We start from the raw sequence: 113,061 nt of genomic DNA on the forward strand, positions 1-113,061 counted from the left end.
CTCGGCGACCGGGCGTTCCTGCGGGAGTGCCGTCGGTGAGGATCGAGGCGGCGAGGATGTTGTTGAAGCCCTTGGCGACCTTCGACTCGGGCAGGTGCGCCTGCAGCAGCCCCGAGACGGTCGCCTCGCCCGAGTCGAGCTCGGCGATGCGGCCGTCGCGCTCCCAGTAGTAGTTGTTCGTGTCGATCACGATCTTGCCGGCGAGCGGTGCCACGGGGATGTCGCGGTAGGCCTTCAGCGGAACCGTCACGATGACGAACTCCCCCGCCTCCGCGGCCTCGGCGGCCGTGCCGGCCGTCGCGTTCGGGCCCAGTTCGGCGACGAGCTCGGCGAGCGTCTCGGGGCCGCGCGAGTTCGCGATCGTCACGCGGTGACCGAGCTCGACGAGCTTTCGAGCGAGCGCGCCGCCGATGTTGCCGGCGCCGATGATTCCGATGTCAGTTGGAGCGAGGTTCGTCATGCTGGGATGCAACGCGTGCAACGCGGATTGATTCCGAGGATGCCGATCCGATTCCGAGAATGACGATTCGAGTCACGCGGGTTCGATGTTGGCGTTGTCGCGGAACATGTTGCCGGGGTCGACCTGCCCCTTGATCGCGCGCAGCCGCTCGAGGGTCGCGGGCGGATACGCCGCGGTGACGGATGCCGGGCCCACCTCGGTCTCGAAGCTCACGTACGCGCCCGAGAAGTGCCGCGCCATGAGCTCGTTCCACCGCTCGCTCGTCTGGTGCCGGCTCGAGCCGAACGCGACGACCGAGAACTCCGCCGCGCGATGGGCGAAGGCCGTGGCATCCGCCGGCACGTCGTGCACGGCGCCGCCGACGGCTCGCAACTGGAAGAAGTAGGTGGCCCCGCTCGCGATGAATCGCGCGGCATCCGCCGCGAACTCCGGGGTGATGCGGCCGATGAGCCCCGTGCGCGCCGTCGGCTCGCCCTCGGCGGCGTGGCTGCCGTCGGCGGCATTCGCCATGATCGACTCGTACGTCGTGAGGCGCACCTCCTGCCCGATGAGCGGCGCGACCTCCGCGAGCGGCTGCAGTCGGGCGACGACCGTGTCGGGGTCGTCGGAGTCGATCACCGCCATGACCTGCGCGACGGGCGGCTCACCCGGGCGGGAGCCGCCCATGAGCAGGAAGCTCGTGACGTCGCGCGGCGAGTCGACGACCCAGTCGCCCCACGCCTGCAGGAACCCCGCGGTGTCGCTCGCGTCGAACGCGAGCTGCGCGAAGCCGAGGGCGCCGACCTCGTCGACCTCGAACTCGAAGGCGATGACGATGCCCATGTTCGCGCCGGCGCCGCGAACGGCCCAGAAGAGGTCGGGATGCCGCGTGGCATCCGCCCGCACGACGGAGCCGTCGGCCAGCACCATCTCGACCGCGCGCACGTGGTCGATCGTGAGGCCGTGCTCGCGCACGAGCCAACCGATGCCGCCCGCCGTCGCGAGTCCGCCGACGCCCACTCCCCCGTAGTCGCCGGAGGAGAGCGCCCAGCCGTGCGGCGCGAGGAACGCCGCGACGTCCTGCCAGCGCGCACCCGCCTCGACGCGCACGAGCCGGCGCTCCTCGTCGAGCACCTCCATCGCGTTCAGCCGGGAGAGGTCGATGACGATGCCGCCGTCGTTCGTGGATCGACCGCTGATGCCGTGCCCGCCGCTGCGCACGCCGAGCGGCACCTCGGGGTTCGCACGTGCGAAGTCGACCGCCTCGGCGACCTGCGCGGCATCGGCCGGGCGCAGCACGAGGCCGGGGGCCCCGCCGCGCATGTATGTGGACTTCACGCGCTCGTAGCCGGCGTCACCCGGTTCGATCGCGTCGGCGGCGAGCGAGGCGGGCACCGCGTCGTAGTCGATGCCGTCGCGTCGCTTGGCGAGCACCGTCGAATTGCGCACCGGTCTGTTCCCTGAGGCTGCACCCCCGTTCCCTGAGCCTGTCGAAGGGCTCCCGGCAGACAGAGCGATCGAGTCGGCGGATGCCGCGGCATCCGCTGCTCGCAGCTCTCGTGCGACCGCCTCGCGAAGGGCCGGCGCGACCTCCTCGGCGAAGTGCACGATCGTGCCGGGGTCGTCGCTCGCGAGGATGAAGGTGCCCACGCCGTCGTCGACGACGTACGGCAGCAGGTCGTCGACCCACTGCGCGGCCGGCCCGTTCAGGAACCCGCCGCCGCCGCCGAACCGGCCGCCGATGTTGACCATCCGGCGGATCTCACGGGGGTCCCGGCCCGCGGCGATCGCGGCCTCGTCGATGCGTGCGTTGCCGGCGGCGTAGTCGCCCGGCTGCATGTACCCGAGCGAGGGCAGCCAGCCGTCGCCCTTGCGGCCGATGAGTCGCAGCATGCGGGGCTTCAGCGCACCGATGATGATCGGGATGTTGTGCGCCGGCGCCGGGCCGCGCTTCGCGCCGTCGACCCGGTAGTAGGTTCCGTCGACCTGGAAACGCGCTCGCTCGCCCTGGTCCCAGACGCCGCGGATGATGTCGATGCCCTCGGAGAGCGCGTCGACCGCCTGCCCGGGGGTGAGCCTGCGGCCGCCCATCGCGTCGATCGCATCCCAGAACCCGCCGGCGCCGAGGCCGAGCTCGAAGCGTCCGCCCGAGAGCAGGTCGAGGCTCGCGGCGGCACGGGCCAGCACGGCCGGCGGCCGAAGCGGCAGGTTCGTCACGTTCGCGGCGAGGTGGATGCGCTCGGTGCGCGCCGCGACCCAGGTGAGCAGGGTCTGCGTGTCGTGGAACGCCGGTTGGTACGGGTGGTCCTGGAACGTCACGAGGTCGTAGCCCGATGCCTCGCTGAGCTCGGCGAGTCGCACGGCGAACTGCGGCGGGTCGTTCTTCGGCGTGATGAAGGTGCCGAACTGCAGGTCGTGGCCGTAGTGCATCGTGCTCCGATCGATCGCGGGCGCACGGGCATCGTCCTGCGCCACGCTCCCATCCTCCGGCACGGGGTGCGGCGGTCGCACGAGAGGGGTAAGCTACTTACCTATGGTAAGCAACTCGGAGACGGATGACGCGGATGACGCGGCCGTCGCGCTGCTCGACGACCGACGCACCCGCCTGCACGAACTCGGCCACATCGACGAGGCGCAGTGCCGCCGATTCCAGAGCACGGTCGAGTTCGCGGGCCGCAAGTGGAACGCGGCCATCCTGCTCGCCGGCGTGCGCGGGGCCCGCCGGTTCTCGGAGTACCGCAGCACCGTCACCGGCATCTCCGACCGGCTGCTCGCCGCCCGCCTCAAGGAGCTCGAAGACGAAGGCGTCCTCGAACGGCACGTGCGGGCGACGACGCCGGTGACGATCACCTACACGCCGAGCACCGCGGGCCTGCAGCTCATCGAGCTGCTGCAGCCGCTCGTCGAGTGGGGTCGCGCTCGGCCGGCCGAGACGGAGCGCTCGGCCGGCTGAGGGCGGCTACTTCTTGTCGGCGGCCGGAGCGGCGTCGCCTGCTGCGGCGGATGCCTCGTCGGCGACGGGCGCCTCGACGACCTCGACCTCTTCGACGACGACCTCTTCGACGACGGCAGGCGCTTCGGCGACGGGCGCGACCCCGGCAGCGGCGGCCTCAGCCTCGGCGCGGTCGAACTCCGCCTCGGCACGATCGAGCTCCGCCTCGAAGGCGGCATCCTCAGCTGCGACGAGCGCGGCGGCTTCCGCCGACGCGATACGAGCGCTCCGGCCGAGCGCGTGCACCGCGAGGGCGATGACGACGGCGAGTGCACCGACCGCGAGCAGCAGGCCCGCGACCGTCGTGTTCGTCTGCGCGCCGAGCAGTCCGGCGACATCCTGCGAGCCGGAGGTGTAGAACTCGACCTGGCTGGCGGTCGACGAGCTCAGGAGCCAGTAGCCCCCGCCGATCAGCGCCACCGCCGCGACCCAGAGCAGGATCAGCGGCACGTTGACCTTGGAGGCGGTTGTATTCACGATGTGTGTGTCCTTCGCAATCGGGAGAAGCCGGGTCGGCCTCAGAGCACGGTAATTGCAGAGCCTATGCGTGTCCTATGCGCGAGGGGAACATCTCCCGGACGACGAACGGCTCCCGCGCCTCTCCGTCAGATCGCGCGGTGGTCGATGAACGCCATGCGCGGGCCCCGCCGAGGCCGCCCGCGCACTCCCGCGGCGCCGAGCAGCCGCACGACGCGATAGCGATGGCCGCGCCACGGCTCGAGCGTCTCGAGCATCTCGTCGTCGGTCATGTCGCGCCCCGCGAGCGCGTGTCCCACGTAATTCGAGAGGTGGTAGTCGCCGACGGAGAGCGCATCGGCGTCGCCCAGCGCGCGCTGGGCGACCTCGGCGACGGTCCACGGGCCGACGCCCGGCATGAGGGTGAGGCGAGCCGCGGCATCCGCGGGGCTCATCGCGACGACGGCCTCGAGCTTGTCGGCGTATCCCGCCGCGTTCGCCAGCGTGCGCGCCCGCTTCGGGTCGACGCCCGCGCGATGCCACTCCCAGCTCGGGATCGTGCGCCAGACCTCGGGTGACGGCACGACCCGCATCGGCCGGGGCGTCGGGCCGGGGGCCGGCGTGCCGAAGCCGATGAGCAGGCGGCGCCAGGAGTCGTGCGCCTGGAGGGTGATGACCTTCTGCTCGAGGATCGTCGCGGCGAGGGCCTCGAAGACCTGCGCGGTGCGCGTGATGCGCAGGCCGGGATTGCGCCGGTGCGCGTCGTCGAGCATCGGCAGTCGCGGCTCGAAGCCCGTGGGGTCGTCGGCGTCGCCGAGCAGTTCGGGCGCCTGCACGACCGCGGCACCGGCACCCGGCCCCCACGCCTCGCAGCGCAGCGTCTCGGCATCGGGCTGGGTCAGTCGCAGGGTCGCATCGCCTTCGGGCGTGCGCGTCGTGCGCCAGACGGCGCCGGTCGCGTCGAGCAGGAACGCCGGGTCGCCGACGCCGCGCCGCAGCGCTCCGAGCGTCTGGCGCAGATCGGTCGGATGCCGCGGCCGCCAGCTGAGGGCATGGTCGGCGATCACGACTTCAGTGTGACGCACGCACCTGACAGTCGCGACGAGGCCGGTCGCCGCCTACTCGGCGGCCGTCGCCTACTCGGCGGCCGTCGCCTACTCGGCGGCCGTCGCCTCGACCACCGGCTGGGCCGCCGCCGGTGCCACGATGCGACTGCGCAGTGCCAGGAAGAGCAGCACCATGCCCGCAGCGAGTGCGATGTGGCCGAGGCCCGCGATGCCCGCGATCGCCGAGGTCGACTCCTCGCCCATGACCGTGAGCGAGCCGTGCCAGATGAGCATGGCCGACGTCACGATGACGCCCGCGTTGTAGACCCAGAAGAACCACTCGAAGAGGTGGCTCTTCGAGATCACGAAGACCTTCTCGATCACGAGCACGATGAGCAGCACGATGAAGCCGAGCGTCAGCAGGTGGGTGTGGGCCAGGCCGAGCTGCGTGAACTGCCCTTCGGGGAAGTCGTTGGCCTTCGTGAACTCCCGGTAGAAGAGGCCGGAGGCGACGCCGACGATCATGTACGCGAACGATGCGTAGAACAGTTTCTGCATGGCGGTTCCCTTCGGAGGCAGGCGAGGTGGTCGAGCCTCACCTCGATACTCCCCTCCTGCGGGCCGCCGACGCATCGAACGAAAGACGGAACCGCGGGCGTCAGCTCGGTCGCACCACGACCGTCTGCGCGCCGGCCTCGCCGTCGTCGCCGGCGTCGATCGTGAAGCGGAGGATGCGGAGCTCGGGGTCCCACGAGACGACCTCGCCGCCCTCGACGACCCCGCCGTCGGGGAACCCGCCCGCGGGCAGGTAGACCTCGCTCGTCGCAGGGCCGTCGGCGGTCGGCGTGACCGAGATCTCGAGGGAGTCCGGCTCGGAGTTCCACGTGTGCAGCTCGCCGGCGATCGCGCGCGGGTAGGGCCGGTCGAGCACCGTGATGAGGTTGCGCGGCGTTCCGTCCTCTTCATACGGCCCCCAAGGCCCCGGGTCGCGCGACCAGTACGCGATGCCGATGCCCGAGGCATCCGACGTCGTGTAGACGAGGTCGACGTAGTCGAGCGCGCCGGGCAGCGTGGTGTCGAGGCCGAACTCGCCGAGGATGATCGGCACCCCGCCGAGGGCTTCGGCCGTGCGCAGCGTGTTCGAGCGCCACGCGGCCACCGTCGTCTCGACGAGATCGCGCGAGGTGCCGCTGAATCCCTCACCGAGATCCATCGGGAGCGGGTAGAGGTGCGGGCAGAAGGCGATGCGCGGGTCGCCCTCGCGCGGGTCGTCGACCGCGCCGAGCGCGCTCGGCAGCCCCCAGTTGAAGCCGAGCGCCTGGGGTTCGAGGCACGCCCAGGAGTCCTGGTCGACCTCGCGGATCGCGTCGACGGTCTTCTGGTAGAGCGCGGAGAGCGGGCCTGCCTCGAAGGCCGGTCCCTGCACGGTGCCGCCGTAGGGCTCGTTCATGAGGTCGTAGGCGACCACCGCGTCGTTGTCGGCGAAGCGCTCCGCGACGGCTCGCCAGGCCCCGGCGTAGTGGTCGGTGAGTTCGGGGTGCGCGCCGGTCGTGTTCCAGAAGTTGTCGAACGCGTGGATCACCCCGGGCTCGAGGTAGTACAGCTCCCACTGGTCGTGGTGGGCGACGGGGAAGCCGTCGAGGTACGTCGCCCATTCGGGCGCGCCGTTGCCGTTGTCGCCCTCGGGCGTGATGCCGGAACCCCAGAGGTCCTGGTGCATGTCGAGCATCACGTGGTAGCCGCGCTCCTCGTACCAGCCCACCCGCTCCTCGACGTCGTCGAGGTAGCCCTGGTCGTAGACGCCGGGGCTCGGCTCGACCTTGCGCCACGAGATGAGGAAGCGCACGAAGTCCGTGCCCATGTCGGCCTGCTCCTGCACGAGCTGGTCTTCGGTGAAGTCGGGCATGCCGTCGGGCACGCTCTTCGAGCTGCTCGCGGTCGAGAACCCGTGCTGCACGAGCGAGCGCCCGTCGCCGTCGGTGATGAAGGAGGCGGCCTCCGCCGGCCCCGGCGTCCGCATCGCCGCGGCGACGCCACCCACGACGAGCAGCACTCCCAACCCTGCGGCGACGGTGCTTCGAGCGGCGAACATCCGGTCCTCCTTGACGTATGTGAGGGGGAGGCTATCATCAAACCCATGCCGACTAGGACAGTTGACCCACATCGTCTCCATCGAGCCGATCGGGCCGTCCTCGCGGCACTTGTCGCGCTCGCGATCCTGGTCGGCATCTGGCCGCTGACCGGCGTCCTCACGACCTACGTGCCGCTCCTCGCGGTGCCCGCCGCCGCCGGGCTGCCGTACCTGATCCCGGCACTGCGACCGATGCCGCTCGGCGACACGACGTGGGCGTTCTGGCTCGCGGATGTGGCGGGGGTGCTCGTCATGCTCCTCGTCGCGTTCGTCGTGCTCCGCGCACCGAAGCGGCGTGCGGTGCCGAGCCCGGGTCGGGCGTTCGGCCGGGGCGTGTGGGTCACGACGGTCGCGGTCGTCGCCGGCAACCTCGTGCGCGGGGTGTTCACGAGCTTCACGGTGCACGCCGACCTCGGCACGTACCTCGGCACCACGGCGGCGAACGTCGTGGTCTCCGCGATCACGGGTGCGTTGCTCGGCCTCGTGGTCGGCGCGGTCGCGGCCATCGTCGCGACGACCGGGCGCGGCAGCGGCGGCACCGACAGCGACGGCGCAGACGGCGACGAAGCGGATGCCGCGGCCGACGCCGAGACGCAGACCGTCGGCGATGACGCCGACGCCGAGGCATCCGTCACCGCCTGACGATCGCCGCGCGCGCCGACGAACGCGCCGCCTGCTAGCGCGGAGCGAATGCCGCGTGGAAGATCGACCACGCGCGCTGGGCGACCTGCCGGCGATCCTCGGCGCCGGTGCGCGCGAGCAGGTCGGCGAGCATCGACACGGCGAGCAGCACGTCGGCGTCCTCGACGGAGTCGCCGATGCGGCCTGCCACTCGTTCGCGTGCGACGAGCGCGCCGACGACCGCTCCGAGCCGCTCACCGAGGTGGACGACCCGGTCGTCGTGCTGGTGCTGCCAGATGAGGTCGATGAGCGCCGTCGACACGACGACCTGCCCGATGACCGCCTCGAGCAGGTCGTCGAGGGTGGCGCCCTCGTGTTCGACGGCGGACTCGAGTTCGTCGATGTTCTCGTCGAAGACGGCGACGGCGAGCGAGAGCCGATCGGGGAAGTGGCGGTAGAGGCTGCCCTGCCCGACGCCCGCCTTCTTGGCGATGGCGTTGAACGGACCCTGCAGGCCGTCGGTCGCGAAGACCTCGCGCGCGGCGGCGATGATGGCGCGCCGGTTGCCGGGGCCGGCGCTCGGCCCGCGATTGGCCTTGCGGCCCTCGGAAGTTCCCTTCCCGCGTTCAGGCACGGGTGCTACCTTACTACCGGACAAGGATGTCCGGTATGGCTTCGCACCACATCGAAGAGAAGGAAGCACCACATGAACACCCCCAAGACCCTCACGGGCGACGACTCGATCAAGACCTGGCTCGAGCACCCCGTGGGCGGCCCGATCCTGCGTGACCTGCTCGCACAGGCCGGGCAGGACGCAGACGTCATGCGCCCCGTGCAGCGCCTCGCCATCAAGCGCCTCATCAAGCTCAGCAAGGGCCAGTTCAGCCAGGAGATGGTCGACCAGCTCGTCGCGCGCGCCGCGGCAGGCGACGTGCCGGCAGGAGCAGCGGATGCCTCCGCCGAGGCGCCCGAGCCGACGACCGAGTCCGCCGATGCCGGCGGTGCCGCTGGCGTCGCATCCGCGGTCGAGCGTCCCGAGTGGGTCGAGCGCCTCGACCAGGGCCGCTTCGCCGGCAAGACCGTCATCGTCACGGGCGCCGGCTCCGGCATCGGTCGGGCGACCGCCTCCCGCATCGCCCGCGAGGGCGGCCGCGTGATCGCCGTCGACGTCTCGCAGGAGCGCCTCGACGACTTCGCGTCGGAGCACGCGGGCGCCGAGATCGTGACGCTCGTGGCCGACATCACCGACGACGCGAAGGTCGCCGAGATCGTCGCCGCAGCGGGCGACCGCATCGACGGCCTCGCGAACATCGCCGGCATCATGGACGACATGACGCCGATCGGCGAGCTCACCGACGCCGTCTGGAAGCGCGTCTTCTCGGTCAACGTCGACGGCACCATGAAGCTCATGCGGGCCGTCGTGCCCGTCATGGTCGCGCGCGGCACCGGGTCGATCGTGAACACCGCCTCCGAGGCCGCCCTCCGCGGCTCGGCCGCGGGCGTCGCCTACACGGCGTCGAAGCACGCGGTCGTCGGCCTCACGAAGTCGACGGCGTTCATGTACGGCCCGAGCGGCCTGCGCGTGAACGCGGTGGCTCCCGGTGCCACGATCACGAACATCGAGGCGAAGTTCGCCTCACCGCTCGGCGCCGAGCGCGTGCAGCTCGCGATGACGATCCTGCCCGACGCCGCGGAGGCCGAGGCCCTCGCCGCGTCGATCACCTTCCTCCTGAGCGACGACGGCGTGAACATCAACGGCGTCGTGCTCGCGAGCGACGGCGGCTGGTCGGCGGCATGAGCACCGGCGCGGAGGCGGGCACGCGCGACGTGCTCGTCGTCATCGGCGTCGGCGGCATAGGCGAGGCGATCGCGCGTCGGCAGGGCACCGGGCGCACCGTGGTGCTCGCCGACTTCAGCGAGGCCGCGCTCGAACGCGTCGGCGGGGCGCTGCGCGGCGACGGCTTCGAGGTCGTCACGCACGTCGTCGACGTCTCGTCGCGGGGCTCCGTCGCCGAACTCGCCGATGCGGCCGCCGAGCTCGGCCGGGTGACGCAGGTCGTCCACACGGCCGGGCTCTCCCCGGTGCAGGCGCCGCGCGACGCAATCCTCGCGGTCGACCTGCTCGGCACCGCGCACGTGCTCGACGAGTTCGAGCGGGTGATCGCCCAGGGCGGTGCCGGCCTCGTCATCGCGAGCATGGCCGGTCACTTCCTGCCACCGCTGCCGCCCGAGGTCTCGCATGCGCTCGCGACGACTCCGAGCGACGAGCTGCTCGCCCTGCCGGCGCTCGCCTCGGTCACGGATGCCACGGCGGCGTACCCGTTCGCCAAGCACGGCAACCACCTGCGGGTTCGCGCAGCGAGCACCCGCTGGGGCGCACGCGGTGCTCGCGTCAACAGCATCAGCCCCGGCGTCATCTCGACGCCGATGGGCCAACAGGAGCTCGCCGGCGAGTCCGGCGGGCAGATGCGCGCCATGATCGCCGGCTCCGGCACCGGTCGAGTCGGCACCCCGTACGACATCGCGGATGCCGCGGCGTTCCTGCTGGGTCCCGACGCGAGCTTCATCACCGGCACCGACCTGCTGGTCGACGGCGGTGTCGTCGCCGCGGTCAGCACCGGACAGCTCGACCTGCGCCGCGGGCAGTAGCGACGCGTCACAGAGGGCGCCGATCGCAGTCCCGCGGCCGGCGCCCTCTTCGTCGCACCCGGTCGGGCGATGGCGCACGGCATCCGAGTACGCTGCTCGGATGCGCTTCGGAACGCTCGACTTCACGCCCGCCGCCGACTCCCCCGCCCTGCTCGCGGCGTCCACGGCGGCCTCGGTCGGCGCGATGCCGGCAGCGGATGCCTCGGCGGTGCTGGTCTCCGCGATCGACCCCGGTCTCGCCGACACGGCCGCCTTCTGCGAGCACTACGAGATCTCGATGGGCGACGGCGCGAACTGCGTGATCGTGCAGGCGCGCCGGGGCGAGCGCACCTGGCACGCCGCGTGCCTCGTGCGCGGCGCCGACCGGCTGGACGTGAACGGCGCCGTGCGCCGGCATCTCGACGCGCGCAAGCTCTCGTTCGCCCCGATGGACGCCGCGGTCCAGCTCACCGCCATGGAGTACGGCGGCATCACGCCGATCGGCCTGCCCGCCGACTGGCAGATCCTCGTCGACCAGTCCGTCGCCGAGCACGAACGGCTCATCGTCGGCAGCGGCATCCGCGCTTCGAAGCTGCTCGTCCCGGGTGCGCTGCTCGCGAGACTGCCGAACGCCGAGGTGCTGCCGATCGCGCAGCGCCCGGGATAGCCGACTCGGCTGGCCGAACTCCGCGAGCGCTCAGCTCTGCGTCGCGGCGACGCGCCGACGGCGTCGCAGGGCGATGAGCAGCGTCGCGACCGAGCCGCCGACCGCGATGAGCAGTGCCGCGACGGCGACACCGAGGTAGCGCCACTCGGATGCCTCGCTGTACGGGAACGTGTCGGCCCAGTCGAGGCCGAGGCGCACGACGACCGCCCCGAGCACCCAGCTGAGCAGGATCCCGCCGATGACGAACAGCGTGCCACGCATGCCCTCATCGTAGGAGTCCGCGCCGCCGGCGGAGGGGTCGGCGCTGTCGGCGCCGGGCACTAGCCTCGATTCGGCCCCGATCGCGGGCAGCAGACGAAGGACGCCATGCCGAAAGACGCTCGACTCAAGCCGCCCCGCATCGACGAGATCGTGCTCACCGACCTCGTCGACGGCGAGATCGACGAACTGGCCGCCGGCGACCGCGTCGAAGGCCGTCGCTTCCGCGGCGGCGATCTCTCGGAACGCGACCTCACGGGCGTGACCATCGGCGAGTGCGAACTCGTCGGCGTGTTCGCCCACGATGCGCTGCTCCGCGGGGCGACGCTCACCGAGACCGTGGTCGAGCGGCTCGAGGCCCCCGTGCTGCGCGCACCGCGCGCGACGCTTCGCGACGTGCTCGTGTCGGGCTCCCGAATCGGGTCGGTCGAGTTCTACGACAACACCTGGCAGTCGGTCCGCTTCGTCGGCTGCAAGCTCGGCTTCGTCAACCTGCGGGGTGCGGAGGTCCGCGACATCCGCTTCACCGACTGCACCATCGAGGAGTTCGACCTCGGCAACGCACGGGCCGACCGCGTCGCGTTCGAGCACTGCGACGTGCGATCGCTCGACGTGACGGGCGCCAGGCTCAGCGACGTCGACCTGCGCGGTCTCGACCTCGCCGCGATCGCCGGTATCGACGGGCTGCGGGGCGCCACGATGGACGGCATGCAGGTCGCGCTGCTCGCGACGACGCTCGCCAGTCACCTGGGCATCCGCGTCGTCGACTGATCTCCGGTCGGCTGCGGTCGCCATCGATGCGGTCTCGTGATCGAACGACCCTTCCGCGCGCCGTCGCCGACGGCTAGTGTTGGCCGGAACTGGGTCAAGCGACCCAGTTCGACGGACAGCGAGGTTCCCGATGCACGACGCCCCCACGACGCACGCCGACGACCGGGCGGATCGCGCGGCCCAGGAGACGACTTCCGAGACCACCTCTGGGACCACCTCCGAGACGACCGCGGCTCGACACGCCGCTCGTCGCCCGCTCGTCGCCGTCATCGCGATGCTCGCCCTGATCGTCGTCCAGGCCGTCGCCGACCCGACCGGACTGCTCGCCCTCGTCGGCTGGTCGGGTGCGATTCCGCAGGCGAGTGCCGGCGTCTGGCCGTTCGCGCCGTACCTGGTGTTCGTGCCCGTGGTGCTCGGCGTCGTGTGGTGGGCGGCCGTGCGAGCCGGCGACCGGTTCTGGACGCTCACGGCAGGCGTCGTGCTCGCCGTCCTGCTGGCCCAGGCCGCGGCCTGCCTCGTCATGACGTGGGACCTCGCGGTCGCCGCGTGGGCCGCCGGCTTCGTGACGGCGAAGGCCGTGCCCGCGGCGCTCATCGTGGCAGCCCTCGCGCGCTGGTTCGGCGGCCCGACGGATCGCCGGTCGTTCCAACGCGGCTCGATCTGGCCTGCCGCCGTGATCTTCGCCGTCCTGGCACCGCTCCTCGCGGGCCTCTGGTGGACGGGCGCCGTCTATGCGGACGGCATCCCGGTGGCGCGCCTCGACCGCGGCATCCCCTCGATGCTCATCGCCGTGGTCCTGATCGCCGGCGCGACCGCACTGTGCCTGCGCTGGATGCGGGCACGCGTGCCCGGCGTGCTCGGCGGCTGGCTCGCGGCACTCGTCGCCGGCGGACTCGTCGGCATCGTGCAGGCGGTCGTCGCCCTCATCGTCGACGGCGGCTTCGCCGGCGATATCTGGCCGCTGATGGCGGCGTACGTGACGGTCGCCGACGGGCTCGCCTTCGGCGCCTGCGCCGGCTGGATCGTCGGGGTGGGCGCGGTCGTCGCCGACCGGGTGCTGGCACGGCGCGCCGCGTCGCGCGGCCCGCAGCTCGTCGCCGCGTCGGTGGCCGTCGTCGCGATGGGCGCGGCATTCCTCCTGCCCGGCGGGGATGCCGCGAGCGCAGTCGACGCGAGCACCTCGCCCCCCGTGGGCTTCCTCCGCGCCGAGGGCTCGATCATCACCGACGGCGCCGGCAACCAGGTGCTGCTGCGGGGCGTCAACGTCAACCAGCTCGTCGACTTCTACCAGCACCAGCCCGACGTGCCCGCGACGCGGCCGCTGACCGAAGACGACTACGCGAGCATGGCCGAGTACGGCTTCAACGTCGTGCGACTGAACCTCTCGTGGTCGGCGCTCGAGCCCGAGCGGGGCACGCTCGACCCCGAATACCTCTCGAAGATCGAGGAAGCGGTGGCGTGGGGCGAGGAGTACGGCATCTACACCGTGCTCGACATGCACCAGGACGGCTGGTGGAACGGCCCCACTGAAGCGGGCACCGCGTGCCGCCCCGGCACCGAGGAGATGTGGGGCTACGACGGCGCCCCGGAGTGGGCGACGATCACCGATGACGCGCCGCGCTGCCAGTTCACCGGGCGCGACATCTCCCCCGCCGGCGACCGTGCCTTCCAGAACTTCTACTTCGACACCGACGGCGTGCAGACCGCGTTCGCCGAGACCTGGGGCGAGCTCGCCGCGGAATTCGCCGACGAGCCGATGGTCGCGGGCTTCGACCTGATCAACGAGCCCGGCTTCGGCGAGACGGCGCCCGTGACGACCTCCCACCAGCTCGGGAGGTTCTACGACCGGGCGATCGACGAGATCCGCGAGGCCGGCGCCCCGCAGATCGTGTTCTTCGAGCCGAGCATCCTCTGGTCGGGCCTCGGGTTCGACACCGGCCCCACCCCCGGGTTCACCGACGACGACAACATCGTCTTCTCGCCGCACCTCTACGCCGAGTCGATCACGATGGACCGCGACCTGGGCATCCCGCCGATCGTCAGCATCGAGCGCCAGTTCGCGCTCGCTCAGCGCGTCGCCGACCTCTACGACGCCCCATTGTGGTCGGGCGAGTACGGCTACTGGGGCGACGACGACGACATGCTCGCCCGCATGAACCGCTACGCCGACGAAGAGGACGCGCGCATGCTCGGCAGCGCGTACTGGGTCTGGAAGCAGGCCTGCGGCGACCCGCAGAACGGCATCGGACCCTTCGGCAACGCCCTCATGATGCAGGAGTGCGAGACCGGCGGCGACGCTCCGCCCAAGGCGGATCTTCTCGAGACCCTGAGCCGCGCCTACCCGCAGTCCGCTCCTGGCGTGCTGACCTCGCTCGAGGCCGAGGGCGCCGCCGTCGATCTCGCCGGCACGACGCCCGACCGCGGCTGCGACCTCGAGGTGTGGGTCCCCGGCGCGGCCGAACCCGACGTCGAGGTCACCGGCATCGAGGAGGTCGAGACGACCGAGGTGCCGGGCGGATGGATCGTGACGGGCTGCGCCGACGGCGACTACACGTTGTCGACCAACGGCTAGCCTCGGAGGCATGACGTCCGAGCAGGCGCCGAGCGGGCGCGACCGCCGCGACGACGGCCGTCGCGCCTCGCTCGCCGCGATGATCGCCGCGGAGCCCGACCGGCTCCGTCGGCGGAGCATCTCGCTCGGCGTCGCGCCCGATGATGCAGAGGATGTCGCGCAGACGGCGCTGCTCAGGGCGTGGCGCTCGATCGAGCAGCTGCACGCGCCGGAACCCGGGCAGATGTGCTCCTGGCTCGATGTCATCGCGCGGAACGCCGCGGCCGACCTCGCCCGCCAGCGGGCCCGCCGACCGGTGGCGGCGCTCGACGCCGACCTGCCCGATCTCGCCGACGGCACGAGCGTCGCCGGAGACGTCGAGATGCGGCTGATCCTCGACGGCGCCCTCGACGCCATCCGCGGCCTTCCCGATTCCCTTCGCGAACCGCTGCTCCTCAGCGTCGTCGACGAGCTCCCGGCACCCGAGATCGCCGAACGCCTCGGGATCACGCCCGCCGCGGCGCGACAGCGCATCTCCCGCGCCCGCAAGTCGCTCGCCGAGTGCCGGGAGTCCGGCATGTCCGACGCCGGCTGACTCGCTCCCCGCCCATGCGGGTGCACCGGATCGAGCTCACGATCGAACCCGTGCACGCAACTCCCCCGACGGAAGGGCCGGCCCTGTTCCCCCAGCGACCGGCCCTCCCGTGGCGTGCGTCAGGCGGTGCCGAACGGGTTGTCGACGGCGTAGCGCCATCCGTGCTGCTCGTCGTGCACGGCGACGTCGGCGGTCGTGCCGGCCAGCGCGATGTCGGAGCCGTCGGGGCCGGTGCCCGTGATCGTCCAGTCGGCGATCGCGAGGCCGGTGTCGCCGCGCTGGAACACGTGGCGCAGCGTCATCGTGATCGGCAGGTTCAGGCCGAGGAACTGCTCGAGCGCGCCGCGCACGTTCTCCTCGCCCTGCACCGGGTGCCCGGGCGCCGGCACGAACACGACGTCGTCGACGTTCAGTGCCATGAGGCCGTCGAGGTCGCGGGCGTTGAACCGGTCGGCGAACGCGAGGTTGAGCTGGTCGAGCGAGGTGACGGGGTTCGCCATGGACGAGGCCTTTCTTCATGGGGCCCGCCTGTTGCCGGCCCCTACTGAGAAAGACGCCGCAGCGCCCGAGGTGTGACACGCGCATCCGACTCGCGCGCATGCGACCCGCGCCGCAAACGAAAACGGCCCGGAGCCTCATGGAGACCCGGACCGTTCGATATGTGGTGCGCGAGGGGGGACTTGAACCCCCACACCCTTGCGAGTACTGGCACCTGAAGCCAGCGCGTCTGCCAATTCCGCCACTCGCGCACGTGTGGTCGCACTCTCGTGCGTCCAACCACGAGAGACTAACATCTCGCGCCCGGCAAAGCCATTCGAGCGCAGCGGATGCCTCGGCACCCCGGTTCTTGGTCGGCGAGTCAGCGGATGAATCGCCCGACACGCCGGCGCTCACCGGCGCGCCGCATGAATCTTCCGCGCACTCGCAGCCGGCCCAGCGCCGGTGCGATGTCAGCGCCCGACCCTCCACGGTTCCTCCGAGTCCGGTTCGCACCTCGCGCTGCCCTGCCACGCGGGAATAGCATCGATCACCGGGTTCCGTTGCCCCGACCGTCGCGACGAAAGGACCGCAGCTTGACGCTCCCCAGCGAGTCCACCCGGGCTCTCAGTGGCATCCGTGCCTATCTCTTCGACCTCGACGGCGTGCTGACGCCGACCGCGACCGTGCACATGCACGCGTGGGCGCGCCTCTTCACGCCGTACCTCGAGCAGCACGGCGCCGCGCCGTACACCGAGGCCGACTACTTCTCGTACATCGACGGCAAGCCGCGCTACGACGGGGTCCGGAGCCTCCTCGAGAGCCGCGGCATCCGCGTGCCCGAAGGCGACGTCGCCGACGCACCGAGCGAAGACACCGTGCACGGACTCGGCAACCGCAAGAACGAGGCCTTCAACGAGACCCTCGCCGAGGAGGGCGTCGAGGCGTACCCGGCGAGCGTCGCCTTCCTCGACGCGGTGCAGGCGAGCGGATGCCTCGTGGCCGTCGTCTCGAGCTCGAAGAACGCGCCGTCGGTGCTGGCGGCCGCCGGGCTCGCCGATCGCTTCGAGGTCGTCGTCGACGGGGCGGTCGCCGCGCGCGACGGCATCCTCGGCAAGCCGGCCCCCGACACCTTCGAGCGCGCGGCCGAGCTGCTCGGGGTGCCGACCACGGTGTGCGCCGTCGTCGAAGACGCCGAGTCGGGCGTGACCGCGGGCGCGGCCGGCGAGTTCGGGATCGTGATCGGCGTCGACCGGGGCGTCGGCCGGGCCGCGCTCGAGGGCCTCGGCGCCGACATCGTGGTCGACGAGCTCGATGAACTGATCCCGCTGCTTCCCGTCGGCTCCGACACGCACGCGAACGACACCCCACGAGAGGACGGCGAATGAGGTTCGCAGACCACGACCCGCTGAACCGCACGCGGTTCCCGATCGACGAGTGGGCGCTCGTGGAGACCGAGTTCGGCGAGGCCGACATGGGTCGCACCGAGACGATCTTCGCGGTCGGCAACGGGTACCTCGGCCTCCGCGGCAACGTCGAGGAGGGCCGCGACGGCCACATGCACGGCACCTTCGTGAACGGGTTCCACGAGACGTGGCCGATCCGCCACGCCGAAGAGGCGTTCGGCTTCGCCAGGGTGGGCCAGACCATCGTGAACGCGCCCGACGCGAAGGTCATCCGCCTCTACGTCGACGACGAGCCGCTCGTGCTCACGGTCGCCGAGCTCCTCTCCTACGAACGCCGGCTCGACTTCCGGCTCGGCGCGCTCAGCCGTTCGATCGTCTGGCGCACGCCCTCTGGCAAGCGCGTGCTCATCACGAGCCGGCGCATGGTGAGCTTCACCGACCGCCACCTCGCGGTGCTCGACTACGAGGTCGAGATGCTCGACGCCGACGCGGCGGTGACCATCTCGAGCCAGATCCTGAATCGTCAGGACGGCCGCGACGAGTACCGATCCGGCGTGCCGGAGGCGATCGGCAGCTTCGACCCCCGCAAGGCGGAGATGTTCAACGAGCGCGTCATGCAGCCGCGGGTGAAGCGGGCCGAGGGCGGGCGGTACATGCTCGGCTACCAGACGACGAACTCGGGCATGACGATCGCGGTCGGCGCCGAGCACCAGATCGCGACCGAGAACCAGTTCAGCGAGTCGAGCTCCATCGGCGACGACCTCGCGAAGCACATCTACCGCGTGCACGCCAAGCAGGGCCAGCCGATCCGCGTGACGAAGACGATCAGCTACCACACGGCCCGCACCGTGCCGACGCGCGAACTCGTCGACCGGTGCGACCGCACGCTCGACCGCGCCGCCGAACTCGGCGTGGCCGAGCTGTTCGCGCAGCAGCGTTCATGGCTCGACGACTTCTGGGCGCGAGCCGACGTCGAGGTCCAGGGCCAGGCCGCGATCCAGCAGGCGACCAGGTGGAACCTGTTCCAGCTCGCGCAGGCGACCGCCCGCACCGACGGCGACGGCGTCGCCGCGAAGGGCGTGAGCGGTTCGGGCTACGGCGGCCACTACTTCTGGGACACCGAGGTGTACGTGCTGCCGTTCCTCAGCTACACGGCGCCGGTCGTGGCGCGCAACGTGCTGAGATTCCGGCAGCGGATGCTTCCTGCCGCCCGCGCCCGGGCGCTGGAGCTGAACCAGCTCGGGGCCCTGTTCCCGTGGCGCACGATCAACGGGCAGGAGTCGAGCGCGTACTACGCGGCCGGCACGGCGCAGTACCACATCGACGCCGACATCTCCTATGCGCTGAACCAGTACGTCAGGGCCACCGGCGACCAGGACTTCCTCGCCCGCGGCGCGATCGACATCCTCGTCGAGACGGCGCGCATGTGGGAGGACCTCGGGTTCTGGCGCTCGAACGCCGACGACGTGTTCCACATCCACGGCGTCACGGGCCCCGACGAGTACACGACGGTCGTCAACGACAACCTGTACACGAACGTGATGGCGCGGGCGAACCTCGCCGCCGCGGCATCCGCCGTCGACGACCTGCAGGTGCTCGACCCGGCTGCCTACGACCGCCTCGTCGAGCGCCTCTCGGTGACGCCGGCCGAGGTCGCGGGCTGGCGGCGGGCGGCGGCGCACATGCACATCCCCTTCGACGAGCAGCTCGGCATCCACCCCCAAGACAGCGCCTTCCTGCAGAAGGAGCTGTGGGATCTCGAGGCCACGCCCGAGGACCGGCGCCCCCTGCTGCTGCACTACCACCCGCTCGTCATCTACCGCTTCCAGGTGCTGAAGCAGGCCGACGTCGTGCTCGCCCTCTACCTGCAGGGCGATCGCTTCTCGACCGAGGCGAAACGCGCCAACTTCGAGTACTACGACCCGCTGACCACGGGCGACTCGACGCTGTCGGCGGTCGTGCAGTCGATCATCGCGTCCGAGGTCGGCTACCACGAGCTCGCGATGCGGTACTTCCGCTCGGCGCTCTTCGTCGACCTCGCCGACCTGCACAACAACACGGCCGACGGCGTGCACGTCGCCTCGACGGGCGGCGTGTGGAGCGCCCTCGTCTCGGGCTTCGGCGGTTTCCGCGACCACAACGGGGTCTTCACGTTCGATCCGCGCCTGCCCGACGGCTGGCAGCGACTGACGTTCCGGGTCACGCTCCGCGGCACGCGGCTGCGCGTCGACCTCACCCCCGATGCGATCTCGTTCGCCGTCGAAGACGGCATCGAGGCACGGGTCAGGGTGCGCGGGGCGGAGGTGGTGGTGAGCACCGGCTCGGATGTCTCGGTGCCGCTCGACGGCCAGGGCCCGCGCCTGTACGGCGCGCCGACGATGCGGGATGTCACGGGCTCCCGCCGCGCCGACGGAAGCCTGCTGACGGCGTCGATCCCGACCCTGTCGCTCGATGTCGACGAAGCCGACTCGGCGATCCAGATGGACTGATCACGAGTCTTCCCAGCCCTTCGGGCTACCATGTCACAAGTCATGACGGCGTCGGTTCGAAACGACGGCGTCGGCGCAAATCTGGAGCGGGAGACCTGTGGGCCTACTGGACAACTTCGAGAAGGGTCTCGAGCGCGCCGTCAACGGCGCTTTCGCGAAGACCTTCCGCTCGGGGCTGCAACCCGTCGAGATCACCTCCGCCCTGAAGCGGGAGATCGACACGAAGGCGGCCGTGGTCTCGCGCGACCGCGTGCTCGTGCCGAACAGCTTCGTGGTGCGCATGGCGCCCGACGACCACGCGCGCATGTCCGGCCTGGGGCCGGCGCTCATCGACGAGCTCGTCGACCTCGTGCAGAAGCACGCCGCGAGCCAGCACTTCCAGTTCGCCGGCGGCATCACCCTGTCGCTGCACGCCGATCCCGGCCTCTCCGTGGGCATGGTGCAGGTCGATTCGCAGAACGTGAAGGGCCAGGTCGCCTGGACCCCCGTGCTCGACGTGAACGGCAAGCGCTACCCGATCATGAAGGGCCGCACCGTCATCGGCCGCGGCAGCGAGGCCGACGTCACCCTCGACGACTCCGGCGCGTCGCGTCGGCACGCCGAGGTGCAGTGGGACGGCAGTCGCGCGCGGGTGCGCGACCTCGGCTCGACGAACGGCACCCAGCTCAACGGCTCCCCGGTGAAGGAGGCCATCCTCGAGCCCGACTCGGTCATCGGCATCGGCCGGTCCCGCATCACGTTCCGCGTGCTGGCGCAGGCCTCGAGCTCTGGCGCAAACACGCGCGGCCGCACCGACCCGGCCACCGAACGCCACGACATGGGCGGGTTCTGGGGGCCCGGCGAATGAGCGAACTCACCCTCCTCGTGCTCCAGCTCGGCTTCCTCCTGCTGCTCTGGGTCTTCGTCTTCGCGATCGTCTACGCGCTCCGCAGCGACCTGTTCGGCCAGCGCGTGCGCAAGTTGCGGCCCGAGACCGCGTCGGCCGCTCCGGCTCCCGCGGCCCCCGCCGCGGCATCCGCGTTCCCGAGCGCCCCGGTGGCGGCGCCCGCCGCCGCGACGGCGCCGGTCTCGCACGCAGCTGCCTCCGGCGGCGGCACCGGCGAGCTCGCCTCGAGCGAGAACGCGACGCGGCTCGTCATCACGAGCGGCACGAAGAACGGCGCAGAGTTCCCGCTCGGCCACGACGAGATCACGATCGGCCGTTCGAGCGACTCGGCCATCATCATCCGCGACGACTACACCTCGACCCATCACGCGCGTCTCATGCAGTGGAACGGTCGATGGATGCTCCAAGACCTCGATTCGACCAACGGCACCTTCCTCAACGGCTCCCGAGTGACCGTGCCCACCCCGATCCCGCTCGGAGCCACCGTGAAGGTCGGAGCGACGACGTTCGAGCTGCGGCGGTAGCCCATGGCGAACATCAAGGCGAGCGCTGCGGTCTCGCACGTCGGACGGATCCGCTCGAACAACCAGGACTCCGGCTACGCCGGCCGCCGTTTGTTCGTCGTGGCCGACGGCATGGGCGGGCACGCGGGCGGCGACGTCGCGAGCGCGATCGCCACACGGCGCATCGCCGAGGCCGACGTCGACTACGACAACACGGCCGAGGCCTCGGCGTCCCTCGAAGGCGCCCTGATCGCGGCCAACCGTCAGCTCGCGGCGACCGTCGCCGACCACTCCGAGCTGACGGGCATGGGCACGACCGTCAGCGCCGTGCTGCTCGTGGGCGACCGCGTCGTCATCTCGCACATCGGCGACTCCCGCATCTACCTGCTGCGGTCGGGTGAACTCAGCCAGATCTCCACCGACCACACCTTCGTGCAGCGCCTCGTCGACGCCGGGCGCATCACGGCCGAAGAGGCGATGGTGCACCCTCGGCGATCGGTGCTCATGCGCGTGCTCGGCGACGTCGAGGCCTCGCCCGAGATCGACGCCCTCGTGCTCGACACCCGCGACGGCGACCGCTGGATGCTCTGCTCCGACGGGCTCTCGGGCGTCGCCTCCTTCGACGACATCCACGACATCATGTCGGCCGACGCCGGCGCCAAGCAGGTCGCCGACCGACTCGTCAAGGCCTCGCTCGACGGCGGCGCCCCCGACAACGTCACCGTCGTGATCCTCGACATCGGCGAGCCGCCCGCCCCGGCGACGCCGCCGCTCATCGTCGGCTCGGCCGCCGCCCCGCCGGCGTTCGGCCAGCCGTCCGAGCCGGCGCGCGCCCGCGGCATCCGCCTGACGCCCTTCCGTCCCCACCCGGTTCAAGAGACGCACTTCGAGCCCGACTCCGAGGACTTCTTCGACGAGATCATCGAGGAGGATGCGCGCCGACGCCGGCGCCGCCGCTGGATGTGGAGCTTCTGGATCGTCCTGCTGATCGGGGCGATCGTGGCGACCTTCGCGCTCGGCTACCAGTGGACGCAGACCCGCTTCTACGTCGGCGAGTCCAACGGCCGGGTCGCCATCTACCAGGGCATCCAGCAGAACCTCGGACCGATCTCGCTGCACGAGCTGTTCACCGAGACCGAGCTCGACGTCGCCGAGCTCCGCACCTACGACCAGCAGCGGGTCCAGCAGACGATCAGCGCCGGCACCTACGCCGAGGCGTATCGCATCGTGCAACGGCTGGAGGAATCCATTGAGTGATCTCCAGTCCGTGCCGCTGACGGGCACGCCGCCAGAGGGCATCCGGCGCATCCGGATCCCGCAGAAGCTGCGCAACCTCGAGTTCTGGCTCCTGCTCGTGGCGTGCTTCATCAACGCCGCCGCCATCGTGCTCGTGCAGCTCGGGGCGCTCGGCCGCGTCGACACGCAGCTCGTGCTGCTCGGCGCGGGCCTCTCGTTCCTCGTCTTCGGGTTGCACATCGCGATGCGCTACACGGCGCGCGACGCCGACCCCTTCCTGCTGCCGATCGCGACCGTGCTGAACGGCCTCGGCATCGCGATGATCTATCGCATCGACATCGCCGAGGGCGATGCCGGGTGGGAGAGCGCGGCCGTCAGGCAGATCGTGTGGAGCGCCATCGCGATCATCTGCGCGATCGCGACGATCCTCGTCATCCGCAATCACCGCGTGCTCTTCCGCTACACCTACCTCGCGGGGCTCCTGGCGATCGTCCTGCTGCTGCTCCCGCTCGTGCCCGGTCTCGGGCGCGAGGTGTACGGCGCCCGGGTGTGGATCGGCATCGGCGACATCGCGACCTTCCAGCCGGGCGAGATCGCGAAGATCGCGCTGGCCGTCTTCTTCGCCGGTTATCTCGTGCGCAACCGCGACTCCCTGTCGATGGTGGGCACGAAGTTCCTCGGCATGCAGTTCCCGCGGGCGCGTGATCTCGGCCCGCTCCTCATCGTGTGGGCGCTGTCGATGGCCGTCATCGTGTTCCAGCGCGACCTCGGCACCGCGCTCCTCTACTTCGGCCTCTTCCTCGTGATGCTCTACGTCGCGACGAGCCGGCTCTCGTGGGTCGTGCTCGGGCTGAGCCTCTTCATCGGCGGCGCGATCATCGCGAGCCAGACCCTCGACTACGTCGGCAACCGCTTCGCGAACTGGCTCGACCCGTTCAGCGATGATCGCTTCAGCGCAGAGATCGGCGGCAGCTACCAGCTCGTGCAAGGTCTCTTCGGGCTCGCGAACGGTGGCCTCATCGGCACCGGCTGGGGCCAGGGGCGCCCCGATCTCACCCCGGTGCCGCAGAGCGACTACATCATCGCGAGCCTCGGCGAGGAGCTCGGCCTCGCCGGCATCTTCGCGATCCTCGCCCTCTACCTGCTGTTCGTGGCGCGCGGGTTCCGCATCGGCTTCGCCGGGCAGGACGACTTCGGCAAGCTCCTCGGCGTCGGGCTCGCGTTCGTCGTGGCGCTGCAGGTCTTCATCGTCGTCGGCGGCGTCACGCGCGTCATCCCCCTGACCGGCCTCACGACGCCGTTCCTCGCGGCGGGTGGTTCATCGCTCGTGGCGAACTGGATCATCGTCGCGCTCCTGCTGCGACTCTCCGACACGGTCCGCAACCATCCGAGGCTGGTGATCGACGGATGAATCGAGAACTCAAGCGCGTCTCCATCGTCGCGTTCCTCATGTTCCTGACCCTGCTCGTCTCGTCGACGATCATCCAGTACGTGCAGGCGGAGGCCCTCGCGGCCGATCCCCGCAACTCGCGCACGCTCTACGAGAGCTACTCGATCGAGCGCGGCCCGATCCTGGTCGGCGGGGAGCCGATCGCGTACTCGCAGCCCTCCGACGACGACTACAAGTTCCAGCGCGTGTACGCCAACGGGCCCCTGTACGCGCCGGTCACGGGCTACCTCCCCGTCAACGGCGAGGCGACGGGCCTCGAGCGCTCGGTCAACGAGTACCTGAGCGGCCAGTCGTCGAGCCAGTTCTTCGACTCCCTCAACCGCCTGATCTCCGGACAGGACCCGATGGGCGCATCCGTCGAGGTGGCGATCGACCCCGTCGCGCAGCAGGCCGCGTGGGACGCCCTCGGCGACTACACGGGCGCCGTCATCGTCACCGAGCCGTCGACCGGCCGCATCATCGCGATGGTCACGAAGCCCACGTTCGACCCGAACTCGATGGCCGTGCACAACTCGGCGGAGGTGACGGCCACCTACGACGGCCTCCTCGCCGATCCGGCCGACCCGCTCTTCAACCGTGCCACGGGCGGCGACATGAACCCGCCCGGATCCGTGTTCAAGCTCGTCGTGACCGCGGCGGCGCTCGAGTCGGGCCGGTACACGCCCGAGTCCACGTTCCCGAACCCGGGCGAGCTCACGCTGCCCGGCACCGACTCCGTCGTGCGGAACTCGGGCGGCGGGTCGTGCGGCGGCGGCGCGACCGTCACCCTCGCCGACGCGCTCCGCCTCTCGTGCAACATCCCGTTCGCCGAGCTCGGCATGGAACTCGGCGACGACGCGATCCGCGATCAGGCCGAGAAGTTCGGGTTCAACAGCGAGTTCCTGATCCCGACGGTCACCGAGGTGAGCACGTACCCGCGGGTGCTCGACGAACCGCAGACCGCGCTGAGCGCATTCGGTCAGGGCGACGGGCTGCGCGCGACCCCCATGCAGATGGCCATGGTGTCGGCTGCGATCGCCAACGGCGGCATCGTCATGGACCCGAACCTGGTCGATCAGATCACGGCTCCCGACTTCACTCCTTTGCAGGAGTTCGAGGCCAAGGAGTTCGGGCGGGCCATCAGCGAGGAGACGGCGAACACGATGGTGGGGATGATGGTCAACGGCGTCGAGAACGGTGCCGCGAGTAATGCAAGAATAGACGGCGTCAGCGTGGCCGGTAAGACAGGTACAGCGGAGAACGGCGAGAGTGACCCCTACACTCTCTGGTTCACCGGTTTTGCCCCCGCCGACAATCCTCAGTATGCGATCACAGTGCTCGTTGAGGATGGCGGGGGACTTGGCCAGGAGGGGTACGGCAATCTCATCGCCGCACCCGTCGCAAAGCAGGTACTAGAGGCGGTGCTGAACAAATGAGACCGAGCGCAGGGCTCACCTTCGGAGGGCGCTACGAACTGCAGTCCCGCATCGCGATCGGCGGGATGGGCGAGGTGTGGCAGGCCACAGACCTCGTCATCGGCCGTCAGGTCGCGATCAAGATCCTGAAAGACGAGTACCTGGGCGACCCGGGCTTCCTCGAGCGCTTCCGCGCCGAGGCCCGCCACGCCGCGCTCGTCAACCACGAGGGCATCGCCAACGTCTTCGACTACGGCGAGGAGGACGGCAGCGCCTACCTCGTCATGGAGCTCGTGCCCGGCGAGGCGCTGTCGACGATACTCGAGCGCGAGCACGTGCTCTCCACCGACAAGGTGCTCGACATCGTCGCGCAGACCGCGGCGGCACTGCAGGCCGCGCACGCAGCGGGCCTCGTGCACCGCGACATCAAGCCCGGCAACCTGCTCATCACGCCCGACGGGCGCGTCAAGATCACCGACTTCGGCATCGCGCGCATCGCCGACCAGGTGCCGCTGACCGCGACCGGCCAGGTCATGGGCACGGTGCAGTACCTGTCGCCCGAGCAGGCGTCGGGTCACCCGGCCTCGCCGACGACCGACATCTACTCGCTCGGCATCGTCGCCTACGAGGCCCTCGCGGGCCGCCGCCCGTTCACGGGCGAGTCGCAGGTCGCGATCGCGATGGCGCAGATCAACGAGACGCCGCCCGACCTGCCGGTGACGGTCTCGGAGCCGGTGCGCAACCTGGTCTACGGATGCATCGCGAAGAACCCGGCCGACCGGCCGCAATCCGCCGCGCACCTCGCACGCGCAGCCACGGCCCTCCGCCGCGGCGACGTGCAGGCTGCCGCTGCTGCCGTGCCCGCCGTGCTGGGCGCTGCCGGCGCCACCGCCGCGACGATGCTCATGCCCGCAGCCGGCGCCACCGCCGCGACGACGGTGATGCCGTCGGCCGCCGGCGCGCCGCTCGACGGCGAGGAGCCGCTCGAAGAGAAGAAGAAGCGCAGTCCCTGGACCTGGCCGCTCATCGTCCTCATCGCGCTGCTCGCGATCGTGCTGATCGGCACGATCATCGCGCTGGCGCTGAACGGCGGCGAGAAGGACGCGCCGTCGACGGCACCGTCGACGCCTCCGTCGAAGACGGCCACGACGCCGCCACCGCCGCCCACCTCCGAGGCCCCCACGAACGCGCAGGTCAACCGCGAGGACTACCTCGGTCTCACGGTCGACGAGGCGCGCGCCAAGCTCGAGGGCATCGGCATGGTCGTGAACGCCGTCGAGGGCAATCCCGCCGCGAATGCCGACGAAGCCGGCCGCGTGTACGACGTCAACCCCACGGGCAACATGAAGATCGGCTCCGAGGTGACGATCACGTACTACGCCGCTCCCGAGGCGCCGACTGCGCCGACGTCGGCACCAACCGCGAACCCGAACCCGTTCACGCCGTCGTCCGATCCCAACGCGAAGGTGCCCGTCACGATCTCGTGGAGCGCTCAGCAGTGCCCCTCCGGGCAGGAGCTGACCGGCTACTCGGTGCAGGTCACGGGTGACGCGACAGCACCCGGTCCGGTGCCGGCCGGTACCACGACGGCGCAGGTCATGGCCGGGCAGGACGAGTTCCAGGTGACCTACCTGTACTTCTGCGGCCCGGTGAGTTCCCCGACCTCGCCTCCGCTGACGGTGACCGTCGACAACTGACCGACGGAACCGCGGAACACGAGAAAGGGCATGGAGCTGCACGGTGAACGATGAAGGACGAGTGCTCGCGGGTCGATACCGCGTCGGCGCTCTCATCGGGCGCGGCGGCATGTCCGACGTGCACGTGGGCACCGACACCCGATTGGGGCGGCAGGTCGCGATCAAGCTGCTGAAACCGCAGCTCGCGACCGACCCGGCGTTCCGCATGCGGTTCCGTCAAGAGGCGCAGTCGGCGGCCCGCATGGCCCACCCCACGATCGTGCGCGTCTTCGACGCCGGTGAAGAGACCGTGGTCGACGCCGCCGGCCAAGAGGTGCAGCTGCCGTTCATCGTGATGGAGTTCGTCGAAGGACGACTGCTGAAGGACATCATCCACGACGGACCGCTCGAGGCGGCCGCCGCGGTTCGCGTCATCGACGGCGTGCTGACCGCGCTCGAGTACTCGCACCGAGCCGGTGTGGTGCACCGCGACATCAAGCCCGGCAACATCATGATCACGACCGCCGGCCAGGTGAAGGTCATGGACTTCGGCATCGCGCGCGCGGTCTCCGACTCCTCGACGACCGTCGCGCAGACCACGGCGATCCTCGGCACCGCCTCGTACTTCTCGCCCGAGCAGGCGAAGGGCGAGACCGTCGATGCCCGCACCGACCTGTACTCGACCGGCGTGGTGCTCTTCGAGATGCTGACCGGTCGTCCGCCGTTCCGCGGTGACACGCCGGTCGCAGTGGCCTACCAGCACGTCAGCGAGAAGCCGGTCAAGCCGAGCGTCATCAACCCGAAGGTCTCACCGGCCCTCGACGCCGTCGTGATGCACGCCCTCGCGAAGAACCGCGACCAGCGCTACCAGTCGGCGGCCGAGTTCCGCACGGACGTCGACACCGCGGCATCCGGTCGCGTGCCCGTCCACCGCGAACCCGATCAGGCCACGATGCTCTTCGGGGCGCCGACCGGCTCGCTCTCGAGCTCCGAGCTCGCGCTGCGCCAGCTCGCCGAAGACGAGACGATGACGCGAACCCAGCGTCGCCCGCCCGCGATCTGGATCTGGTCGGGCATCATCGGCGTCGTCGTCATCGTCATCGCCGTCATGTACTGGGCGTTCAACCTGCAGCCGACGGCCGAGTTGCCGCCGAACGTCAAGGAGATCCCAACACTGACGGGGAGCACGTACGAAGAGGCCGTCGACGCGCTCCAAGAGCTCGGTCTTCCGGCGAGCTCGGTCGAGAAGACCGACGACACCGTGCCGGCAGGCCAGGTCATCGGCACCGATCCGCCCGCCGGCGAGAAGGTCGACAACGGCACGGCAGTGACCGTGTTCGTCTCGACCGGCAAGCAGGCTGTAGCGGTGCCCGATCTCCGCAACAAGACGCTCGAGCAGGCGAAGGCCGATCTCATCGCACTCGGACTCGTGCCCGGGGCCGAGAACCGCGAGCCGTCGCCGACCGTGCCGGGCGACACCGTGCTCGGCACCACGCCCGAGGCGGGAGCCGCTGCCGAGCTCGGCTCGACGGTCGACTTCCGCATCTCGAGCGGCAGCGTCACGCTCCCCGACGTGACCGGACAGACCCTCGAAGCCGCGACCTCGTACCTCGCGGCCGAGAACCTGCAGCTCACGGCGGTGCCGAAGCCCGACGCCTCCTGCAAGGCTGAACCGGGCTCGCCGGTCACCAACCAGTCGCTCGCGCCCGGCGACGTGCCCCAGCACTCGACGGTCGAACTCACCTACTGCGCGGGCTGACGCCCTACTGCGCGGCCTGACGCCACGCTCCGCGAGCTGACGCCCCGGCGGAGCCCTTGCACGCCCGCCGAAGCCCCGGGCGCGGTGCGTGCACTCACGCAGCCTCGCGCACCTGTGTCGTGAGAAGCCGCGTGCGGCCGGTCAGCCTGCCGTCGCCCGCACGAGCGGGCTGAGACCCACGGCGCGTTCGCGGGCGGCTGGGAGGCCCGCGACCGCGAGCCAGTTGCCGAGCATGCGGTAGCCGCCCTCGGTCAGCACCGACTCGGGGTGGAACTGCACGCCGAAGATGGGGGCGCTCTCGTGGCGCAGTCCCATGATGACGCCGCCCTGCGTGCGGCTCGTCACGACGAGTTCGCCCGGCACGGTGTCGTCGACGACGGCGAGCGAGTGGTACCGCGTCGCCGTGAAGGGCTGCGGTACGCCGTCGTAGAAGTCGCTGCCGTCGTGCGTGATGAGGGAGGTCTTGCCGTGCATGAGCTCTTCCGCGTTCGTGACGACCGCACCGAACGCCTCGGCGATCGCCTGGTGGCCGAGGCAGACGCCGAGGATCGGCTGCCCCGTTGCGAGGGCGGCCTCGACGATGGGGATCGACACACCGGCGTCCGAGGGCTTGCCGGGCCCGGGCGAGATGAGCACGGCGTCGTATTCGGCGATCCGCGCGGGCACCTCGTCGATGCCGAACGAGTCGTTGCGCACGACCTCGGTCTCGGCGCCGAGCTCCTGCAGGTAGCCGTTCAGCGTGTAGACGAAGCTGTCGTAGTTGTCGACGACGAGCACCCGGGTCGAGGTGTGTTCCATGTCAGCTCACTCCACCGTGACGTTGATCGGATTCAGGACGCCGTCGACCCACGGGAACACCCATGTGAACAGCGCGAAGACGACGGCCGTGGCGAGCAGCAGCAGCAGGATGATGCGCAGCCACACGGGGCCGGGCAGCACTCTCCAGAGTGCACCGTACATGTCTCAGCTCCCCCAGGTTGCGACGATGGGCGCGATCTCGGCCGGAGGGCCGGCGGCGCTCGGCTGCCAGGACTCGAGCACGCCGTAGGCGATGATGCGCTCCGCGGTCGAGTACAGCGGATTGCAGCTCGTGAGCGTGACGATGCGGTCTGTGGGCGCGAGGTCGGGATGGTGCGGCACCGGCGCCAGCACGTCGACCGTCTCGGGGGTCACGTACTCGAAGTCGCGGAACCGGTAGGTGTACCAGCCATCCTTCGTCTGGATGTAGATGGCGTCGCCGAGCTGCAGCTGCTCGATCTCGTGCATGCCGCCGCCGTACGCGCTGCGGTGCGAGGCGATCGCGAAGTTGCCGACCTCTCCGGGTCGCTGCGTCTGCGGGTAGTGTCCGACGCCGAGGTCGAAGCTGTTCAGCACGTCGAGCCCGTAGCCCTCGGCGATGTTTCGCTGCGAGTCCTCGCCGAAGCGGGGCACGTACATCACCGCGAAGGCGTCGCCGTTGGCGTACTCGGTCGCGTCCACCACGGGCGCGCCGTAGTTCGCGGGGTCCGGCGGAGGCGTCGCTCCCTGCGTCGCGCGGGCCTGCTCCTGCCATTCCTTGCTGAGCTCGGATGCCGCGGACGACTGCTGCCCGGCCATGATGGCGTCGTTCCACCAGAGCTGCCAACCGAGGAACAGGAGGATCAGCACGCCGGCGGTGAGCAGCAGTTCGCCGAGCACGCCGACGACGCTGACTCGGGGGCGCCGACCGTCCGAGGAGCGGCGTGCGCGCCGTCCATCGGCCTGAGACTCGGACATGAGGGCGATTCTAGCCCGCGGAGCAGTGAACCGAATGTGTTCGCGGGCCTTCCCTCGGCTAGAATCACCCGCATGGCACGTACGAAATCATCGAAGCCCGCGCGCGCAGAACAGGCGAGCGGCGAAGAGGCTCCGAACCCGGTGTGGTTCAAGCCCGTCATGTTCGGCTTCATGCTCGTCGGGCTCGCCTGGATCATCGTGTTCTACGTGAGCCAGGGCGCCTTCCCGGTCGCCGACCTCGGCTCGTGGAACATCCTCATCGGATTCGGCATCGCCTTCGTCGGCTTCCTCATGACCACTCGCTGGCGTTAGCCGGCGCAACGACGCAGAAGAGGGGCGGATGCTGCGGCATCCGCCCCTCTGTCGTTGGTCGCGCTGCGCCGCCACGCCTGTCGCGCGCCGCGTTCCGCCACGTTGTACGTGCCGCTTCGATGCAGAGTTCTCCACAGGGTGTGGAGAACTCCAAGCCCCCGTGTCCCCCGTAATGACGACAATTACACGTGTGTAACTCTCCCCAGCTGTGGAGAGGCCTGTGGATAACTTCGAATGGTGTCAGGCGATCCGCGAGGCGTCAGCCGGATCGGCCCTGCTTAGACGATGGGGAAGAACAGGTATCGCAGGCTGAGCAACACGAGCACCGCGCCCACGGCGATCAGGAGCCACATCTGCAGCCGCTGCTGCGACCGCTTGCGGGTCTCGACGAGGATGAACCCGATGAGCGCTCCGGCGGCGAGCCCGCCGAGGTGCGCCTGCCAGGCCACGTTCATGCCGGGGATGAAGCCGATGACGAGGTTGATGCCGAGCAGCACGAACAGCTGCGTCGCCTGACCGCCGAGCCGGCGCTGGATGACCAGGAAGGCTCCCATGAGGCCGAAGATCGCGCCGGATGCCCCGACGACCGGCACGTTCGGCGGAGCGAGCCACAGCACGCCCACCGATCCGGCGAAGCCCGCCAGGAGGTACAGCGTGAGGTAGCGCCACCTGCCGAGCAGGCCCTCGAGCAGTTGGCCGAAGATCCACAGGGTGTACATGTTCAGCAGCAGGTGCAGGATGCTCCCGTGCGCGAACACCGACGTCATCATGCGCCACGGCTCGAGCGCACCCGGGTGCGAGTAGAAGCCCGCGTACCGGATTGCACCGGTGACCCCGAGGCCAGGGATCATCTGCAGCAGGTACACCGCCACGGAGATTCCGATGAGGGCATAGGTGACCACCGGTGCACCGCGGCCGGCGGCCGAGCGCATGCGCGTCAGCACCGCCGGCTTCGTCCGCGGGGCGCTCGCGCGCTGCTCGCGCATGCACTCGGGGCAGATGACCCCGACCGGGGCCTGGGTCTGACACTCGGGGCAGATCGTGCGCCCGCACCGTTGGCAGAGGATGTAGCTCTGCCGATCGGGATGGCGGTAACAGAAGTTCGCCCGATCAGGCCCCGAGTCGCTCACCCGCGGGTCAGAGCTGCTCGACGGTGACGCTCTCGATGACGACGTCCTCGAGCGGCTTGTCACGGCCGTCGGTGGCGACGGCGCCGAGGCGGTCGACGACGGCGCGGCTGGCCTCGTCGTTCACCTTGCCGAAGATCGAGTGCTTGCCCTGCAACCAGGTGGTGGGGGCGGTGGTGATGAAGAACTGGGAACCGTTGGTGCCGCGGCCCATCTGGATGCCGGCGTTGGCCATCGCGAGCACGTAGGGCTCGGTGAAGTCGAGCTCGGAGTTGATCTCGTCGTCGAACTGGTAGCCGGGGCCGCCGACGCCCTGACCGAGCGGGTCGCCGCCCTGGATCATGAAGCCGGGGATGATGCGGTGGAAGATGACGCCGTCGTACAGCGGCGCGGTGGACTTCTCGCCGGTGGCGGGGTGGGTCCATTCGATCTCGCCGGTGGCGAGGCCGACGAAGTTCTTGACCGTCTTCGGGGCGTGGTCGCCGTAGAGGTCGACCTTGATCGGTCCGTGGTTGGTGTTGAGCGTCGCGACTGCAGTGGGAATCGGCATCCTCATATTCTGTCACGGGTGGATTCGTCAACCGGCATGCCGTATTCGGACTCCCACCTCGCTTCCAGCCGTTTCGGTGGCAAGATGGAGTGGTTCGCTGCACATCGATGGAGGTCGAGATGAGCCTGTCACGCAAGCGCCGGAAGGAACTCAAGCGACTGCAGAGCAACGCTGGGGAACTCTGGGAGAACCAGCAGCACGTGCTCGAGCACGCCAACGCCGTCGCCCGCGAGGCCAGCCGTCAACTCGGCCACCTCACGCGCGAAGAGGTCGTGCCACGCGTCCGCACGGGGTACGACAGCTACGTCCGCCCCAACGTCCAGCGGGCCGGCACCGCCGCGCGCGTCGCCGGTGACACCGTCGAGCGAACGGTGGGCAACGCGCTCGGCTCCGTGCTCTCGATCGGCGACATCGCCAACGACGCCCGCGTGCGCCGCGCCCTCGAGCGCGTCTCACCACGTGCGGCCGAGGTCGTCAAGGAGAAGCGCGGCCCGGGCTTCGGCACCTACTTGGCGATCGGCGCCGGCATCGTCGCCGCTGCTGGGGTGGCCTACGCGGTCTGGCAGACGTTCCGCGCCGACGACGAGCTCTGGGTGGCCGACGACGAGCCGACGCCGGGCGCGTCGACCGCGGCCTGACCGCACGAGTTTCCGAAGGCCCCGCCTGTTCCAGGCGGGGCCTTCGTCGTCTCCGCACACGCCCGCGGTCAGTGCAGGCACTGAATCTCGAAGAATCTGTGAATTCGCCTTGCGGTCGACGTGAAAGTCCCGCTAGTGTCTAGAACCGTTGTCGAACACGCAATGCAGAGAGGAGTTGATACCCATGATGAAGCACATCTTCACGCCAGCATTTACTGCGGCCCACACGGGAGTCCTCCTCGCGCCTCGGGCCTGCTAGCAGTTCGCCTCGACGTCACGCGCCTTCGCGCCTGATCGTCCCATCCGCCCCTCGGGCGTGACCCTGCGGCAGCAGCCGCGCATCCGTCAGCGACCACGTCGCCGGCCGTCTCGCATGAGTCGAACCTCATGAGACACGAGCGGATGTCCCGGCTCACGCCAGACCGCGGAGGCGCGCATCACTCGCCATGAGTGCTCGCGCGCCGTCATGCCCGGACGAGTCCGTGCGCGCCGCCATTGAGGCGCCCGCGCACCGACATCCGGGATCACGTCGGCTCGATCCGATCGACCATCGACCGCATCGGCCGCTGCACCACCCGCAACACCCCATCCGCACCACCCATCAGAAGGAATCACCGTGAATACGAGTACCATCTCCGCCGGCCGCACCGCACAGGTGCAGGCTGTCACCCTCCGCGCTGACGCCCGCCAGCTCAGCGACCGGATCGCACGCCGTGCGGGCCACGCGCTCCTCGCGTGGAGCCGACGACGTGACGAGCAGCGCACGCACTCGGCGACCGCCGAGCGCCGCTGGAACGAACAGGCCGCAGCCCGCCTGCAGGCCGCCGAGTTCCAGCGCGTCACCCTGATGGCGCAGCCGCTGATCTGAGCGACCATGCGCACCATCGACAGCACCACCTCAGCCAGGCCCCCGCAGGTCGGCGTCGCAGCATTTGCGAGTCGGCCCGCGGGGAGCTCGGCCACCCGCGGCCGTGTCGCGAACGGTTCGGCCAGGCGGCCGGAACGTCGGCGACACGGCCGCGGGCGCGTCTCCCCTTCGACGGGCGAGATCCTCGTCGACGGGCTCGGATCCGGGCCCTACTCCCGAGCCGACGGCGGCACGCCGTCGGCGGGTTCGGCCGAGTTCAGCCGCAAGGCGATGTCGAGCAGGCTCACGCGCTTCAGGCGCGACACCTCATCGAGGTCGAACCAGCGGGCCTCGTCACTCGAACCGTCGACCTCGTTGCGGAGCTCGCCGCCGACCACACTCGCCCGGTACACGACGCGCATCGCGTAGAGCGGCGCAGCTCCCGAATGACGCTTCGAGGTCGGCACGACCATGGTGTCGATGCCGAGCAGGCGGTCGACGGATGCCTCGTACCCCGTCTCCTCGAAGATCTCCCGCCGCGCCGCAACGATCGGGTGCTCGGAGCCCTCGATGCCGCCTCCGGGCAGCGTCCATCCGGAGCGACCGTGCTCGTTCCAGTGCGAGAGCAGGATCCGGCCATCGCGGATGATGACCCCGTACGCGGCGATGCGGATGTCCATCAGGACACTGTAGCGGGGCGATCGACGTGCCGGCCCGACGGCGCTATGGTCGAGGCACCCGAGCGAACGGAACCCGCGATGACCGAAGCCTCGAAGATGATCGCAGCCGCACCCGAAGTCGAACGCTATCTCGACGGTCTCCCGTCGGAATTCGGAGGCCCGCTCGTCCGTCTCCGCGACGGCATCCGCAGCGCGGCGCCCGCGGGCACCGTCGAGAACATCAAGTGGAACGGGCCGAATTACGCGCTCGACGGCGTCGACCGCGTGACGGTCGGCACCGACCCCAGGGGCAAGGTGCGCATCGTCATCCACCGGGGCGTGAAGATCGTCGATGCCGAGGGCTTCAGCTTCGACGACGACACCGGGCTCGTGCGCTGGGCGGCGGCCGACCGCGGCGTGATCGCCCTGGGCCCGGCCGAGATCGATGCGCATCGCGACGAGATCGTCGCACTGATCGAACGCTGGCTGCGGCTGTGACGATCCGCAGCCGACTGTGCGAGGAGAATGCGGCGATCGATCGCCACGGTGATTGTGGAGCCTAGGAGATTCGAACTCCTGACATCCTGCTTGCAAAGCAGGCGCTCTACCAACTGAGCTAAGGCCCCGAGCGGAATGCCGAGGCATCCGTTCTTCATATTGAATTGTTCACAGTGGGGATACGAGGACTTGAACCTCGGACCTCTTCGTTATCAGCGAAGCGCTCTAACCGCCTGAGCTATATCCCCGAATTTCGGCCAGAGGAAAGACTACCGGACGTGGCAGGAATCTCCGAATCGGGCCGAGAATCGCATCAGTTGTTGGTGAATCCGACGAGGATGCCGCCCGTGATCTTGACGCTCAGGTTGTAGAGCACGGCGATGATGGCGCCGAGCGCCGTCGTGACGACGAGGTTCAGGAGTGCCGCGACGACCGCGAAGCCCATGACGTTGCCGAGCGACAGGATCGACGTGAGGTCGCCGCCGGCGCCCGCGACGTCTTGCACGAGCTCGTTGACCTTGTCGAAGATGCCGGTCGAGTTCAACACCGTGTAGATGAGGAAGGTCGCGACGATGCTGACGACCGCGAGGCACACGGCGACGAGGAACGACAACTTCACCGCCGACCAGAAGTCGATGTAGACGAGCCGGAGGCGCACCTGCTTGGCAGGGGTCTTGCGGTTCGACTTGCGGGCCAGCTTCTCAGCGACGCTACTCATCTAGGGTTACTCCTCTCGCGCGGGCTCGGCCGCTTCGGACTCGGCGGCCTCCTCCACGAGATTCCGCTCGGAATTCTTCGCGATGGCGATGATCCTGTCGTCGTTCGCGAACTTCGCGAACACGACGCCCATCGTGTCCCTGCCCTTGGCGGGAACCTCGGCGACGTCAGAGCGTACCACCTTGCCACTGGCAAGAACCACAAGGACCTCGTCGTCGTGACCGACGATCAGGGCCCCTGCGAGGTCGCCTCGATCCTCGCTCAGCTTGGCCACCTTGATGCCCAGACCGCCGCGGTTCTGCAGGCGGTACTGGTCGACGGCGGTGCGCTTGGCGTACCCGCCCTCGGTGACGACGAAGACGTACCTGGCGTCGTCGTCGCCGGCGTCGGCCTCGGTCTCGTCGGTCTCCGTGCCGTCGGTCAGCGAAGCGGCGACGACGGATGCCTCGAGCAACTGGTCGCCCTCACGGAACGACATGCCCTTCACACCGGACGTCGAGCGGCCCATGGGTCGCAGCGCCTCATCAGTGGCCTCGAAGCGCAGGGACATGCCCTTCTTCGAGACGAGGAGGATCTCGTCGTGCACGCCCGCGAGCATCGCCGAGACGAGCTCGTCGCCCTCGCGGAGGTTGATCGCGATGACGCCCCGGGAACGGTTCGTGTCGTACGCCGTCAGCTCGGTCTTCTTGACGAGTCCATCGCGCGTGGCCAGCACGAGGTACTGCGCCACGCTGTAGTCGCGGATGTCGAGGATCTCGGCGATCTGCTCGTCGGGCTGCATCTCGAGCAGGTTCGCGACGTGCTGGCCCTTCGCGTCGCGGCCGGCCTCCTGGATCTCGTACGCCTTCGCCCGGTAGACGCGGCCCATGTTCGTGAAGAACAGCAGCCAGTGGTGGGTCGTGGTGACGAAGAAGTGCTCGACGACGTCGTCGGCGCGCAGTTGCGCGCCCTTCACGCCCTTGCCGCCGCGGTGCTGCGAGCGGTAGTTGTCGCTGCGCGTGCGCTTGACGTAGCCGCCGCGCGTGACGGTGACCACCATCTCCTCTTCGGGGATGAGGTCTTCGACCGACATGTCGCCGTCGTAGCCCGGCATGATGTGCGTGCGTCGCTCGTCGCCGTACTTCGCGACGATCTCGGCGAGCTCTTCGGAGACGATGGTGCGCTGGCGCTGAGGCGAGGCGAGGATCGACTCGTAGTCGGCGATCTTCTCGCCGAGCTCCTCGGCTTCCTCGTTGATCTTCTGGCGCTCGAGGGCGGCGAGACGTCGGAGCTGCATCGCGAGGATCGCGTCGGCCTGGAGGTCGTCGATGTCGAGGAGGTCCTTGAGCCCGTCTCGTGCGACGTCGACCGTCGCCGAAGCGCGGATGAGCGCGATCACCTCATCGAGGGCGTCGAGTGCCTTGAGGTAGGCCCGCAGGATGTGCATGCGGGCCTCGGCCTCGCGCAGCAGGAACTGCGTGCGCCGCACGATGACCTCGATCTGGTGATCGACCCAGTGGGCGATGAATCCGTCGATCGAGAGGGTGCGCGGAATGCCGTCGACGATCGCGAGCATGTTCGCGCCGAAGTTGTCCTGCAGTTGCGTGTGCTTGTACAGGTTGTTCAGCACGACCTTCGCGACCGCGTCGCGCTTCAGCACGATCACGAGGCGCTGGCCGGTGCGGCCCGAGGTCTCGTCGCGGATGTCGGCGATGCCGCCGACCTTGCCGTCCTTCACGAGATCGGCGATCTTGATCGCGAGGTTGTCGGGGTTGACCTGGTACGGCAGCTCGGTGATGACGAGGCAGGTGCGCCCCTGCAGCTCTTCAACCGAGACGACGGCGCGCATCGTGATGGATCCGCGACCGGTGCGATAGGCGTCGTTGATGCCCTTGACGCCGAGGATCTGCGCACCCGTCGGGAAGTCGGGGCCCTTGATGCGCTGGATCAGCGCCTCCTGCAGCTCCTCGCGCGAGGCATCGGGGTGCTCGAGGTACCACTGGGCGCCGGATGCCACTTCGCGCAGGTTGTGCGGCGGGATGTTCGTGGCCATGCCGACCGCGATGCCGACGGAGCCGTTGACCAGGAGGTTCGGGAACCGGGCCGGCAGGATCGCCGGCTCCTGGGTGCGGCCGTCGTAGTTGTCCTGGAAGTCGACGGTCTCCTTCTCGATGTCGCGCACCATCTCGAGCGCGAGCGGAGCCATCTTCGTCTCGGTGTATCGAGGGGCGGCCGCGCCGTCGTTGCCGGGCGAGCCGAAGTTGCCCTGTCCGAGCGCGAGCGGGTAGCGCAGGCTCCAGGGCTGCACGAGGCGCACGAGGGCGTCGTAGATCGCCGTGTCGCCGTGCGGGTGGAACTGGCCCATGACGTCGCCGACGACGCGGGCGCACTTCGAGAACGCACGGTCGGGGCGGTAGCCGCCGTCGTACATCGCGTAGATGACGCGGCGGTGCACCGGCTTCAGGCCGTCGCGGACGTCGGGCAGCGCACGCCCGACGATGACGCTCATCGCGTAGTCGAGGTACGAGCGCTGCATCTCGAGCTGCAGGTCGACCTGGTCGATCCTGCCGTGGATGCCTGGGCCCTCGACCGGCTCGTCGCCGCCGGGGTTGATCACATCAGATGTCAAGGAAACGCACGTCCTTCGCGTTCTTCTGGATGAAGTTGCGGCGGCTCTCGACGTCTTCGCCCATCAGGGTGGAGAAGATCTCGTCGGCGGCGGCCGCGTCGTCCATCGTGACCTGCAGCAGCGTGCGGGTCTCGGGGTTCATCGTGGTCTCCCACAGTTCCTGGTGGTTCATCTCGCCGAGACCCTTGTAGCGCTGCACGCCGTTGTCCTTCGGGATGCGCTTGCCGGCGGCGACGCCGGCGGTGAGCAGCGCGTCGCGCTCCTTGTCGGAGTAGACGTACTCGTGATCGGCATTGGTCCACTTCAGGCGGTACAGCGGCGGCTGCGCGAGGTACACGTAGCCGAACTCGATGAGCGGGCGCATGTAGCGGAACAGCAGCGTGAGCAACAGGGTCGTGATGTGCTGGCCGTCGACGTCGGCGTCGGCCATGAGCACGATCTTGTGGTACCTGGCCTTCTCGGTGTTGAAGTCCTCGCCGATGCCGGCGCCGAAGGCGGTGATCATCGCCTGGACCTCGGCGTTGCCGAGCGCGCGGTCGAGTCGGGCCTTCTCGACGTTCAGGATCTTGCCGCGCAGCGGCAGGATGGCCTGCGTCTCGGGGTTGCGACCCTGCACGGCGGAGCCGCCGGCCGAGTCGCCCTCGACGATGAAGATCTCGGAGACCGACGGGTCCTTCGACGAGCAGTCCTTGAGCTTGCCCGGCATTCCGCCCGACTCGAGCAGGCCCTTGCGCCTCGTCGCCTCGCGCGCCTTGCGAGCAGCGAGTCGTGCGGTCGCCGCCTGGATCGCCTTGCGGATGATGTCGCGGGCCTGGGTCGGGTTGCGCTCGAACCAGTCGCCCAGCTGATCGGAAGTGACCTTCTGCACGAACGACTTCACCTCGGTGTTGCCGAGCTTCGTCTTCGTCTGGCCCTCGAACTGCGGCTCGGAGAGCTTGACCGAGATGACGGCTGTGAGGCCCTCGCGCACGTCGTCGCCGGAGAGGTTCTCGTCCTTCTCCTTGATGATGCCCTTCTCGCGGGCGTACTTGTTCACGAGGGTGGTCAGCGCCGACCGGAAGCCCTCTTCGTGGGTGCCGCCCTCGTGCGTGTTGATGGTGTTCGCATACGTGTGCACCGACTCGGTGTACGACGTCGTCCACTGCATCGCGACCTCGAGCGCGATCTTGCGCTCGGTGTCTTCGGTCTCGAACGAGATGATCTCGTCGTTCACGACATCGGACTTCTTCGAGCGGTTGAGGTATTCGACGTAGTCGACGAGGCCGCGCTCGTAGAGGAAGGTGTCGGTGCGCTGACCGGGAGTCGCGGCATCCGCTTCGTTCGCCGCGGTGTCGTCGGGGTCGATCTCGACATGGCCGACGCGTTCATCGGTGAGCGTGATGCGCAGGCCCTTGTTGAGGAAGGCCATCTGCTGGAATCGGGCGCGCAGCGTCTCGTAGTCGAACTCGACGGTCTCGAAGATGTCGGGGCTCGGCCAGAACGTGGTCGTCGTGCCGGTCTCGTCGTTGGGCTCGTCCTTCGAGAGCGGCGCGTCGGGCACGCCGACCGTGTAGGACTGTCGCCACACATGGCCCTGGCGTCGCACCGCGACGTCGAACTTGGTCGAGAGCGCATTGACGACGGATGCACCGACGCCGTGCAGACCGCCTGAAACCGCATACCCGCCGCCGCCGAACTTGCCGCCCGCGTGCAGCACGGTGTGCACGACCTCGACCGTGGAGCGGCCTTCGGTCTTGTGGACGTCGACGGGGATGCCGCGGCCGTCGTCGATGACGCGCACACCGCCATCGGGCAGGATCGTCACGTCGATCGTGGTGGCATGGCCCGCAAGCGCTTCATCGACCGAGTTGTCGACGATCTCGGAGACGAGATGGTGCAGGCCTCGTGGGCCCGTCGAGCCGATGTACATACCCGGCCGCTTGCGAACCGCTTCGAGCCCCTCGAGTACCTGGATCTCATCAGCACCGTAAGCCGGTGACTCCTGGGGGTTCGTCGGTTCCGCTGTCATGTGTGAATCGGGCTCCTGACCGTCATTCTGGCGACTCTCGATCCTATCAAACCGAGGGTCGACGCAAGCCTCGAAGCGCCGTTCTGGGGCGATTTCAGATTCCCAGTGACCGAATTTGCCTGCCTAGCCGTAGGTATCGCGTGGACCACGCCCTGGAACCGATCTGGGACCCTTTTTCCAGGTGGGGGCATCCGGCCCTTGAAAGCGGATCGTGTCGACGCCCGCTCCGGGGAATCTCGTCGTGATCTCGGTGACCAGTTGGGTGCGCATCATGCGGAGCTGCGTGGCCCACGCAGTCGACTCGCACCTGACCTGCAGCACGCCGCCCTCGATCGCGATGGGTTCGGTGTGCCGCGCGGTCTCCTCACCGGCGATCTCCGCCCAGGAGGCGAGCACGTCGTGCTGCGAGAGCGGGCCGCTCCATCCGAGCTGAGCGCTCAGGGAATCGATCGTGTCACCGAGCGGCTTCGGGTCGCGGCCCGGGCTGAACGGCTCGCTGCCGGAGGCCTCGCGGGTGCGAACCCGCCCGGCACGCCCGGTGTGCGAGCGGGGCTGGCCGCCGAAGATCTCGCGGAAGTGCTGGTAGACGCGGGAGGCCTCAGACATCCGCGGCCTCGGGCTCGGTGGTGGTCGACGACGGTTCGGGTTCGCCGGCGGGGTCGCTCTCGGGCTCGCTCACGCGCTCGCTCTCGGGCTCGGGCTGGGGCTCGCCGTCGACGATCCGGCCGGCGGCGATGTGCACGATGCGGGCGGTGAGCGGAAGCGGAACGTCTTCGAGCACCGCGGCCGTCACCAGCACCTGCTCGAAACCGGCGATCGCGTGGGCGAGGCGCTCCCGCCGTAGGCGGTCGAGCTCGGCGAACACGTCGTCGAGTACGAGGACCGGGTCGCCCGTCATCGAGTCGCGACGCAGCAGCTCGGCCGAGGCCAGTCGAAGCGCGAGGGCGAAGGACCACGACTCCCCGTGGCTCGCGTATCCCTTTGCGGGAAGGTCGTTCAGGAGCAGTACGACATCGTCGCGATGCGGGCCGACGAGCGTGACGCCGCGCTCGAGCTCCTTCGGGCGGAGCACGCGCAACGCCTCGGCGAATCGCTCGCGGGTACCGGCCGTCGACGCTGCGGCTCCGACCACCTGATCGGCATCGGCATCGGGGTCGGCGCCGTCGATCGAGAGCAACGGCGTCATGCCCGGCCCGTGATCGGCGTCGACGATCGCCCGGTACGCCGCGGCGAGGGGTTCGCGGAGCTCTTCGACGAGCGCGAGTCGCTGGTCGATGAGCTCGGACCCGAACGTGACGAGCCGTTCGTCCCAGATGTCGAGCGTCGTGAGCTTGTCGACGGCGAGACCGCGGGCCCTGGCGCTCTTCAGCAGCGAGTTGCGCTGCTTGAGCACTCGCTCGTAGTCGGCCATGACGCCCGCGAGGCGCGGCGTGCGCTGGATGAGCAGCTCGTCGAGCATGCGCCGGCGCACCGAGGGCTCGCCGCGCACGATCGCGAGGTCTTCGGGAGCGAACAGCACGCTGTGCGCATAACGCGGCAGCTCGCGGGTCTTCACGGGAGAGCGGTTCAGCTGGGCGCGGTTGGCGCCCTGACGGTTCAGTTGCAGCTCGACGAGGAGCTCGCGGTCGCCGTGCGAGAGGAGCGCCCGCACGATCGCGGCGTCTGCGCCGGCGCGGATGAGCGCCTGGTCGCCCGACACGCGGTGCGAGCCGAGGGTGGCCAGGTAGCCGATGGCCTCGACGAGGTTGGTTTTGCCCTGCCCGTTGCGCCCGACCAGGACCGTCGCCCCGGGGCCGAGTTCGAGCTCGGCCCGCGCGTAGTTGCGGTAGTCGGTCAACGAGAGCCGGGCGACGTGCACGCTGGGCTCCCTTCAGCAGCGAGGCATCCGGATGCCCCGGAGCCGACGGATTCGCAATGGTCCACGCTACCCCGCACCGCCGACGACGGGCTCGGCCCGTGGCGACCGACTAGCGCAGCAGCAGGTTCGGCTGCAGCAGGTAGCGGTAGCTGTCGGCGCCGGCCTGCTCGCGAGAGGACTGGCTCGTGATGAGCACTGGGCCCGGCTTATTGGGATTCTCGGTCTTCGTGAACGAGACGCGCACGAACTCCGAGTGCACGGCGCCGAGCCCGTCGAGCAGGAACTGCGGCTTCAACGAGACGACCGTGTCGTCGCCCGTGAGGATCGCGTCGATCGTCTCGGAGGCCTGGGCCTGTTCGCTGCCGATCGCCTCGAGGGTGAGGCCGTCGGCGGAGAAGCTGTATCGAAGGGCGGCCTCGCGCTCCAAAACGAGGGCGACGCGACGGGTGGCCTCGATGAGCTCGGCCGTGTTGACCACCGCGTAGTTGTCGACCGTCTCGGGGAAGAGCCGGCGCACGGGCGGGAAGTTCCCCTTGATGAGGAGCGAGGTGACGGTCTTCTTCTCGGCGCTGAACGCGATGAGCTCGCGGTCGTCGCGGCTCGTGATCGAGACCGAGATGGTGCCGGAGTGGCCGAAGGTCTTGCCGACCTCCTGCAGGGTGCGGGCGGGCACGAGTGCCGTGACCGACTCCTCGCTCGCGACGGATCCGCCGTCCCAGTCGAGCTCGCGGACGGCGACGCGGTAGCGGTCGGTGGCGACGAGGCTGAGGTTGTTCTCGCGCACCTCGAGCTGGACGCCCGTGATGACGGGAGTGACGTCGTCACGCGAGGCAGCGACGGCGACCTGTGCGACGGCCGCGGCGAACTCCTCGGCCGGAACCACACCCGACTGCTCGCCGATCTCGGGAATGGAGGGGTACTCCTCGACCGGCATCGACAGCAGGGTGAAGCTCGCGGAGCCGCAGCTCACGGAGATACGACTCTCTTCGGTCGCCACGCGCACGGGTGCGTTCGGAAGGCGGCCGGCGATCTCGGCGAGGAGTCGGCCGGAGACGAGGACGGTACCGGACTCTTCGACGTCGGCCTGGATCTCGGTCTGCGATGAGACCTCGTAGTCGAAGGAGGAGAGCACGAGACCGTCGGCGTTCGCCTGGATCAGCACGCCCGAGAGGATCGGCAGCGTGGTGCGCTGAGGCAGCAGTTTGACGGCGAAGGAAACGGCCTCACTGAAGACGTCGCGGTTGACCTGGAACTTCACGGTACTCCCGTCGTGGATGTCGCTGGGTGGCTCCCATGCTATCCGCAGAGATCGTCCAGACGCGGGCGAATCGAGCACGAACCGGCTCGCGACGACCTTCGTGCGAGGTGCGCCGATTCACAAGGTTGTGGGAATCCCCACTTAAACCCTTAACTCTTAACAGTGTTAACCGCTGTGGAAACTGTGGATGGTGTTCGGAGACCCGCGGAACGACGCTGATCGCGGGGCATCCGATCTGTGCACAGTGTGTGGGTTCGTGAGCGGATGCCGCCCGCCGCCCTCGATCTCAGGACACCGTTCTGCACAGGCGAGCACCCTGTCTCAACAGGCGCTAGGCGGTTGCTCGTTAACAATCCACAGGTTCTCCACAACTGTGGGAATCGGTCGTCTGAGGCCTGCACGGGGCCTGCAGACCTCGATTCCGGTCGTTTTCGGGCGCGCCGAGCGTCGGTCGAGGAGGCGCTTGCTCGACCGGCGAGGGGTCCGACTCAGCGGTAGCGGCTGACCTGCTTGATGCGTGCGGTGAGCTCGGTGACCTGGTTGTAGATGGAGCGGCGCTCCTTCATGAGTTCCGAGATCTTCTTGTTCGCGTACATGACGGTCGTGTGGTCGCGGTTGCCGAAGAGCTGCCCGATCTTCGGCAGCGAGAGGCTCGTGAGCTCGCGGCAGAGGTACATCGCGATCTGACGCGCAGTCGCCACGGCCTGCGATCGGCTCGATCCGTAGAGGTCGTCGACGGTGAGCTTGAAATAGTCGGCGGTCGCCGTGATGATGTCGACCGGCGAGACCACGTTGTCCGAGTCATCCGTGATCAGGTCCTTCAACACCGTCTGCACGAGCGGCATGTCGACCGGCGTGCGGTTGAGGCTCGCGAACGCGGTCACGCGGATGAGCGTGCCCTCGAGCTCTCGGATGTTGCTCGACACCTTCGACGCCATGTACTCGAGGATGTCGTCGGGCACCTGGAGACGCTCGGACTGGGCCTTCTTCCGGAGGATCGCGATGCGCGTCTCGAGGTCGGGCGCCTGGACATCGGTGATGAGGCCCCACTCGAAACGACTGCGCATGCGGTCTTCGAAGCCCGTCAGGTGCTTCGGCGGCACATCGCTCGTGATCACGACCTGCTTGTTGTGATCGTGCAGCGTGTTGAAGGTGTGGAAGAACGCCTCCTGCGTCTCCGCCTTGCCCTGCAGGAACTGGATGTCGTCGATCAGGAGGATGTCGATGTTGCGGTACCGCTGCTGGAACAGCGAGCCGCGGTTGTTCGCGATCGAGTTGATGAAGTCGTTCGTGAACTCCTCGGAACTCACGTATCGCACGCGGATGCCCGGATACAGGCTCATCGCGTAGTGGCCGATGGCGTGCAGCAGGTGGGTCTTGCCGAGGCCCGAGTCACCGTAGATGAAGAGCGGGTTGTAGGCCTTCGCCGGTGCCTCGGCCACCGCGACCGCCGCCGCATGCGCGAAGCGGTTGGACTGACCGATGACGAAGCTCTCGAACCCGTACTTCGGGTTGAGCCGGGTGTCGCGCGACGCGACGGGACTCGTGTTCTCGAAGACCGACTGAGGAGACGCCGGCAGTTCGACCGGATCGATCGCCTCATCGACGAACGGCGACTGCGGCTCGGCCGCCCTCGTCTCCTCGAGCTCGGGATTGACGACCACGTAGAAGGAGGTGACGGGAGACGGCGCCTCGACCACGCTCATCGCCGACAGCAACGACACCCGCATGCGCTGATTGAGCATGCTCGCCGTGAAGTCGTTCGGCACCTCGAGATAGAAGGTGCCCGCTGCGATGCCCTTGGGCTCGACCAGGTTCAGGAACCCCTGGAGCATCGGAGTGATCGCGTCGTCGTCTGACAGCCGATCGAGGATCGTCGCCCACGTATCCGTGATGGGCTGCTCTGTCATCGTTCCCCGCAATCATTCGGTGGCCGTCGTCTGGCCGCTCATCGATCCCCCGATCGACGGAGCAAGCGGCGCGAGGCGCGTGTTCTCTGCGTTATCCACGGCCTGTGGGGAGATTTCGGAAGAAGCCCGAGAATCCGCGCACCAAGCTGGGGATAACTGGTGTCAAACGCTATCCGAGGAAGGCGCTCCCGACAAATGCCGATTGAGGGATTCGATAGCTCGGGTGTGTCGTTCCACAGGCGATCCTGAGGTTCGGGCGATACTGTCTCTTTTGGACTGCGGCCACTTCCGACTCGGTTCGGTTTGACCCCGAGCCTTCGAGGCCGTAGTTTTAATCAGTTGACCCCAGCCCGTCAAGGGCACCCAGTTTTCCCGCCATCACGCAACCAGCGAATTTCGGCGAGGAGATCCGAACGCCGGAGAAGAAGAATGAGCAAGCGTACTTTCCAGCCGAACAACCGTCGTCGCGCCAAGAAGCACGGCTTCCGCCTTCGCATGCGCACCCGCGCCGGCCGTGCCATCCTGTCGGCACGACGCAGCAAGGGTCGCACCGAGCTCTCCGCGTAGATCTTCGGTGCTCGCCAAAGCCAATCGCATCACGAGCGCCGACGACTATCGAGTCATCGTGCGCCGTGGGGCGAAGGTCGCCGGTGCCCACACCGTGAGCTATGTGCGCTCACGGGAGTCGGGCACCGACGCACGCTTCGGCTTCATCGTTTCGAAGAAGGTCGGCGGCGCAGTCCGCCGAAATCTCGTCCGCCGGCGGTTGAAGGCCGTCTGCCATGAGGCCCTCGGCGACGGCATCTCCGATGTCGACGTCGTCGTGCGAGCCCTGCCATCGGCGTCGCTCGCCGACTGGAACGAGATCCGTGCCGAAGTACTCGGCGCACTCCAACGCCGACGTGCACGATCGTCGGCCGCAGCAGCGCAGGAGAAGGGCGAATAGCGTGAAGAACGCCGTCCTGTTCACCGCGCTCATCCCCCGCAACGTCGGGGTCCTCCTCATTCGCGGCTATCGAGCCGCGATTTCGCCGTTGTACGGCGACGTCTGCCGGTACTACCCGTCATGCTCGGCCTACGGCCTGGGTTCCGTGCAGCAGCGCGGCCTCGTCATCGGGTCCGGTCTCACGGCATGGCGCATCCTCAGGTGCAATCCCTGGACGGCCGGCGGCATCGACGACGTCCGTGCCGCGAAGCACTCACGGTACCGCGTCACCCGGTTCGGGTGGGTCATCCCCGCCGGGTGGGCGAGCGCCGCGGCATCCGCTGATCTCGACCTGCCCGGCCACGATCACGGCCACCCCCACATTTCTGGCTCCGGAGGCCACGGTGCATCCGCCGCAGCCGACTCGGCTGCCGTTCCCCGCCGCAAAGACGCGGCCCTCGCGCTCTCCTCCCCCACCGTGTTCCGAAAGGACTGACCCACCCAATGCCCGATATCATCAGCCTGATCCTCTGGCCCATCAAATGGGTCATCGAGCTGATCCTCGTCGCGTTCCACTCGATGTGGACGTTCTTCGGACTCGACCCCAACGCCGGTGTGACCTGGGTGCTGTCGATCGTCGGTCTCGTCATCGTCGTGCGGGCCGCGCTCATCCCGATCTTCGTCAAGCAGATCAAGAGCCAGCGCCGCATGCTCGAGGTGGCGCCGCAGCTCAAGAAGATCCAGGACAAGTACAAGGGCAAGAAGGACCAGTTCTCCCGCGAGGCGATGTCGCGCGAGACCATGGAGCTCTACAAGAAGACGGGCACCAACCCGCTCTCGTCGTGCCTGCCGCTGCTGCTGCAGATGCCGATCTTCTTCGGCCTGTTCTCCGTGCTCAACGACGCGCAGCACGACAAGGCCGGTGTCGGCGTGTTCACGCAGGACCTGGCCAACTCCTTCGCCAACGCCGAGTTCCTCGGCGCCCCGCTGAAGGGCACCTTCATCGGAGCGATGAACGGCGAGTACCCGTGGCAGGTCATGGTGATCGCCGCCACGATGATCGTGCTGATGACCGCCTCGCAGTTCATCACCCAGCTGCAGATCGTCTCGAAGAACATGTCGCCCGAGACCAAGGCGAGCCCCATGTTCCGTCAGCAGCGCATCATGCTCTACCTGCTGCCCCTGGTGTTCGCATTCTCGGGTGTCGCCTTCCCGATCGGCGTCATGTTCTACTGGCTCGTCTCGAACTTCTGGACCATGGGTCAGCAGTTCGTGGTCATCCGCAACATGCCGACTCCCGGCAGCGAGGCCGCGAAGGCCCGCGAAGAGCGCCTCGCCCGCAAGGGCAAGCTCGTCGTCGAGGAGAAGAGCCCGACCCAGACCGAGATCGAAGCGACTGAAGCGAAGAAGACTCAGCGCCAGCAGCCCGTGAGCAAGGCTCGCGCGAAGAAGCAGGGGAAGTAACCCATGACCGACGTACAGCACGACGCCGCCGAGCGTTCCACTTCGCAGCTCGAAGAAGAGGGCGACATCGCGGCCGACTACATCGAAGAGCTCCTCGACATCATGGACCTCGATGGCGACATCGACATCGATGCACGCAACGGACGCGCATACGTCTCGGTCAACGCCGGTGAAGGCGCGAACCTCAACCTGCTCGCGAAGCCCGAGACCGTCAGCGCCTTCCAGGAGCTCACGCGCCTGGCCGTGCAGACGAAGACCGGTGCGTTCTCACGTCTGATCCTCGACATCGGCGGTTCCCGCGACGCACGTCGTGACGAGCTCGCCGGTCTCGTCGATCGCGCGGCTGAGCGCATCGAGGGCGGAGCCGCCGAGGCATCCCTGCCCCCCATGTCGTCGTACGAGCGCAAGCTCGTGCACGACCTCGTCGCGGAGCGCGGCCTGCACTCGGAGTCGCGCGGTGAGGGCTCCGATCGTCACACGGTCATCACTCGCGTTGGCTGACGTTTCACGTGAAACGATGACCGACGGACTCGAACCCGAACCGGCCGCTGCCTTCGAGCTCTTCGGCGAGCACATCGAGGGCGGGCGGGCCTTCGCAAACGCCCTTGCCCGGCACGGCGAGGAGCTCGGGCTGATCGGCCCGCTGGAATTGCCTCGCCTGTGGACCCGCCACATCCTGAACAGCGCGCTGGTCGCACCCTTGCTTCGGCCCGGTCGAGTGGGCGACGTCGGATCCGGCGCGGGCCTGCCCGGCATCGTGCTCGCGATCATGCGACCGGATGTCTCGTTCACCCTGATCGAACCGATGGAGCGTCGCGTCGCGTGGCTCGAACGTCAGGCCGATGAGCTCGGCCTGACGAACGTGACGGTCGTGCGGGCGCGAGCGGAGGAATCCAAGCTGTTCGACCAGCTCGACCAGGTGACTGCTCGCGCTGTGAGCGCGCTCCGCACGCTCATCCCGGTGACCGCTCCCCTCCTGCGACCGGGCGGTGAACTGGTACTCATGAAGGGCGCCGGAGTCGACGGTGAGATCGGCGCGGCCGAGAAGGTCATCCGCAAGTACCAGCTGCATGATGTCGAGGTCCTCGTGCTCGGTGAAGGCGTCGTCTCCGAGGTTACGAGGGTGTTCCGCGCGACGGCGGGCTGAGGCTCTTCGCCGCAAGCCGCGCTCTGCGGTCCCGGGCAGGGCTTGTCGTACATCGCAAGGACGTCGTTCGGCCGAACGTCAGCCGTTGTGGCGCTGATGCCGTTCGTGTTCTGCACCTTCATCCATTGAGGCGCACGAGCACTGGGGCGCACGAGCCTTGGCTCGGTCGTGTGAAGCGCGGAGGCGGCAGCGTCTGCGTGGATGGTCATGCCTGACGGCGTTTCGGACGCTCGCATGGTGACGGCTAGCGCCGCCTCCCAGAACCTGCACCCGTCGACCCAATCGATGCCGACGTCTGGCCGACCTCGTGCCAGCTGGCATCCCTGTGGATCTGTCGTCGGTGGGCGCTGCTGTTGCGACGGTCGGGGGTTGGTCGCGCGGGTGGCGGCGAGTCGTCGAACTGGGCGCCGATCTGACGTTGGCCATCACGTCGAGCACGTGTGACGCCCGCGACTCTCGATATCTGTCCAGCTCGCGCTCCGCGGGGAGGAACGTTGCCGCGAGGGGCCAGCGGTGCGACATGACGGTGCTCGAACAGCGTCGGTTCTCTCTCGGTCGACGTGGTGCCGTGAGCGTTTCACGTGAAACGCACGCAAGGCGCTGGGTTCGATGGGCGACGGCGGTCGGTGGTCCATCGAAGGTGTCGACTGCTGGATCCCTGGTCTTCGACCTGTCCGCGGCGCCGTCGAACGGTGACCGCGCTCCTTGCCCCGTGCTCCTCACCTTGCTCCCCACTCTCGGTCGCATTCGTCTCTCCGGCTTCCCATCGCTTCTCCCCCTGCTGCTCTCTTTCAGAGAACGCGACAGTGTGCGGTGCTTGCCGCACGCGACAGCCGCCCGCATGTGTCTGAGTGTTCGCGGATCCTCCGCTAGCTCCTCCCCACCAAGCCGTGCTCTGCGCGATACTCCCCCTGCGATCAAGGCCCCTGTCTCTTCGCAATGTGATCCCCTTCGCTCCGGGCGATCGCTCGCTGAGCTGTTGCTGACATCGTCTAACCCTCAGCCCACCCCGGTTCCTCAATGGCGTTTCACGTGGAACGGTCGTTGGTATCCGCGTGTGCATCCTCGGCACGTTGAAGCTCGCGGCGCTCGACTCGAAGTTGCCGGCACTCTGCGGCGCGGCTTGGCCGATACAGCCCACTGCCTCGGCCCGGGTTGGATCAAAGCCCCGCCACGCGAAGGTCGGCGGGATCGGTCGCATTGAATGAACCGATCGGCTCCCCTGGTGTGTCGCTGGCCGAAGCGGCCGAAACCTCTGCAGACCGCGTTGGCATCGCGATACCCAGGGGTGACCGACGCGGATGAGTGAGGACAGGTACCTGGCTCTCGGAGACAATCACCTAGGACTCGAATCGTCGTACTGCATGTCACCCCCCGGCGGAGTCCAAGCGCCGGACCCCGCGCAGCTCATGCCCCGGCCGGCGCCGGGAGTGATGGATCCCGCTCACGACCCCGCGCTGACTTAGTTGCCTGAACGACGCCTCCGACCGGTTCGGCCATGCCCCGGGCCGCCGCCCATCGTGGAGTAGGTGTTGTGTCGGGGTTCGCGGATGGTTCGGCGATTCACATTCCCCGGCACACCGGTCTTCCCTCGGCGGTATCTCGTCGCTTCAGTGTCCGCCGGTCCGGACTCGGATCGAGCCTAGTCAATCGCACACCTTCGTGCGATGGAATCGGTGCGCCCTGCCATTCGCGCGCCTGCAAACAGATCACACGGCTCCGCGGCCGGCTGGTGGATGCCTCCTTCCATGGAGTGGCAGGGTTCGGAGCGCAGGCCGCATCGGAGAGCCGGAGTCCTCGAGGTATTACGAACGAGCGCCCGGCAAGCGGCAGACGCATAGGAAGGGTCGACGAATCTACTGCTGTGGCACGAGCTTCTGGACCTGGTTCATGCGGTCGGACGCACTGCATGGTCGGCGCACTGGCACGTCGAGGGCGCACAGCTCGGGCGATCACGTCTCCGGCGCGCATTGTCTGGCCGCGATCTTCGGTCCCTGCGAGGCATTCAGTCTGTATTCCGCGATCCTGTTCGTCAGTGGTGAGCGCAGGGCAACCGGCGCTGAGCTTCGGCCCACTGGTGAAGAAGTTGATCTCGACGGCCCATGCTCCGACGCCGCACTTTGGCGCGACGCTTGGCCGATCTCAGCGTCGCACGAAAGCGCTTGGTGTCACTGATGCAGCCAGCATGCGAATGAACCGAACCCAACCGAACCCAACCGATCTCGCGCGCCAATGATGTGTCGTTGATCCACTCCCCCGTGAATTGCCGCGGAGGACGGGGAGACCCATGCTCGACGCTTCGGGCGGGTGCGGGTGCGGGTGCGGGTGCGGGTGGTGCGTCGGCGGGCGCTGGGGTGCGGGTGCAGCGGGTGCGCGCGCGCGTGATTTGTGGCAACATCCCGATGCCCCGATGCCCCGATGCCCGGATGCCCGGATGCCCGGATGCCCGGATGCCCGGATGCCCGGATGCCCGGATGCCCGGATGCCCGGATGCCCGGATGCCCGGATGCCCGGATGCCGTAATCGGATGCGTTCCACCGATGTGAGGTCGCGTGGACCTTGCGCCGCACCCGCCTTCCGGACGCCGCCATCACAGGGATCGGCACGGATTTGCTCGACGATGCGGGCAAGCAGCGAAAGGGCGTGTTCCAGCCGACGGAATTGGAATCAGCAACGACCGAGTCTGACCGATCGTAGGGCGGCCCGGTCCGGAACCGGTTGAGAGAAGTGCGCCGGTAGAGACGAGTGCTGTGGAGATGCGCGCGTCTGTGGGGATGCGCGGGGCTGTGGGGATGGGCGGGGCTGTGGAGATGCGCGCGTCTGTGGGGATGCGCGGGGCTGTGGAGATGCGGCGCCGTGGAGATGCGGAGCCGTGTGGATGAGCGAGGCTGTGGCGACGATCTAGAACGTGCAGACCAGCGCATGCGCCGACACGAGTCTGACCACCGACACGAGTCTGACCACCGAGACGAGTGTGGGCGCCGAGGGAGCTGGGAGATTGCCCACGAGATCGGGGACCCGATGTTTCACGTGAAACATCGATCGGGTCAGGGATGCGGGCAACGTGAACCCGCGGCTTGGAAGCGCCGAGTCAAAGCCGTCCAACCGACCGAACGCCGCCTCTGCACGGCGGCGCAGCGCACTCCCTTGTGTAGACCGACATCGGTCGTCGGTCATCAGTCACCAGAGGGGACCTTTCACGACGAGGCAGACGGTGAGGCCGTTCAGGCCGCCGCGGATCGTCCTCACTTTCGCACGACCAGCTGGACATGGTGAAGGGTTCCAACGAGAAGAGCTGTGCAGTGTCCCGCCCCCTTGCGCTTCCGAGCCCCTCGGTGACGCGACGAACGGAGATCGACGCCACGTCTTCAACTGGCGCCTCCATCCGACCGGTCTCCCACTCTCCTCAATCGCGTGGCCCCGTTCGAGGTCCGATGGTGTTTCACGTGAAACATTGGATATCCACTTTGCTCGTCAGCCGATGTTTCACGTGAAACATCGTTCGGATGCGGACGATCGCGGGATGGAGGAGGCGATCGAGCGCGGCCAGGGGCGTTCGTCATCGCAGCCTTCATTTGCGGCACGAAACCGCGCCTCATCGGGCGACGCAAGGCTGAGCGATCCCGTGGCTTCTCGCGACAACCCGCGGTGCACGTATGTGGATGTCCTGCTCCCCGCAATCGAGCCCACCCGGCCCAGCCGGCCGCGGCGGCGGTCACAGGGAGGGACACTTCCTTCGGTGGCGGCCCACTTGTCAGTCATCGAGCGTCGGCCGACCCGACCCACCGTTCCGCTCGCCTCACTCGACTCGCCCTGTCCAGCCGCGCCGACACTCACCCGTGCGCAGGACGATCGGTGCGGATCTCTCGTAGTTCGCTCGTGTTTCAACTTGAGAGTCGGTCGCGCCGGTTAGGCTTGACTCTCGGATCGAGGACGCCGCAGAACGCGGCAGATCTCTCGAATACCAAGGATTTGGAGCGTCGGCATGGCACAGGGCGGGGGACGTGGATGGTTTCACCGCAAGCGCCCTCAGCCCTCCCCCGATGAGCCCGCCCGCGGCACGACGCATTCGAAATCGGCTCCGCTGACTCCTCCGGAGACACACCCTGAGTCCCAGCAGCCGCAGCCCAGCGTCGCCGACCGCGGCCAGTTCGCCGAATGGACCGCCGCGGCGCCGTCCAGCCCTGCGACGGTCGGGGGGGAAGGCGAGACCGGCGCTCCCCCCGGCTTGGCCAGCGAGACCGTGCCACCCATCGAAGGCGCGGCTGCTCTGGCTGGCGGACCCGACGACACCGCATCGGTCATGACGCCTGATCCTCCCGGCGTGCCGACTGCGCCCTCCGCGCAGCAGGCGGTTGCTTCGTCCGGCGGCCGTGCGATCGATTGGGATGCCGCAACAGCGGCAGCGCTCAGCGCAGATCCCGATCCTGCCGGAATCGTGCCCGACCATCACCCGACGGGACCCGATCGTCTGCTCGAAGACCTGATCCGCGAAATCGTCGGTGATGCAACCGCAGATACCGCGTCATCGCTCCACCCTGCGCGTGCCCAAGCAGATGGCGGCACGACGGTGCAGAGCGTGACGGTGCAGAACCAAGTCGTGCAGACAACGACGGCCGAGACGCCGACGGCTGTGCCGTCGGCCGATACGGCTGCGGAGACGGAGCCAGAGACGCGCGAGACGGCGGCGATGGCGGAGACGCAGGCCGTGGCGACCGATGCGGTCGTGGCGCGGAGTGCGTCGCCCGGGATCGCGCCGGCTGAAGCGACGCCTGGTTCAGTGCCGCTTTCATCAGGCCCGACGCACGAGATCGACTCCCCCGAATCCACGATTCCGTTGGCTCCGGTCGCGGCGCGACCTATGCCAGAGGTCGGCGATGGTACCGAGGAGCGCATTTCTGCAGCTGTTCTACAACCGAGTACTCGTCCACCCGAGGCTCCCGCTACGGCGGGTCCCGGTCCCGCTCCGCTTCAGCGTCCCGATTCTGAAGCTGTGAGTTCTGCGCCTCGCCCGGTGACCACCACTCCCCCGGGCGATGACGCGAGCATCAGCCCCGCACCCCAGTCCGCACCTGCTGCAGGCCCCCACGCACCAACCGAAGCCCCCGATGTTTCACGTGAAACATCGTCAGATCACGGAGGAACTCCCCTGGCTTACGAACTCGCCGACGAGACCCGTCGGCGCACCGCACTCGACGAAGCGGTACTCCCGCTTCCCCCGTCGACTCGCGTGCTGACGATCTCCAACCAGAAGGGCGGCGTCGGCAAGACGACCACCGCCGTGAACCTCGCCGCAGGCCTTGCTCGCTCCGGAGCCCGAGTGCTCGTGATCGACCTGGACCCGCAGGGCAACGCCTCGACGGCACTCGGTGTCGATCACCGATCCGAGCGCAAGAGCGTCTACGAGGTGCTCGTCTCCGATGTCTCGCTGGCCGAAGTCGTGCAGCCATCCACCGAACACGAGTTGCTCGATTGCGTGCCGGCAACCATTCACCTCGCCGGCGCTGAGATCGAACTCGTGTCACTCGTGGCGCGTGAACAGCGGCTCCGGCGTGCGCTCGACGCTCATCTCGCTTCGATGGATCGCCCGTACGACTACGTCTTCATCGACTGCCCACCCTCGCTCGGACTCCTGACGATCAACGCTTTCGTCGCCGCGCGCGAAGTGCTGATCCCGATCCAGTGCGAGTACTACGCGCTCGAAGGCCTGTCTCAGCTGCTCAGTAACATCGAGCTGATCGAGAAGCACCTCAATCCCGAGCTCCGCTTGTCGACGATCCTGTTGACGATGTACGACTCGCGTACCAACCTCGCCCAGCAGGTTGCGCAGGAGGTCCGCGACCACTTCCCCGCCCAGACGCTGGAAACGATCATTCCCCGATCGGTCCGAGTCTCGGAAGCACCGAGCTATGGGCAGAGCGTCATCAGCTACGACTTCGGATCCACCGGATCATTGTCGTATCGTGAGGCGGCCGCCGAAATCGCCCGTCGCGGAGCGGCAACACCCGAGGAGTCGAACTGATGGCAACGAAACGAACCGGTCTCGGACGTGGGATCGGCGCGCTGATCCCGAGCGGCGAAGACAGCACGCGGGCACGCCCGGTCGACGTATTCTTCCCGGAAACGGATGCGCAACAGCCCACCGCGGTTGCGGTCGTCGAGCAGGCCGCGTCGGCCGAAGGGCTCGTCAACGTCCCGGGTGCTCACCTGGCCCGACTCGACCCGAACGACATTCTTCCGAACGCCCACCAGCCGCGAAGCGTCTTCGACCCCGACGACCTCGCTGAGCTCGTGCACAGCGTCCGCGAGTTCGGAGTGCTGCAGCCCATCGTGGTTCGCCGTCACCCCGAGCTCGCCGGCAAGTACGAACTGGTCATGGGCGAGCGGCGCCTTCGAGCCACCAAGGCAGCGGGCTTGGACTCCATCCCCGCGGTGGTGAAGGACACCGCGAATGAAGACATGCTGCGCGACGCGCTGCTCGAAAACCTTCACCGCTCGCAGCTGAACCCTCTCGAGGAGGCCTCGGCCTACCAGCAACTGCTCGCCGACTTCGGCATCACGCAGGAACAGCTCGCCTCGCGCATCGGTCGCTCACGTCCGCAGATCTCGAACACTCTCCGACTTCTGCGGCTCCCCGAGCCCGTGCAACTCCGGGTCGCGGCGGGCGTGCTGAGCGCGGGCCACGCTCGAGCCATCCTGTCGATCGGTGACGACGCGGCGGAGATGCAGCGTTTCGCCGACAAGATCGTGAACGAGGAGCTGTCGGTGCGTGCGGCCGAAGCCGTCGCGACGAAGGAGCCGAAGACATCTCGACCGAAGCCCTCTGCCGGCAAACGACAGGATTTCCTCGAGGACCTGTCCACTCGGTTGGGCGACCGCTTGAACACCCGCGTCAAGATCGCGTTGGGTGCAAGGAAAGGCCAGATCAGCATTGATTTCGCGACCGTTCAGGACTTGCGTCGGATTCTCACGGAACTCGGCGAGAATCTCGACGGAGTGTGAGCATCGGTCGCTCGCAGAATCCGTTCTGACGAACCGAAATCATGTGATTTCGGCCGAAGAATCGTGTCGAGCCTTCGGCGAGAAGCCGTATGTGATCGCGACATGAAGAAGGGCCGGTCCGAGTGGACCGGCCCTTCCTCATGTTCCGCACTCGTCAGTTCGCGCGAGCGTGCGCGGCTTCCACGAGAGCGCCGTAGATCGCTGCTGCGCTCGAGCCAGACGCCTCGATCGCCAGTGGTACGAGCGATGTCTCGGTGAGCCCCGGGATGACATTCGCCTCGAGGAACCAGGGACGGCCGCTGCCGTCGACGATGAAGTCCACCCGCGAGAGATCGCGGAGTCCGAGCGTGCGGTGCGCGAGCACCGCGGCATCCGATACCGCCGACACGGTGGCGTCATCGAGACGCGACGGAGCATAGAAGGTCGTCTCGCCGGCGTTGTACCGAGCCTGGAAACTGTAGACGCCGGCGGTCGGCTCGATCTCCACCGCGGGCAGTGTACGGGGTCCATCGCCGGTGTCGACGACGGTGACCGCGATCTCAGTCCCGTGGATCCGCCGCTCGACGACCGCGATGTCGGCGTAGGTGAACGCCTCGACCATTGCGCGCGCGAGATCGTTCGTGTCTTCGACGATCGTCACTCCCTGGGCCGATCCACCGGATGCGGGCTTCACGACGAGGTCGCCCTCGAGTGCCGAGCGCACGACCTTGAGCACGCTCGATGCACCGAGCTCCCTGAACGCTTCGTGGGAGAGCACGATCGATTCGGGAACGTCGACGCCGACCGATGCGAGCAACGAACTCGCAACGGGCTTCGACCAGGCTCGCCGCGACGCGGCGCCCGACGAGCCGACGGTCGGAACCCCGATCGCCGCGAGCAGCTCGAGCAGCGAACCATCCTCACCGCTCGATCCATGCAGTGCGGGGAATACGACGTCGGGTCGTTCGTTCACGAGGAAGGGCAGGAGTCCCGCATCGGGGTCGCGGAGGGCCACCCGATGGCCGGCTGCGGTCAGCGCGTCGGCGACGCGTCGGCCGGAACGGAGGGACACATCGCGCTCGTGCGAGATGCCGCCAGCGAGAACGACGACGTAAAGACCGGAGGAATCGCTCATGATCAGGGGTTTCTCCACTACTTCAGGTCGGACGGCGGCGCGGAGTCGTACCCCGCACTCGAAGGCAGTTGCAGCGGGCCAGTTCCCGCGAAGGTGTCGAGCAGGTCGAGTTCGCCGTTGATCACGGTCGCGAGTCGGCGGATGCCGAGCCGGATCGCGTCGGGCGTCGGATAGCAGAACGACAGGCGCATCGCGTGGCGACCCCGCCCGTCGGCGAAGAATGCCGTTCCGGGCGTATACGCGACGAGTTCCTTCACCGCCCGCGGCAACATCTGCTTCGAGTCGAGGACATCGGGCATCGTGACCCAGACGTAGAACCCTCCGTTGGGATTGGTCCAGTTGAGCTGCGGCAGGTACTCCCCCAGCGCCTCGATCATCGCGTCCTTGCGCTCGCGATACACCCCGCGGAAGGTGTCGATCTGCGCGCGCCAGTCGGCGGTCGCGAGGTACTCCGACACGACCATCTGGCTGAAGGAGCTCGGCGACAGGATCGCGGACTCGGCCGCGAGGATCAGCTTCTCGCGGATGGCGTGGGGAGCGAGCGCCCATCCGACCCGGAAGCCGGGCGCGAGCGTCTTCGAGAACGAGCCGAGGTAGATGACGCCCTCGGGGTCGAGGGAGCGGAGCGCGTTGGGCGCAGGCTCGTCGAAGTGCAGCAGACCGTAGGGGTTGTCCTCGAGCACGAGGATCTCGTTCGAACGGCAGATCTCGAGGATCTCGGGCCGCCGTTCGGCGGAGAGCGTGACGCCTGCCGGGTTGTGGAAGTTCGGAATCGTGTACAGGAACTTGATTCGGCGGCCCTGTCCGCGAAGTGCCGCGATCGTCTGCCGCAACGCCTCGGGTATCAGTCCGTGCTCGTCGGTCGCGACATGCGCCACATTCGCCTGGTACGAGCGGAAGATGCCGAGTGCCCCGACGTAGCTCGGCGATTCGGCGAGAATCACGTCTCCGGGGTCGATGAAGAGCTTGGCGACGAGGTCGAGGGCCTGTTGCGAGCCGGTCGCGGTGACGACGTTGTCGACGCTGCCGCGGATGCCCTCGATCGACATGACCTCGAGGATCTGCTCGCGCAGCTCGGGAATCCCCTGCCCGGAACCGTACTGCAGCGCCACGGCACCGCGTTCACGCATGACCCGCTCCATGGAGGAGGTGATGAGGTCGTGCGGCAGCGCCGACACGTACGGCATGCCGCCGGCCAGCGAGACGACCTCGGGTCGTGAGGCGACGGCGAACAGGGCTCGGACTTCGGAGGCGGCCAGCCCGGCGGCTCGCTCGGCGTAATTCGCGTACCAAGGGTCGAGATTGTTGCCGGTCCGCTGGGGGACGCCGTCAGATGTCACTGCGCTGCTTCCGTTCTGTTCAGGGTTTCCACTGTAGTTGCTGGGTTCCGGGGTGGTCGTTCGGGGTCGTGCGCCGCGACATCCGCTCGTCTGTCGCCTCGGCGCCGGAGACGCGAAAGACCCGCCCGGCTTTCGCCGGACGGGTCTGGAATTCGACCGCCGACTACGAGATGTAGGCGGCGAGGTCGGCCTCGAGTGCGGGCTTCGGCTTGGCGCCGATGACGGTCTTGACGACCTCGCCCTTCTCGAAGACCTTGAACGCGGGAATCGCGGTGATCTGGTACTTCATCGCGAGGCCGGGGTTCTCGTCGACGTTGAGCTTGACGATGTCGAGCTTGTCGGCGTGCTCCGTCGCGATCTGGTCGAGGATCGGGCTCACGGCGCGACACGGGCCGCACCATTCGGCCCAGAAGTCCACGAGGACGGCCTTCTCGTTGTTGAGGACCTCCTGCTCGAAGGTGGCCTCGGTCACTGCACGTGCAGTCATTGCGTTCTCCTTTGGTGAAGTCTGGGTGATCGGATGCCGCGGATCAGCGCTTGATCAGGTGATGACGGCGAACTCGGTCTCGAGCACGGCCTCGGCGGCGTTCTCGTTGCCGAGGGCTGCGAGGTAGTGCTCGGCGTCGAGCGCGGCGGCCGCGCCGGAACCGGCAGCGGTGATCGCCTGGCGGTAGTGCGGGTCGATGACGTCGCCGGCGGCGAAGACGCCCGGCAACGAGGTCTTCGAGGTGCGGCCCTCGAGCGCGATGGTGCCTTCAGGAGTGAGGTCGAGCTTGCCGTGCACGAGATGGGTGCGCGGGTCGTTGCCGATCGCGACGAAGAGGCCGTCGAGGTCGAGGCCGCGCTCATCACCGGTCACGGTGTCGCGCAGGGTCACGCCGGTCACCGCGTCGGTGCCGTGGATCGCGGCGATCTCGGAGTTCCAGATGAACTCGATCTTCTCGTTGTCGAAGGCGCGCTGCTGCATGATCTTCGACGCCTTGAGCGAGTCGCGACGGTGGATGACGTAGACCTTGCTGGCGAAGCGGGTGAGGAAGGTTGCCTCCTCCATCGCGGAGTCGCCGCCGCCGATGACGGCGATCGTCTTCTCGCGGAAGAAGAAGCCGTCGCACGTCGCGCACCACGAGAGACCGTGGCCGGAGAGCACCTCTTCTTCGGGGAGGCCGAGCTTGCGATAGGCGGAGCCGGTCGCGTAGATGACCGCAGCCGCTTCTTGCTCGTCGCCGTTGCCCAGCTTGACGCGCTTGACGGGGCCGTCGAGTTCGAGCTCGACGACGTCGTCGTAGACGACCTCGGTGCCGAACCGCTCGGCCTGCTCCTGGAACTTCGTCATGAGATCGGGGCCCATGATGCCCTCGGGGAAGCCGGGGTAGTTCTCGACCTCGGTCGTGTTCATCAGCTCGCCGCCGATCTCGACCGAGCTCGCGATGAGCAGGGGTTTCAGCTGCGCGCGTGCGGCGTAGATCGCGGCCGTGAATCCGGCCGGGCCCGAGCCGATGATGATGATGTCGCGCAAAGCCGCTCCCGTCGTTGCTGGTGATTCGTAGCATTCAACGAATCGGATGCCACGAGATGCTCAACACAGTCTAAGCGGCGACTATTCCGCCGCAGCCCCGCGGTGCAGCGTGTGACGGATGCCGCGTGGGCTCAGCGCTTGAGGCGGGTGATGAGCGGGGCGGCGAACCCGCGAAGCTCGGGCGAGCGCAGCATCCAGAGCACCGCGAAGTACACGATGCTCATCGAGGCGCCGATGATGGCCATCGACAGGATCGCGCTGAAGATGCTCGAGAAGGCGTAACCGTCGAACGAGGTTCCACCGAGCGCCCAGAGCAGGGCGAGGCCGACGATGACGGGCAGCACGAGCGCGAGAGCCGACCGGCCGTAGGCGATGAAGATGCGTCGACCGTCGAGCGCGCCGATGCGGCGACGCAACAGGACGACGGCGAGGACCGCCTGGATGGTGCCTGCGACCGTGATGACCACGGCGATGCCGAATGCCACCCAAGCGCTGGGCAGGGCGATGCAGCCCAACGTGCCGGCGATGATCAGCACGACCTGCACGAGCGTGATGAAGAACGGCGTCTTCGTGTCCCCGAGCGAGTAGAAGGTGCGCTGCACGACGAAGAGCACGCTGAACGGGATGAGGCCGACGAGATAGGCGAGCACAAGCGCCCCACCAGCGAACACGAGCGGTTCGACCGAGGAGAACACCCGGGCGAAGAGGAAGGCGCACACCATGAGGACCGCCGTGGCGAGCATCAGGATCACGCCGACCCCGCGCACGGCGCTCGAGAGGTCGTCGCGGACCTTCGGGAGGTCGCCGGTCGCGGCGTGCTCGCTCATGCGCGTGAAGTAGGCGGTGGCGATCGACACGGTGATCACCGAGTGCGGCAGCATGAAGATCAACCAGGCGGTCTGCTGCATGCTGACCGAAGCCTCGTCGGGCGATGCCGCGGAGACACCGACGACGGAGGTCTCGACGAAGCCCGCGATCGTCGTGAGCAGCAGCATGCCGAAGGTCCAGCTGGCGACGCCGGCGGTCGACCGCAGTCCGACACCGCGCCAGGCGAAGTCGGGGCGGTACCGGAGCCCCGCCCGCCTCCAGAACCAGAAGAGCACGAGGCCCTGGATGGCGACGCCGAGGGTCGCGCTGCCGGCGAGGAGCGCGATCATGCCGGGCGACCACTCGCCGGCGGTGCGCAGACCGTCGGGGTCGGAGCCGAAGACGAATGCGAACACGGCGAGTCCGGCGATGGCGACGACGTTGTTCAGCACCGGCACCCACGTGAAGGGCCCGAACACGCGTTTGGCGTTCAGCACTTCACCCAGCAGCGAGTACATGCCGTAGAAGAAGATCTGCGGCAGGCACCAGTACCCGAACGCGACGGCGAGTGCGAAGACGCCGTCGGTCAGACGCGAGCCGACGAGCGCCGTCAGCAGTGGCGTGAGCAGTGTCGCGACGAGGGCCGCCGCCGCGAGGATCACGAAGCCCAGCGTCATGACCTTGTTGATGTAGGCGACTCCGCCATCGCGATGCGCCGCGGAGCGGACGATCAACGGCACGAGCACCGCGCTCAGGACACCGCCGGCGACGACTGCGTAGATGGTGTTCGGCAACTGGTTCGCCACCGCGAATGCGTTCGCGCCGGCACCACCCGCACCGATGACGGCGGCGAGCAGCGCGGCCTTCACGAACCCCAGGATGCGCGAGACGATCGTGCCCGATGCGAGGAATGCGCTCGCGCGCCCGATTCGGTCTTCAGCCATCGCGGCGTCCGTCTCCCTGCTCGTCGCCGCGTGCGACGGTCTGCTCGGCCTCGGGGACCCCTGCGGACCCATCGGCTTCGGCTGGCTCGGCTGCCTCGGCGGCATCCGTCTCGACCGCAGCATCCGCGTCGTCGTTCTCTTCGGTCTCCGCAGCCTCAGCCTTCCGCTTGCGATGGCGGCGGATGTTGCGCCAGATGCCGACGCCGAAGAATACGACGACGATGACGCCGATGATGGCGGCGCCGAGGCCCTCCCAGTCGGCCTGCACGTTGACGGGGATCGAAACGGGACTGCCGACGGGCACTCCCTCGGGTGAGGTCAGCGAGACGGTCAAGGTGACCTCACCGTTGCCGATGCCCGCGGCCACGGGCACCGTCACGGTGCTCCGCGACTCGGGGTCGATTTCGACCTCGACCTGGTCTTCGACGACGAGTCGGCCGTTCGACGGCGTGACATCGACGACGACGGTGACGGGGTAGGGCAGCGCATTGAGGATGGTGGTGGGTACGCCGGTCTCCGACGACACCACGTTGATGGGGCTGCTGGGCACGATCGAGACCGCGTCGAGGGTTCGGCGCTGCGCCACGAGCCACTCGCCGACCGCCGCATCCCACGCCGGTCGGTCGTCGAGCCAGGCGACGTCGAGCAGCGCGAGGGCGTCGCGTCGGGTCGGGCCGGTGAGATCTCCGGGGTCGTCGAGCACGGTCGCGAACGCCGTCACGTTCGCATCGGTGCGGAGGATGCGGTCGACGTTGTCGATGCGCTGGCGGTCTTCGGGTTCATCGACGAGGGTTCGCGCGACGGGAGGTGCGCCGATCGCGTCGGTGAGAGATGCCGGAGTGACGCGCGGATTCGCGGCGAGCTCGTCGAGGGTGGCCGACACGCGCGCCGACTGCGTGCCTGCGCCGCGACCGAGGGTCGCCAGCAGCGTCGCAGGCTGGTCCGCGCCGCCGTCGTCGAGCAGGGCGAGTTCGGCACCGAGCCTGCCCGTTGCCGCTCGCCACTCGGTGTCGCTGACCGCCTCGGTCGCCGCGCGCAGCGGAGCGTTGAGTCGGCCGTCAGCGACGACGGCCGATGACCCGTCGACATTCGAGGCGGCGTTCACCCACTGCTCCGCCGGGACGACGTTGCCGGGCGCGAGGATCGACGAGGTCAGCCCCGCCGTGCCGAGGAACGCGAGATCGCCGGCGGTGATCGTGTCGTCAGCGGGCCACGCGATGTCGGTGCGGGTGTAGGGCCATGCAAGCAGGTCTTCAGTGGTCGGCACTTCACCGGCCGCCGGCTGGGTCGGAACCGGGGTGGCGCTCGGAACGGCGTCGCCGTCGGCCGGCTCCCCCGGGTTCTCGCCCGCAGTATCGGCCGTGCCCGAGAAGTTCGCCGGATCGAGCACGTCGGAGAACGACGTCGGACCGAGCAGGGCCGGCACGCCGAGCTGCGCCTGCGCCGCGACATCCGCATCTGCATACGCGAGCGGGAATATCTCGTTCGGGAGGCCGGCGAGGCGCTCGAGCCACGAGGTCGCGGTGCTCGGCGCCGAGGTGCCGAGCACGCGGATCGACGCGATGATGCGAGGGTCGATGCCGATCGCGACCGGGCGCCCCTCGACGGCGTCGAGCTGCCGTGACAGGAGTCCGAACGGCGAGGTCCAGGTGGCCAGGTCGTCGGCGCCGAGCAGGCCCGAGGCGGATGCCGGGACGGTCACGGGGACGGCGAGTGCGACCGTGGTCGCGCTCGTGACCGGCGCGGCAGCGTTGGCGAAGACCTCGGTGGAGGAGGAGACGACCGTGCCGCCCACGAACAGCTCGGCACCGAACCCGAGCACCGGCGAGTCGTCGATGTCGTCGATCGCCTCGGGCGGGAGCGTGATCGACACGACCTCGACGGCACCGGGGGCCACCGTCGTCGACGGGACGTCGGCCACGTCGACGCCGTCGAGCTCCGCGGCCTCGGCCGGGGGAGCCTCGGAGGCCGGGGCCTCAGCCGCGGGTGCCTCGGCGTCGGGTGCCTGGGCGAGCCACGCGTCGAGTTCTGCGGTGTCGTCGATCGGCGCGGCCGAGCGTACGAGTCGGACGGAGCCCGCCGCGACGGGTTCGGACGTCGCGTTCTCGATCTCCACGTCGAAGGTGACGGGTGCGTCGGTCACGATGCTCGTCGCGACCGTGGGCGCGACCCGCAGGACGACCCCGGTCACCTCGCGGGTCTCGGTCGGCACGGAGCGGGCGCCGTGCGCGGCGGCCGGTGCGCTCGTCACGGCGAGGGAGGCGGCGTTCGCCGCCAGGGGAGCCGCCGCGAGCATCGACGCCGCTGCGATCGCAGCACCGATGGCGGTGAGGCCTCGTCGGCGGAACGGACCGTCGATCGGTGACGAGGGCGACGAGAGCGACGACGGCGACCGCTGGGCGCCCTCCGTCGATTCGACCCGTGAGCACCGGCGGCGCGCAGGGTTCGACTCGGGCACCATGCTGGCGATTCTACGGCGTGGCGCCCGGGCGTTCGCTCGGCATCCACAGGCGCTTCGGGCGGCGCCGACCGGGTCATCCTCCGCCGGACGCTTAACATGGGGGCATGCAGAGTGTCGCGGCAGCCCTCGACCGGCTGGGCGAGCTGGCGGCTTCGCCGACCGTTTCGCGACTGGCGGCGGCGTTCGAGGCATCCGGTCACGAACTCGCCCTCGTCGGCGGCCCGGTGCGCGACGCATTCCTCGGCCGGCCGGTCAACGACCTCGATTTCACGACGGATGCCACGCCCGACGAGATCCTCGCGATCGTGAAGCCGATCGCGGAGGCCCACTGGGACATCGGCCGCGCGTTCGGCACGATCGGGGCGAGGATCGCCGGCGAGACCGTCGAGATCACGACGTACCGCGCCGATGCGTACGACGGCGCATCGCGGAAGCCCGAGGTCGTGTTCGGCTCGAGCCTCGAAGACGACCTCACGCGCCGCGACTTCACGGTCAACGCCCTCGCGCTGCGCCTGCCGAAGCTCGAGCTCGTCGACCCGTCGGGCGGCGTGGAGGATCTCGTGGCGAAGGTGCTGCGCACTCCCGCGGCTCCTGAGCAGTCCTTCGGCGACGATCCGCTGCGGATGCTCCGTGCCGCACGATTCTCGGCCCAGCTCGGGTTCGCCGTCGAGCCCGCGACCGAGCAGGCCATGACCGACCTCGCCGCCGAGATCGACCGCATCTCGGCCGAGCGCGTGCGCGACGAGCTGACGAAGCTGCTGCTCTCGAGGTCCCCGCGCAGCGGTATCCGGCTGCTCGTCGAGTCGGGGCTCGCCGAACGCGTGCTGCCCGAGCTGCCGGCGCTCTCGCTCGAGCGCGACGAGCACCACCGTCACAAGGACGTGTACGAGCACAGCCTCACCGTGCTCGACCAGGCGATCGACTACGAGATCGAGCGCGGCGTGCTCGACTCCCCCGACCTCATCCTGCGACTCGCAGCTCTGCTGCACGACATCGGCAAGCCCGCGACGCGGCGGTTCGAGGCGGGCGGCGCAGTCAGCTTCCACCACCACGACGTGGTCGGCGCCAAGCTCGCCCGCAAGCGCCTGCGCGCGCTTCGCTTCGACAACGACACGATCGCCGCGGTCTCGCGGCTCATCGAGCTGCACCTCCGGTTCTTCGGGTACACGGACGGCGCGTGGAGCGACTCGGCCGTGCGCCGCTACGTGCGCGATGCGGGCGACCAGCTCGAGCGCCTCCACATCCTCGCGCGGGCCGACGTCACGACCCGCAATCGCCGCAAGGCCGATCAGCTCGCGTTCGCCTACGACGACCTCGAGGAGCGCATCTCGGTGCTCGCCGAGGAGGAGGAGCTCGCCGCGGTGCGGCCCGAGCTCGACGGCGCCGACATCATGCGGTTGCTGGGCATTCCGCCGGGCCCGGTCGTGGGTGAGGCGTACCGGTACCTGCTCGAGGTGCGTCTCGACGAGGGCCCCATCGGCCCGGATGCCGCGACCGAGCGCCTGCTCGCCTGGTGGGCCTCGCGCGAGGAACCGCACGCATGACCACGACCACCATCGACCGCTCCCACCTCTCGACCTTCACGAAGGCGCGGGCGCGCTTCCACCTGCTCTGGGCCGTCGTGCTCCTGCTCGGCGTGGGGTTCTGGTCCCTGGTCTTCGTCGGCCCGGTCGTCGCGCAGGCGACCGAGCACACCGAGCCGGTCCCGGCCGTCGCGGTCGAGGAGACGACGGTCATGCAGACGCAGGGCTCGCGCCGCAGCCGTCACCTCGAAGAGGTCCGCGCGGTCGTCGTCGAGTTCGAGTACGCGGGCACGCAGTACCGCGAGACGCTCGCGACCGAGGACGAGCAGCTCGGGGACGTCACGGTGTACCTGAACACCAGCACCGAGCGCGTCTCGTTCGATGCGCCCGAACTCGTCGACTTCTGGGGCTGGTTCTGGGGCGTCGCCGGGGGTCTCGTGCTCGCCGGAGGCCTCATTGCATACGTTCGCTCGATCGCCGGCACCGTCCGGCTGGCGCGCTTCGACACGTCGCGGGCGCCCGAGTTCGCGGTCGAGGTCACGTCGACGAACGTGCGCGTCGTCAACCAGAAGAAGGCCGCGACGCCGAAGAACACCGCGATCGACATCAGCGCGGTGCCGGCTTCGGCCATCGATGGAATCCCGGCCGGCCGGGAACTCGTGCTGACGGCCCAGGCGAGTGCCGCGCCGGGCGTGCCACAGCCGGGCACCCGACTCGAGGGCGTCTTCGTGAAGGCGGGCGCGACGAGCGGGCTCGCGGTCGTTCGCTTCGGTGCGGATGCCGCGTGGTGGCCGGTCTCCATCGGCGAGAAGATCGCCGACGTCTGACCCGTCCCGGCCGAATGGCGCGGGTACGAGGCATCCGCTATGCTGTCAAGGTTGCCCGTGTGCCGCGAATGTGCGGCCTCCATGGCGTGACGTATGCACAACCCTCCTGCTGCAGAGATCCTGTAGCCGTTTGAGTCCGAAGGAGGTGGGTTAGTCATGCACCAATACGAGCTGATGGTTATCCTCGATCCCGAGATCGATGAGCGCACCGTTGCTCCCAGCCTTGACAAGTTCCTCAACGTCATCCGAAACGATGGCGGCAGTGTCGACAAGGTCGACATCTGGGGACGTCGTCGTCTGGCGTACGAGATCAACAAGAAGAACGAGGGCATCTACGCCGTCGTCGACTTCACCGCCGAGTCCAAGACCACCGATGAGCTCGACCGCCAGCTGAACCTCAGCGAAGCCGTCATGCGCACCAAGGTCCTCCGTGCCGAAGAGGGCATCGCCCAGGTCGCCGCTCACGCGAAGGCCCAGGAGGCGAAGGCCGCGAAGAAGGCCGCCGCCCAGGCGAAGGCCGGCGCGAAGGCTGCTGCTCCTGCAGCTGCCGTCGCCGCTGCCCCTGCTGCCGCCGTCGCCGCGGCTCCCGCCGCGGCCAAGAAGGACGACTAGTCCTCATGGCCGGCGAGACCATCATCACCGTGGTGGGCAACCTCACTGCAGATCCCGAGCTGCGTTACACGCAGAACGGCCTCGCGGTTGCCAACTTCACCATCGCTTCCACTCCTCGTACGTTCGACCGTCAGGCGAACGAGTGGAAGGACGGCGAAGCGCTGTTCCTGCGCGCGAGCGTCTGGCGTGAATTCGCCGAGCACGTGGCCGGTTCACTCACCAAGGGATCCCGGGTCATCGCTTCCGGGCGTCTCAAGCAGCGTTCCTACGAGACGAAGGAAGGCGAGAAGCGCACCACCATCGAGCTCGAGGTCGATGAAATCGGCCCGAGCCTGCGCTACGCCACCGCGTCCGTGACTCGCGCACAGTCCAACCGTGGTGTCGGCGGCGGCAACAGCTCCTTCGGGGGCGGCGCCGGTGCCGACGAGCCGTGGGCACCCAGCGCCCCCGCAGCAGCCCCTCAGGGTGGCGGCGGCGGAGACGTCTGGAACACCCCCGGTACGAGCTACGGCGACGAGACCCCCTTCTAGGCCCGGCGTCCTCAACAGGCGCAACGGCCGGTGAACGGATGCCGCAGGCATCCGCTCGCTCGAATCGTTTTCAATAGACAGGAAAGACAATGGCTGGAAAGTCGAGCGGCGATCGCCGCAAGCCGACCCGCGGGAAGGGCGCGAAGAACGCCGCCCCGGCGAAGTCCATCAAGGTCGGTGTCATCGACTACAAGGACGTCGCGACCCTCCGCAAGTTCATCTCCGAGCGTGGAAAGATCCGCGCCCGCCGTATCACCGGTGTCTCCGTGCAGGAGCAGCGCCTGATCGCCCGTGCCGTCAAGAACGCACGCGAGATGGCCCTTCTGCCCTACTCGGGCTCTGGCCGCTAAGGAGCACGACAATGGCTAAGGTAATTCTCACCCACGAGGTCACCGGCCTCGGCACGGCCGGCGACGTCGTCGAGGTCAAGAGCGGTTACGCTCGCAACTACCTCGTTCCCCAGGGCTTCGCTGTGGCGTGGTCGCGCGGTGGCGAGAAGCAGGTCGAGCAGATCAAGGCGGCTCGCGCCGCTCGCGCCCTGCACTCGCTCGAAGACGCGCAGGCCGTCAAGGCCAAGCTCGAGTCGACGAAGGTCAAGCTGGCCGTCAAGGCCGGCCAGGGCGGGCGCCTCTTCGGCTCCGTCAAGACCTCGGATGTCGCGGCTGCCGTCGCGACCGCCGGTCTCGGCGAGCTCGACAAGCGCAAGATCGAGATCACGACCCCCATCAAGGCGGTCGGCGATCACGAGGCGACGGTTCGTCTGCACGACGAGCTCTCGGCGACGATCACCCTTCAGGTGGTCGCAGCGAAGTAGTTCGCAGAACGCACGGAAGCGGCGGTTCGGGCCTCGGCCCGGCCGCCGTTTTCGCGTGTTCGGGGGCCGGCTCGCGTACACCCGCAGTGGTACAGCGCGCAAGTCGGCATCGGAGTTTCCTGAGATGGTTGTACACAGGTCGACGCACAGGTGCGGTGGACTTCCAAAGAAGTTTTCCCCCACAGGTGTGAGTAGATATAAAACCCGGTCAGACTTGAATTCAACCCGTGTAATTCACCGAGTTTCCACAGTTATCCACAGGCTAAGTGCACACATTCCACGGCGTTTCGCCCAGATTGTCCCCAGAGTTATCCACAGGCTGGGTTGTGTTGTGCACACCGGCTTCCCTATCGTGAAGCAGCGTCCATTCCACCCCGTTCGAAATCCCGGTCGACCAGCTGTGTCAGCGGCCTCCGAGACACTGGGTCGTGGGCGCGGGTCGCTCACCCGCTTGAGCCGAACCGGAGGTCATGAAGTTGTCGATCGCGCACATCGGGCTCGCTGAACCGGTCGACGACGGTGACGCCCGACGGGGCGAACGCGTTCCTCCCCACGACCTGCTCGCCGAGCAGAGCGCGCTCGGTGGCATGATGCTCTCGAAGGACGCGGTCGCCGACGTCATCGAGACCGTGCGCGGCGTCGACTTCTACGTGCCGAAGCACGAGGTCGTCTTCAATGCGATCCTCACCCTCTACTCGCACGGTGAACCCACCGACGTCATCGCCGTCACCGACGAACTGACGAAGACCGGCGACCTCCAGCGCGCCGGCGGCGTCGAGTACCTGCACACGCTCACGAGCATCGTGCCGACGGCTGCGAATGCCGGCTTCTACTCCTCGATCGTCGCCGAGCGGGCGATGCTCCGCCGCCTCGTCGAAGCCGGCACGCGCATCGTGCAGATGGGCTACCAGGGCGAGGGCGAGGTCACCGACCTCGTCAACAACGCCCAGGCCGAGATCTACGCCGTGACCGGCTCGGTCGAGACCGAAGACTACGTGCCGCTCTCCGAGGCCGTGACCGTCGCCATCGACGAGATCGAGGCGGCCAAGCACACCGACGGCAAGTTCACCGGTGTGCCGACCGGCTTCGCCGACCTCGACGACCTGACCAACGGGTTCCACCCCGGCCAGATGATCATCGTCGCGGCGCGACCCGCCATGGGAAAGTCGACGCTCGCGCTCGACTTCGCACGTGCCGCGTCGATCACGAACGGCCAGCCGTCGGTCTTCTTCTCGCTCGAGATGGGCAAGAGCGAGATCGCGATGCGCCTGCTGAGCGCCGAGGCATCCGTGCCGCTGCAGATGATGCGCAAGGGCACCGTCGACTCGCGCGACTGGACCACGATCGCCGCGACCCGCGGGCGCATCAACGACGCACCGCTCTACATCGACGACTCCCCCAACATGACGCTCGTCGAGATCCGAGCGAAGTGCCGCCGCCTCAAGCAGAAGGTCGGCCTGAAGATGGTCGTCATCGACTACCTCCAGCTGATGACGAGCGGCAAGCGCGTCGAGAGCCGCCAGCAAGAGGTCTCGGAGTTCTCACGTGCGCTCAAGCTGCTCGCGAAGGAGCTGCAGGTGCCGGTCATCGCCCTCTCGCAGCTGAACCGTGGCCCCGAGCAGCGCGCCGACAAGATGCCCGCCATCAGCGACCTGCGCGAGTCGGGCTCGATCGAGCAGGACGCCGACATGGTGATCCTGCTGCACCGCGAGAGCGCCTACGAACGCGACAGCCCCCGCGCCGGCGAGGCCGACCTCATCGTCGCCAAGCACCGCAACGGTCCCACCCGCACGATCACGGTGGCGTTCCACGGCCACTTCTCGCGCTTCGCTGACATGGTGCAGGGGTAATCCGTCACGCGACCGCGCGTGCCCCGTTGCTCAGCCGCGCGAACGCGCTCTCTTCGCCTCCGAAGAGCGAACCACCCTCGCGCACGGCCTGCTGCCACGCGTCGAGCACGTCGTGGCGGTCCATCGCCATGACCGCCTCCCACGGATCGTCCTCCTCGACGGGAACGCCGCCCATGCCCCATCGCGCCGCCTCGTACAAGAGCGGGATCGCCGCGATGCCGCGCTCCGTCGCCGAGTAGGTGACCTTGCGGGCATCCGTCTCGCTCGGGGTGCGCACGATGATTCCGCTGCGCTCGAGTCGGGCGAGGCGGTCGGCGAGCACGCTCGGCCCGATGCGCTCCTCGGACCGAAGGAACTCCCCGAAGGTGTGCTTGCCGAGTGTGAGGAGGTCGCGCATGATCAGCAGCGACCAGCTGTCGCCGAAGGTCTCCACGGTGAAGTTGGTGGGGCAGGTCGACCGGCCTTCAGCTCGCTTCATGCGTCGAGTCTACGGCATTGACTTTGATCATCAAAGTAACCTACGCTTCGATCATCGAAGTGAAACGGATGCCGCGGCGGCGGCCTGCAGCGGAGGAGCCACGATGAACGACACGACCCAGCACGAGACGCACGATCTCGTCGTGAGCCGCGACATCCCCGCTCCCATCGAGGCGGCCTGGAAATCGTGGACCGAACCCGACCGGGTGCTTCGCTGGTGGGGCCCGACCGGCTTCACCTGCACGGTCGCCGAGCTCGACGTGCGCGTCGGCGGCACGTCCCTCGTGTGCATGAGCGCCCCCGACTGGGGGTTCCCGGCGCTGTACAGCACGTGGGCGTACACGCTCGTCGACGCACCGCGCCGCCTCGAGTTCATCCACAACATCGCCGACGAGCACGGCGCCACGATCGACCCGGCGACCATCGGGGCAGCGGGCATCCCGCGCGACGTGCGGCACGTCATCGCATTCGAGTCGATCGGCGACGGCGACGCGACGCGACTCACCGTCACCGAACTCGGCTACACCGACCCCGAGCAGCTCGCGCTCTCGAAGAAGGGCCTCGAGGAGTCCCTCGACAAGCTCGTGGCGATCTACGTGTGAAGGCGATGCTCATGCGTCGGCCGCCGATGCCGCGGCATCCGTTCGGACCTTGGAGTACCACTCGACGACGTTGCCGCCCTCGAATGAGCGCACCTCGTCGAGCGCGAACGCGGTCGGGCTGAACTCGGGGCCGAAGGCGGTCCTGCCGGCTCCGGCGACCACCGGGTAGCGCTTGATGACGAGCCGGTCGATCTCGTCGAGCAGCTGGCCCGCGAGGACGCCGCCGCCCGCGAGGTAGATGTCGAGCGGCGAGTCCTCCTGCTTCAAAGCGCGCACGACGGCGATCGGATCGCTCGCAACCATCGTGACCGCCGGATCGAGCTGTTCGAGATCGCGCGAGACGACGAACTGGCGCAGGTGCGAGTACGGCGAGGTGATGCCGAGCTGGAGACCGGGCGCATAGGTGCGGCGACCCATCACGATGGTGTCGAAGTGTATGAGCGGAGCATCCGCGATGCCGAGCTGTGCTCGCGCGTGGGTGGGCAGGGCGTCGCCGTAGTCGCCGACCATCCAGGCCATGTATTCGTCGGAGCCGGGGAAGAAGTCGACTTCGTCGTCGGGGCCGGCGATGAAGCCGTCGATGGAGAGGGAGATGTAGTAGGTGAGGTTTCGCATGGGTCCTTCGTGTCGGAGCTGGGTTCAACCACTATAGTCATAGTGGTCGGTGAGTCAAGAACTGGAGATCACGCCATGGCGAGGAACACGGAGCGACGGCATCGCCTTCTGGATGCCGCGGTCGAGGTGATCGCGGTCGAGGGCGGTCGCGGACTGACGTTCGGCGCGGTCGACCGCGTGGCGGCGGTGCCGCCCGGTACCGCGTCGAACTACTTCGCGTCACGCGACCAGCTGCTCCGCGAACTCGCCGAGCACGTCTTCATCCGGCTCGCGCCAGACCCGGTCGAGGCCGCGGCCCGCATGGCTGCCGAGCCGACGCGCGAAAGTGAACGCGGGCTCATGATGTGGCTCGTCGAACGCGCCCTCGCCGATCGCGCCGCGCACCTCGCGCTCTTCGAACTGCGGCTCGAGGCGACCCGGAATCCTCACGTCGCGCCGACCGTGACCCGGCAGTTCGCCGGCAACCTCGCCGTAGCGACCTCGGACCACGTCGACCACGGCTTCCCAGGCGACCGGTCGACCGCGCTCGTGCTCTACCTCGCGATGAGCGGGCTGTTGCTCGATCACCTCACGATGCCGGAACTGCTGGGTGCCGATGCCGTCGCGGCGATCGTCGACACGATCGTCACGGCTGTGGTGCCGCGCGTCGCCGAGCGGTGACGAGATACTGCGGCTGGGTCGCGTCGTAGCTGGAGCCTTCCGGGCTGAGCCCCGCGGCAGCGACATCGGCGAGGAGTTCGTCGTGGCGGAAGGGCCACATCGGCAGCAGTTCGGTCGTCACCTGCAGCTGGTCATCGTCCCGGAGTGCTGCCACGGAGATCTGCAGGTGGTGTTCGGCGTCCCATGAAGGTGGCACCTGCCAGGAGTAGACCACCACGGCCTTGCCGCCGGCACGTTCCACGAGCCGGTCCCAGACGTCCAGCCTGCTGCCCGCCGAGCGGATCTGCTCCCAATTGCGGGAGGTCAGCGTCAGCACTCCGCCCGTCGCCAACACGAATGCCATGCCGTCGAGTGCGGCGCGCCGGCCGCTGCGTCCGACCGCGTGCGCGAGCGAGTTCCCGACGCAGAACACCGCGTCGAACCGGTCCTGCCAGCCTTGGTCGGGTAGCTCGTCCCAGCGGCAGACGCGCGTCGACACCTCGACTCCGTGCGCGCGAGCAAGCGCCTCGGTCCGTTCGACCATCGCCGGGCTGGCATCGCACGCAGTGACCCGGAACCCGGCCTCAGCCAGCCCCACCGCCAGCAACCCGATCCCGCAGGCGCAGTCCAGGATCTGCGCCCCCGGCTCGAGCCCGGCCGTCACCGTCTCGAACGTCTGCGCGTTGCCCGCCGGGGACGCCTTGGCATCTGGCACCAGCCACTCGTACACCGACGCCAATGACTTGTACGCGACCTCGTCCACAGTGCCCCCTCCACGCACATCGTGGCACGCCCATTCCGGCAGTGCCAGGGCCAGGGCTGCGCCTGCGCCTGCATCGCGGAGAGCGGGTCGAGCGCGTAGGACTCCGCCAATTCGAACTGAGAGACTGTGGACATGGCGGTCATCGACGACGTTCGGGCGCTGGGCACGGAGCTGGAGCGCTCCTACCTTGCCTACGTCCGCGGGCGATTGAAATTCCGGGTCGGTCAGCTGGTCTACGTCGCGTTCTCGCTCGACGAGAGCGTGATGGGGTTCGCCTTCCCGAAAGAGGAGCGGGCAGCGCTCGTCGGGGGGAATCCGCGCAAGTTCCAGATGCCCTCGGACTCGGATCTGCGCTTCAACTGGGTCCATGCCGATCTCGCGGCCCTTGAACCCGCCGAGGCCCGCGAGCTCGTCGTCGATGCCTGGCGCATGGTCGTCCCGGCGAAGGTCTCCCGCGCCTACGATCTCGCGCATCCCAACGGCCCGCAGTGATGACGGGCCCGTGCCGGCATCGGCGCGGCACGCTGACGCGAACCGATGGAGAGCAACCCCGGAGGCGGCATCCCGCCGATCTCCCACTTCGCATCTAGCCGCAGGCGAGCATCGAGCGTACCGTCGAGTTATGGCGAAGCTCATCGAGAACCTGGCGGAATCGGTGCCCGCGTGGGGCGCGAAGGTGGCATACGGCGAGAAGACCACGGTCGACGGGCAGGAACTCGTGCCCGTCGCCCTCGTGGCGTTCGGATTCGGCGGGGGCGAGGGCTCCGGCGACATGCCGGCATCCGAGAAGACCCCGGCCGGTCGAGGTGAGGGCAGCGGTGGCGGTGGCGGTGGGTACTCGGTGCCGATCGGGGCGTACATCGGCGGCCCCGACGGACTGAGGTTCCGCCCCAACACGATCGCACTCGCGGTGGTCGCCGTGCCGTTGGTGTCGGCGCTCGGCGCAGCGCTGGCCGTCATCGTCGGCGCGGCCCGGTACACCAGCAGGCGCTGACCGGCCCCGCGGCATCCGAGGTGCGTGACGGACCACCCCGGAAAGGTCCGCGCGCCCATCTGCGCGGCCACCTGTTGACCTGACGGGCCGAGACCCGCACAGTGGAACCGTGCAGTGGGCCATGGCGATCCTCACCGTCGTCGCGTACGTGACGCTGCCGCTCGGGTCTGCGAGCTTCGAGCAGCAGCCGCTCCCGACGCTGCTCGTCGGACTCGCATTCACGCTGCTCGCGATCTTCGGGTTCCGCTTCGTTCAGGGCCGCTCGATCTGGTGGGCCGTGGCCTACGTGGCCGTGCAGTTGCCCCTCGGCTTCGTGCTGTTCTCCCTGTCGGGTGCGGCGGTCGGATCGATCCTGCTGCTCGTGGTGCTCGTGTCGCAGAGCGTCCTGCTCCTCCCGCTGCCCGTCGCCGCGGTTGTCGCCGCCGTGATTCCGCTGGTGCATCTCGGCATGGACTGGCAGGGCGGGCTCCGCGAAGGACTCGGCACCCTCGCGGTCACGATGTTCACGCTCGTCGTGACGTGGCTCCTCGTGCGAGAGCAGAAGGCACGGGCCGAGCTCGCCGACGCCAACGAGCGCCTGCGCGGCTACGCCGCCCAGGCCGAGCAGCTGGCTGTCATCCAGGAGCGGAACCGGCTCGCGCGCGACATCCACGACGGGGTCGGCCACCACCTGACGGTCGTGCAGATGCAACTCGAGGCGGCTCGCGCGGTCATCCGCACCGCCGAGCCGGAGCGACTCGATGCGATGCTGGCGACGGCGCAGGATCAGTCGGGTCAGGCCCTCGCCGAGGTGCGGCGATCGGTGTCGGCCCTGCGCGAGCATCGCCCCGCGCTGGCCGAGGCGCTGCAGACGCTGACCGCGGAGGCGACCGAGGCGGGCGTGCCGACCGAGCTCGAGGTGGTCGGCCGACCACGGGCGATCCGTGCTGAGGTGGACGAGTCGCTGTTCCGGGCCGCCCAGGAGGGCCTCACCAACGTCCGCAAGCACGCCGGGGCGAGCAGCACGAGCGTCGTGCTCGACTTCTCCGATGAGGATCACGTCAGGCTCGAGGTACGCGACGACGGCAGGGGCCTGCCCGAAGCCCCCGGTGACGGGTTCGGTCTCACGGGATTGCGAGAGCGGATGGCGAATCTCGGCGGACGGGTCTCGCTCGGCCCGGCCGGCTCCGCCGGACTCGCCCTCACCGTGGAGGTCCCGGGGTGACGATCCGCGTGCTCGTCGCCGACGACCAGGCGCTCTTCCGCGAAGCGCTCACGACCTTGCTCGAGGTGCAGCAGGGAATCGAGGTCGTCGGTGAGGCCGGCAACGGCGAGGAGGCAGTGCGGCGCAGCAGCCAGCTGCGTCCCGACGTCGTGCTCATGGACCTCCGGATGCCGGTGCTCGACGGCATCGCAGCGACCGCGCGACTCCGAACCGAGCAACCCGATGTACGGGTACTCGCCCTGACGACCTTCGACGACGATGAGGACGTGTTCGCGGCACTACGTGCCGGCGCCATCGGCTACCTGCTGAAGGACGTCAGCTCTGCGAAGCTCGTCGAAGCCCTCGGCGCGGCCGATCGAGGCGAGTCCGTCCTCCAGCCGTCGGTGGCTGCGAAGGTCGTCGCACGAGTGGCGAAGCTGCCGCAGGAAGCACAGGCGCCGGAGCATCCGCTCACCGAGCGAGAGGTCGAGGTGGTTCGGCTGCTCGCCGACGGGCGCAGCAACCGGGAGATCGCCCGGGCCCTGTACCTCGCGGAAGGCACGGTGAAGAACCTCGTCACGAGCGTGCTGGCCAAGCTCGACGTGCGCGACCGCACGCAGGCGGCCCTCCGCGCTCGCGACGTCGGCATCCTCTGACTGGGTCACAGCCGAGACGTGACCCGAGGCATGACCTTCTGCACATGACGCACCCCTCCGACTCTCGGAGGATTCCGGTATCCGAACGCTGGAATTCCGAGAGGAGTCGAGATGAACCACGAAACGATGACGCGACGCCGACCGTCGGTGCGGCGGTTCGCGCTGCACGGGCTCGAAATGGTGATCGCCATGGTGCTGGGGATGGTCGTGCTGGGCCAGATCTGGACCTGGGCGTGGCCCGGACTCACAGAGAACACGACCGCGCACGTGCTCGTGATGGCCACCGACATGTCGATCGGCATGGCCGTGTGGATGCGGATCCGCGGCCACGGCCTGCCGGCCATCGCCGAGATGAGCGCGGCGATGTTCCTGTCGTTCCTCGTGCTGCTCCCGTTCCACTGGGTGGGGGCGCTGTCGGCGATGGGGCTCATGACCGCCGGCCACGTGCTGATGCTGCCGGCCATGCTGATCGCGATGCTGCGCCGCCGGCGCGAGTACGGGTGGTGATCGAATGCGTGCCTTCCTCCGAGTCATCGTGCTCCTGCTCGCCGCGGCGGTGCTCCCGGCAGCGCTCGGCGCCCCCGCTGTCGTCGGCGCCCTCGCCCTGAACGAGCCGCGATCCGACGGCGCATCCCCGCCGCCCGCGCCGGCCGAATACGACCCGGCCCTTCCCACGGCCGTCGTCGCGGTCGGTGGGAGGGGAGCAGTCGTGTCGGACACGCTCGCCCCCTACGAGATCCTCGCCACGACGGGTGCCTTCAACGTCTACACCGTGGCATCCGATGCCGACCCCGTGCCGTTGACCGGCGGGCTCGACCTCGTGCCCGACCTCACCTTCGCGGAACTCGACGATCTCGTCGGTGGACCGGCGGACCTCGTCGTGGTCCCCGCCATGCCCGATGTCGGCCGGCCCACGACGAAGCCCGTCACCGACTGGCTCGAACGGCAGGCGAACGGCGGAACGCTGATCCTCAGCATCTGCAACGGGGCGGCCGTCGTCGCCTCGGCCGGGCTCCTCGACGGCCACCGGGCCACTGCGCACTGGCTGCGACTCGACGAATGGGCCGACACGTACCCGGCGGTCGAATGGGATCGCGGCACGAGGTACGTCGACGACGGCGACATCGTCAGCACCGCCGGCATCCTGTCGGGCATCGATGGAACCCTGCACGTCGTCGATCGCCTCATCGGCGGGGATGCTGCTGCCGAGGCGGCACGCGCGATCGAGTGGCCGCACTACGACCCCGAGGGCGCCGCACCCATCGAGGAGTCGCGGCTCGCGCCATCCGATGGGGTCGTGGCGTTCAACACGGCATTCGGCTGGGACCGGCCGCACGTCGGCGTCCAGCTCGCCGACGGGGTGGGCGAGATCGAGCTCGCCTCGGTGTTCGACACGTACGGTCAGTCGCTCGCCGTGGACACCGTCGCCGTGGGTCCGAAGCCGGTGCAGTCCCGGCACGGGCTCACCTTCGTGCCGCGAGCCGCCACCGGGATCGGGCTCGGGCTCGATCGGCTCGTCCTGCCTGGAACGACCGGCCACGACGCGCTCCCCGGGATGGAGCCGGTGCAGCGGCCACACGAGGGGGCGGGCTTCGCATTCGACGCGGTGTTGGAGGACCTCGCGCGAACGACCGACGTGGCCACCGCACGATGGACCGCCAAGGTGCTCGAGTACCCCGTCGACGACCTGACGCTCGAGGGACCGATCTGGCCGTGGACGGAGACGATCCGCCCTGTCGCCCTCGCCCTCCTCGGCGTGCTCATCGCGGTCGGCGTGTTCGCACTCCTCCGCGCCCGGAGGCGTCGGCGTCGTCGCGAGACCGGCTGAGCGTCGGGGCACCGTACGACGTGGGTACCCGCGACGTGCGGAGATCACTCCGAAGTACCAGGCGGGGGATACCGCGGACCGATGCGTCGACGACGATGGCGTTCGTAGCGTCGAGATGTGGACGTTCTCAACGACTTCATCCTGCAGGCCGCGGCCTCGCCCTGGCTGCTTCTCATCATGTTCGCGACGGTCGTCATCGACGGCTTCTTCCCGCCGGTCCCGAGCGAGATGGTGCTCGTGGCCGCCGCCGCCGTCGCGGCATCCGCCGGCGACCCCTCCACGCTGCTGCTGCTGTGCCTCGTCGCGGCGATCGGTGCGACGATCGGCGACAACATCGCGTACGCGATCGGCGGCGCAGTCGGCACGACGCGGTTCCGCTGGATGCGAGTTCCGCGGGTCTCCGCGGCCTTCGCTCGTGCTCAGCGAGCGCTCGTGCAGCGGGGCACGCCCGTCATCCTCGGTGCCCGCTACATCCCGGTCGGCCGCGTCGTCGTCAACATGTCGGCGGGGGCGTTGCGCTATCCCTGGCGCCGCTTCCTGCCCATCAGCGCCGTCGCCGGGGTGACGTGGGCGGTGTACAGCGCGACGATCGGGATCGTGGCGGGCCAGTGGCTCGAGGGCAGGTCGTTGCTCAGCGCCGTGATCGGCGTCGTCTTCGCTCTCATCATCGGGCTGGTCATCGACCGCCTTGCTGCGGCCCGTCGGCGACGCGGGACTACTGCCTCACGCAGCACCTCGGACGACCTCGTCAGGACGAGCGCGGCCTGACGCCGCGTCGTCGAGCTGTCGGCGCGCCTCGTCGAGGGTCTCGAGAATCGAGACGGTCTCATCGAGGGTGTGCACGGGCGACTCGGTTCGACCCTGGCCGACGAATCGCGCCAGTGCCGTCGCCTCCCACGACAGCCCGGCCATGGACGTCACTCCGGTGGGGTCGTTCCAGACGAGAGCGTTGCCGTCGTTGTCCGCGAGGCGGAGGGTGGTCGGCATGTAGAACGAGCCGGCCATCTCGAGCCTCGCCTCGGTGCCGGCGATGACCGCGGTCGACGGGGTGCGCACCACGAGCGTGGTGGTGAGGGTGGATTGGACGGAAGGCCCGTGTCCGAGCACGAGCGTCGAGTAGGCGTCCACGCCGGTGTCGAGGAGACCGCCGATCGCGGTGATCGACGTCGGCGCGCCTAGCACCATCGAATCCAGTTGGACGGGGTAGATGCCGAGGTCGAGCAGTGCCCCTCCGCCGAGTTCGCGGCGGTGGAGGCGGTGATGCGGGTAGTCGGGGATGGCCTGGCCGTGATCAGCGGCGATCGAGCGGATGTCTCCGAGCACCCCGTCGCGGACGAGCGCGCGCACCACGGAGGTCTGCGGCAGGTAGCGGCTCCACAGCGCCTCCATCAGCAGGACCCCGGCGCTTCGAGCGGCCGCGACCAGCGCGCGAGCCTCGTCGGCGGTCGTCGCCATCGGCTTCTCGACGAGGACGTGCTTCCCCGCGGCGATGGCCAGGAGACCCAGTGCGAGGTGCTCGCTCTGCGGCGCGGCGATGTAGACCACGTCGACCTCGGGGTCGGCGACGAGCTGCTCGTACGAGTCGTACGCCTTGGCGATACCGTGCTGTGCCGAGAACGATCGGGCGCGTTCAGCGGACCGCGATGCGACGGCGAGGAATCGTTGATCGGTGTGCTCGTGCACGGCCGACACGAAGAGGTCCGCGATCCACCCCGGTGCCAGCAACCCCCAACGCAGCGCCGGTGCATCGGTACCGGGAGTGAAGAGCTCGGCTTCGGGGAACGTGGTGGGGAACAAGATCGGTACTCCTTGATTCTGCGCACGACGCGCATCGGTTCGAACGGTTCAGGCGGAGGGAGTCATTGGGAGGTGGGTCGGCGGTCGGCACCCGTCCAGGCAGCGAGCGTCCGATACTGGTCGCGGAGTCGCGTCGGGGCCTCGTGGTGCGGATCGGTGATGCTCGTCCTGTCGGGCCGGAGCTCGACGGCGACGTCGGCGACTGAACGCTCGCGGAGAACCGCCGACGCTTGGAGGGCCGCGCCGCGAGCGGTCGATTCCGCGGAGTTCCGCGTGCTGATCGGCCTGCCGAGGAGATCGGCGAGCAATTGCCGGAAGGCGGGGGACCGCGCGCCGCCGCCCGTGATCGTCACCTCGCCGTCGGCTGCTGCTCCGACTGCGCCGAGTCTCGCGTGCGCCTCGACCAGGCCGAGCAGAACGCCCTCGAACGCCGCCCGAGCCAGCTCCTCGCGGGTGGTCGTCGTGGTGAGACCGGCGAGCACCCCGACGGCGTCGGGCCGATTCGGGGTGCGTTCGCCATCGAGGAAGGCGGCGAGCACGGGGCGGTCAGCCGCGTTGCCGCGCAGCGCCAGCTCACCCAGCCCTTGGACGCTGACGCCGAGCATTCGCGCCGCCCAGTCGGTCACCTTCGTCGCGTTCAACGTGCAGGCGAGTGGGAGGTATCCCCCGACCGCGCTCGCGACACCGGTCACGATGCCTTCGGGGTCGAACACCGGGTGTGCACTCGCGGTCATCACCACGCCCGACGTGCCGAGGCTGTAGGCGACGTCGCCGTTCGCGAGCCCGAGCCCGACAGCGCTCAGGTGCTGGTCGCCGCCGCCGGCGCCGACGAGGACGTCCCTGTCGAGGCCGAGCTCGTCGGCGACGTCTCCGGCGATCGTCCCTGCGGCTTCGTCGGGCCCCAGGACGGTGGGAAGCATGGCACCCCAGTCTCGGGCGCCGACGAAGCGATCGATCAGGTCCGTGCGCCACCGCCCTTCGTGCGCCGCGAAGTATCCGGTGCCCGACGCGTCGGATCGATCGGTGACGAACCTGCCCGTGAGACGGAAGGTCAGGTAGTCGTGCGGCAGGAGCACGGTGGCCGCCCGTCGCAGCAGGCCGGGCTGGTACTCGGCCATCCAGGCGAGCTTCGTGATCGTGAAGGCCGCGGTCGGGACCGAGCCGACGGCGTCGGCCCATCCCTTCCCGCCGAACTCGGTGAGGAGCCTGGCCGCCTGCGGTGCGGAGGTGGTGTCGTTCCACAGCTTCGCCGAACGGAGCGGGACGCCGTCGTGGTCGAGGAGGACGAGTCCGTGACATTGCGCGCCGACGCTGATGGCGCGGATCTCCTGCGAACTCACGCCGGCATCCTGCACGGCTGCGGCGAGTGCCGATGCCGCCGCCGACCACCATGCGGCCGGATGCTGCTCGCTCACCGGAGGGAAGGTCTCGGGGTGCGCTGCGCGCCCGGTGCCGAGCAACGCGCCGCTGTCGGCGTCGCGGAGTTCGACGGTGCTCGACTGAGTGGAGGCATCCACACCGGCGACGATCGGCATGCGGTCCACCTCCTCCACGTCAGCCGTTCGGCTGGTCGGTTACGCTCATTTGAGCGCCTTGCGTGCTCGTTTGACTTCCAAGATAATGAGGAGTGCCGACCCGCGCAACCCGATCGAGAGGAATACCAGTGTCGAAGCGCTCGATCAACGACGTCGACCCGATCCTCGACCGGGCGCTCGCCGTGAACGCGGCGCGGCGCTTCTATCTCGATGATCAGAGCAAGGTCCAGATCGCCGACGAGCTCGGCGTCTCCAGGTTCAAGGTCGCCCGCCTCCTCGAAAGCGCCCGCGAATGGGGCATCGTGAACATCACGATCGCCGATGACGGCGTCGTCGATGAGGCGCTGTCGGCCGCGCTCCGCGACGAACTCGGATTGCAGAGAGCGGTCGTCGTCGGAGCATCCGGGAACGACGACGACGTACGGCGCACCGTCGGACGGGCGGCCGCCACACTCCTCACCCAGACGCTGCAGGACGGCGAGACGCTCGGGATGGGATGGGGGCGGACCCTCGGCGCGACCGCCGAAGCGATCGATGAACTCCCGCGGATCTCCGTCGTGCAATTGACCGGAGCGACCGAGATGACCCCGGACCTCTCTCCGGTGGAGATCGTACGACGCATCGGGCTGCGCTCGGGCGGCGATGTCCTCCCACTGTTCGCGCCGCTCGTCGCCGACGACGTCGCCACCGCCCGTGCGTTCCGGAATCAGTCCGACATCGCTCGCGTCCTCGAACGGCACGAGCAGGTGACCACCGCCGTGATGGCGGTCGGCAGCTGGAACCCGCCGTCGTCCCAGCTCTACGACGTCCTCGCGCCCGAGGTCCGCCAGGACCTCGTCGACCGCGGCGCCGTCGCGGAGATCGGCGTCACCATGCTCGACAGCCTGGGTCGCGAGATGGCACCCGACTTCGCCGATCGCTGCGTCGGAGTCACCACCGACCGGCTCCGAGCGACGCCGCGGGTCATCGCCGTCGCTGCGAGTGCCGCCAAGTCCGAGGCGGTGCTCGCGCTCGCACGATCCGGCCTCATCTCCGAACTCGTCGTCGACTCAGCCCTCGCTGGTGCGGCGCTCGCGCTGGGCAGGCGCACCGCCGCCGACTCATGATCGATGCGTTCGTGCTCAGGCGGCGGTCAACGCCATCTCCGCGGTACGGACGTAGTCGAGCGAGCGGGCGACCGCTCCTCGTGCGACGGCGTCCGAGCCGAGCGGCGAGAGGCTGAACTGCGGAACGTAGAGGCAATACGGCGAAACCGCCGCCTCGAGGGCGCGCACGAACGGCAAGCCGGCCCGCGCGAACCCGCCGCCGACGACGACGATCTGCGGGTCGATGGCGAGGATGAGCGTCGCGAGTCCACCGGCGATCTCCTCGGCGAACGCGTTCACCGCCGCGACCGCGTGCGCCTCGCCACTCGCGGCTCCGCTCAGGAGTGAATCCACGCTCCGGTCACCTGCGCGTCGGTGGAACCGTTCCACGGCGTCGTTCCAACCGATCCTGGCGTTGGCGCCGATCTCACCGGCACCGCCGTGGTATCCACGGATGACCCGGCCGTCGACGATCAGGCCCGCCGCGATGCGATGGCCCGCGAGCAGGAAGATCGCGTCTGCAGCGCCGACCGCGTGGCCCCATGCCGCCTCGGCGCGCGTCGCCAGTTTGGCGTCGTTGTCGAACGACACGTTGGATGCCGGGAAGGCGTTGCGGAGTCGTTGCGGAAGGTGCGATTCGAGCCAGTCGGGCACCACCGTGGTCAGGGCGATGTCGCCATCGGCATCGACGATCGCGGGTACCCCGACCGTGATTGCGCGGATCTGCGCCCCGTTGACGCCGGCGGCCTCGAGTGAGTGCTTGACCAGGTCGTGGATCGCGTTCCAAGCGGCGTCGCCCGACTCGAGGTCCAGCGCGCTCCGCCGTTCGGCGTGAAGGTGGTGTCCACGGAGGTCGGCGACGATCACGGCGGCGTTGTGTGGGCCGACATCGATGCCGACGACGACTCCGGCGAGGGCTGCGAAGCGATAGCGGCGCGCCGGCCTCCCTGCCTTGTGCGGCTCGGCAGCGGCGGAGATCTCCTCCACCCAACCCTCGGCGGTGAGGTCGTTCAGCGCTGCTTCGACCGTCGGTCGAGAGAGTGCCACCCGTGCAGCGAGTTCCGTGACGGAGCGTGGATCGCCGTCGTTGAAGTGGAGTTCGCTCAGTACGGCGCGCGAGTTGATCCAGCGCAGCGTTGCAACGTCACTCCCGCTCATCTGCGTCACAGCAGCCACCAGCTTCCTAGGTCGTGACCGAAGTCTACAAAACGAAGGGCATTTGTGAAAATGTCCCGCCCGTGTTGACAGTCCGAGGCGGAGAGCGTAACGTCCCAAAACGAAAAGCCCTTGTGAAATACCCGAAGGGCCCACACAGCAGTCAACTAGGAGCATCATGCAACGGAGCAAGTTCGTCCTCTCCGCTCTCGGCGCGTTCGCCGTCGCGGGCCTTCTTGCCGGGTGCGCGCCCGGCGCATCGAGCAGTTCGAGCGGTCCTCGCGAAGAGGCGAGCAAGGACCTCGGTGCCGAGGAGATCACGCTCAGCCTCGTTTCGACGCCGGAGTCGGGTGAGTCCACGAAGGCGACGATCGCCGCGTTCGAGGAGCAGTTCCCGAGCGTGACGATCGACTACACGCAGACGAATTACGAGGACTACAACAAGAGCGTCAATCTCGCGCTCAGCTCGGACGAGTCCCCCGACATCGTCCTGCTCAACAGCGTCGCGAACACGGTCAAGAACGACCTCGTGCTCGACCTCGACCCGTACGCCGAGCTGTACGACTGGGCGGACGTCTACCCGAGCAACCAGCTCGACCAGTGGCGGGTCGCCGAAGACGGCACGACATTGGGACCCGGCGGCGCGCTCTACGCCGCACCAGCCGGCTTCTCGATCGTCGGTCTGTATTACAACAAGGCGATCGCGGCGAAGCTCGGCATCACCGAGGCGCCGACGAGCCTCGACGCATTCGAAGCAGACCTCGCGAAGGCGCAGGCGGCGGGCGTGCTGCCGCTGCAGCTCGGCAACTCGCAGGGGCACTCGAGTTTCGTCGTGCAGCTGATGGGGCAGGCTGCCGATGGGGCGGCCGAGGCTGCGAAGTGGGTCTTCGGGGCTGCCGGCAGCGACTTCGCCACAGACGGCAACACCGCCGCTGCCACCAAGCTCGCCGACTGGGCTGCGAAGGGATACATCCCCGCCGACGCCAACGGCGTCGACCTGCAGGGTGCGGTCGACAACTTCGTGCAGGGTGAGGGCCTCTTCTTCGTCGACGGCAACTGGGATGCCTCCAAGATCGGCGACGGACTCGGCACGGATGCCGGGTTCGCACCCTTCCCCGGCGAGAACGTGACCGCGATCGGCACCTCGGTCGCCTATGCGATCTCGTCGAAGAGCGAGCATCCCAACGCGGCTGCCGCGTTCCTCGACTTCCTCAACTCGCCCGAGGCGTCCGAGCAGCAGTTCGCCCAGGGCTTCATGCCCGTCGACCCGTCGGCGGCCACGCCGGAGCCCGGCACGGTCAAGGAGGGCATCGTGAACGCCTGGAGCCAGGTCGTCGAGTCGAACGGCTTGGTCGGCTTCAACAACAACGCTACGGCGACGATGAACGACACGCTCACCGCTGCCAGCCAGGAACTCCTCGCGGCGAAGATCTCGCCCGAGGACTTCATCTCCCAGGTTCAGGCCGATTGGGCCCAGACGCATGGTCAGGGCTGACCTGCGGAACCGCTCGGCCATCGCGAATGCGGGGGCGTCGATCAACGGCGCTCCCGCCCCCGCCTCAGCCGGTGCGGTCGAGGCCGACCGGGTCGCGCCCTCCGCGGTCGGTACTTCGAAGGTCGATACCTCGAAGCCGGAACGTCATCGGCCGGCTCTTCGCCGCTCGCATCGTCGACAGGCGCGCACTGCACTGCTCTACATATTGCCGGCCTTCGTCTTCTACGGATTGTTCGTGGCTGCGCCCTGGCTGCACAGCATCTGGATCTCGTTCTACGACTGGGACGGAATCGGACCGTCGACCTGGGTGGGCCTCGAGAACTACGTGACGGTCCTCACGGAGCCACTGCTGCAGAGGGCGCTCCTGAACGGGCTCGGATTCATCTTCTTCTACACGGTGCTCCCGGTCGGCCTGGGCCTCATCATCGCTGCCGTCATCGCGGCCCGGCAGCGTCGTGGCGCGGGCATCCTGCGCACGATCCTCTTCCTGCCGCAGATCCTCCCGCTCGTCGCGGTCGGCGTGATCTGGCGCTATCTCTACGGCACTGACGGCCCGATCAACCAGGTGCTCACCGGTGCCGGCCTGGGCGACCTCACCCGCGCATGGCTCGGCGACTTCGAATGGGCCTACTTCGCGGTCGGCTTCGTCGGGACCTGGGTGACGACCGGACTCTGCACCATGCTGCTCCTCGCGGGCATGCAGAAGATCGATCCGTCCCTGTACGAGGCGGCGCGGATCGACCGTGCGGGCGCCGTGCGCCAGTTCTTCCACGTGACACTGCCGGGCCTGCGGCCCGAGATCGTGATCGCCGTCACCGTGACCATCATCTCCGCACTCGCGAGCTTCGACGTCGTCTACGTCACCACCGGCGGGGGCCCCGGTCGAACGACGACCGTGCCGGGCGTGCTCATCTACCAACTCGTCTTCACCTCGAACCGAGTCGGTGTCGCCTGCGCCCTCGCGACCGTGCTCAGCGCGCTGATCCTCGCCATCGTCGCCGTCGTCGGTCGACTCGGAAAGGAGCGATCATGAACCGCGTCGCCTCACGCGTTCTCTCGAACGCCTTCCTCCTCATCGCGGCAGCATCGGTGGTCATCCCGTTTCTCGCGCTCATGAGCGCAGCCCTGCAGCCGAGCAGCACCCTGGCGCCGCGCCTCGAGTGGCCGAGCGATCCGCAGTGGTCGAACTTCGCCGAGGCATGGACCGCAGCGGGCTTCGCCTCGCTGATCCGATCGAGCGCGATCATCGCGCTCGTGGTGGTGCCGATCGCGTTGATCTGCGCGACCCTCGCCGGCTACGCCATGGGAACCATGCGGCTGCGTGGAAAAGGCGCGCTCTTCGCGTTCTTCATCGCCGGGCTGACGCTGCCGTACGAGGCGATCGTGATCCCGCTGTACTTCGACTTCCGAAGCATCGGGTTGATCGACACCTACTGGGCGGTGATCCTGCCACTGGCCGGTGCGTTCATGCCATTCGGGATCTTCTGGATGCGCTCGCACTTCGAGGCGATCCCGCGCGAACTCATCGAAGCCGCCGAGCTGGACGGAGCTTCGAGCTTCCGTGTCCTCACGCAGGTGCTCCTGCCGACCGCGCGCCCCGCCCTCGTCACCCTCGGATTGCTCAACTTCATGTGGGCATGGAACCAGTTCCTCCTCGCCCTCATCCTGCTCAGGGATCCCTCCATGCGCACCGCCCCGTCAGGCCTCGGCACGTTCGTGCAGCAGTACGGCGAGAACATTCCCCTGCTGGCCGCCGGCACGCTCATCGTCATTGCGCCGATCGTCATCCTCTATTTCATCTTCCAGCGGCAGTTCATCAGCGGCATGCTGCAAGGCGCCATCAAGTGAGCGCCGGCACCGACCAGAAAGTCCCATCAATGCCCGACATCGTGCGCCTCGCCGTCATCGGAGCCGGATCCCGCGGCACCAACTACGCCCGGTTGGCGACAGCTTCCGGTCGCGGGGCGGTCGTCGCCGTCGTCGACCCCGACCCCCGACGACGCGCCTCATTCGCGGCGGAGTACGAGCTCCCCGAGACATCCGTCTTCGCCGACTGGCGGGACCTCGCAGCCCTGCCGAGGCTCGCGGATGCCGCGGTGATCGCGACCCCGGATCGCCTCCACACCGACCCGGCCATCGCTTTCGCCGATGCCGGATACCACCTCCTCCTCGAGAAGCCCATGGCGCCCACTGCCGCGGACAGCGAACGGATCGTGGAGGCAGCGGAACGCAACGATGTACTGCTCATGGTGTGTCATGTGATGCGGTACAGCGGGTACAGTCGCGCCCTGAAGGAACTGCTCGACGCCGGTCGAATCGGCGAGATCATCTCGGTCGAGCATCTCGAGCCCATCGGCTGGTGGCATTTCGCGCACTCGTACGTTCGCGGCAACTGGGCGAGGGAGGCCGAGTCCAGCTCGATGCTCATGGCGAAGTCGAGCCACGACCTCGACTGGCTCAGCCACATCATCGGCGAGCCGGTTCGCCGAGTCTCCTCATTCGGCAGCCTGAGTTTCTTCACCCCAGCGAACAAGCCTGCAACGGCCGCCGACCGATGTGTCGACTGCCCGCTCGTGGGCACCTGCGCCTACTCGGCTCCGCGGATCTACGAGCGGTTCCTCGGGGATCCGGTCGGCGAGCGTTGGCCTCTCGCGGTGCTCGCCGACCCGGTCACGCCCGAACGAATCGGCGAGGCGCTCCGCACCGGCCCCTACGGGTCCTGCGTGTTCAACGGCGACAACGACGTCGCCGACCACCAGGTCGTGAACCTCGAATACGCGAACGGGGCGACCGCATCGTTCACCGTCACCGCATTCACCGAACTCGACTTCCGCAAGACGAGGATCTTCGGCAGCCGGGGAAGCATCGACGGTGACGGCCGGAACCTCGTCATCCACGACTTCGAGACCGACAAGAAGGAGACGATCGAAACCGCGATCGATGGCGGCGCCAGTGCGGCCGATGGCCACGGTGGTGCTGACACGGCGCTCATCGATGCGTTCCTCACCGCGGTGCGTTCGGGTGATCGCGCGCTCGTCGAGTCCGGCGGACGGGAGAGCCTGCGTTCACACGAGATCGTGTGGGCCGCCGAAGCGGCCCGCCGAAGCGGCACCGTCGTCGAGATCCGCACAGCAACCGAGGCCGTGCTCGTGACCCCGTGAATACGGGGTCGCGCCGACGTCACCGAGGACGCACTTCATCCATGCTGACGAAGCCGATCGCGGCGAAGTAGCTCTTGGAGAAGTCCACCGAGGCGTCGCGCAGCTGCGTGTTGTCGATGACGTAGGCGATGTTCACCGGGAAGTCCTGCATGGCGAGGTGGATCGTCTCGCCCGCGACCCGAGCACACATCACCAGCCCGAAGATGACGAGGTCGACCGAACCGTCGTCGTGCACCCGGATCATCTGCGGGTCGGCCGCACCCGGGTCGACGCCGGCCCGCTCGAGGGCTGCCAGGGTGGTGCGGAAGTGGATCGGCTTCTTCGCGACGGCCAGGCTGTAGTCGGGTCGGTCGGACCCCGGCAGGATCCGCACCAGCTCGGCGTGCACGGGCAATTGCTCCAGGAGGTCGTCTGGCGCCGAGTCGACGCTGGTGATGACGATCTTCGGGCGCACATTGGGCTGAGTCACGCTCGAAGCCTAGCTTCGGCGACCGTCGTGCAACGGTGATGGCGGCGGCCGGCGCGCGGTCAGGATCTTCGGCCTCGTGAACGGGCGGATGACCACCCTTCCGCTACCATGCATCGACTGGTACCGTGCATCACATGTATCCGGCCGATCGCGTCCAGACGAATCTCCGCAAGGGAGTGCTCGAATGGTGCGCGCTCGCCATCGTTCGCCGGGGCGACGTGTACGGTCGCGATCTCGCCAAAACCCTCTTCGACCTGGGGCTGCTCGCGAGTGAAGGCTCGCTGTACCCATTGCTCGCGCGTCTGCGCGCGTCGGGCTGGGTGGAGACCGACTGGCAGGAGTCGGCCGTCGGTCCGCCGCGCAGGTACTACCGGCTCACCGCGGCGGGAGCTGACGCCGTCGTCGGCTTCGAGGCCAGCTGGCGGGGATTCGCGACATCCGTCGATGCCGCGCTGGCGCAGGGCGACGATGACGGCGACGATGACCGCGGCGCGAAGACGGACGACGAGAGGACGACACGATGACCGAGCTGCACACCGACCCGAGAGTCGACGCCTACCTCACCGAGGTGCGTCGCGCGGTCGCGGCGATCGACCCCACGCAGGCCGAGGGAATCGTGGCGGAACTCGCCGAGCATGTGCGCCAGGCCGCAGACGACGCCGAGCGCACGGGAACCCGACTCGATGTGCGTCAGGTGCTCCGAGAGCTGGGCGATCCAGCACTGGTCGCGGCCGCCGTCGAGCGTCCGGCGTCCGCGCCGGCGCCTGCGAGCGAGACGCGCTCCGCGACCACTGCATCGGTCGCGGCCGTCGAGCCGGCGATGGAGCGAATCTTCGGCTCCCCGGTCGCCGTCATCGTGACGCTGCTCATGCTGCTGACCGGAATGCTGGTGTCGCCGCTCGTGTCGCTTTCTGGGCTAATTCTGCTCTGGTGCTCGCCTCGATGGACGATCGGCGACAAGCTGGTCGGGACGGTTCTGAGCCCGGTCGTGCTCGTGTTCGGCCTTCCGTTCCTCAGCATCGTGTCCGGCCCGATCGCTTGGTCGTTCGCGATGTCGACACCGCTCATCGTCGTTCTGTTCCTCTTGCTTCGACTCCGCCGCCGGAAGGAGGACGGCGCTGCACGCGTCCTGCAGGTGCCGCGGGCCGGTGCCCACGAGATGCCGCGGCATGGAGTACTCGGCCGACTCGACCGATGGCCCGCTGCGACCGTCGTCATCGCCGCTGCACCCGTCGGTCTCCTCATCGTCGTGGCCTCGGCGCTCGCGGCTCGAAGCTGGGCCTGGCTTCCGGTGACGGCGTCGATCGCTGCGGCACTTGTCTTGATCGGCATCGCCGTCCTCTCGGCCTCCCGCGGCTGGAGCGCCGCCGAGCGGACGATCGGCTTCGCAGCGATCGCAACCACGGCAGGAGCCCTGGCGCTGGTCGTGACCGCCGTGAGTGCGTCGGTCTCGGTGATCGAGGTCTGCACGGGCGACCAATGCCGCGCCATCGCACCGGCACTGCCAGACGCTGCTGCGCTCCTCGACCCGATCGCGCGGTATGTGCTGCTGCCGATGGTGTTCGCCGCGGGGTGGGCCGCTGCTCGCTTCAGGGCGGCGGGTTCCATCGGAGCAACGGGCACCGCCAAGACGAGCCGCAACGGTTCGTTCGCCATCGCCGGCCTGGTGGTCATGTCAGCAGTCGTGCCGCCCGCCGTCGTCATGATGAGCACCGGCAACATGTTCGCCGCGGTACTCGCCGTCGCTGCCATCGGCGCGTGGCTCACCGGCGTCGTCCTGGTGCTGCGGTCCGCGAGCTGGACCGCAGTGGACCGCTGGCTCGTCACGGTGCCGGTGCCGGCGCTCCTGGCGTTCTCCTTCCTCTTCCTGATCGGCCCGGGTGGGCAGCCTGTGACCGGGCACTATGCCTCATACCCGGCGGAGGTCCCGTTCGATGCGGCGTCGATGGCGTTGACCCTCGGGCTCGTGTGCTTGGTGGTGCAGGTGGCGATCGCGATCCGCCTGCTCGTCGCCCGACGATCCGCCAGCGGTGGAGTTCTTGAGCAGCGCCCGTCGGGCGTGCTCTGAAGCGGATGATGGCGACCGTCGTGCAACGGTGATGGCGGCGGCATCCGAAGCCGGTGTAGCGGTGTTACCGTGTGCCCATGCGCTGGGGTCGGAGGTATTTCGCCGTGCAGGCAGTCGCCGGTGCGGCGTGGTGGTTCGCCGTGTTCCTGTCGCCCGTCGTGCGCGAGGCGACGCTCGGCGGACTGGACCCGGTCATGGTCGCCGCCCTCGACGTGCCGCTCTTCGTCGGCGCTTCGGCGGCGGCCGCGTTCGGGATCCGGTTCGCGGCTGTCGTGGCCACGGGATGGACGATCGCCGTCACGGTGGCACTGGCCGCGTACGCGACCCTCACCTCGGAGGCGGGCTGGGGCGTGCTCTTCATGACCGCCGCTGCCGGTGCATCCGTCTTCGCCCTGTGCCTCCTGCTCCTCGGGCGAGTGCCGACCGAGTGGATCCTCGTCGGTCCGTTCGCCTTCGCGCCTGCCGATGCCCGGGCCGGTACCCGGGTGCACGCCGCCCGTACCGCGGCCCAGATCGTCGTGTTCTGGGGGCTGTTCCTCGTGGTCGGTCCGCTCGTCATCGACCTCCTCGAGCAGCGTTGGGGACTCGCGGCCGGGTTCCCGCCGTTCCTCCGGATCGCCGGATCCGTCGTGCTGTTGCTCGCGAGCGCGCTGGGTATCTGGTCGGCCGCGGCCATGTCGACCAAGGGCAACGGCACTCCGCTGCCTGCGGCGATGCCGAATCGTCTCGTGATCGCCGGCCCGTATCGATACGTCCGCAATCCGATGGCGATCTCGGGAATCGTCCAGGGCGTCGCGGTGGGGCTCCTCCTCTCCTCCTGGCTGGTCGTCGTGTACGCGGTCCTCGGATCGCTCGTGTGGAATTTCGCAGTGCGTCCGCACGAGGAATCCGACCTCGAGGCGCGCTTCGGGGACGAGTTCCGGCGCTATCGCGCAGCGGTGCGCTGCTGGTGGCCGCGGATTCGCCGCAGGGGTTATGCTGGGTGCGCGATATGAGAATGAAGCGTTCGATTATCGAACATGCTTGAGTCGCCCGACGGCCATCGAAGCATGCCCACAGAGCAGTGAGGAGAAGCTGTGCAGTTCCACCACCATGGCTACGTGTCCGGTGACCCGCGGGTGCAGCCCGCGGCCGGCGTCGGCATCGACCGCCCCGAGGAGCTGCCAGACGAGATCGACGTGCTCATCGTCGGCTCGGGCCCGGCCGGGATGCTGCTCGCGGCGCAGCTCTCGCAGTACCCCGGCGTCGTCACGCGCATCGTCGAGCGTCGTGATGGCCGCCTCGTGCTCGGTCAGGCCGACGGCATCCAGCCGCGCAGCGTCGAGACCTTCCAGCTGTTCGGCTTCGCCGAGCGCATCACCGCCGAGGCCTACAACATCGGCTACATGAACTTCTGGGGACCCGACCCCGAGGCGCCGCAGAACATCATCCGCACGTCGCGCACTGAAGACTACGGATACAAGATCAGCGAGTTCCCGCACCTGATCGTGAACCAGGCGCGCGTGCTCGACTACTTCGCCGAAGCCGCCGCCCACGGCCCCGGGCGCATCGCACCCGACTACGGCGTCGAGTTCACGGGGCTCACCGTGCACGAGGCCGGCACGCCCGGGGCGGGCGACCACCCCGTCGAGGTGCGGCTCCGCTACGTCGCGGGCGAGCGCGCCGGCGAAGAGCGCACCGTGCGCGCCAAGTACGTCGCCGGGTGCGACGGCGCCCGCAGCGCCGTGCGCGAGGCCATCGGGCGCAAGCACCTCGGCGACATCGCGGCGCACGCCTGGGGCGTGATGGACGTGGTGGTCAACACCGACTTCCCCGACTGGCGCACGAAGTGCGCGATCAACTCGGTCGCGGGCAACATCCTGCACATCCCCCGCGAGGGCGGGTACCTCAGCCGCATGTACATCGACCTCGGCGAGGTCGCTCGAGACGACAACCACGAGGTGCGGAAGACCCCCATCGAGGCGATCATCGCGAAGGCCAACGACATCCTGCATCCGTACACGCTCGACGTGCGCGACGTCGCCTGGTTCAGCGTGTACGAGGTCGGGCACCGGGTCACCGACCACTTCGACGACCGTTCGAGCGATGAAGCGGATGCCTCGCCCCGCGTGTTCCTCACCGGTGACGCGTGCCACACGCACAGCGCGAAAGCCGGTCAGGGCATGAACGTGTCGATGCAGGACGGCTTCAACCTCGGCTGGAAGCTCGGCTCGGTGGTGTCGGGCCTTGCGCCCGAGACGCTCCTCTCGACCTACTCGGCCGAGCGGCAGCCCGTCGCCCAGCAGCTCATCGACTTCGACCGCGAGTGGTCGTCGCTCATGGCGCGCAAGCCCGAGGAGATCTCCGACCCGCAGGAGCTCGCGACCTTCTATCTCGGCACCGCCGAGTTCCCGTCGGGCTTCATGACGCAGTACGGGCCGTCGATGATCACGGGCGACGCCGAGCACCAGGGGCTGGCGACCGGGTTCCCGATCGGCAAGCGCTTCAAGTCCTCGCAGGTGTCGTTCGTCTGCGACGGCAACGTCGTGCACCTCGGCCACCACGCGAAGGCCGATGGTCGCTGGCGCGTGTACGCCTTCGCCGATGCGCCCGGTGCCGGCGAGGCATCCGCGCTGACCGCATGGGCTGAATGGATGTCGTCGCCCGACGCGCCGCTCGCGCGCTTCACCCCGCAGGGCGCCGACGTCGACGCGGTGTTCGACGTCAAGGTGATCTACCAGCAGCCGCACGAGGCGATCGACATCACCCGCGCGCCCGAGGTGTTCCGCCCGAAGAGCGGACCGCTCGGCCTCATGGACTGGGAGAAGGTCTTCGCCGCGGCACCGAGTTACTGGTGCCCGACCGACATCTTCGACGAGCGCGGCATCTCGCGCGGCGGCGCCGTCGTCGTGGTGCGCCCCGACGGGTACGTCGCGCACGTGCTGCCGTTGTCGGCGACCGCCGAACTCGGCGACTTCTTCGCAGGGCAGATGCTCGCGCGGTAGGCGTTCGCGAACGGTCGGTCAGGCGCCGTAGGCGCGCGTGACCGCCTCAGCGGCGAGCCGAAGGCGCTCGGCGATCTCGGCCTCGGGCCGCGAGAACGAGACGTGGATCACGGCGATCGATGCCGGCGGCTGTCCGGGCAGCACGAGCGGCACTGCGACCGACGCGAGCGACGGCACCACCTCGTCGTGGCTGAGGGCGTACCCGCGGCGGCGGCTCTCGGCGATCTCCTCGCGCAGCCCGTCGGGCACCTCGGCCGGCCACCCGCTCTGCGGGAGGCTCAGCAGGATCGCCTTGCCCGGCCCGCCTCGCGTGATCGGATGCCGGTGGCCCGGCCGGTACGACACCACCGCGATCGACTGGCGGGGTGAGGCGCTCACGAGCGTCACCGCCTCCTCGGCGTCGGCGAGCACGGCGAGCAGGCACGTCATGCCGAGTTCGTTCGCGACGGCGTTGAGTTCGGGCAGCGCGATGTTCTGCAGGTCGCGGGCGACGCCGGAGGCGAGGGCCGCGAGTCCGGTGCCGAGCGCGAGGCGTCCGGCCGCGTCGCGGGTGACGAGGCCGTGGTGCTCGAGGGTGCGCACGAGCCGGTAGGCGACCGAGCGGTGCACCGCGAGGACTGCGGCGACCTCGTCGATCGAGAGGGCGCGGTCGGCGTCGGCCAGGATCTCGAGAATGCGGATGCCGCGGCTCAGCGTCTGCGATCCGGCTCGGGCGGCGTCGTCTGCGACCATTCGTCCCGCCTCCTGACCGCGACACGATCGTGCCTCCGTCCGATACTAGAACGCGTCGCTCGATCATCGGACATGCAGATTTCCGCCGCGCGAAAGATCCGCGGTTCCTTCGCTTCTGATTCCTGTGAAATCCTCCCGATCATCGTCGCCTGCGTTCTACGCTGAGCGAGCGCAAGCGACCGGGCTTGCACCGCTTCGATGGAGAAGACGAATGAGGAGTACCGCATGACGCGCATCGGGGTCGTCACCGAACAGAGACCCGAGACCCGCGTCGCCGCAACGCCGGCGACCGTGAAGCAGTTGATCGCCCTCGGCTACGAGGTCGTCGTCGAGGCGGGCGCCGGCGCTCGGTCGGCGTTCCCCGACGACGCCTACGTCGAGGCGGGAGCCCAGCTCGTCGACGGCGCCACCGCGTTCGCGAGTGACCTGGTGCTGAAGGTCAACGCACCGACCGAGGCCGAGATCGCGCAGTTGGCGTCGGGCGCCACGCTCATCGCCCTGCTGGCCCCGGCGTTCAAGCCCGAGCTGCTCCAGGCGCTCGCGGCCCGCGGCGTCACGGCGCTCGCGATGGACGCCGTGCCGCGCATCTCGCGCGCGCAGTCGATGGACGTGCTGAGTTCGATGGCGAACATCGCCGGATACCGCGCCGTCGTCGAGGCGGCGCACGAGTTCGGTCGCTTCTTCACCGGGCAGGTCACGGCGGCCGGCAAGGTTCCGCCCGCCAAGGTGCTCGTCGCCGGTGCAGGCGTCGCCGGCCTCGCCGCGATCGGCGCTGCATCGAGCCTCGGCGCGATCGTGCGGGCCACCGACCCGCGGCCCGAGGTCGCCGATCAGGTCAAGTCGATCGGCGGCGAGTACCTGAAGGTCGAGGTCGCGGTCGAGCAGTCGACCGACGGCTACGCCAAGGCGACGAGCGAGGACTACGACCGGCGCGCGGCGGAGATCTACTCCGAGCAGGCCGCCGACGTCGACATCATCATCACGACGGCGCTCATCCCGGGCCGCGCGGCGCCCCGGCTCATCACCGCGGCCGACGTCGCGAGCATGAAGTCGGGCAGCGTCATCGTCGACATGGCGGCGGGCATGGGCGGCAACGTCGAGGGTTCCGTCGCGGGCGAGCGCATCGTCACGCCGAACGGCGTCGTGATCCTCGGTTACACCGACCTCGCCTCGCGCCTGCCGACGCAGGCCTCGCAGCTCTACGGCACGAACGTCGTGAACCTCGTGAAGCTCCTCACGCCCGCGAAGGACGGCGAGCTCGTGCTCGACTTCGACGACGTCGTGCAGCGATCGGTGACGGTCGCGCGCGACGGCGCCGTCACCTGGCCGCCACCGCCCGTGCAGGTTTCAGCGGCACCGGGAGCCGCGGCATCCGCTTCGGCAGGCGGCGCGAAGGATGTCGCGGCCGCACCGGAGCCCAAGCGGCCGATGTCGCCCGTGAAGAAGGTCGTGCTCGTCGCGATCGGCATCGCGGCGCTCTTCGCCGTGAACGCGATCGCGCCGGCACCGCTGCCGCAGCACTTCACGGTGCTCGTGCTGGCGGTCGTGGTCGGCTTCTACGTGATCGGCAAGGTGGCGCACGCGTTGCACACGCCGCTCATGAGCGTGACGAACGCGATCTCTGGCATCATCATCGTCGGCGCCATGGTGCAGATCACGAGCGACGTGCTCGCCGTGCAGGTCATCGCCACCGTCGCCGTGCTGCTGGCCAGCATCAACATCTTCGGCGGATTCGCCGTCACCCGACGCATGCTCGCGATGTTCGCGCGCGGAGCTGCCGACAACGCCAGGACTGGAGCCGACCGTGGCTGAGGCCGAGACCCTGCTGACCCCGGCGTCGATCGCCGGTGCCGCCTACATCGTGGCGGCGCTGCTGTTCATCATGAGCCTCGCGGGGCTCAGCCGGCACGACACCGCCAAGGCCGGTGTCGGCTACGGCATCGCGGGAATGACCATCGCGCTCGTCGCCACGGTGTACGCGACGTTCGCCGACGCCTGGGGCTCGCCGCAGGCGACGACCGGCCTCATCCTGCTCGTCGTCGCCGTGCTCGTCGGCGGCGCGATCGGTCTCTGGCGCGCCCGCGTCGTCGCGATGACCGGCATGCCCGAGCTCATCGCCCTGCTGCACAGCTTCGTCGGCCTCGCCGCGGTGCTCGTCGGCTGGAACGGCGCCCTCGAGGCCACCGGCATGAGCGGTGCACTCCTCGACATCCACCACGCCGAGGTCTTCATCGGCGTCTTCATCGGCGGCGTCACCTTCACGGGCTCGATCGTCGCGTTCCTGAAGCTCTCGGCGCGCATGTCGTCGGCGCCGCTCATGCTGCCCGGCAAGAACGTGCTGAACCTCGGGGCGCTCGTCGCCTTCGTGGCGCTGACGGTCTGGTACGTCATCACGCCCGAGCTCTGGCTCCTCGTCGTGGTGACCGCGCTCGCCCTCGCGCTCGGCTGGCACCTTGTTGCCTCCATCGGCGGCGGCGACATGCCGGTCGTCATCTCGATGCTCAACAGCTACTCGGGATGGGCGGCGGCCGCGGCGGGCTTCCTGCTGAACAACGACCTGCTCATCGTCACCGGCGCGCTCGTCGGTTCCTCGGGTGCCTACCTCTCGTACATCATGTGCAAGGCCATGAACCGCTCGTTCATCTCGGTGATCGCGGGCGGCTTCGGCATCGCGGCGCCGACCTCGTCGGGCGACGGCGAGGAGGCGGGCGAGATCCGCGAGGTCACGGCAGCGGATGCCGCGGAGTTGCTGCGCGACGCCACGTCGGTCATCATCACGCCCGGGTACGGCATGGCCGTGGCACAGGCGCAGTACCCCGTGGCCGAGCTCACGAGCCGGCTGCGCGAGCGGGGCGTCGACGTGCGCTTCGGCATCCACCCCGTCGCCGGTCGCCTGCCCGGGCACATGAACGTGCTGCTCGCCGAGGCGAAGGTGCCCTACGACATCGTCGAGGAGATGGACGAGATCAACGACGACTTCGCGAAGACGTCGGTGGTGCTCGTGATCGGGGCGAACGACACCGTCAACCCGTCGGCCGCCGAGGACCCGGGTAGCCCGATCGCCGGAATGCCGGTGCTGCGGGTGTGGGAGTCGTCGAACGTGATCGTCTTCAAGCGCTCGATGTCGGCCGGCTACGCCGGGGTGGCGAACCCGCTCTTCCACCGCGACAATGCGCAGATGCTGTTCGGCGACGCGAAGGCGCGCGTGGAGGACATCCTCCGGGCGCTGTGACCGTGCTGGGCGGTGAGCTTGCGCTCATCGCCCGGCAGCGTGGTTCACCGTTCGGCGAGCACGTCGAGGTAGTGCTGGTTGAACATGACGCCGAGGATGTTGCCGAACGGGTCGACGACCGACGCGGTGGTGAAGCCGGGCCCCCGCTCCATGGGCGGCTGGTACCTCGCGGCTCCGAGTTCGAGCAGGCGCTCGTACGTGGCCGTGACGTCGTCGACGGCCCAGTAGATGATCTCGCCCGCCGGGACATCCGCGCTCGTCGGGCGGTACTGCGCGTCGATGATGCCGAGCTCGTGCTGGAAGTCGCCGACACGGAACTCCACGTAGCCCGGCCGGCGGAAGTACGGTTCGATGCCGAGCACGTCGCCGTACCAGGCGGTGGCCGCCTCGAGGTCGGCGGCGTAGTAGCTGACAGTGGCGAATCCCCTGAGCATGAGCGGTTCCCTTCGAGTGGCGTTCAGTCGTGAGTACAGTCTCGAACGCAGAAGTGCTCACCCTCTGACTACTTTTTTCGCGAGAATGGAGTCATGCGCGCAGACCGCCTCGTGGCAGTGCTCCTCACTCTGCAGGCAAGGGGTCGGGTGACCGCTGCCCAGCTCGCCGACGAGCTCGAGGTCTCGATCGCCACCGCTCGTCGCGACCTCGAGGCGCTGTCGGCCGCCGGAATCCCCGTCTACCCGCAGGCCGGTCGCGGGGGCGGATGGCAGCTGCTCGGCGGGGCCCGCACCGACCTGAGCGGACTGTCGGCCGGAGAAGCGCGTGCCCTCTTCCTGCTCGTCGGCCCCGCGGCATCCATCGCCCCGGAGGCGAAGACGGCACTGCGCAAGCTCGTGCGAGCCCTGCCGGAGACGTTCCGCACCGACGCCGAGGCGGCGGCCGAGGCGGTCGTCATCGATCCCGGCGAGTGGGGCCGGCCGGCGACCGACCGCCCCGAACTGCTGCCCGTGCTCGAAGCGGCGATCGTCGACCGCGCACGGCTTCGCATCCGCTACGCCGCGTGGAACCGGGAACCGGCCGATCGCGTGGTCGACCCCTGGGGGCTCGTGCAGAAGCACGGTCGCTGGTACCTCCTCGGCGGGGTCGACGGTGCGGAGCGCACGTACCGCGTCGACCGGATGCTCGACGCCGCTCCCACCGGGGAGGCCGCCGAGCGACCCGACGGCCTCGATCTCGCCGAGGTCTGGGAGCGCGTCACCGCCGAGGTCGATCAGCAGCGGTCTGCAGTGACCGCGACCGTCATCGTCGATTCGGGCATCGTGCCGCTGCTGCACACGCAGTTCGGCCAGCGCGCCGTCGATGCCGTGGAGGTCGACCCCGCGCGTTCCCGCGTCACCCTCACGGCACCAACCGAGGCCATCATCGCGCGGGGCCTCGCGGGGTGGGCCGAGTACCTCGAGGTGGCCGAGCCCGAGTCCCTCCGACGAGAGCTGCACCGGCTCGGCGCGGCCCTCGTCGCCTGCAACGCGCCTGGCGAGGGGCGGCCGCCGGCTCAGGACTCGGCACCCGCGCCGCCAACGTAGGATGGATCGGTACCCCAACCGATGTGAAAGAGGTCAAGTGGCCATCGCAGCCGCTCCCGAGGGCGCCCGCTACTGGGTCGTCCCGGTCGTCCGCGGCATCCTGGCACTCGTGCCCGCCGCCGCCATCACGTTCTCGCAGAACCACTCCCCCGATTTCGGCCTCTTCGTCTTCGGCCTCTGGGCCGTCGTGTCGGGCCTCGTCACGGGCGCGCTGTCGATGCGATTCACCGAGGACCGCGGCATCCGCTCGTTCTTCGTGATCGCCGCGGTCGTGACCGTCGCCGCCGGACTACTCGCGCTGACGGTGCCCGGCGGCCTGCCGTTCCTGCTCTACCTCGTGAGCGTCTGGGCGGCCGTCACCGGCATCCTCGAGCTCTTCGCCGGCCTCCGTGCGCGCGGCCGCACTCCCGCCGCCCGTGACTGGATCGCCGCCGGCGCATTCACCGCGATCCTCGCGCTCGTGTTCCTCCTCATCCCGCTCGACGCCGTCACCGCGGTCGGCCTGCTCGGCGGCTACCTCGTCATCCTCGGCGTCTACCTGCTGATCGGCGGGTTCTCGCTGAAGTGGGCCACCAGCCCAGCGGATGCCGCGCCCGACGCCCCCGGAACGGAGCCGACCTCGTGACCAACACCCCCGGTGAGTACAAGCCGAGCCGTCGCGACGTGCTCCGCCCGATCGAGTACGTCGGCGGGGCGGCGATCGCCGCGATCTTCACGGGCCTCGTCGTGCTCATCACGGCGCGCGACCTCATGCTGGCCCTGATCATCGCCGGCATCGCGTTCATCGTCGTGCTCGTGACGCTGGCGCTGCTGTCGATGGCGATCAAGCCCAATGCCGAAGAGACGGCCGAGATCGACGGCGACGAGCCGCCGGCGGCTCCGCCCGCCTCGCCCGGCCACTGACCTCTTCGCACGACGGCGTTCGCCGAGTCGCAGGACGATTCGCACGGCGCGCCGCTGGGCCGCCGCGAGTCGCCAGGATCATCCTGCGACTCGGCGACCGCGGCACCCTGCACGAGGCGGATGCCGCGGCGCGGCGTCAGCCGAGGCGGTCGACGAGTTCCGAGGCGATGCCCGTGTACGACTGGGGCGTGAGCGCGAGCAGCCGCTGCTTCGCGTCGTCGCCGATCTCGAGCCCGTTCACGAACTCGGCGAGTTCGGCTGCACCGACGCGCTTGCCGCGCGTGAGCTCCTTGAGCATGGCGTAGGGGTCGGCGATCGTCGAGCGACCGGCGACGACCTCGGCTCGGATCACCGTCTGGATCGCCTCGCCGAGCACCTCCCAGTTGCCGTCGAGGTCGGCGGCGAGCACCACGAGGTCGAGGTCGATCTCGCCGAGCCCGCGCTGGATGTTGTCGAGCGCGAGCATCGAGTGCCCGAAGCCGACGCCGATGTTGCGCTGCGCGCTCGAGTCGGTGAGGTCGCGCTGCATGCGGCTGGTCACGAGCGTCGCGGCGAGGGAGTCGAGCAGGGCGCTCGAGAGCTCCAGGTTCGCCTCGGCGTTCTCGAAGCGGATCGGGTTGACCTTGTGCGGCATCGTCGACGAGCCGGTCGCGCCGGGCGCGGGGATCTGGCGGAAGATGCCGAGGGAGATGTAGGTCCAGATATCGGTCGCGAGGTTGTGCAGCACGCGGTTGGCGTGGGAGATCTTGCCGTAGAGCTCGGCCTGCCAGTCGTGCGACTCGATCTGGGTGGTGAGCGGGTTCCACGTGAGGCCGAGCGACTCGACGAACTCGCGGGAGACCTCGGGCCACGAGACATCCGGTGCTGCCACGACGTGCGCCGAGAACGTGCCGGTCGCGCCCGAGAACTTGCCGAGGTACTCGGTCGCCTCGATCTGGCGCTCGATGCGACGGAGGCGGTACGCGAAGACCGCGAGCTCCTTGCCCATGGTCGACGGCGTCGCCGGCTGCCCGTGCGTGCGCGAGAGCATCGACGCGTCGCGGTGCTCGCGGGCGAGCGACTCGATCGTCTCGATGACGGCGCGGTACTTCGGCAGCCACACCTCGCGCACGGCGTCGCGCACCGTGACCGCATAGGAGAGGTTGTTGATGTCTTCACTCGTGCAGGCGAAGTGCGTGAGTTCGGCGATCGCGTCGAGGCCGAGGTCGCTGAGGCGGCGGCGCACGTAGTACTCGACGGCCTTCACGTCGTGGCGGGTGGTGGCCTCGAGGCCGGCCAGCTCGTCGATGTCGGGCTGGCCGAAGTCGGCCACGACCTGGCGCAGGCTCGCCTTCTGGTGGTCGCTGAGCGGCGACGAGCCGAAGAAGCCGCGGTCGGTCTGGGCGATGAGCCACTCGACCTCGACGTGCACGCGCGCCCGGTTGAGGCCGGCCTCTGAGAGGTGCTCGCCGAGCTCTCCGACCGCCGAGCGGTAGCGACCGTCGAGGGGGCTGAGCGGCTGGGGAGGCAGCGAAGTCATCGGATTCCTTGTCTGAGTGCTGGTGCGAGTTGTCGGAAGAGCGCCGACGTCGACCGTTCAATCATCTCAAGGACTCGATCGAACATCGGTTCGTCGGAGTAGTAGGGGTCGGGCACGTCCTGCAGATCGGCCGATTCCGGCCCGAACTCGAGCAGCATCCGCACCTTCTCCTGCTCGGCGGGCCCCGGCGCCCAGTTGCGCAGGATGCGCGCCTGGCCGCGGTCGAAGGCCACCACGAGATCGAGCCGTGGAAAGTCGGCCGCTTCGAACTGCCGAGCCCGGTGGTGGTGCCCGTCGTAGCCGGCGCGCTCGAGCGCATCGATCGTGCGCCGGTCGGCCGGCTCGCCGACGTGCCAGTCGCCGGTCGCGGCCGACTCGATCGCCAGCCGGTCGCTGAGCCCGGCGCGCTCGGCGTGCGCCCGCAACACGACCTCGGCCATCGGCGAACGGCAGATGTTGCCCGTGCACACGAAGGACACCCGAAACGGAGGCGCGTCGTCCCCCGCGGAATCCGCTCGCGTCATGGGTTCCATTGTGGACGACATCGGTCGATCGCACAGCACCAATTCGGGGGCGGCGGTACGCTGGGCGGTCGAACCGAGCGGGCAGACGGGAGGTGGACGCATGACGGATGCCCCCGAGCCCGACATCCTCGTCGATGAACGCCTCGCCGGGCAGCTCGTGGCGGCGCAGCATCCCGACCTCGCCGGCCCGGTCGTGCTGCTCGCGAACGGATGGGACAACGCGATGTTCCGTCTCGGTGAACGTCACCTGGTGCGGTTGCCGCGTCGAACCGTCGCCGCGGGCCTGGTGCTGCACGAGCAGCGCTGGCTGCCGTCGATCGCCGACCGCGTCTCGGTGCCGGTGCCCGCCCCGGTGCGGATCGGCCGCCCGGCTCCCGAGTTGGGCTTCGACTTCCCGTGGAGCATCCTTCCCTGGTTCGAGGGGGTGAGCGCGGCCGACATCGCGCCCGAAGCGCGAGCGACCGCCGCGTCGTCACTCGCGAACTTCGTCGCGGAACTCGGGGTGACCGCTCCGGCCGACGCACCGGTGAACGTGTACCGGGGCGTACCGCTCGCCGAGCGCGACGAGGTCGTGCAGGGCAGGCTCGATCGCGGACTCGCCGGGACGCATCCCGAAAGAATCGAGGCGCTCCGCGCCGCCTGGAACCGTGGACTCGCCGCGCCGGAATGGTCGGGTGCGCCGGCGTGGGTGCACGGCGACCTGCATCCGGCGAACCTCGTACTCGCGGCATCCGGAGACCTCGCGGCCGTCGTCGACTTCGGCGACGTCTGCGCCGGTGACCCGGCGTGCGATCTCGCGACGGCATGGCTCACCTTCGACGCTCCGGCGCGGGCCGTCTTCCGCGCCGAACTCGGCCGGCTTCGCGAGACGGATGCCGCGATGTGGGACCGTGCTCGAGCGTGGGCGCTCGTGCTCGGCAGCGCGATCGTCGACACGATCGGCACCGGAGGGCGTCTCGGCCGGGTCGGCGTGCACGCGCTCGATGCGGTGCTCCTCGCCTGAGGCGGTCACTCCCCCTCCACAGGCGCGTGTTGCGCTGCCCGCGCACAGGATGCCCGCTGCCGGCCCGATCGGCCATGCCGCTCAGCAACACTCGAGCATGCTCGATTCGGATCCGTATGCGCTCGCCCTGAAGGGCACCGCCGTCACGCAGGCGCGCATCGACGATGCCAGAGCGCATCTCCTGATGCTGACGTCGCTGCTCGCCGAGGTGCAGCAGTCCGTGCATCGACTCGTGCCCCCGTCGACCGGCGCCTGGCGATCGGCCGCGGCTGACGGGTACGTGCGCGGTCTCGACGACCTCAGGGCACGCGTCGTCGCTGCACGTGACGGACTGGTCGATGCGGAGTCCTCACTCGTCGACCGCATCCGGCGCATGGAGCGGCAGCTTGAGGTGCAACGCGCATCACTCGGCGAGATGCAGGTGCCCATCACTCGAAGCGATGCGTCGTGGACGACTCGCTGACACTCAGCGGGGGCGGCTCGACCGCTGTCGCGACCGACGAACTGTTCGCTGACGCGGCCCGTCTGGGAAATACGGAGGCGGTGGTTTCGGACTGGCGGGAACGCGCCGGCGTCATCAGCCGCGGCCTCGCCGAACTCGACCTCCGCGAGCCTGCCGCCGGTTCCTGGGACATGTCGTCGCCGACGTGGGGCCTCGCGAACGCGCGGGTGCGCCTGGAGGAGGCGACGGACTGCGCCGGGCATCTGCGCGAGGCGCTGATCGAGAGCGCCGAGCGGTACGGTGCCTCCGAGCGCGTCGTGGAGGCGCTCTGGCGGATCGGCGCGGGTCCGCTGGCCGCGCTCGCGGGCGGCATGGTGCGGGTGGCGTTCCCATCGATCCTGCTCGGCGGCGGCGTGGCACTCGGGGTCGTGCTCGGCGCGCGTGCACTCGGGTGGGTGACACCGCTCGACGCATGGCTCGCCGACCAGACGCACCTGCTGTCCGATCGGGGTTTCGTGCGCGCGGTGCGGAATGCGGTCGACTCGGTCGATGAACTCGTCGCCGGTGCGCTCCTCGTCCCGCCCGGTCTCGCGGTGGGTGTCGGAGCAGAGATCCGTGCGCCCGAGGCCGCGTCGCTCGCGCTGGGCATCGCGGGGTTGTTCGGCGCCACGATCGGCAGCCGGGTCCTCGTCGAGGCGCCGGTGAGGGTGAGCCGCCGGGTCTCCGATGGGCCCGCCGATCAGAGTGCGGCCGCTCGCGCGACTCGCGCCGACGCGCCTCCGGTCGACGGGCCGGTCACCGCTCCCTCTGGGGTCGCCGATCTCGTCGACCGCATCCCGACCTCCGACGACGGTGCGCAGATCCGGGTCGAGCGCTACGGGGAGGCCGACGACCCGAGGTGGGTCGTGTACATCAGCGGCACCGCCGACTTCACCACGACGGCCGGAGCGGAGACCAACGACATGACGAGCAACCTGCACGGCATCGCCGACGACTCACCGCTCGATGCGTTGCGCATGGCCGGCGCGGACTCGGGGGCGGTCGAACGCGCGGTCCGCATGGCGCTCGCCGAGGCCGGGGCGAGACCGGGCGACCCGCTCCTGCCGGTCGGTCACTCCGGGGGCGGCATCGTGGCGGCGACGCTCGCCGCCGACCCCGAACTCAACGTCGTCGCCGCGGTGAGCGTCGGCGGCCCGGTCGCGTCGGCGGAGGTTCGGGGCGGAGTGCCCGTGCTCACGGTCGAGCACGAGGAGGACCTCGTTCCCGCGACCGGCGGCTCGGGGCATCCGTCGCTCGACCGGCTCACCGTCTCGCGGAGCGTGCTCGAGCCCGGCGTCGAGCACGACGCGTTCGCCGCCCACGCACTCGTGCGCTATCAGGAGACCGCGGCGCTCATCGACGCCTCGGAGGAGCAGCGGCTCGTGGCGTTCCGCGAGCGGGTCGCGGCGTTCACGGGCGGCGGCGCCGGGGAGATGACCCGATGGGTCGCGACGCGCGAGCTCAGTCCTTCGACACCGGGCGCAGCACGAGGCCGATGAGCCAGCTGATGAGGCCGAGCACCAGGGCGCCCAGCACGCCCCACCAGAAGCTCTCGACGACGAGGCCGAAGCCCATGAGGTCGCTGATCCAGTCGACGAGCAGCAGCAGGAGGCCGTTGACGATGAAGGAGATGAGGCCGAGGGTCAGCACGTAGATCGGGAACGCGACGATCCTGATGAAGTTGCCGATGATCGCGTTCACGAGACCGAAGATGAGCGCGACGAGCAGGTAGGTGAGCACGGTCGCGAGCTGGGTGTCCTCATAGGGCACGACGCTGACGCCCGAGACGATGAGCGTCGTGAGCCAGAGGGCGAGCGCGATGACGATGACCTTGACGATGAAACGCATGCCCCCACTCTGTCAGACGGGCCTGCCAGGAGCGAAGGAGTACGGTGGAAATCGTGACCGCACCGGAGCCCACGGGGGCGCGCGTACGCCTGCGCCCCGAGATCGCCGCCCTTCCGCCGTACCGACAGGGGCGCCCCGCGCCCGCCGACGGCTTCAAGCTCTCGAGCAACGAGAACCCGTTCACGCCCCTGCCGTCGGTCATCGACGTCGTCGCGGCCGCCGCGCACGACATCAACCGGTATCCGGATGCCACGGCGCTCGCGCTACGCGAGAAGCTCGCAGAGCGGTTCGGGGTCACGGCCGACGAGGTGCTCGTCGGGGCGGGCTCGGTCGCGCTGCTCGCGCAGTTCATCCTCGCGGCCGCCTCGCCCGGCGACGAGGTGGTCTACTCCTGGCGCTCGTTCGAGGCCTACCCCGGCCTCGCCACGGTGGCCGGCGCCGTGAGCGTGATGGTGCCGAACCGCCCCGACCACGGGCACGACCTCGACGCGATGGCCGCGGCGATCACCGACCGCACGCGCGTCGTCATCGTCTGCTCGCCGAACAACCCCACGGGCGTCGTCGTGACCGCGGCGGAGTTCGATGCCTTCATGGCGAAGGTGCCGGCCGACCGGCTCGTGCTGCTCGACGAGGCGTACGCCGAGTTCGTGCGCGGCGACGGCAGCGCCGACGACGCCGTCGACGGCGCGACCCTCATCGGCCGCTACCCGAACCTCGTGCTGCTCCGCACCTTCTCGAAGGCCTACGGTCTCGCCGGGCTCCGCGTCGGCTACGCCATCGGCCCGATCGACCTGCTCGACGCCGCGCGCGCCACGGCGATCCCTCTCGGGGTCACGGCTGCCGCGGCATCCGCTGCTATCGCCTCGCTCGAGCCGGTGGCCGAGGCAGAGCTGCTCGAGCGGGTCGGCGTGATCGCCGACCGGCGCGACCGCGTGCACGCGGCCATCGCGGCGCAGGGGTGGCCGGTGCCGGCCTCGCGCAGCAACTTCGTCTGGCTGCCAGCCGGCGAGGCGACGACAACGGTGGCCGAGCGTCTCTTCGACGCCGGGATCGTGACGCGCGCCTTCGCGCCAGACGGCATCCGCATCTCGATCGGTGAAGAGGAATCTGTGGACATCCTCCTCACGATTCTGGGTGAGCTTGTACCGGGCTCACAAGAAGGGCACCCGCAGTAGCGGGTAGCGTGGAACGGTGGCAGCCCGCGAAAGAGAGTTCACCGCGCCGACGGTCCAGCTCCTGACCCATGAGGGCGAACTTCGTCCCTCCCCCGAGGCCGAGGCCTATCTCCCGCTCGTCGAGGCGTTGAGCGACGCCGAGCTGCAGCGCTTCTACCGCGACATGGCGGTCTCGCGCCGCATCGACGTGGCCGGGGCGAACCTGCAGCGGCAGGGCCAGCTCGCCCTGTGGGTGCCGAGTCACGGCCAAGAGGCGGCGCAGGTCGGCTCCGCGCACGCGGCCCGCCCGCAAGACCACCTGTTCCCGTCGTACCGCGAGCACATCGTCGGCATGATCCGCGGGCTCGATCTCTCGCGCATCTTCGCGCTGCTGCGCGGCGCCACCCTCGGCGGGTGGAACCCCGAGGAGAACGGCAACTTCCACCTCTACACGCTCGTGCTCGCGTCGCAGACGCTGCACGCGACCGGGTACGCGATGGGCCTCCAGTTCGACGGCGCGACCGCGACGGGCGACCCCGAGACGGATGCCGCGGTGCTCGTGTACTACGGCGACGGCTCGACCTCGCAGGGCGACGCCAACGAGGCACTCGTCTTCGCCTCGAGCTACCAGACGCCGCAGGTCTTCTTCATCCAGAACAACCAGTGGGCGATCTCGGTGCCCGTCGCGAGGCAGTCGCGCAGCCCGTTGTCGCTCCGCGGCGGCGGCTTCGGCATGCCGGGCGTTCGCGTCGACGGCAACGACGTGCTCGCGAGCTACGCGGTCACCCGCCAGTCGCTCGAAGAGGCGCGTGCCGGCGACGGCCCCAGCCTCATCGAGGCCGTGACCTACCGCATGGGCGCCCACACCACCGCCGACGACCCCACGAAGTACCGCACCGACGACGAGGTGGCGTACTGGGAGGCGCGCGACCCGATCACGCGGTACCGCACGTGGCTCGAGGGGCGCGGGGCATCCGCTTCGTTCTTCAGCGACGTCGAGGCCGAGGCGAACGACATCGCCGCAGACCTGCGCCGCCGCGCGCTCGAGCTGCAGGCGCCGACGCGCGAGGCGATCTTCGAGCACGTCTACAGCGAGCCGCACCCGCTCATGGTCGAGCAGTACGCGTGGCTCGAGAACTTCGAGACCTCGTTCGAGGGTCCGGCAGGGGGCACGGCATGAGCGCCCGCACCGAAGAGGAGAACCACGTGACGGATGTCGCGAGCGAGGCAGTGCCCGAGGCATCCACCGCCCTTCGACAGGCTCAGGGAGCAGGGGACGTGCGCGGCGTGCAGACCCTCTCGATGGCGAAGGCCATCAACGCGGGCCTCCGCGAGGCGCTCCGCGCCGACGAGAAGGTGCTGCTCATGGGTGAAGACATCGGCCCGCTCGGCGGCGTCTTCCGCGTGACCGAGGGACTCTCGGCCGAGTTCGGCGACAAGCGCATCCTCGACACCCCGCTCGCCGAGTCGGCCATCGTCGGCACCGCGATCGGCCTCGCGATGCGCGGCTACCGGCCGGTCATCGAGATCCAGTTCGACGGTTTCATCTTCCCGGCGTTCGACCAGATCACGACGCAGCTCGCACGCCAGACGGTGCGCCACGACGGCTCCCTCTCGATGCCCGTCGTGATCCGGGTGCCCTACGGCGGGCACATCGGCTCGATCGAGCACCACCAGGAGAGCCCCGAGGCGTACTTCGCGCACACTCCGGGCTTGCGCGTGGTGAGCCCGTCGAACCCGCACGACGCCTACTGGATGATCCAGGAGGCGATCCGCTCCGACGACCCGGTGCTGTTCTTCGAGCCGAAGAGCCGCTATTGGCCGAAGGGCCCGGTCGACCTCGACCACTCCGGCCTGCCGCTGCACGCGAGCCGCGTCATGCGCCAGGGCACCGACGTCACCGTCGTCGGCCACGGCGCGATGATCGCGACGCTGCTGCAGGCTGCCGACATCGCCGAGACCGAGGGGCGCAGCATCGAGGTCGTCGACCTCCGGTCGCTCTCCCCCATCGACTACGGCCCGCTGCTCGAGTCGGTGCACCGCACGGGCCGGCTCGTGGTCGCCCAAGAGGCGTACGGCAACGTCTCGGTCGGCTCCGAGATCGCCGCGACGGTCGCCGAGCGGGCGTTCTACGCACTCGAGGCGCCGGTGCTGCGCGTGTCGGGCTTCGACACGCCGTTCCCACCGGCCGCACTCGAGACCGAGTTCCTGCCGAGCCCCGACCGGGTGCTCGAAGCCGTCGACCGCGCCCTGGCCTACTGAGGCGCCGCGCGGCGCGCGGCATGACATGACGACGACGGCATAGACCGACTGCGAGGGTAAAGAACATGAGCGAGATCCGATTCCCCCTCCCCGACGTCGGCGAGGGCCTCACCGAGGCCGAGATCGTGCAGTGGCGCGTCGCGCCCGGCGATCGCATCAGCCTCGACCAGGTCTTCGTCGAGATCGAGACCGCCAAGTCGCTCGTCGAGCTGCCGAGCGCGTTCGAGGGTGTCGTCTCCGAACTGCTCGTCGAAGAGGGCAACACCGTCGACGTCGGCACGCCGATCCTGGTCATCCAGACGGATGCCGCGGGGCTCGCGTCGGATGCCCCTGCCGCGCCGGCTGCGGCGCCGGTGGTCGACTCCGTGGTGCCCGCCGGTAGTGCTGAACCGGCCGCAGAGTCACTGCCGATCTACGGCAAGGTACCGGCGGCCGCTGCCGCCGAGGAGAGCGGCGCCGTGCTCGTCGGCCACGGCAGCTCCGGTCCGGCGGCGACGCGCCGTCGACGCCACGTCACGCCCGACGGCGCGCACGGACACCTCGCGCCCCCCGCCGTCACTCCCCCGCCCGCCCCGGTGAACCCGGCGCCCGCGAGCACGGCCGGCGCCGCGGCATCCGCTGCCGTCGCCGCGCCATCGCGGCCCGCCCCTCGACTTCCCGTCATCGCGAAGCCGCCGATCCGCAAGCTCGCGAAAGACCTCGGAGTCGACCTGTCTCGCGTCGCGCCCACGGGGCCGATCGGCGATATCACGCGCGACGACGTGATCCGCGAGGCGAGCCAGGCGAGCGTGTTCCGCAACATCCAGACCCCCGAGCGACCCGAAGCCCGTGAGGAGCGCATCCCCGTCAAGGGCGTGCGCAAGGCGATCGCGAACGCGATGGTGCAGAGCGCCTTCCAGGCGCCGCACGTGAGCGTCTTCGTCGACGTCGACGCCAGCCGCACGATGGAGTACCTGAAGCGGCTGAAGGCCTCCCCCGACTACGCCGGCGTGCGCATCTCGCCGCTCCTGATCATGGCCAAGGCGATGATCTGGGCCGTGCGCCGCAACCCGACGGTCAATGCGCAGTGGACCGACACCGAGATCGTGGTCAAGAACTACGTGAACCTCGGCATCGCTGCGGCGACCCCGCGCGGGCTCATCGTGCCGAACGTCAAGGAGGCGCAGGCGATGACGATGGTCGAGCTCGCGACGGCGCTCGAGCAGCTCACGCTGACGGCGCGCGAGGGCAAGACGCAGCCGGCCGAGATGCAGAACGGCACCATCACCATCACGAACATCGGCGTCTTCGGCATGGATACCGGCACCCCGATCCTGAACCCGGGTGAGGTCGCGATCGTCGCGCTCGGCACGATCAAGCAGAAGCCGTGGGTCGTCGACGGCGAGGTGCGACCGCGCTTCGTCACGACGATCGGTGCGTCGTTCGACCACCGCGTCGTCGACGGCGATGTGGCCTCGCGCTTCCTCGCCGACGTCGCGTCGATCATCGAGGAGCCGGCGCTCCTGCTCGAGTAGCTCGTGGCCGGGTCTCGACGAGCTCGAGCGACAAAGACCATACGGGTTGCGCCTGCGCCCTTGCGGGCTGAGCCCGTCGAAACCTTCCAGGCCGGTTACAGCCGCAGCTCGTAGATGATCGCCTCGGTCGTGCGCGAGGACTGCGCGAAGCCGGCACGTTCGAGCGCCCGGCGGGCGGGCAGGTTCGGCACCTCGGCCTCGGCGCGGAGGATCACGACGCCTGCCGCGCGGGCGAGCTCGACGACGGCCGCGACCGTGTGCGTCGAGAGCCCCTGGCCTCGCACCGCCGGCACGAGGCCGAACGCGAACTCGACGGCTCCGTCATCGCCGGGCGGACCGAACAGGTTCACTCCCCCGATGGCCGGGCCGTCTTCGCCTCGTCGCACGAGGTAGGGGCCGTAGGGCGTCGGATCGCCGTTCTGCTGCACCATGCGGAGGTACTCGGCGAGCAGCTCGGGCTCGTCGGTGAAGGCGTACGCGCCCTCCCAGCCGTCATGGGGGTCGACCTCGCCGGAGAGCACGCGCTCGGCATCGGCGACGGTGAACGGATGCAACGTGAGAGGAGCTGTCGTCGTATCCACGTGCTTCACTCTCGCACGTCGGTGCGACACTCGCCAGAGCTGTCCACAGGATGTCGTGGGAATGCGGCGGACGCGCATCGATGTTCACCCACTGTGACCGATTCGGTCGCTTCATGGTTTTGACAATCATTATCAATAAGACGTACGGTGGAGTCATGAGCAACCGAACCAGCGCCTTCCGCCGACTGCCCGCCGCCCTCGTCGGCGGTGCCGTGCTCTCGGCGGCGGCCCTGACCCTTGCGGGTTGCTCGGCGCCCGCGGCATCCGGCGCAGCTGCCGACGGCCCCGCGATCGTCGCGACGACGACCCAGGTCGGCGACTTCACGCGCGAGCTCGTCGGCGACGGCGCCGCGGTCACGCAGCTGCTCTCCCCCGGCCAGAGCGCCCACAGCTTCGACCCCTCTGCTGCGCAATTGCTCGCGTTGTCGAAGGCCGATGCCCTCGTCGTCAACGGCGGCGGCCTCGAGAGCTGGCTCGACGACGCGGTGCAGGCCTCCGGGTTCGACGGCGTGCTCATCGACGCGAGCACGGGCATCGAGCTCCACGGCACCGACGACCACGATCACGAGGCCGAGGCGCACGACGAGGTCGAGGCGACGGATGCCGCGGGCGATCACGCCGAGAGCGACGAGCACGCCGATGACGAAGCGCACGACGATCACGCCGAGGGCGACGCCGAACACGATCACGACCACGGCTCGGGCAACCCCCACACCTGGACCGACCCCGAGCTCGCCGAGCACATGGTCGAGAACATCGCCGACGGCATCGCCGAGCTGCCCGGCGTCGATGGCGATGCGCTCGCGCAGAACGAGACCGACTACCTCGCGAAGCTCGACGCGCTCGACGAGTGGATCACCGAGAACGTCGAGTCCGTGCCGGTCGCCGAGCGGCTCCTCGTGACGAACCACGACGCCTTCACGTACTTCGTCGAGGCCTACGACGTCACGTTCGTCGGCAGCGTCATCCCGAGCTTCGACGACAACGCCGAGCCGAGCGCCGCCGAGATCGACGCGCTCGTCGACCGGATCCGGTCCACCGGTGTCGCCGCCGTGTTCTCGGAGGCATCCATCTCCCCGAAGGCCGCGGAGACCATCGCCGCCGAAGCCGGCGTGACCGTCTACTCGGGCCCCGACGCCCTCTACGGCGACTCCCTCGGTGTCGAGGGCAGCGAGGGTGCCACCTACCTCGGCAGCCAGTTGCACAATGCTCGGCTGATCCTCGAGTCGTGGGGCGTCACGCCTACCGCGGTGCCCGCGTCACTGCAAGGATGACAACCATGGACGACTCCCCCGTGCTGCGCCTCCGCGGCGCCGCATTCACCCACCCCGGTGGCACGGGAGTCAGCGGCCTCGACCTCGACATCGCGCGCGGCGAGGCCGTGGCACTCATCGGACCGAACGGGGCCGGCAAGTCGACCCTCCTGAAGGGGATCCTCGGCCTCGTGCCGCGCACCGCAGGCACGATCGAGTTCGGTTCCCAGCGCCCAGGCGCCGGAGGCTCCCCCACTCTCGCGTCGCATGCCCCGAACGGCATGGTCGGTTTCCTTCCACAGTCGGCCGACCTCGACCCCGACTTCCCCATCAGCGTCGAGCAGGTCGTGATGCAGGGCCGCTACCGCGGTCTCGGCCTGCTCCGGTGGCCTGGCCGCGCCGATCGGGCGGCGGTGCGCGAGGCGCTCGAGACCGTCGGCCTCGCCGAGCTCGCGAAGCGGCCGTTCGGGGAGCTCTCGGGCGGCCAGCGGCAGCGCGGGCTCCTCGCCAGGGCCCTCGCATCCGACCCAGGCCTGCTGCTGCTCGACGAGCCGTTCAACGGACTCGACCAGCCCAATCGCGACGCGCTCGTCGGCACCGTGCGCGCCCTCAAGACCCGCGGCGTCGCGGTGCTCGTGTCGACCCACGACCTCGATCTCGCCCGCCGTGTCTGCGACTCCGTCGTGCTGGTCAACCGCACGCAACTCGCGAGCGGGCCGGTCGACGACGTGCTCACGCTGAGCAACGTGCAGGAGTGCTTCGAGGGCGTGGAGGTCGAGATCGACGAGCACACGCTCGTCGTACCGGGCCACGAGGGCCACTGAATGCCATACGCGACATATGCGGACTCGAGCCGTGCCGGCGGTGAGGGATGCCGCTGACCGACGCGCTCTTCGGCGCATTCGCGATCCCGTTCATGGGTCGCGCGCTGCTCGTCATGCTGGTGCTCGCGGTCGTGGCCGGCTTCGTCGGGGTGC

General features: G+C 69.0%; 109 protein-coding genes, 3 tRNA genes and 1 pseudogene (2 of these 113 cut by a window edge). 69 read left to right on the forward strand and 44 right to left on the reverse strand.

What is annotated here, in order from left to right; translation table 11 throughout:
* Both ASD23_RS04885 and ASD23_RS04890 read right to left on the reverse strand, forming a co-directional pair.
* A protein-coding gene (locus tag ASD23_RS04885) for an NADPH-dependent F420 reductase (RefSeq protein WP_056006972.1) crosses the window boundary here: on the reverse strand, positions 1 to 460 show its 5' portion. 203 nt of this gene lie to the left of the window's left edge; the window shows 460 of its 663 coding nt (coding positions 1–460); the start codon lies at positions 458 to 460; its stop codon lies beyond the left edge, outside the window.
* A 72-nt stretch (positions 461 to 532) separates the two neighbouring features.
* Positions 533 to 2,914 carry an LLM class flavin-dependent oxidoreductase gene (locus ASD23_RS04890; RefSeq protein ID WP_327019777.1) on the reverse strand — a complete coding sequence of 794 codons (2,382 nt, stop codon included), beginning with the start codon at positions 2,912 to 2,914 and terminating at the stop codon, positions 533 to 535.
* Positions 2,915 to 2,972: 58 nt separating this feature from the next.
* On the opposite strand from ASD23_RS04890, the gene ASD23_RS04895 reads away from it, so the two are divergent.
* Entirely contained in the window at positions 2,973 to 3,392 is a 420-nt protein-coding gene (locus tag ASD23_RS04895) for a winged helix-turn-helix transcriptional regulator (protein ID WP_082571191.1), read from the forward strand.
* A gap of 6 nt (positions 3,393 to 3,398) precedes the next feature.
* On the opposite strand, the gene ASD23_RS04900 is transcribed toward ASD23_RS04895, so the two are convergent.
* From ASD23_RS04900 to ASD23_RS04915, 4 genes are all read right to left on the reverse strand, one after another.
* Entirely contained in the window at positions 3,399 to 3,908 is a 510-nt protein-coding gene (locus tag ASD23_RS04900) for a hypothetical protein (protein WP_056006976.1), read from the reverse strand.
* A 128-nt stretch (positions 3,909 to 4,036) separates the two neighbouring features.
* Positions 4,037 to 4,954, reverse strand: a complete 918-nt coding sequence (locus ASD23_RS04905) for a DNA-3-methyladenine glycosylase family protein (protein WP_200941678.1) — start codon at positions 4,952 to 4,954, stop codon at positions 4,037 to 4,039.
* A gap of 87 nt (positions 4,955 to 5,041) precedes the next feature.
* Entirely contained in the window at positions 5,042 to 5,491 is a 450-nt protein-coding gene (locus tag ASD23_RS04910; RefSeq protein ID WP_056006982.1) for a DUF2871 domain-containing protein, read from the reverse strand.
* 100 nt (positions 5,492 to 5,591) lie between these two features.
* Positions 5,592 to 7,025, reverse strand: a complete 1,434-nt coding sequence (locus ASD23_RS04915) for a cellulase family glycosylhydrolase (protein ID WP_056006985.1) — start codon at positions 7,023 to 7,025, stop codon at positions 5,592 to 5,594.
* 45 nt (positions 7,026 to 7,070) lie between these two features.
* Here ASD23_RS04915 and ASD23_RS04920 point away from each other — a divergent pair, with 45 nt between their 5' ends.
* Positions 7,071 to 7,706: a hypothetical protein gene (locus tag ASD23_RS04920; RefSeq protein ID WP_056006992.1), complete on the forward strand. Its 636-nt coding sequence runs from the start codon at positions 7,071 to 7,073 to the stop codon at positions 7,704 to 7,706.
* 34 nt (positions 7,707 to 7,740) lie between these two features.
* Here the strand turns inward: ASD23_RS04920 and ASD23_RS04925 are convergent, their stop codons facing one another.
* A complete protein-coding gene (locus tag ASD23_RS04925; RefSeq protein WP_056006995.1) occupies positions 7,741 to 8,319 on the reverse strand; it encodes a TetR/AcrR family transcriptional regulator in 579 nt (192 codons plus the stop codon).
* A gap of 72 nt (positions 8,320 to 8,391) precedes the next feature.
* Between ASD23_RS04925 and ASD23_RS04930 the strand changes: the two genes are divergently transcribed.
* The 3 genes from ASD23_RS04930 (at position 8,392) to ASD23_RS04940 (ending at position 10,980) form a co-directional block, all read left to right on the forward strand.
* Complete coding sequence (locus tag ASD23_RS04930) at positions 8,392 to 9,483, forward strand: SDR family NAD(P)-dependent oxidoreductase (protein WP_056006998.1); 1,092 nt, start codon at positions 8,392 to 8,394, stop codon at positions 9,481 to 9,483.
* Positions 9,480 to 10,334 (forward strand): SDR family oxidoreductase, encoded by an 855-nt coding sequence (locus ASD23_RS04935; RefSeq protein WP_056007001.1) that lies wholly within the window; start codon positions 9,480 to 9,482, stop codon positions 10,332 to 10,334. The genes ASD23_RS04930 and ASD23_RS04935 overlap by 4 nt, the downstream gene beginning before the upstream one ends.
* 100 nt (positions 10,335 to 10,434) lie before the next feature.
* A complete protein-coding gene (locus tag ASD23_RS04940; protein ID WP_056007004.1) occupies positions 10,435 to 10,980 on the forward strand; it encodes a YbaK/EbsC family protein in 546 nt (181 codons plus the stop codon).
* A gap of 30 nt (positions 10,981 to 11,010) precedes the next feature.
* Here ASD23_RS04940 and ASD23_RS04945 read toward each other — a convergent pair whose 3' ends face one another.
* Positions 11,011 to 11,241: a hypothetical protein gene (locus ASD23_RS04945; RefSeq protein WP_157377009.1), complete on the reverse strand. Its 231-nt coding sequence runs from the start codon at positions 11,239 to 11,241 to the stop codon at positions 11,011 to 11,013.
* Positions 11,242 to 11,346: 105 nt separating this feature from the next.
* On the opposite strand from ASD23_RS04945, the gene ASD23_RS04950 reads away from it, so the two are divergent.
* From ASD23_RS04950 to ASD23_RS04960, 3 genes are all read left to right on the forward strand, one after another.
* Positions 11,347 to 12,009 (forward strand): pentapeptide repeat-containing protein, encoded by a 663-nt coding sequence (locus ASD23_RS04950; protein ID WP_056007010.1) that lies wholly within the window; start codon positions 11,347 to 11,349, stop codon positions 12,007 to 12,009.
* 130 nt (positions 12,010 to 12,139) lie between these two features.
* Positions 12,140 to 14,581: a glycoside hydrolase family 5 protein gene (locus ASD23_RS04955; protein ID WP_056007012.1), complete on the forward strand. Its 2,442-nt coding sequence runs from the start codon at positions 12,140 to 12,142 to the stop codon at positions 14,579 to 14,581.
* A 10-nt stretch (positions 14,582 to 14,591) separates the two neighbouring features.
* Complete coding sequence (locus ASD23_RS04960; RefSeq protein ID WP_056007015.1) at positions 14,592 to 15,155, forward strand: RNA polymerase sigma factor; 564 nt, start codon at positions 14,592 to 14,594, stop codon at positions 15,153 to 15,155.
* Between the two features lie 119 nt (positions 15,156 to 15,274).
* Here ASD23_RS04960 and ASD23_RS04965 read toward each other — a convergent pair whose 3' ends face one another.
* Positions 15,275 to 15,655 carry a YybH family protein gene (locus ASD23_RS04965; RefSeq protein ID WP_056007019.1) on the reverse strand — a complete coding sequence of 127 codons (381 nt, stop codon included), beginning with the start codon at positions 15,653 to 15,655 and terminating at the stop codon, positions 15,275 to 15,277.
* 162 nt (positions 15,656 to 15,817) lie between these two features.
* Positions 15,818 to 15,904: transfer RNA gene (locus tag ASD23_RS04970), tRNA-Leu, on the reverse strand.
* A 324-nt stretch (positions 15,905 to 16,228) separates the two neighbouring features.
* Here ASD23_RS04970 and ASD23_RS04975 point away from each other — a divergent pair.
* From ASD23_RS04975 to pknB, 9 genes are all read left to right on the forward strand, one after another.
* The gene (locus ASD23_RS04975) at positions 16,229 to 17,020 is read left to right on the forward strand and encodes an HAD family hydrolase (RefSeq protein WP_056007022.1); all 792 of its coding nucleotides are present in this window, start codon (positions 16,229 to 16,231) and stop codon (positions 17,018 to 17,020) included.
* Positions 17,017 to 19,527 carry a glycoside hydrolase family 65 protein gene (locus tag ASD23_RS04980; protein ID WP_056007025.1) on the forward strand — a complete coding sequence of 837 codons (2,511 nt, stop codon included), beginning with the start codon at positions 17,017 to 17,019 and terminating at the stop codon, positions 19,525 to 19,527. The genes ASD23_RS04975 and ASD23_RS04980 overlap by 4 nt, the downstream gene beginning before the upstream one ends.
* 97 nt (positions 19,528 to 19,624) lie before the next feature.
* Positions 19,625 to 20,374: an FhaA domain-containing protein gene (locus ASD23_RS04985; RefSeq protein ID WP_056007028.1), complete on the forward strand. Its 750-nt coding sequence runs from the start codon at positions 19,625 to 19,627 to the stop codon at positions 20,372 to 20,374.
* Complete coding sequence (locus ASD23_RS04990) at positions 20,371 to 20,937, forward strand: FHA domain-containing protein FhaB/FipA (RefSeq protein ID WP_056007031.1); 567 nt, start codon at positions 20,371 to 20,373, stop codon at positions 20,935 to 20,937. The genes ASD23_RS04985 and ASD23_RS04990 overlap by 4 nt, the downstream gene beginning before the upstream one ends.
* Positions 20,938 to 20,940: 3 nt before the next feature.
* Positions 20,941 to 22,173 (forward strand): PP2C family protein-serine/threonine phosphatase, encoded by a 1,233-nt coding sequence (locus ASD23_RS04995; protein WP_056007034.1) that lies wholly within the window; start codon positions 20,941 to 20,943, stop codon positions 22,171 to 22,173.
* Positions 22,166 to 23,563 (forward strand): FtsW/RodA/SpoVE family cell cycle protein, encoded by a 1,398-nt coding sequence (locus tag ASD23_RS05000; protein WP_056007037.1) that lies wholly within the window; start codon positions 22,166 to 22,168, stop codon positions 23,561 to 23,563. The genes ASD23_RS04995 and ASD23_RS05000 overlap by 8 nt, the downstream gene beginning before the upstream one ends.
* Complete coding sequence (locus ASD23_RS05005) at positions 23,560 to 25,017, forward strand: peptidoglycan D,D-transpeptidase FtsI family protein (RefSeq protein WP_056007040.1); 1,458 nt, start codon at positions 23,560 to 23,562, stop codon at positions 25,015 to 25,017. The genes ASD23_RS05000 and ASD23_RS05005 overlap by 4 nt, the downstream gene beginning before the upstream one ends.
* Positions 25,014 to 26,693, forward strand: coding sequence for a protein kinase domain-containing protein (locus tag ASD23_RS05010; protein ID WP_056007043.1), 1,680 nt, complete (start codon positions 25,014 to 25,016; stop codon positions 26,691 to 26,693). The genes ASD23_RS05005 and ASD23_RS05010 overlap by 4 nt, the downstream gene beginning before the upstream one ends.
* 43 nt (positions 26,694 to 26,736) lie before the next feature.
* Positions 26,737 to 28,431, forward strand: coding sequence for a Stk1 family PASTA domain-containing Ser/Thr kinase (gene pknB / locus ASD23_RS05015; protein WP_082571193.1), 1,695 nt, complete (start codon positions 26,737 to 26,739; stop codon positions 28,429 to 28,431).
* A 141-nt stretch (positions 28,432 to 28,572) separates the two neighbouring features.
* Here pknB and ASD23_RS05020 read toward each other — a convergent pair whose 3' ends face one another.
* From ASD23_RS05020 to ASD23_RS05025, 3 genes are read right to left on the reverse strand one after another with little or no spacing between them, the layout of a single operon-like run.
* Positions 28,573 to 29,229, reverse strand: coding sequence for an anthranilate synthase component II (locus ASD23_RS05020; RefSeq protein ID WP_056007046.1), 657 nt, complete (start codon positions 29,227 to 29,229; stop codon positions 28,573 to 28,575).
* A gap of 6 nt (positions 29,230 to 29,235) precedes the next feature.
* Positions 29,236 to 29,391 carry a hypothetical protein gene (locus ASD23_RS19055; protein WP_165877438.1) on the reverse strand — a complete coding sequence of 52 codons (156 nt, stop codon included), beginning with the start codon at positions 29,389 to 29,391 and terminating at the stop codon, positions 29,236 to 29,238.
* Positions 29,392 to 29,394: 3 nt separating this feature from the next.
* Positions 29,395 to 30,186, reverse strand: coding sequence for a class E sortase (locus ASD23_RS05025; RefSeq protein WP_082571194.1), 792 nt, complete (start codon positions 30,184 to 30,186; stop codon positions 29,395 to 29,397).
* A gap of 36 nt (positions 30,187 to 30,222) precedes the next feature.
* Here ASD23_RS05025 and ASD23_RS05030 point away from each other — a divergent pair, with 36 nt between their 5' ends.
* Positions 30,223 to 30,498 (forward strand): cell division protein CrgA, encoded by a 276-nt coding sequence (locus tag ASD23_RS05030; RefSeq protein ID WP_327019778.1) that lies wholly within the window; start codon positions 30,223 to 30,225, stop codon positions 30,496 to 30,498.
* 278 nt (positions 30,499 to 30,776) lie between these two features.
* Here the strand turns inward: ASD23_RS05030 and ASD23_RS05035 are convergent, their stop codons facing one another.
* Both ASD23_RS05035 and ASD23_RS05040 read right to left on the reverse strand, forming a co-directional pair.
* Complete coding sequence (locus tag ASD23_RS05035) at positions 30,777 to 31,484, reverse strand: rhomboid family intramembrane serine protease (RefSeq protein WP_235507630.1); 708 nt, start codon at positions 31,482 to 31,484, stop codon at positions 30,777 to 30,779.
* 151 nt (positions 31,485 to 31,635) lie between these two features.
* Positions 31,636 to 32,175, reverse strand: a complete 540-nt coding sequence (locus tag ASD23_RS05040) for a peptidylprolyl isomerase (RefSeq protein WP_056007058.1) — start codon at positions 32,173 to 32,175, stop codon at positions 31,636 to 31,638.
* Between the two features lie 119 nt (positions 32,176 to 32,294).
* On the opposite strand from ASD23_RS05040, the gene ASD23_RS05045 reads away from it, so the two are divergent.
* A complete protein-coding gene (locus ASD23_RS05045; protein WP_056007912.1) occupies positions 32,295 to 32,813 on the forward strand; it encodes a hypothetical protein in 519 nt (172 codons plus the stop codon).
* A gap of 616 nt (positions 32,814 to 33,429) precedes the next feature.
* Positions 33,430 to 33,681, forward strand: a complete 252-nt coding sequence (locus ASD23_RS05050) for a hypothetical protein (protein ID WP_056007061.1) — start codon at positions 33,430 to 33,432, stop codon at positions 33,679 to 33,681.
* 209 nt (positions 33,682 to 33,890) lie between these two features.
* On the opposite strand, the gene ASD23_RS18780 is transcribed toward ASD23_RS05050, so the two are convergent.
* A complete protein-coding gene (locus tag ASD23_RS18780) occupies positions 33,891 to 34,340 on the reverse strand; it encodes an NUDIX hydrolase (RefSeq protein WP_056007064.1) in 450 nt (149 codons plus the stop codon).
* A gap of 78 nt (positions 34,341 to 34,418) precedes the next feature.
* Here ASD23_RS18780 and ASD23_RS18785 point away from each other — a divergent pair, with 78 nt between their 5' ends.
* Entirely contained in the window at positions 34,419 to 34,817 is a 399-nt protein-coding gene (locus ASD23_RS18785) for a DUF1801 domain-containing protein (RefSeq protein ID WP_157377010.1), read from the forward strand.
* A gap of 55 nt (positions 34,818 to 34,872) precedes the next feature.
* Here ASD23_RS18785 and ASD23_RS05065 read toward each other — a convergent pair.
* The 9 genes from ASD23_RS05065 to dnaA all read right to left on the reverse strand — a co-directional run bounded on the left by ASD23_RS05065 (position 34,873) and on the right by dnaA (position 45,176).
* Positions 34,873 to 34,945 (reverse strand) — tRNA-Ala (locus ASD23_RS05065).
* 46 nt (positions 34,946 to 34,991) lie between these two features.
* Positions 34,992 to 35,065: transfer RNA gene (locus tag ASD23_RS05070), tRNA-Ile, on the reverse strand.
* A 65-nt stretch (positions 35,066 to 35,130) separates the two neighbouring features.
* Positions 35,131 to 35,535, reverse strand: coding sequence for a DUF3566 domain-containing protein (locus ASD23_RS05075; RefSeq protein ID WP_056007070.1), 405 nt, complete (start codon positions 35,533 to 35,535; stop codon positions 35,131 to 35,133).
* Between the two features lie 6 nt (positions 35,536 to 35,541).
* Complete coding sequence (gyrA, locus tag ASD23_RS05080; protein WP_424219769.1) at positions 35,542 to 38,049, reverse strand: DNA gyrase subunit A; 2,508 nt, start codon at positions 38,047 to 38,049, stop codon at positions 35,542 to 35,544.
* An 82-nt stretch (positions 38,050 to 38,131) separates the two neighbouring features.
* Positions 38,132 to 40,150: a DNA topoisomerase (ATP-hydrolyzing) subunit B gene (gene gyrB / locus ASD23_RS05085; RefSeq protein WP_056007073.1), complete on the reverse strand. Its 2,019-nt coding sequence runs from the start codon at positions 40,148 to 40,150 to the stop codon at positions 38,132 to 38,134.
* Positions 40,151 to 40,273: 123 nt separating this feature from the next.
* A complete protein-coding gene (locus tag ASD23_RS05090; protein ID WP_056007076.1) occupies positions 40,274 to 40,756 on the reverse strand; it encodes a DUF721 domain-containing protein in 483 nt (160 codons plus the stop codon).
* Positions 40,749 to 42,008: a DNA replication/repair protein RecF gene (gene recF, locus ASD23_RS05095; protein WP_056007084.1), complete on the reverse strand. Its 1,260-nt coding sequence runs from the start codon at positions 42,006 to 42,008 to the stop codon at positions 40,749 to 40,751. The genes ASD23_RS05090 and recF overlap by 8 nt, the downstream gene beginning before the upstream one ends.
* Before the next feature lie 109 nt (positions 42,009 to 42,117).
* Complete coding sequence (dnaN, locus tag ASD23_RS05100) at positions 42,118 to 43,266, reverse strand: DNA polymerase III subunit beta (protein WP_056007087.1); 1,149 nt, start codon at positions 43,264 to 43,266, stop codon at positions 42,118 to 42,120.
* Between the two features lie 488 nt (positions 43,267 to 43,754).
* Entirely contained in the window at positions 43,755 to 45,176 is a 1,422-nt protein-coding gene (dnaA, locus tag ASD23_RS05105) for a chromosomal replication initiator protein DnaA (RefSeq protein WP_056007090.1), read from the reverse strand.
* 429 nt (positions 45,177 to 45,605) lie between these two features.
* Here dnaA and rpmH point away from each other — a divergent pair, with 429 nt between their 5' ends.
* From rpmH to ASD23_RS05145, 8 genes are all read left to right on the forward strand, one after another.
* Positions 45,606 to 45,743 (forward strand): 50S ribosomal protein L34, encoded by a 138-nt coding sequence (gene rpmH, locus ASD23_RS05110; RefSeq protein WP_055854070.1) that lies wholly within the window; start codon positions 45,606 to 45,608, stop codon positions 45,741 to 45,743.
* Between the two features lie 7 nt (positions 45,744 to 45,750).
* On the forward strand, positions 45,751 to 46,122 hold the full coding sequence (rnpA, locus tag ASD23_RS05115) for a ribonuclease P protein component (protein WP_056007093.1): 372 nt from the start codon (positions 45,751 to 45,753) through the stop codon (positions 46,120 to 46,122).
* Between the two features lies 1 nt (position 46,123).
* Positions 46,124 to 46,597 carry a membrane protein insertion efficiency factor YidD gene (gene yidD, locus ASD23_RS19425; protein ID WP_200941694.1) on the forward strand — a complete coding sequence of 158 codons (474 nt, stop codon included), beginning with the start codon at positions 46,124 to 46,126 and terminating at the stop codon, positions 46,595 to 46,597.
* An 8-nt stretch (positions 46,598 to 46,605) separates the two neighbouring features.
* On the forward strand, positions 46,606 to 47,565 hold the full coding sequence (gene yidC / locus ASD23_RS05125) for a membrane protein insertase YidC (protein WP_056007097.1): 960 nt from the start codon (positions 46,606 to 46,608) through the stop codon (positions 47,563 to 47,565).
* A 3-nt stretch (positions 47,566 to 47,568) separates the two neighbouring features.
* Positions 47,569 to 48,066, forward strand: coding sequence for a Jag family protein (locus ASD23_RS05130; protein WP_056007100.1), 498 nt, complete (start codon positions 47,569 to 47,571; stop codon positions 48,064 to 48,066).
* 16 nt (positions 48,067 to 48,082) lie between these two features.
* Positions 48,083 to 48,712, forward strand: a complete 630-nt coding sequence (gene rsmG, locus ASD23_RS05135) for a 16S rRNA (guanine(527)-N(7))-methyltransferase RsmG (RefSeq protein WP_056007103.1) — start codon at positions 48,083 to 48,085, stop codon at positions 48,710 to 48,712.
* A gap of 4,228 nt (positions 48,713 to 52,940) precedes the next feature.
* Positions 52,941 to 54,734, forward strand: a complete 1,794-nt coding sequence (locus ASD23_RS19190) for an AAA family ATPase (RefSeq protein WP_235507659.1) — start codon at positions 52,941 to 52,943, stop codon at positions 54,732 to 54,734.
* Complete coding sequence (locus tag ASD23_RS05145; protein ID WP_056007106.1) at positions 54,734 to 55,714, forward strand: ParB/RepB/Spo0J family partition protein; 981 nt, start codon at positions 54,734 to 54,736, stop codon at positions 55,712 to 55,714. Before ASD23_RS19190 ends, ASD23_RS05145 begins: the two co-directional genes overlap by 1 nt.
* 154 nt (positions 55,715 to 55,868) lie before the next feature.
* Here the strand turns inward: ASD23_RS05145 and ASD23_RS05150 are convergent, their stop codons facing one another.
* The 6 genes from ASD23_RS05150 to ASD23_RS05175 form a co-directional block, all read right to left on the reverse strand.
* Entirely contained in the window at positions 55,869 to 56,828 is a 960-nt protein-coding gene (locus tag ASD23_RS05150) for a D-alanine--D-alanine ligase family protein (RefSeq protein WP_056007921.1), read from the reverse strand.
* A 17-nt stretch (positions 56,829 to 56,845) separates the two neighbouring features.
* Positions 56,846 to 58,168 carry an aminotransferase-like domain-containing protein gene (locus ASD23_RS05155; RefSeq protein WP_056007109.1) on the reverse strand — a complete coding sequence of 441 codons (1,323 nt, stop codon included), beginning with the start codon at positions 58,166 to 58,168 and terminating at the stop codon, positions 56,846 to 56,848.
* A gap of 163 nt (positions 58,169 to 58,331) precedes the next feature.
* On the reverse strand, positions 58,332 to 58,655 hold the full coding sequence (trxA, locus tag ASD23_RS05160) for a thioredoxin (protein ID WP_056007113.1): 324 nt from the start codon (positions 58,653 to 58,655) through the stop codon (positions 58,332 to 58,334).
* Positions 58,656 to 58,709: 54 nt separating this feature from the next.
* Positions 58,710 to 59,684, reverse strand: a complete 975-nt coding sequence (gene trxB, locus ASD23_RS05165) for a thioredoxin-disulfide reductase (protein WP_056007117.1) — start codon at positions 59,682 to 59,684, stop codon at positions 58,710 to 58,712.
* 131 nt (positions 59,685 to 59,815) lie between these two features.
* The gene (gene murJ, locus ASD23_RS05170) at positions 59,816 to 61,435 is read right to left on the reverse strand and encodes a murein biosynthesis integral membrane protein MurJ (RefSeq protein ID WP_056007121.1); all 1,620 of its coding nucleotides are present in this window, start codon (positions 61,433 to 61,435) and stop codon (positions 59,816 to 59,818) included.
* Entirely contained in the window at positions 61,428 to 63,896 is a 2,469-nt protein-coding gene (locus ASD23_RS05175) for a DUF6049 family protein (RefSeq protein ID WP_056007123.1), read from the reverse strand. Before ASD23_RS05175 ends, murJ begins: the two co-directional genes overlap by 8 nt.
* Before the next feature lie 104 nt (positions 63,897 to 64,000).
* On the opposite strand from ASD23_RS05175, the gene ASD23_RS05180 reads away from it, so the two are divergent.
* The 7 genes and pseudogenes from ASD23_RS05180 (at position 64,001) to dnaB (ending at position 70,052) form a co-directional block, all read left to right on the forward strand.
* On the forward strand, positions 64,001 to 65,440 hold the full coding sequence (locus tag ASD23_RS05180) for a CCA tRNA nucleotidyltransferase (RefSeq protein WP_056007126.1): 1,440 nt from the start codon (positions 64,001 to 64,003) through the stop codon (positions 65,438 to 65,440).
* Entirely contained in the window at positions 65,437 to 66,246 is an 810-nt protein-coding gene (locus ASD23_RS05185) for a hypothetical protein (RefSeq protein ID WP_157377011.1), read from the forward strand. The genes ASD23_RS05180 and ASD23_RS05185 overlap by 4 nt, the downstream gene beginning before the upstream one ends.
* Positions 66,247 to 66,402: 156 nt before the next feature.
* Positions 66,403 to 66,765, forward strand: a pseudogene (gene rpsF / locus ASD23_RS05190) (30S ribosomal protein S6); the annotation flags it as partial.
* A gap of 98 nt (positions 66,766 to 66,863) precedes the next feature.
* A complete protein-coding gene (locus ASD23_RS05195; RefSeq protein WP_056007138.1) occupies positions 66,864 to 67,388 on the forward strand; it encodes a single-stranded DNA-binding protein in 525 nt (174 codons plus the stop codon).
* An 89-nt stretch (positions 67,389 to 67,477) separates the two neighbouring features.
* On the forward strand, positions 67,478 to 67,738 hold the full coding sequence (rpsR, locus tag ASD23_RS05200; RefSeq protein WP_022892391.1) for a 30S ribosomal protein S18: 261 nt from the start codon (positions 67,478 to 67,480) through the stop codon (positions 67,736 to 67,738).
* Positions 67,739 to 67,749: 11 nt separating this feature from the next.
* Positions 67,750 to 68,202, forward strand: coding sequence for a 50S ribosomal protein L9 (gene rplI / locus ASD23_RS05205; protein ID WP_056007140.1), 453 nt, complete (start codon positions 67,750 to 67,752; stop codon positions 68,200 to 68,202).
* 476 nt (positions 68,203 to 68,678) lie between these two features.
* Positions 68,679 to 70,052, forward strand: a complete 1,374-nt coding sequence (gene dnaB / locus ASD23_RS05210; RefSeq protein ID WP_056007924.1) for a replicative DNA helicase — start codon at positions 68,679 to 68,681, stop codon at positions 70,050 to 70,052.
* 4 nt (positions 70,053 to 70,056) lie between these two features.
* Here dnaB and ASD23_RS05215 read toward each other — a convergent pair whose 3' ends face one another.
* A complete protein-coding gene (locus ASD23_RS05215; RefSeq protein WP_082571199.1) occupies positions 70,057 to 70,530 on the reverse strand; it encodes a winged helix-turn-helix transcriptional regulator in 474 nt (157 codons plus the stop codon).
* Between the two features lie 103 nt (positions 70,531 to 70,633).
* On the opposite strand from ASD23_RS05215, the gene ASD23_RS05220 reads away from it, so the two are divergent.
* A complete protein-coding gene (locus ASD23_RS05220; protein WP_056007143.1) occupies positions 70,634 to 71,131 on the forward strand; it encodes an SRPBCC family protein in 498 nt (165 codons plus the stop codon).
* Positions 71,132 to 71,140: 9 nt separating this feature from the next.
* Here the strand turns inward: ASD23_RS05220 and ASD23_RS05225 are convergent, their stop codons facing one another.
* Positions 71,141 to 71,746, reverse strand: a complete 606-nt coding sequence (locus ASD23_RS05225; protein ID WP_056007146.1) for a dihydrofolate reductase family protein — start codon at positions 71,744 to 71,746, stop codon at positions 71,141 to 71,143.
* A gap of 75 nt (positions 71,747 to 71,821) precedes the next feature.
* Between ASD23_RS05225 and ASD23_RS05230 the strand changes: the two genes are divergently transcribed.
* The gene (locus ASD23_RS05230; protein WP_056007151.1) at positions 71,822 to 72,406 is read left to right on the forward strand and encodes a TetR/AcrR family transcriptional regulator; all 585 of its coding nucleotides are present in this window, start codon (positions 71,822 to 71,824) and stop codon (positions 72,404 to 72,406) included.
* Here the strand turns inward: ASD23_RS05230 and ASD23_RS18790 are convergent.
* Positions 72,372 to 73,148, reverse strand: a complete 777-nt coding sequence (locus tag ASD23_RS18790; protein WP_056007154.1) for an SAM-dependent methyltransferase — start codon at positions 73,146 to 73,148, stop codon at positions 72,372 to 72,374. The genes ASD23_RS05230 and ASD23_RS18790 overlap by 35 nt on opposite strands.
* 132 nt (positions 73,149 to 73,280) lie before the next feature.
* Between ASD23_RS18790 and ASD23_RS18795 the strand changes: the two genes are divergently transcribed.
* From ASD23_RS18795 to ASD23_RS05270, 7 genes are all read left to right on the forward strand, one after another.
* Positions 73,281 to 73,640, forward strand: a complete 360-nt coding sequence (locus tag ASD23_RS18795; protein WP_056007157.1) for an MmcQ/YjbR family DNA-binding protein — start codon at positions 73,281 to 73,283, stop codon at positions 73,638 to 73,640.
* Positions 73,641 to 73,770: 130 nt separating this feature from the next.
* On the forward strand, positions 73,771 to 74,142 hold the full coding sequence (locus ASD23_RS05245) for a hypothetical protein (protein ID WP_056007160.1): 372 nt from the start codon (positions 73,771 to 73,773) through the stop codon (positions 74,140 to 74,142).
* Between the two features lie 109 nt (positions 74,143 to 74,251).
* Complete coding sequence (locus ASD23_RS05250) at positions 74,252 to 75,346, forward strand: sensor histidine kinase (RefSeq protein ID WP_199470637.1); 1,095 nt, start codon at positions 74,252 to 74,254, stop codon at positions 75,344 to 75,346.
* The gene (locus tag ASD23_RS05255; RefSeq protein ID WP_056007167.1) at positions 75,343 to 75,981 is read left to right on the forward strand and encodes a response regulator; all 639 of its coding nucleotides are present in this window, start codon (positions 75,343 to 75,345) and stop codon (positions 75,979 to 75,981) included. Before ASD23_RS05250 ends, ASD23_RS05255 begins: the two co-directional genes overlap by 4 nt.
* Positions 75,982 to 76,092: 111 nt before the next feature.
* A complete protein-coding gene (locus tag ASD23_RS05260; RefSeq protein ID WP_056007170.1) occupies positions 76,093 to 76,488 on the forward strand; it encodes a hypothetical protein in 396 nt (131 codons plus the stop codon).
* Between the two features lie 4 nt (positions 76,489 to 76,492).
* Positions 76,493 to 77,809, forward strand: a complete 1,317-nt coding sequence (locus ASD23_RS05265) for a DJ-1/PfpI family protein (RefSeq protein WP_056007173.1) — start codon at positions 76,493 to 76,495, stop codon at positions 77,807 to 77,809.
* A gap of 117 nt (positions 77,810 to 77,926) precedes the next feature.
* Positions 77,927 to 78,577 (forward strand): DedA family protein, encoded by a 651-nt coding sequence (locus ASD23_RS05270; protein WP_056007178.1) that lies wholly within the window; start codon positions 77,927 to 77,929, stop codon positions 78,575 to 78,577.
* Here the strand turns inward: ASD23_RS05270 and ASD23_RS05275 are convergent.
* Entirely contained in the window at positions 78,533 to 79,606 is a 1,074-nt protein-coding gene (locus ASD23_RS05275) for a Gfo/Idh/MocA family protein (RefSeq protein ID WP_056007181.1), read from the reverse strand. The genes ASD23_RS05270 and ASD23_RS05275 overlap by 45 nt on opposite strands.
* Positions 79,607 to 79,668: 62 nt before the next feature.
* Positions 79,669 to 81,141, reverse strand: a complete 1,473-nt coding sequence (gene xylB / locus ASD23_RS05280; protein WP_157377013.1) for a xylulokinase — start codon at positions 81,139 to 81,141, stop codon at positions 79,669 to 79,671.
* 128 nt (positions 81,142 to 81,269) lie between these two features.
* Here xylB and ASD23_RS05285 point away from each other — a divergent pair, with 128 nt between their 5' ends.
* Positions 81,270 to 82,247: a sugar-binding transcriptional regulator gene (locus ASD23_RS05285; RefSeq protein WP_056007188.1), complete on the forward strand. Its 978-nt coding sequence runs from the start codon at positions 81,270 to 81,272 to the stop codon at positions 82,245 to 82,247.
* Positions 82,248 to 82,262: 15 nt separating this feature from the next.
* Here ASD23_RS05285 and ASD23_RS05290 read toward each other — a convergent pair whose 3' ends face one another.
* Positions 82,263 to 83,402 carry an ROK family transcriptional regulator gene (locus ASD23_RS05290; protein ID WP_162248730.1) on the reverse strand — a complete coding sequence of 380 codons (1,140 nt, stop codon included), beginning with the start codon at positions 83,400 to 83,402 and terminating at the stop codon, positions 82,263 to 82,265.
* Between the two features lie 157 nt (positions 83,403 to 83,559).
* On the opposite strand from ASD23_RS05290, the gene ASD23_RS05295 reads away from it, so the two are divergent.
* The 4 genes from ASD23_RS05295 (at position 83,560) to ASD23_RS05310 (ending at position 88,037) form a co-directional block, all read left to right on the forward strand.
* On the forward strand, positions 83,560 to 84,876 hold the full coding sequence (locus ASD23_RS05295) for an ABC transporter substrate-binding protein (protein ID WP_056007194.1): 1,317 nt from the start codon (positions 83,560 to 83,562) through the stop codon (positions 84,874 to 84,876).
* 235 nt (positions 84,877 to 85,111) lie between these two features.
* The gene (locus ASD23_RS05300) at positions 85,112 to 85,909 is read left to right on the forward strand and encodes a carbohydrate ABC transporter permease (RefSeq protein ID WP_235507632.1); all 798 of its coding nucleotides are present in this window, start codon (positions 85,112 to 85,114) and stop codon (positions 85,907 to 85,909) included.
* Complete coding sequence (locus ASD23_RS05305) at positions 85,906 to 86,724, forward strand: carbohydrate ABC transporter permease (protein ID WP_056007197.1); 819 nt, start codon at positions 85,906 to 85,908, stop codon at positions 86,722 to 86,724. Before ASD23_RS05300 ends, ASD23_RS05305 begins: the two co-directional genes overlap by 4 nt.
* A gap of 29 nt (positions 86,725 to 86,753) precedes the next feature.
* On the forward strand, positions 86,754 to 88,037 hold the full coding sequence (locus tag ASD23_RS05310; RefSeq protein ID WP_056007200.1) for a Gfo/Idh/MocA family protein: 1,284 nt from the start codon (positions 86,754 to 86,756) through the stop codon (positions 88,035 to 88,037).
* A gap of 19 nt (positions 88,038 to 88,056) precedes the next feature.
* Here the strand turns inward: ASD23_RS05310 and ASD23_RS05315 are convergent, their stop codons facing one another.
* Positions 88,057 to 88,506: a hypothetical protein gene (locus ASD23_RS05315; protein WP_147305655.1), complete on the reverse strand. Its 450-nt coding sequence runs from the start codon at positions 88,504 to 88,506 to the stop codon at positions 88,057 to 88,059.
* 134 nt (positions 88,507 to 88,640) lie between these two features.
* On the opposite strand from ASD23_RS05315, the gene ASD23_RS05320 reads away from it, so the two are divergent.
* The 4 genes from ASD23_RS05320 (at position 88,641) to ASD23_RS05335 (ending at position 93,558) form a co-directional block, all read left to right on the forward strand.
* Complete coding sequence (locus ASD23_RS05320) at positions 88,641 to 89,030, forward strand: PadR family transcriptional regulator (RefSeq protein ID WP_056007206.1); 390 nt, start codon at positions 88,641 to 88,643, stop codon at positions 89,028 to 89,030.
* Positions 89,027 to 90,574, forward strand: a complete 1,548-nt coding sequence (locus tag ASD23_RS05325) for an HAAS signaling domain-containing protein (protein WP_056007210.1) — start codon at positions 89,027 to 89,029, stop codon at positions 90,572 to 90,574. Before ASD23_RS05320 ends, ASD23_RS05325 begins: the two co-directional genes overlap by 4 nt.
* Positions 90,575 to 90,651: 77 nt before the next feature.
* The gene (locus tag ASD23_RS05330; protein WP_056007213.1) at positions 90,652 to 91,569 is read left to right on the forward strand and encodes a methyltransferase family protein; all 918 of its coding nucleotides are present in this window, start codon (positions 90,652 to 90,654) and stop codon (positions 91,567 to 91,569) included.
* Positions 91,570 to 91,650: 81 nt separating this feature from the next.
* Positions 91,651 to 93,558 carry an FAD-binding monooxygenase gene (locus tag ASD23_RS05335; protein ID WP_056007216.1) on the forward strand — a complete coding sequence of 636 codons (1,908 nt, stop codon included), beginning with the start codon at positions 91,651 to 91,653 and terminating at the stop codon, positions 93,556 to 93,558.
* Positions 93,559 to 93,576: 18 nt separating this feature from the next.
* Here ASD23_RS05335 and ASD23_RS05340 read toward each other — a convergent pair whose 3' ends face one another.
* Positions 93,577 to 94,290: an IclR family transcriptional regulator gene (locus ASD23_RS05340; RefSeq protein ID WP_056007219.1), complete on the reverse strand. Its 714-nt coding sequence runs from the start codon at positions 94,288 to 94,290 to the stop codon at positions 93,577 to 93,579.
* Positions 94,291 to 94,515: 225 nt separating this feature from the next.
* Here ASD23_RS05340 and ASD23_RS05345 point away from each other — a divergent pair, with 225 nt between their 5' ends.
* Both ASD23_RS05345 and pntB read left to right on the forward strand, forming a co-directional pair.
* Positions 94,516 to 96,102, forward strand: a complete 1,587-nt coding sequence (locus ASD23_RS05345) for a Re/Si-specific NAD(P)(+) transhydrogenase subunit alpha (RefSeq protein WP_056007931.1) — start codon at positions 94,516 to 94,518, stop codon at positions 96,100 to 96,102.
* A gap of 70 nt (positions 96,103 to 96,172) precedes the next feature.
* Complete coding sequence (gene pntB / locus ASD23_RS05350) at positions 96,173 to 97,522, forward strand: Re/Si-specific NAD(P)(+) transhydrogenase subunit beta (protein WP_235507657.1); 1,350 nt, start codon at positions 96,173 to 96,175, stop codon at positions 97,520 to 97,522.
* Positions 97,523 to 97,566: 44 nt separating this feature from the next.
* Here the strand turns inward: pntB and ASD23_RS05355 are convergent, their stop codons facing one another.
* Positions 97,567 to 97,956: a VOC family protein gene (locus tag ASD23_RS05355; protein ID WP_056007226.1), complete on the reverse strand. Its 390-nt coding sequence runs from the start codon at positions 97,954 to 97,956 to the stop codon at positions 97,567 to 97,569.
* Between the two features lie 93 nt (positions 97,957 to 98,049).
* Between ASD23_RS05355 and ASD23_RS05360 the strand changes: the two genes are divergently transcribed.
* The 3 genes from ASD23_RS05360 to ASD23_RS05370 are packed head-to-tail and all read left to right on the forward strand — an operon-like array spanning position 98,050 to position 99,945.
* A complete protein-coding gene (locus tag ASD23_RS05360) occupies positions 98,050 to 99,042 on the forward strand; it encodes a helix-turn-helix transcriptional regulator (protein ID WP_056007229.1) in 993 nt (330 codons plus the stop codon).
* Positions 99,043 to 99,079: 37 nt separating this feature from the next.
* A complete protein-coding gene (locus ASD23_RS05365; RefSeq protein ID WP_056007233.1) occupies positions 99,080 to 99,667 on the forward strand; it encodes an HdeD family acid-resistance protein in 588 nt (195 codons plus the stop codon).
* Positions 99,664 to 99,945 (forward strand): hypothetical protein, encoded by a 282-nt coding sequence (locus ASD23_RS05370; RefSeq protein WP_056007236.1) that lies wholly within the window; start codon positions 99,664 to 99,666, stop codon positions 99,943 to 99,945. Before ASD23_RS05365 ends, ASD23_RS05370 begins: the two co-directional genes overlap by 4 nt.
* Before the next feature lie 136 nt (positions 99,946 to 100,081).
* Here ASD23_RS05370 and purB read toward each other — a convergent pair whose 3' ends face one another.
* A complete protein-coding gene (gene purB, locus ASD23_RS05375) occupies positions 100,082 to 101,464 on the reverse strand; it encodes an adenylosuccinate lyase (protein WP_056007239.1) in 1,383 nt (460 codons plus the stop codon).
* Positions 101,461 to 101,988 (reverse strand): low molecular weight protein-tyrosine-phosphatase, encoded by a 528-nt coding sequence (locus ASD23_RS05380; protein ID WP_056007242.1) that lies wholly within the window; start codon positions 101,986 to 101,988, stop codon positions 101,461 to 101,463. Before ASD23_RS05380 ends, purB begins: the two co-directional genes overlap by 4 nt.
* A gap of 100 nt (positions 101,989 to 102,088) precedes the next feature.
* Here ASD23_RS05380 and ASD23_RS05385 point away from each other — a divergent pair, with 100 nt between their 5' ends.
* The 3 genes from ASD23_RS05385 (at position 102,089) to ASD23_RS05395 (ending at position 104,971) form a co-directional block, all read left to right on the forward strand.
* Positions 102,089 to 102,991 carry an aminoglycoside phosphotransferase family protein gene (locus ASD23_RS05385; RefSeq protein WP_056007245.1) on the forward strand — a complete coding sequence of 301 codons (903 nt, stop codon included), beginning with the start codon at positions 102,089 to 102,091 and terminating at the stop codon, positions 102,989 to 102,991.
* A gap of 97 nt (positions 102,992 to 103,088) precedes the next feature.
* Positions 103,089 to 103,454 (forward strand): hypothetical protein, encoded by a 366-nt coding sequence (locus ASD23_RS05390; protein WP_056007248.1) that lies wholly within the window; start codon positions 103,089 to 103,091, stop codon positions 103,452 to 103,454.
* Between the two features lie 80 nt (positions 103,455 to 103,534).
* Positions 103,535 to 104,971 (forward strand): hypothetical protein, encoded by a 1,437-nt coding sequence (locus tag ASD23_RS05395; protein WP_157377015.1) that lies wholly within the window; start codon positions 103,535 to 103,537, stop codon positions 104,969 to 104,971.
* Here ASD23_RS05395 and ASD23_RS05400 read toward each other — a convergent pair.
* Positions 104,934 to 105,320: a phage holin family protein gene (locus tag ASD23_RS05400; RefSeq protein ID WP_056007254.1), complete on the reverse strand. Its 387-nt coding sequence runs from the start codon at positions 105,318 to 105,320 to the stop codon at positions 104,934 to 104,936. The genes ASD23_RS05395 and ASD23_RS05400 overlap by 38 nt on opposite strands.
* Before the next feature lie 50 nt (positions 105,321 to 105,370).
* On the opposite strand from ASD23_RS05400, the gene ASD23_RS05405 reads away from it, so the two are divergent.
* The 4 genes from ASD23_RS05405 to ASD23_RS05420 all read left to right on the forward strand — a co-directional run bounded on the left by ASD23_RS05405 (position 105,371) and on the right by ASD23_RS05420 (position 110,250).
* Positions 105,371 to 106,495, forward strand: coding sequence for a histidinol-phosphate transaminase (locus tag ASD23_RS05405; RefSeq protein WP_442854317.1), 1,125 nt, complete (start codon positions 105,371 to 105,373; stop codon positions 106,493 to 106,495).
* 16 nt (positions 106,496 to 106,511) lie between these two features.
* Positions 106,512 to 107,654 carry a thiamine pyrophosphate-dependent dehydrogenase E1 component subunit alpha gene (locus ASD23_RS05410; protein ID WP_056007257.1) on the forward strand — a complete coding sequence of 381 codons (1,143 nt, stop codon included), beginning with the start codon at positions 106,512 to 106,514 and terminating at the stop codon, positions 107,652 to 107,654.
* 122 nt (positions 107,655 to 107,776) lie between these two features.
* Positions 107,777 to 108,736 carry an alpha-ketoacid dehydrogenase subunit beta gene (locus ASD23_RS05415; protein ID WP_056007937.1) on the forward strand — a complete coding sequence of 320 codons (960 nt, stop codon included), beginning with the start codon at positions 107,777 to 107,779 and terminating at the stop codon, positions 108,734 to 108,736.
* A 65-nt stretch (positions 108,737 to 108,801) separates the two neighbouring features.
* Positions 108,802 to 110,250, forward strand: coding sequence for a dihydrolipoamide acetyltransferase family protein (locus ASD23_RS05420; protein ID WP_056007260.1), 1,449 nt, complete (start codon positions 108,802 to 108,804; stop codon positions 110,248 to 110,250).
* A 95-nt stretch (positions 110,251 to 110,345) separates the two neighbouring features.
* On the opposite strand, the gene ASD23_RS05425 is transcribed toward ASD23_RS05420, so the two are convergent.
* Positions 110,346 to 110,831 carry a GNAT family N-acetyltransferase gene (locus ASD23_RS05425; protein WP_162248731.1) on the reverse strand — a complete coding sequence of 162 codons (486 nt, stop codon included), beginning with the start codon at positions 110,829 to 110,831 and terminating at the stop codon, positions 110,346 to 110,348.
* 155 nt (positions 110,832 to 110,986) lie between these two features.
* Here ASD23_RS05425 and ASD23_RS05430 point away from each other — a divergent pair, with 155 nt between their 5' ends.
* The 3 genes in view from ASD23_RS05430 to ASD23_RS05440 are tightly spaced (at most 47 nt apart) and all read left to right on the forward strand, a layout consistent with a single transcriptional unit that may run on beyond the window.
* Positions 110,987 to 112,105 (forward strand): metal ABC transporter substrate-binding protein, encoded by a 1,119-nt coding sequence (locus tag ASD23_RS05430; RefSeq protein WP_056007267.1) that lies wholly within the window; start codon positions 110,987 to 110,989, stop codon positions 112,103 to 112,105.
* A 5-nt stretch (positions 112,106 to 112,110) separates the two neighbouring features.
* The gene (locus tag ASD23_RS05435) at positions 112,111 to 112,908 is read left to right on the forward strand and encodes a metal ABC transporter ATP-binding protein (RefSeq protein WP_129231580.1); all 798 of its coding nucleotides are present in this window, start codon (positions 112,111 to 112,113) and stop codon (positions 112,906 to 112,908) included.
* A 47-nt stretch (positions 112,909 to 112,955) separates the two neighbouring features.
* On the forward strand, positions 112,956 to 113,061 hold the beginning of the coding sequence (locus tag ASD23_RS05440) for a metal ABC transporter permease (protein ID WP_056007273.1). 812 nt of this gene lie beyond the right edge of the window; 106 of the gene's 918 nt are visible here — the first part of the coding sequence; its start codon is at positions 112,956 to 112,958; the stop codon falls past the right edge of the window.

The organism is Agromyces sp. Root1464 (genome assembly GCF_001427265.1).
GTDB classification, from domain to species: Bacteria; Actinomycetota; Actinomycetes; order Actinomycetales; family Microbacteriaceae; genus Agromyces; species Agromyces fucosus.

Bases quoted from the DNA above. Each gene is read 5' to 3' on its own strand.
- ASD23_RS04895 (WP_082571191.1), top strand. From the start codon at position 2,973: ATGGTAAGCAACTCGGAGACGGATGACGCGGATGACGCGGCCGTCGCG.
- ASD23_RS04910 (WP_056006982.1), bottom strand. From the start codon at position 5,491: ATGCAGAAACTGTTCTACGCATCGTTCGCGTACATGATCGTCGGCGTC.
- ASD23_RS04915 (WP_056006985.1), bottom strand. From the start codon at position 7,025: ATGTTCGCCGCTCGAAGCACCGTCGCCGCAGGGTTGGGAGTGCTGCTC.
- ASD23_RS04920 (WP_056006992.1), top strand. From the start codon at position 7,071: ATGCCGACTAGGACAGTTGACCCACATCGTCTCCATCGAGCCGATCGG.
- ASD23_RS04930 (WP_056006998.1), top strand. From the start codon at position 8,392: ATGAACACCCCCAAGACCCTCACGGGCGACGACTCGATCAAGACCTGG.
- ASD23_RS04935 (WP_056007001.1), top strand. From the start codon at position 9,480: ATGAGCACCGGCGCGGAGGCGGGCACGCGCGACGTGCTCGTCGTCATC.
- ASD23_RS04940 (WP_056007004.1), top strand. From the start codon at position 10,435: ATGCGCTTCGGAACGCTCGACTTCACGCCCGCCGCCGACTCCCCCGCC.
- ASD23_RS04945 (WP_157377009.1), bottom strand. From the start codon at position 11,241: ATGCGTGGCACGCTGTTCGTCATCGGCGGGATCCTGCTCAGCTGGGTG.
- ASD23_RS04950 (WP_056007010.1), top strand. From the start codon at position 11,347: ATGCCGAAAGACGCTCGACTCAAGCCGCCCCGCATCGACGAGATCGTG.
- ASD23_RS04955 (WP_056007012.1), top strand. From the start codon at position 12,140: ATGCACGACGCCCCCACGACGCACGCCGACGACCGGGCGGATCGCGCG.
- ASD23_RS04960 (WP_056007015.1), top strand. From the start codon at position 14,592: ATGACGTCCGAGCAGGCGCCGAGCGGGCGCGACCGCCGCGACGACGGC.
- ASD23_RS04965 (WP_056007019.1), bottom strand. From the start codon at position 15,655: ATGGCGAACCCCGTCACCTCGCTCGACCAGCTCAACCTCGCGTTCGCC.
- ASD23_RS04980 (WP_056007025.1), top strand. From the start codon at position 17,017: ATGAGGTTCGCAGACCACGACCCGCTGAACCGCACGCGGTTCCCGATC.
- ASD23_RS04990 (WP_056007031.1), top strand. From the start codon at position 20,371: ATGAGCGAACTCACCCTCCTCGTGCTCCAGCTCGGCTTCCTCCTGCTG.
- ASD23_RS04995 (WP_056007034.1), top strand. From the start codon at position 20,941: ATGGCGAACATCAAGGCGAGCGCTGCGGTCTCGCACGTCGGACGGATC.
- ASD23_RS05005 (WP_056007040.1), top strand. From the start codon at position 23,560: ATGAATCGAGAACTCAAGCGCGTCTCCATCGTCGCGTTCCTCATGTTC.
- ASD23_RS05010 (WP_056007043.1), top strand. From the start codon at position 25,014: ATGAGACCGAGCGCAGGGCTCACCTTCGGAGGGCGCTACGAACTGCAG.
- ASD23_RS05020 (WP_056007046.1), bottom strand. From the start codon at position 29,229: ATGGAACACACCTCGACCCGGGTGCTCGTCGTCGACAACTACGACAGC.
- ASD23_RS19055 (WP_165877438.1), bottom strand. From the start codon at position 29,391: ATGTACGGTGCACTCTGGAGAGTGCTGCCCGGCCCCGTGTGGCTGCGC.
- ASD23_RS05025 (WP_082571194.1), bottom strand. From the start codon at position 30,186: ATGTCCGAGTCTCAGGCCGATGGACGGCGCGCACGCCGCTCCTCGGAC.
- ASD23_RS05035 (WP_235507630.1), bottom strand. From the start codon at position 31,484: ATGCGCGAGCAGCGCGCGAGCGCCCCGCGGACGAAGCCGGCGGTGCTG.
- ASD23_RS05040 (WP_056007058.1), bottom strand. From the start codon at position 32,175: ATGCCGATTCCCACTGCAGTCGCGACGCTCAACACCAACCACGGACCG.
- ASD23_RS05045 (WP_056007912.1), top strand. From the start codon at position 32,295: ATGAGCCTGTCACGCAAGCGCCGGAAGGAACTCAAGCGACTGCAGAGC.
- ASD23_RS18780 (WP_056007064.1), bottom strand. From the start codon at position 34,340: ATGGACATCCGCATCGCCGCGTACGGGGTCATCATCCGCGATGGCCGG.
- ASD23_RS18785 (WP_157377010.1), top strand. From the start codon at position 34,419: ATGACCGAAGCCTCGAAGATGATCGCAGCCGCACCCGAAGTCGAACGC.
- ASD23_RS05075 (WP_056007070.1), bottom strand. From the start codon at position 35,535: ATGAGTAGCGTCGCTGAGAAGCTGGCCCGCAAGTCGAACCGCAAGACC.
- gyrA (WP_424219769.1), bottom strand. From the start codon at position 38,049: ATGCAGCGCTCGTACCTCGACTACGCGATGAGCGTCATCGTCGGGCGT.
- gyrB (WP_056007073.1), bottom strand. From the start codon at position 40,150: ATGACAGCGGAACCGACGAACCCCCAGGAGTCACCGGCTTACGGTGCT.
- ASD23_RS05090 (WP_056007076.1), bottom strand. From the start codon at position 40,756: ATGTCTGAGGCCTCCCGCGTCTACCAGCACTTCCGCGAGATCTTCGGC.
- dnaA (WP_056007090.1), bottom strand. From the start codon at position 45,176: ATGACAGAGCAGCCCATCACGGATACGTGGGCGACGATCCTCGATCGG.
- rpmH (WP_055854070.1), top strand. From the start codon at position 45,606: ATGAGCAAGCGTACTTTCCAGCCGAACAACCGTCGTCGCGCCAAGAAG.
- yidC (WP_056007097.1), top strand. From the start codon at position 46,606: ATGCCCGATATCATCAGCCTGATCCTCTGGCCCATCAAATGGGTCATC.
- ASD23_RS05130 (WP_056007100.1), top strand. From the start codon at position 47,569: ATGACCGACGTACAGCACGACGCCGCCGAGCGTTCCACTTCGCAGCTC.
- rsmG (WP_056007103.1), top strand. From the start codon at position 48,083: ATGACCGACGGACTCGAACCCGAACCGGCCGCTGCCTTCGAGCTCTTC.
- ASD23_RS05145 (WP_056007106.1), top strand. From the start codon at position 54,734: ATGGCAACGAAACGAACCGGTCTCGGACGTGGGATCGGCGCGCTGATC.
- ASD23_RS05150 (WP_056007921.1), bottom strand. From the start codon at position 56,828: ATGAGCGATTCCTCCGGTCTTTACGTCGTCGTTCTCGCTGGCGGCATC.
- trxA (WP_056007113.1), bottom strand. From the start codon at position 58,655: ATGACTGCACGTGCAGTGACCGAGGCCACCTTCGAGCAGGAGGTCCTC.
- murJ (WP_056007121.1), bottom strand. From the start codon at position 61,435: ATGGCTGAAGACCGAATCGGGCGCGCGAGCGCATTCCTCGCATCGGGC.
- ASD23_RS05175 (WP_056007123.1), bottom strand. From the start codon at position 63,896: ATGGTGCCCGAGTCGAACCCTGCGCGCCGCCGGTGCTCACGGGTCGAA.
- ASD23_RS05180 (WP_056007126.1), top strand. From the start codon at position 64,001: ATGCAGAGTGTCGCGGCAGCCCTCGACCGGCTGGGCGAGCTGGCGGCT.
- ASD23_RS05185 (WP_157377011.1), top strand. From the start codon at position 65,437: ATGACCACGACCACCATCGACCGCTCCCACCTCTCGACCTTCACGAAG.
- ASD23_RS05195 (WP_056007138.1), top strand. From the start codon at position 66,864: ATGGCCGGCGAGACCATCATCACCGTGGTGGGCAACCTCACTGCAGAT.
- rpsR (WP_022892391.1), top strand. From the start codon at position 67,478: ATGGCTGGAAAGTCGAGCGGCGATCGCCGCAAGCCGACCCGCGGGAAG.
- rplI (WP_056007140.1), top strand. From the start codon at position 67,750: ATGGCTAAGGTAATTCTCACCCACGAGGTCACCGGCCTCGGCACGGCC.
- ASD23_RS05215 (WP_082571199.1), bottom strand. From the start codon at position 70,530: ATGAAGCGAGCTGAAGGCCGGTCGACCTGCCCCACCAACTTCACCGTG.
- ASD23_RS05220 (WP_056007143.1), top strand. From the start codon at position 70,634: ATGAACGACACGACCCAGCACGAGACGCACGATCTCGTCGTGAGCCGC.
- ASD23_RS05225 (WP_056007146.1), bottom strand. From the start codon at position 71,746: ATGCGAAACCTCACCTACTACATCTCCCTCTCCATCGACGGCTTCATC.
- ASD23_RS05230 (WP_056007151.1), top strand. From the start codon at position 71,822: ATGGCGAGGAACACGGAGCGACGGCATCGCCTTCTGGATGCCGCGGTC.
- ASD23_RS18795 (WP_056007157.1), top strand. From the start codon at position 73,281: ATGGCGGTCATCGACGACGTTCGGGCGCTGGGCACGGAGCTGGAGCGC.
- ASD23_RS05245 (WP_056007160.1), top strand. From the start codon at position 73,771: ATGGCGAAGCTCATCGAGAACCTGGCGGAATCGGTGCCCGCGTGGGGC.
- ASD23_RS05260 (WP_056007170.1), top strand. From the start codon at position 76,093: ATGAACCACGAAACGATGACGCGACGCCGACCGTCGGTGCGGCGGTTC.
- ASD23_RS05265 (WP_056007173.1), top strand. From the start codon at position 76,493: ATGCGTGCCTTCCTCCGAGTCATCGTGCTCCTGCTCGCCGCGGCGGTG.
- xylB (WP_157377013.1), bottom strand. From the start codon at position 81,141: ATGCCGATCGTCGCCGGTGTGGATGCCTCCACTCAGTCGAGCACCGTC.
- ASD23_RS05295 (WP_056007194.1), top strand. From the start codon at position 83,560: ATGCAACGGAGCAAGTTCGTCCTCTCCGCTCTCGGCGCGTTCGCCGTC.
- ASD23_RS05305 (WP_056007197.1), top strand. From the start codon at position 85,906: ATGAACCGCGTCGCCTCACGCGTTCTCTCGAACGCCTTCCTCCTCATC.
- ASD23_RS05310 (WP_056007200.1), top strand. From the start codon at position 86,754: ATGCCCGACATCGTGCGCCTCGCCGTCATCGGAGCCGGATCCCGCGGC.
- ASD23_RS05320 (WP_056007206.1), top strand. From the start codon at position 88,641: ATGTATCCGGCCGATCGCGTCCAGACGAATCTCCGCAAGGGAGTGCTC.
- ASD23_RS05325 (WP_056007210.1), top strand. From the start codon at position 89,027: ATGACCGAGCTGCACACCGACCCGAGAGTCGACGCCTACCTCACCGAG.
- ASD23_RS05330 (WP_056007213.1), top strand. From the start codon at position 90,652: ATGCGCTGGGGTCGGAGGTATTTCGCCGTGCAGGCAGTCGCCGGTGCG.
- ASD23_RS05340 (WP_056007219.1), bottom strand. From the start codon at position 94,290: ATGGTCGCAGACGACGCCGCCCGAGCCGGATCGCAGACGCTGAGCCGC.
- ASD23_RS05345 (WP_056007931.1), top strand. From the start codon at position 94,516: ATGACGCGCATCGGGGTCGTCACCGAACAGAGACCCGAGACCCGCGTC.
- pntB (WP_235507657.1), top strand. From the start codon at position 96,173: ATGAGCCTCGCGGGGCTCAGCCGGCACGACACCGCCAAGGCCGGTGTC.
- ASD23_RS05355 (WP_056007226.1), bottom strand. From the start codon at position 97,956: ATGCTCAGGGGATTCGCCACTGTCAGCTACTACGCCGCCGACCTCGAG.
- ASD23_RS05360 (WP_056007229.1), top strand. From the start codon at position 98,050: ATGCGCGCAGACCGCCTCGTGGCAGTGCTCCTCACTCTGCAGGCAAGG.
- purB (WP_056007239.1), bottom strand. From the start codon at position 101,464: ATGACTTCGCTGCCTCCCCAGCCGCTCAGCCCCCTCGACGGTCGCTAC.
- ASD23_RS05380 (WP_056007242.1), bottom strand. From the start codon at position 101,988: ATGACGCGAGCGGATTCCGCGGGGGACGACGCGCCTCCGTTTCGGGTG.
- ASD23_RS05385 (WP_056007245.1), top strand. From the start codon at position 102,089: ATGACGGATGCCCCCGAGCCCGACATCCTCGTCGATGAACGCCTCGCC.
- ASD23_RS05390 (WP_056007248.1), top strand. From the start codon at position 103,089: ATGCTCGATTCGGATCCGTATGCGCTCGCCCTGAAGGGCACCGCCGTC.
- ASD23_RS05400 (WP_056007254.1), bottom strand. From the start codon at position 105,320: ATGCGTTTCATCGTCAAGGTCATCGTCATCGCGCTCGCCCTCTGGCTC.
- ASD23_RS05415 (WP_056007937.1), top strand. From the start codon at position 107,777: ATGGCGAAGGCCATCAACGCGGGCCTCCGCGAGGCGCTCCGCGCCGAC.
- ASD23_RS05420 (WP_056007260.1), top strand. From the start codon at position 108,802: ATGAGCGAGATCCGATTCCCCCTCCCCGACGTCGGCGAGGGCCTCACC.
- ASD23_RS05430 (WP_056007267.1), top strand. From the start codon at position 110,987: ATGAGCAACCGAACCAGCGCCTTCCGCCGACTGCCCGCCGCCCTCGTC.
- ASD23_RS05435 (WP_129231580.1), top strand. From the start codon at position 112,111: ATGGACGACTCCCCCGTGCTGCGCCTCCGCGGCGCCGCATTCACCCAC.